The organism is Proteiniphilum sp., from assembly GCF_034331125.1.
Lineage (GTDB): Bacteria > Bacteroidota > Bacteroidia > Bacteroidales > Dysgonomonadaceae > Proteiniphilum > Proteiniphilum saccharofermentans.
Genome location: NZ_JAXQGC010000037.1, coordinates 9,564 through 94,050, shown reverse-complemented (window position 1 = coordinate 94,050; position 84,487 = coordinate 9,564). Strand labels below are relative to the sequence as shown.

Sequence of the window (84,487 nt, the reverse complement as noted above, 5' to 3'; positions counted from 1 at the left end):
AGCAAGCCGGGTGGTGTGAGAGGGCGGGGGAGTAATCCCCCTACCTACTCGATTAAAAAGTGGGGATCTACGGGGAAGATTCCCGATAAAATATGTATTTTTGTACCGATAATTGTAAAGTCTTTCGTTATGGGGATACATCATAGAATGTCGGTTGTCTTGCTGTTCATGCTAACGCTGTCGTTTTTCATTTCCTGCAACCAGCAGAGTGGACGTAGTATGTTCAGGGCGGAGAATAGCGTTGAGTTCGATACGATCAGTCTGGTTGCCCGGCACCATCTCGACGGGGATACGGCAAATCCTTATTGTAATATAGAAGTGGATTTTATTTATCCTGTCAGCAGTGGTAAAATGAATCTGGATATGTTACAACAGTTCTTTATCAGGAATACTTTTGGTGCACCGTATGATACTTTGTCCCCTCCGGACGCTGTGCAGGCGTATATAAGAAATTATATAGAGAACTATACCGCCGATGCAGGGACATACCGGGAGAGCGCAGATGAAATCCGTGAACTTAACAGCCTTATCTCCGGCATCGATGTTTCCGACAGCGAACATTACACCGAAGATTTCTTCTATTCCTATTATGAGAGCATTTCTGATTCTATTGTCTACAATTATCATGAAGTTCTTTCATTTCAGGTGAAACAATCCAATAACAAGGGTGGGGCGGCTTCTTACGACTCCTACCGTAATTATGTTTTAAATCTGAATACAGGCAGGCAGGTTACCGAGAATGATATTTTCAACGCCGGCTATGATACGGCCCTTCAGCGGCTGATTATCACGTCTTTATTGGAACAGGCTAATGCCGGGAGCGTGGAGGAACTGGAGGATCTTGGTTTTTTCGGTGTAAGGGAGATTGTGCCTAACCAGAATTTCCTGCTGGACGACAAAGGAATCATTTATACATATAACAAGGGTGAATATTCGGCATATCAATTGGATGCTCCCCAGGTATTTATCCCGTATGAAATGATATTCCCCCTGTTGAGGGAAAACAGCGTTGCAGCTAAATTAGCCGATTTAAAGTGAAAAGTCTCGAAACCTATTTTCCGTCGCTTACTGAGAAGCAGAAACAGCAGTTTGAAGCACTGCCTGATCTTTATTCCGACTGGAATGCCAAAATCAATGTAATTTCCCGCAAGGATATCCATAATCTCTATCCGCATCACGTACTGCACTCGTTGGCTATTGCCCGGTATATCCGTTTTACCCCGGGATCTACCATTATGGATGTAGGCACGGGTGGAGGCTTTCCCGGTATTCCGTTGGCTATTTTCTTTCCCGAAGTGCAGTTTGTACTGCTTGACAGTATCGGAAAGAAAGTGAAGGTTGCGAAAGAGATATCCGAAACAATAGGATTGAAGAACGTGGAAACAGTGCATGCCCGGGTCGAAGAGGAAAAAAGGAAATACCATTTTATTGTGAGCAGGGCGGTGATGCCGCTGCCCGAACTGGTCAGGATTTCCCGTAAAAATATCTCACGGGAACAGATCAACGCTTTACCCAATGGAATTATTTGCCTGAAGGGGGGGGATCTTTCGGCTGAGTTGCATCCTTTCCGACAGGTCGCGGAGTTGGTTTCTCTGTCGGATTACTTTTCCGAACCGTTTTTCCAGACAAAAAAATTGGTGTATGTCCCGTTAAGTTGAATTGAACTTTGGCACTGTAGGAATTAACAATCGGGGAGTGAAGGCGACTCAAAACGACTAATGTAATTGAATGATTCCTCGCGATTTTCTGTAAATCCAAAAGAAAGCGTTATTTTTGTGATAAATGAAAATACCACGGGAAAAGGTACTGATTCTTTCCCGATAAGAATGTAGCAAAATGAATATAAAAACATTTGAATTCAATCCGTTGGGAGTAAACACATACGTGTTGTCTGACGAGACCAGGGAGTGTGTCGTAATTGACCCCGCCCCTTTTTATCCCGATGAAAAAGAGTTGTTACTCAGTTATTTGATCGACAATAACTTTAAGGTAAAACATCTGTTGAATACTCACCTGCATTTTGATCATATATTTGGGATCAATCTGCTCGCCTCTCAATTCGGGCTTAAGGTGCAATGCCATCCCGACGATCTCTTCCTGTTGGAAGATATAGCCGCCCAGATGCAGGTGTTCGGATTGCCGGGCGGTAACGCCGATTTTAGGCCGGAGATCGGTAAATATCTGAACGAAGGCGATATAATCACTTTCGGGAATCAATCGCTGAAAGTGTTTCATACTCCGGGCCATTCGCCCGGCAGTGTAGTATTCTATCACGAAGCGGAGGGTTGTGTATTCGGCGGAGACCTGCTCTTTTATGCCGGCGTGGGAAGGACAGACCTACCTCGGGGAAACTACGAGGATCTGGTAAACAGTATTGAAACCAAGATGTTTACCCTGCCCAACAGTACGTTGGTCTATTCCGGACACGGTCCTGTCACTACCATCGGATTTGAAAAAAAGAATAACCCTTTCGTCGGGCAATAAGATTATAGTCGGTTTATGCAATGTATCCCCCGGCCGTTTTTTTACGTGGAATTTTTCCACGTGTCCTGAAGAGAAAAAAGATCAATAATAAGAAATTTACCCTTAGTGCGCGTTATGATAAAAATGGAACAATTTAAAAACCGACATATCGGTATTACCGAGGCCGATAAACAGAAAATGCTCGAAGCAATCGACCTCTCGTCAATGGATGAACTGATCGATCAGACAATCCCTTCAGATATCCGTTTGACAGAGCCTCTTTCTTTACCCAGGGCATTGTCGGAACACGAGTATGCTGAAGAGATTGCTCATATTGCATCACTGAATAACATCTACACTTCTTATATCGGTATGGGTTGGTATGATACCGTTACTCCTGCAGTGATTTACCGGAACGTCTTTGAAAATCCGGTATGGTACACCTCTTATACACCCTATCAGGCTGAGATATCACAGGGACGGCTGGAGGCATTACTTAACTTTCAAACGGTAGTAAGCGAACTTACCGCATTGCCGCTGGCTAATAGTTCGTTGTTGGATGAAGCTACTGCGGCTGCCGAAGCAGCCACGATGATGTATGGGTTGCGCAGCCGTGAGCAGGTGAAAAACGGGGTGGAAACGCTGTTTGTGGATGAGAACATCTTTCCTCAAACATTAGCGGTGCTTAAGACAAGGATGTATTATGCAGGAATAGAAGTAGTTGTTGGTGATTATAAAACTGTCACTTTCGATAAACCCTTTTTTGGCGCTATCATTCAATATCCCAATAGCGACGGAAATGCAGAGGATTATACTGACTTCACTGAAAGGGCACACAAGATTGAGTGCAAAGTGGCTGTAGCCACCGATCTGATGGCGCTCACATTACTTATTCCTCCGGGTGAATGGGGTGCCGACATTGCTTTCGGAAGCAGCCAGCGTTTCGGTATCCCTATGTTCTACGGAGGACCGTCCGCCGCATTCTTTGCCACCCGCGATGAGTACAAACGCTTCATACCGGGGCGTATCATCGGCATCTCCAAAGATGCCTATGGCAGGGAGGCGCTTCGCATGGCGTTACAGACGCGTGAACAGCATATCAAGCGTGAAAAAGCCACTTCCAATATCTGTACGGCGCAGGCTCTGCTGGCTACTATGTCTTCCTTCTACGCCGTCTACCATGGACCGGAAGGACTCAAAAATATTGCCCGCCGCATTCACTCCATCGCCTCCCATGTAAGTGAGGAATTGAAGGAGATGGGTTATAAGCAATTAAACAGCAGCTATTTTGATACGCTCAAGATCCGTCTGCCCGAGGGTATATCGGTACAGGATATCCGTGATAATACCGAAATTCGCAGTATCAACCTGCGTTACTTCGAAAGCGGCGAGGTAGGGATCAGTATCGATGAAACTACCAATCCTTACCGGGTACATGAACTGCTGGCCGCATTCGCTATGACAGCAGGCAGTTCGAAGGTTTACCTGCTCGAAGAGTTACCCGCAAAGAGCACCTTGAAAGAGTCACAACTCAGGAAATCCGATTTCCTTACTCATCCCACTTTCAACAGCTATCATACTGAAACGGAACTGATGCGTTATATCAAGCGGCTCGAACGGAAAGATATCTCACTGGCACATTCCATGATCTCGCTCGGTTCCTGCACCATGAAGCTGAATGCGGCTTCTGAATTGCTACCGTTGGGACTTGCGGGATTTCAGCGTATTCATCCGTTCGCACCCTTAGAACAGGTGGCAGGATATACGCAGATGATCACTGAACTGGAAGAGATGCTGGCTGAGATCACAGGATTCGCCGCCACCAGCCTCCAACCCAATTCGGGGGCGGCAGGTGAATATGCCGGACTGATCACCATTGCCAGCTACCTCGAAAGCAATGGCGAGGGGCATCGCAAGGTGGTGTTGATCCCCGCATCGGCGCATGGAACCAATCCCGCCAGTGCAGTACAGGCCGGATTTAAGCCGGTGACGGTTGCCAGTGATGCTAACGGGAATGTGGATATGGATGATCTGCGGGCCAAAGTAGATCAGTACAAAGACGACCTGGCAGCCTATATGATCACCTATCCGTCGACGCATGGCATCTTCGAGACGGAAATCAGGGAGATGTGCCGTCTGATACACGAAGCGGGCGGACAGGTCTATATGGACGGCGCCAATATGAATGCACAGGTGGGATTGACCAATCCCGGTACTATCGGTGCTGATGTGTGCCATCTCAATCTACATAAAACGTTCGCCATTCCCCATGGTGGAGGGGGGCCCGGTGTAGGGCCTATCTGCGTGGCCGAGCACCTTGTACCTTTCCTGCCCGGACATCCGGTGACTATGTCGACCGACAAGAACACTGTTTCGGGAGCAGCTTACGGTAGTGCGGGTGTGACAGAAATCACCTATGCCTATATCCGTATGATGGGAGCTGAAGGACTGAAAGAAGCTACTGAAGCCGCTATCCTTAGCGCGAATTATGTGGCGGAGAAACTGAAGGACTCTTATGGTATTGTATATCGTGGTGCCAGAGGCAGAGTAGGGCATGAACTTATCCTTGAGTGCCGCAGCCTGAAAGAGGTGTCCGGCATTACCGAGACCGATATAGCCAAGCGTCTGATCGATTACGGTTATCATGCTCCTACGCTCTCTTTCCCCGTGCATGGGACACTGATGATAGAACCGACTGAAAGTGAGAGCCTGGCCGAGTTGGATCGTTTCGTGTCTGTGATGAACCAGATCCACGAAGAGATCATAGAGGTGTCGCGTGGTGAGTATACAGCGGAAGACAATGTGTTGGTGAATGCACCACATCCGCAGTATGAGGTTACGGCGGACGACTGGGATCATGCATATCCGCGTAGTAAAGCAGCCTATCCGCTACCGTTCGTAGCCGAGAACAAGTTCTGGGTGAATGTTGCGCGTGTGGACAATGCCTATGGCGACAGGAACCTGGTCTCCTGCCTCTGTCAGCAATAATTTTTCACTCTTTGTAGGATATGATTATAAACCAAAGGGTATATGCCGGAGAGTTTCTTTCTGGATAACAATTTCGATATAAAAACCGGATTTGGGGTGAATTTACAATAAGGGAACAGGCTGTGGCTAAGATAAGAAAAAATTATGTAAAGATTATGTTGATTATTTTTTAGGGAATCAGGGGTTGCCCGTCAGGACAGCCCCTGATTTTACCATTAAGGCAAATTGTCAATACCCGAAAATATCCTCCTGCGAGAGCCGTATGATAGGCCCATAGGTCTCGAGTTGTTGCAGGTCGAGGTCTTCTTCGTTGCCCAGAATACAGTAAGAATAGGTTCTGTCCTTCACCCATTTTTCCTGGAATGCTTTCACATCGGAAAGTGTCATGTCCTGTGCCTGTTTAAACAGTTCTTTGCGCCTGTCGGTATTTAATCCGAGATCCTGCGCGTTGATATATGCCCAGAGTATATTTTCCTTAATAATACGATCGGTACGCAGGCGGGTGATGAGTCCGTCCTTTGCCAGATTAAAGGCATTTTCCGATTCGGGCATATCGTTTAGTATCTGGTGAAATGCTTTCAGAGCATCGTCCATCTTATCGTTCTGCGTAGCAATAAAAGCCCGTAAGATATAGGGGCGGTTCAGTTTCGAGGGAGGCATCAGGTAAGCATAAGCCGAATAGGCAAGGCCACGCGACTCCCGCATTTCCTGAAATACAATGGAGTTCATGTTGCCGCTGAAGTATTCATTGTACATCTCCCGGGTAGGTTCGATCGTCGGATCATATACAACCCCGTCATTGGCCACCATTGCCATATATATCTGTTTGGCGTCGTATTTGGCAAGGTATACCTTGTTCTCCTTTACCGGTTCCTGTTTGAAGCGGTTATCTTCCGGTACGGGGGTCAGGGTAGCGGGAACACGGTGCAATCTATTGAGTGTGGTAAGGAATTGGTCATCGCTGTCCGGCCCGTAATAGAGGATACGATGCTCAAAATGATTGAGTTGCCTGATCCTTGCCACCAGCTCTTCGGGATCCATGGTATTGAGCTCTGTCTCAGAAAGGATATTTTTGTCGGGTGAATTCGCTCCCCAGATGGCATATTGCAATAATTTGTTGAAGTTCTGCCCCTGATTCAGTTTTGCGTCGTTACGCTTTTTCAGGATATCTTCAGTCAGGTTGGCATAGGCTTCGGGATTCACCTGTGCATCGGCAAGCAATTCTTCAAAGAGTTCCAGTGCCTTGTCCATGTTCTCTGCTAATCCGCTAAGCATAACATATACCCGCTCGCTGCCCGGATATACCCCGAAAGAACATGCCAGGTTGTAAAATGCCGTTTTGATCTCTTCCGGCGACTTGGTCGAGGTGCCGAGATATCTCATGTATTCGAACGCAGTACCGATAGCTTTATCGGTATTGTTACCCATATCGAAGACGTAGATCAGGCTGAAAAGGCCGTTGTTCACATTTTGTTTATACAGTACGGGGATATCCGATTTGGCTTTCAGTTTCTTCAGGTCTTTTTCAAAATCGAGAAATACCGGTTCGATAGGTTCCACCTCTGCCTGTTGTATCCCGAGTAGAAACTCACTGCGGGCATCGCGGTTCATCACGATAGGGGTGATCTGCGGCTTGGCGATCTTCAGCTCGTTGGGGTCCTTGCCTTCACGTTTGTAGATCACAGCGTAATTCTCTTTAAAATAGGCATTGGCAAAATTAACCACATCTTGTTTCGTGATCCGTGCGAGACGGTCTAAACGGTCGACCTGGTCTTTCCAGTCCAGCCCGTTGATGAAAGTATTCACGAACCAGTTGGCACGCCCCGCATTACTCTCTATTCGCCGCATCTGGCTTAACTTCAGGTTGTTGACCGATGCAGAAATAAGTTCTTCAGAAAATTCTCCTTTCTTCAGCTTATCAATCTGTCCGAGAAGCAAGTCGCGGGCTTCCTCCAGCGTCTGTCCCTGTTTGGGATTGGCACCCATGACAAATGCGCAGTAATCGCTCATGCTGTAAAGCCCGGCATAGGCTGAGAGCACTTTTTGTTGCTGGATCAGGTTCAGGTCGACAAGGCCTGCCTGTCCGTTGTTCATGATCAGGCTGATGATGTCGAGCAGGTCTTTCTCCTGGCTTGCCGATCCCGGGAAGCGCCAACCCAGCGAAACGTTGGCGGCTTCCAGGCCGAGTACTTCAACGTAGAGCGGTTCTGTAACTTCTTGTTCATTAGTCACAGGCAGAGGTGGAAGGCTCCTGTTGGGTTTCATGCTTCCGAAATGGGTGTCGATGATCCTGATCATCTCATCAGGATCGAAATCACCGGCAAGGCAGACAGCCATATTATTGGGCACATAGTAGGTTTTGTAATACTCCTTGATATTGGTAATGGAAGGATTTTTCAAGTGTTCCTGCGATCCCAGCACCGTTTGTGTGCCGTAAGGGTGGTGGGGGAAGAGCGTTGCCAGCATCTTTTCATACACTTTGCGACCGTCTTGCGTGAGTGACATGTTTTTCTCTTCATACACGGTTTCGAGCTCGGTATGGAATCCCCGGATCACATTATTCTGGAAACGTTCCGCCTGTATCTTCGCCCAGTTCTCCACCTGGTTCGATGGAATGTCGTCTGTGTAGACCGTCATATCGAAACCGGTGTAGGCATTGGTTCCCGTGGCCCCGATAGCCGACATCAGTTTATCATACTCGTTGGGAATAGCCAGTTTTGATGCTTCGTATGAAACACTGTCTATTTGCTGGTAAATGGCTGTACGTGCATCTTCATCCGTGGTGTTACGATATATCTCGAAGAGACGTTCGATTTCGTCGAGCAACGGCTTTTCTTTCTCATAATTCAATGTACCGAACTTGTCAGTTCCTTTAAACATCAGATGTTCAAAATAATGAGCCAGGCCAGTTGTTTCGGCAGGATCATTTTTACCACCTACACGGACAGCAATAAAGGTTTGTATGCGAGGTGTTTCTTTGTTCACACTCATATACACTTTCAGTCCGTTGTCCAGCGTATAAATACGCGTGTTGATCGGGTCATTGGAAACACTTTCGTAAGTGTAAGACGCATCCTGTGCCAGAAGGGCTGTAGCGAAAAGAATAGCTACCATTGATGCGAAGAATCTAGTTGATTTTTTCATGACATAATATTTTTATTATACTAAGTTAGGTCATCAAATGAAAGATCTCAGAGCCGGGATACTTGGATCCAAGCATCGGTTTTGGCCTACCGTTAAAACATTGTTCTTTTCTACATTGATCCCGGTAATTCTCCCTGTTCGAATATCAGGAGGGGAGAATTTACTACATCTTTCCGGAAAAGTCGGATAGTAGCATCGTCCACTTTTGTGAGAAGCACTTTTACGCGATTTTCCATCACATCGGGATAGGCACCGGCAAAACGATTCATCAACGGATGGTCTTCAGGAATAGCACTATTCATCAGGAACGCATCTATGCTGTCCATCACCCGCATCATCTGACGGTAGGAATATTGCACAGTCTCCATCTTAAAGTTATCTGTACCGAGTATCTCTGCCAGACGTTTTTTGTATTCCTCGCTGTTACCGGTTACCGCAACCACAAAGATGCCGTTGCTATTGATAAAAGCCCCGCCGTAATATTCAGGATAAAGAGTGGGGTCGGCTTCTCTTTCCATCCAATCGTCGCCGAAGGAAGCCAACAGGCGGTCGAATAACTCTTCAGGGGATGGATGCGGTGGAGTATTTGAATCTTCGATTGCAGATAGAGAAACGCTTTTCTCTTCATTCTTTTTATTCTGTTGATTACATGATATACCAAAAAAGATTATCAGAAAGGAGATAAAAATGAGGAATGTGTTAGTTTTCGTCATAAAATTATTTATGTTTGTTTATACTAGAATTGAGAACTAAGGACTAAGAAGCTTGAACTTAAAAGTGAACAAGTCCAGGAATTTCACTTTCCCACTTTCCCACCTTCCCATATTAAATATAACAGATATAAAAACAATTTGTTTTTAAGGAATTCATGAAAATTAATTGTTTTTTGTGACGTATGCGATGCGGATTTATGTAATTTTGCGGTTGATGTATCATTAAACAGACGTTAATAATATGTATTACAGGATTTTTCGATATATAGTTCTCATTGCAGTGCTCTTATTTCTGGGGCAGGCATGTGAAGATGAGGATCCCAGTGTCAATTCTTCCCGTCTACGTCTCAAGTTGACAGATGCAGCCTCGGTGGCCATGAAGGAGTTTTACGTAGACATCAGTGAGATATCGGTTTTTCTGGTAGATACCGCTATGCATGAGGGAGAGTGGTATACTCTTGAATTTTCCGGAAAAACATATGACGTTTTGACGTTAAGGAACGGAAAAATGATACAACTGGTAGACCAATATGTTCCTGCAGGTAAGGAATTACAACAGATTAAACTGAAGTTCGGTAACGACAATCGTATGGTAGTTATAACCGATTCCATTAAGACCATACCGCTGAGTATACACCCTGATTTAGAGGATGGGCTGGTGATCGATGCCGTCAGTATGGAAATGCGGCTCAACACTATCTCCAGTATGGTTATCGACCTCAATGCCGCCCTTTCTGTAGTGAAGACGGAAGAGGGTGACAATTATCTCTATCCGGTGGCAAGAGCTTTTCCCGAGGTCTATGGAGGAAAATTAAAAGGTTATGTAGCACCTCTTGATGCCAATCCGTATGTGAAAGTCATACAGGAAAAGGATACTTTTCTCTCCATTCCCGAGAGGGAGAACCTCGGCGACCAAATGCTTATGTTCCAGTTTATAGGGTTAAACGAGGGCGATTGGGAAGTACACTTTGTTCCCGATCCGCAGGCGAACTTCAGGGATACGGTGGTCATCGTTACCATTGAACAGGGAGAGACCTTCAACATCCCTACCAAACCTATCCGGTTAAAGCGTCTGTCAGAGGAGTGATTTAATTTATTTTCACACACACAAAGATGCAATCATAGGCATCTTTATTATCTTTGCTGCAAGATTCCGTTATAATACAAACGAATGGCGGATTCAATTACATGAGTCGTTTTCTGTGCTCGGCAAAACAAGTAAATTTGTGCTGCTCCTGCTTAACGAAAGCGTTGAGAGTTGATCAAAAGTAAACAATTTAATAAACAAGTGAACAGGCATGAAAAAATTCCATTACGCGTTGGTTTTAGTAACCCTGCTGCTTATCGGGGTATCCTGCAAACCCAAGCAAAGTGCTTATAAACAGGTGTATGAAGCAGCCAAAGAGAGAGAAATGCAACAAACTGCATCTCAGCCCACCACAGTGGTGAAAGATGCCAGCCCCCTTCCTCCCGTAGAAGTTTCCGTAAGAAAAGAGAAGGTGGAAGCGGTTTACCCGACCGATGCTGCGGGATTGAGAAAATATAGTGTGGTAATTGCCTCACTGAGTGTGAAATTGAATGCCGAATCATTAAAAGGCCGGATGGAGAACGAAGGGCATTCAGTGATCCTGGCGCAGAATGAGCAAGGAATGTATCGCGTGATCGTTGCCAGCTACGATGATAGAGCACAAGCAGCAGCCAAACGAGATGAAATTTATCGTACATATTCTGCCAAAGGTGATACCGAATACTTGAGAAGAACCTACGGAGTACCTTTCAATGATCTTTGGATTCTGGAAAGAGAGTATTGATCTATATCTTATTTATATTCACTTCTGCTTGTATTGAATTAATATAATATACAAATCGAAAGCTGCCCATTTCTGAGAATGTGGCGGCTTTTTTCTTAAAATTGTGATATGAAAGTGATATTTCTGGGTACGGGTACTTCTACCGGTGTCCCGCAACTCGGATGCGGATGTGAAGTCTGCAAGTCGACAGACCCAAGGGACTGGAGACTCCGGACATCGGTGAGGATTGAGATCGATGGGAAAGTGCTTATGATCGATTGTTCACCCGATTTCAGGCAACAGGTATTGGCTTTTCCGTTCGAAAAAATAGATGGCATCCTCCTTACCCATGAGCATTATGACCATGTGGGAGGAATTGATGACTTGCGGCCCTTTTCTGTTTTCGGCCCGGTAGATCTCTATATGGAGGAGAGGTTGGAGAATGCCCTCAGGGAAAGATTACCCTACTGTTTCTCAGGATATAAATACAGTGGAGTCCCTAATCTTGCTGTCAGGCGGATCAGTGCAGACGAGGATTTTCAGATAGGAACGGTAACAGTAACCCCTATCCGGGTAATGCACTACAGGCTGCCTATCCTGGGATTCCGGATACGGAATTTTGCATATCTGACTGATGTAAAGACGATGGAGGAAACCGAACTGAAAAAATTGGAGGGTATAGATACACTGGTCATCAGCGCACTCAGGAAGACAGAACATATTTCACACCAAACATTGGACCAGGCATTGAAAATAATAGACATGGTGAAGCCTACAACATCTTATCTGACCCATATGAGCCATGAAATAGGCATGCATGCGGATTTGGAAAGGGAACTTCCGGACCACGTCTTACTGGCATATGACGGCCTGCAAATATCAGTGTGACCAAAACGGTGGTTTTGTTTTTTTAACCAAACCGGATGCAGCGTTTTGTAACCCTATACATCTTTATTGTGTGATAATTGTTATATTTGTGTGCCAGTGTGCTTAGGAAGTGTGTTTAGGACAGGGAGGGGTAGACAAACTTTAGTCGTTCTTTATTTAAACTTTTCCGAAGTTTCTGAGTCATAAATGATGACAGATAAAATTATTTACAAACAAATATAAAGAAAGAGGGAGAGACTATGAAGACTATAAAAAACTTACTTACGGTTTTGCTGGTCGCTGTACCGTTGTTCGGTTTCGCCCAGGAATGGGATGATATCTATGCCGATCCTACCCAAAAAGAACCGGTAAAGGTTCAGAAGAAAGCCGAAGAGCCACAAAAGAAAAAAGTGGTGATCGTGCAGGGTGATGCTTCGAACATGGAGGTGACGGCCAACGGCAGGGATGTCGATGAGTATAATCGTCGAGGTAGCAGCAACGAATCAGTAGCCGATACTGTCAATGAACAGGATCAGAATAATTATGAAGAGTATGCATATACCGACCGGATCGTCCGGTTCCATGATCCGGAATCGAGCATTAAAATTACCGGTGCGGATGAGGTGATTGTCTATGTGGGCGATGATCTCTATGAGAATTATAACAACCGCGGATGGAACACCAATATATACTACGGTATGGGATGGGGCTCCTACTATTATCCCTGGTATGACTCCTGGTATGATCCGTGGTACTATGGCGGCTGGTACGGCTGGGGTAGTCCCTGGTATTATAGCAGGTGGCACTCCCCCTGGTATTACGGCTGGCATAGCCCGTGGTACTACAGCAGATGGTACTCCCCATGGTATTATGGCGGTTGGTATGATCCATGGTATTATGGCGGATACTGGGGTGGTGGCGGTTACTATCACGGTTTTTATGACGGATATTACAGCAGTCTGACCCATAACCGTACCGGAAGAAGTACTTACAGACGGAGTGCTGCGACCAATAGAGATGCCTCCATGGCAAATGTCTCGGGCAGGTCGTCAAGAAGTGGTACCCGTAGCGCTGTATCAGGAAGAAATACTACAACTGCATCTTCTAGAAGTGCAGTTTCCGGAAGAAGTAGTGCCGGCGTGAGCAGAAGTAGCTCTACTACTCCAAGAACAAGAATCGTCGATAGCTCAGGCAGAGTATATGATTCCAGAAATGGACAGGTAATCGACCGTTCGGCTACTACTGGCTCGAGGTCAAGTTCGATTGACCGGACTACACAATCTACCCGCTCGTCAGGTACATATAACAGCGGTAGAAGTTCATCGAGAACTTACGAAAGAAATGCAATAACTCCTTCAAGAAGCAGTTCTACTTATCAAAGAAGTACGACAACACCGTCGCGCTCTTATCAAAGCACTCCCAGTCGGAGCAACGACAACTATTCAACCCCGTCGAGAAGCAGTTCGACGACCAGGAGTTCTTCTACCTATTCCACACCCAGCAGAAGTAGTTCTTCTTCCGGTTCCTTGGGAGGAGGCGGTAGCAGTAGCGGGCGTAGTTCCAGTGGAAGTAGCGGACGTAGTGGAGGTCGCAGATAATAAGATGAAATAATTAAATGCTAAATCATTATGAAGAAGATCACTTATATTCTTTTTTCATTATTCGTATTAACGGCACCTCTGTTTGCCCAGAGTGAGATCGATGCCTTACGATTTTCACGGGAAGATCTCCATGGGACCGCCCGCGCTATGTCGATGGGAGGAGCCTTCGGCGCCTTGGGGGGCGACATGACCGGTGTCTCCGTTAACCCTGCCGGTATAGCAGTGTATCGTAGCTCTGAAGTGACGGGTACGATGAATCTGATGAAAGAAGGTTCGGTTGTGGGAGACCAGAAAGCCAATAGAACCGATTTCAATATAGATAATATTGGATTTGTGGGCTACTTCCCGTTGAGAAACGACGTGATGCCGCTGATCAACTTCGGATTCTCTTACAATAAGTTGAAATCGTTCGATAAGAGGGTTTCAGCGATGGGAGACTCCCGTGGTACCCTGCTCGATTATATTTACAATGACTACCAGGGTAAATTGAATGATGGGATTATCGGGAGTCCGGATGACCTGGAATGGATTGAAGATGAGTATGATCCGTTCTTATCACAGCCATGGTTGCCGGTGCTTGGGCGTAATGCGTTCCTTCTTCATCCCGATCAGAGCGGGAGAAATCTTATTCCGTTGGATACGAGGGGAGAGATAGCGTTTGCTGGAATCGATACGCGTGAAAGAGGTTATATAGATAATTATGATTTCACCGTGGGGACTACTATCAATAATGTGCTGAACCTCGGTGTGTCGCTTTCTATCAAGGATATATTCTATAGTCTCGATTCACGTTTTGATGAAGATTTTAACGATGGTGGATACACGTTGAACAATTGGATGACTGTCAAAGGTGCAGGAGTGGGTGCCAAGTTGGGAGCAATCTACCGGCCGGTGAACGCTTTGCGGTTCGGTCTGGCCTGGCATACACCTACCTGGTATGCGTTGTCGGAGACTTATCAGGCTGAAATGCTGGAAAATATCGAATCATATCTTCCCTCTTATGATGTGGGTTATGAAGAAGGGGGTATCCATTCAGCCAAGTTCTATAACGATTACGATCTGAAGACACCCGGAAAGATAGTAGCCAGCGTGGCAACCGTGTTGGGTAATAATTTTATTGCCAGCCTGGATTATGAATTGGTGGATTACAGTAAGATGAAATTGAGGCTTCCTTCCAACTCTTCGGACGATCCTGCCTGGTATGATGGCGATAACGAAATCATTTCGCAGGATCACAAGTTGACATCGACCGTGAAAGCGGGGATGGAATACCGTATTACTCCTCAATTCTCCGGCCGGTTGGGATATGCATGGATGCAAAACCCCTATGATGCCGATCTGGTAGAATTCGGTGATGCGGTCATTGCCGGTTCAAATACTATACACCGTATAGAGGGTGACACTCATTACTTTACCGGAGGATTAGGATACCGTTTCAACAGGAATTTCTATCTTGATATGGCGATTGTCTATAAAACTCAAAAAGATGATCTGTATCCTTTCCCCAACTATTATATCAATGATGCGCTTGAAGTAGATGCAGCTCCCTTCTCCCTGAAAAACAATTCTATCAGAGGATTGCTTACTTTAGGGTACAGGTTTTAAACGTTTTCGTTAAGCTAAATGAGCACAGAGGACAAGCTTGCTTGTACTATGTCATAGCGAGAATTGGAAATCGAAGAGTGAAGGCGATTCAAAACGACTAACTTATGAAATAAATAATGAATTTCTGTCAAAAGAGGCCGGGACAATATTCAGTCTCGGCTTTTTTGTGCCGCAGATTAAAAGCATGGATGGATCGTGCATTTTGAAAACAGGTAGAAAATGTGAAAAGAATCTGTAAAAGCACTACCTTTGCAATAGAAAACGTGAGACTCATTTTCAAGTAAACCATTAAAACTGTAAAGATGTCAGAAGATAAAAAAGGGTATCTTACCACCGCCAACCAGAAGAAAGTAACTACATACCGTTTGCGCGAGATGAAGCAACAGGGCGAAAAAATATCAATGCTCACAGCCTATGACTATTCCATGGCATCTGTAATCGATCAGGCCGGTATTGATGTGATCCTGGTAGGGGATTCGGCTTCTAATGTGATGGCGGGAAACACTACCACCTTACCGATGACGGTAGAGCAGATGATCTATCATGGAAAGTCAGTGATGAACGCAGTAAAGCGGGCAATGGTGATTGTGGATATGCCTTTCGGCAGTTATCAGGGAGATCCTTACGAGGCGGTTGGCAATGCGGTGAAGATCATGAAGGAGACGCAGGCCGATTGCCTGAAGCTGGAGGGAGGGAAAGAGATACTCGAATCGATCAAGGCCATCCTGAATGCAGGTATTCCGGTGATGGGGCACCTGGGCCTGATGCCGCAATCGATTAACAAATACGGAACCTATGCCGTACGCGCCAAAGAAGAAGAGGAAGCCGCCAAGCTGATGGAGGATGCCCGTTTGTTGCAGGAAATAGGATGCTGCTCCATCGTGTTGGAAAAAATTCCGGCAGGACTGGCAGGCGAAGTGACGGCCGAACTGACTATTCCGACGATAGGGATTGGGGCCGGTGCTCAGGTGGACGGGCAGGTGCTGGTGATGCATGATATGCTGGGGTTGAACAAAGGCTTTTCACCCCGTTTCCTGCGCCGCTACGCTAATCTCTTTGATGAGATCACTACTGCTGTCCAGCAATACATAAGCGACGTCAAATCGACCGATTTCCCTTCGGTAGAAGAAAGCTATTAATTGGGGGAAAGTAGGAAGGTGGGAAAGTGATTAGGTTGATGTGGCGATCCCGACAAGTCAGGATAACTTGTCCCGATTCTTCGGGAACTTGTCCCTATTTCTGGGAAAGTTGATTTTCTTCACTTCTCAACTTTTTCATTATTCACTATTCACTTTTAATTCCTGGTAAGTGGGGATTTCTGTAAGGTAACGATAGGACTGCTGTTCATAGTCCATGTGGCAACAATGGTGTACTAACCCATTGGACACAACGATATAGGGAACTTTTAATACGCTGTTGTACCGGGTGATCTGGTCGAATACCTCTTGTGTTATGATTACGTCCGGTCTTTTGTACTCCACGATCATTACCGGTTCAAGCCTGCGGTTGTAGACCACCGTATCACATCTTTTTGAAAGCGAGTTCAGTTTAATTCCCGCCTCGTTGGCTATCAGCGAGCCGGGAAATTGTTTCTCAGAAATCAGATACTGGACAAAATGCTGGCGTACCCACTCTTCAGGAGTCAGCGTCACATATTTTTTCCGTAGAGGATCGAAGATCTCCAACCCCTCGCCCTTTTTACGGATTTTTGTATCGAAAGATGGCAAATTTAAATCGCACATTTGTATCTTTGTTTGCAGAATAACGGTATAGCCGGCACAAAATTACCTTTTTTATGTGAGATCGTATGAAAACAAAACAGGAAATTGTGGAGAATTGGCTCCCCAGATATACGAAAAGGTCACTTGATGAATTCACCAAATTTGTTTTATTGACTAACTTTCAAAAGTATGTCGAGATTTTCGCCGATCATTTCAATGCTCCTATAGTCGGTTTAGACGCCAATATGCCCAACGCTTCTGCCAACGGTATCACCATCATCAATTTCGGAATGGGTAGTGCCAATGCCGCTACCATCATGGATTTGCTGAGCGCTGTATCACCCTCGGCAGTGCTTTTCCTGGGAAAATGCGGTGCATTGAAATCGAGGAGTGAGTTGGGAGATTACATTCTACCCATTGCCGCTATCCGTGGCGAAGGTACGTCGAATGATTATTTCCCGCCCGAAGTACCCTCCCTGCCGGCATTCAGCCTCCTAAGGGCGGTTTCGTCCAATGTGCGCGACTTTAGCCGGGATTACTGGACAGGTACTGTATATACTACCAATCGCCGTGTGTGGGAATACGACGATGATTTTAAGAATTATCTGAGGCAGATCCGTGCCATGGCAGTAGATATGGAAACGGCCACGCTCTTCACCTGCGGCTTTGCCAATCGCATTCCTACGGGGGCATTGCTGCTTGTGTCCGACCAACCGTTGATCTCTACCGGTGTGAAGACTGAAAAAAGTGATCAGCATATTACAGAAAATTTTGTGGAAGAGCATGTGAAAATAGGTATCAAGTCGCTGTCATCCATTATGAACAGAGGTTCTACCATCAAACATTTGCGCTTCGACTGGTGATAAATAAATTACAAATTACAAATTACTGATTGATACATTAGTTATATTATCACATTAAGAAAATGGCTGCATCCACACAATCATCTTTTAACTCTGTCCGCAACGATATTCTGCAACGTCGGTTCAAACCCATATATCTCTTTATGGGCGATGAGTCCTATTTTATAGATGTATTGACCGATTTGCTCTCCGACACAGTGTTGACTGAAACGGAGAAAGATTTCAATATGCTCACTTTCTACGGAGTAGATGCTGATGTCAACCTTATTATCTCATCTGCTCGCCGTTTCCCTATGATGGCGGAATACCAGCTTATTATTGTGAAAGAGGCTCAGAATCTCGACAAGTTCGAGTTGCTCGACTTATATGCCAAGAATCCGATGCCTTCCACTATTCTGGTAATCAATTACAAACATGGCACGGTAGATAAACGGAAGGCTGTAGTCAAAAGCATACTTAAAACAGGAGAGGTATTTGAATCGAAGAAATTGTACGAAAACCAGATACCGGCATTTATTCAATCCTGGCTGAAAGAGAGAGGAATAGGTATAGATGAGAAATCGGCACAGATGCTGACCGATTACGTAGGAAACGATATCAGCAAACTGATCCCTCAACTTCAAAAATTGGAGGTCTCACTTCCCGAAGGAGAACAGCGTATTACATCCGCATTGATAGAGAGAAATGTGGGTATCAGTAAGGATTACAATAATTTTGAGCTACAGAAAGCTGTCATTTCCAAAAATGTAGTGGCTGCTAACCGGATCGTAGATTACTTTGATAAGAATCCGAAAGAAAATCCGATGATGGCCACGATCGCCGTGCTGTTCAACTATTTCAGTAACCTTCTGGAATGCTTCTGGTTACCACGAAAGGATGAACAAAGCATTATGAATGCATTGAATATGAAATCAGCTTATTTCGTACGTGATTATATGACAGGCCTGCGTAATTATAACGCCCAGAAAGTGATGGAAATCATCTCAGACCTGCGTACATTCGATGCCCGGTCAAAGGGGGTAGACAATGTGTCGGCTTCCCAGGGAGATCTGTTGAAGGAGCTCGTTTATAGGATTATGCATTAATTCCCGGTGATCCAGTTTATTATCTTGTCGCTCATAGGGCTTTCCTTCGGCATCACAGCATCAACCAAATGTCCCTCTTCATCGACCATGAACTTCTGAAAGTTCCAGGTTACCTTTTGATCCATGACCCCGTTCTCTGATTTTTTTGTAAGCCATTGATACAATGGAGCCTGATTCTTACCCTTCACACTGATCTTTTCCATCATGGGAAAGGTCACTCCATAATTGGCTGTACAGAATTCCTTGATTTCAAGATTGCTACCCGGCTCCTGTCCAAGAAAATTGTTAGCCGGAAAACCAATAACGACGAAATTCAGATGCCGGTATTTCTCATAAAGTTCCTGCAGTTGCTCGTATTGAGGAGTCAGCCCGCACTTCGAAGCTACATTCACCACCAGCACTTTTTTTCCCTTCAGGGAAGCCAAGCTGAAATCATTCCCGTCTATATCCTTCACGGTGAAATCGTGCAAAGTCTTTCTTGATTCCATATTCTGATTATTTGCTGCGCTTACTGCTTTTTGCCCGCTTGTTTGGTCTTGTCTTCCTTGACCGTTACATTGTATAGCGATAAAAATGAATATTAAGACAGCCCAAAGTTTTATAGTTGATAATTGCATATTCATTCTGTTTAAAAAAATCACATTCGACATTTTACCTTCGATATCGATTGAACAAGTTTTCTTCTCTCTTCTCCATCAAAATAATGTCCCATTATTAAACAGTGATGGTAAGCAAACGGTTCATTCCTTTAAATATTTTTTTCCAGTGTAAAATAAAGACATGAAAAAATCGATTTAAATATCTATAATTCAGATATATATCTATGATTAAACTCTCTGTGGGTAGAGTTGTACCCCTCTTTTAGTAATTCTGTACGAATCTATGCAATTCTCACTGAAAATAGCCTTTGCTATTTGGTTGATAATAATTTTTAACGAATAAATGTATATTGTAAATAGGTTTGTGTATTTTACAAAAGTAAACAAAAGATGTTGACACATTTGTTTATTAAATATGTTGTTTACAATAGAATGGTCTTTACAATTCTATATTTTAAGGTTTAACAGTTTAGCATCAGACTATATTCCTATGCTATATATCTATATAAAAGATGATTATATTTAATTTATAAATCTAAAGAATAGATGCGGTTTTAATGAACGGGATTTGATCCCCGATAATGTTAAAAAACAGAGGTTTTTATGTAATTATATAGTTATATATGATTTTATTATGTATAAATAATGAATAAATAGTTTAGTATACTTTATGATTGTTTACAGAATTACATCCGAATGTGGGCACAATTGTAATCCGATTGATAAACATTTGTAATTTACATTTATATCTAAAAATAATTTTCATTTGTGAATAACTTATTATACATTTGTGTCGTTACTTTTGTAATAAAATTGATTACTATTGTTCTGATAATGCCTAAAAAATGATTGTATGAAGGATCGCATCAAACTAATCATGGAAAAAGAGAATCTGACGCCGGCAAAATTTGCGGATAAGCTACAGATCAACCGGGCTATTATTTCTCATATATTGAATGGAAGAAATAACCCCAGCCTGGATGTGGTTACAAAGATCCTGAGTGAAATGGACTACATCAATAGCGAATGGCTGATCAATGGTACCGGTAATATGTATAAAGAAGGATATGGGGGTAATTCAGTTTTTCCAGAGCCCGATTTATTCAATCAGGATGCAACGAATAGGGCCAGGGCGGTGGAAGCCATTGAAAAATCGAAAGAAAAGGGCTTTAAACAACTCGATTATAATGCTCAATTGACAGAAAACAAGATGATTATCCCCTCAAAAAATAATGACCGGAAAATCACGCAAATAATTATTTATTATGATGACAATACTTTTGAGATATTCGGCCCTCACCTGAAATAGCTGTATAGTCCTTGGCGTCTTCACCTTGTCCTTTCGAAATAGCTTCATAAAAAAGTTAAACATTTAAAAAGGATACATTTCTTTGCTGTGAATATTCATATTTTTGATTTTTCGGTATTTGTATACTCGGCACATTGCTGTCGATGAAGAAGGACGAATGGTGATCCTGTCTTTGCTGCAGGATATATGAAACCAAGTCTTTCGTTTATGTAACCACCGGACAAACTTAAAACGTGTTGCCCGATGAAGGAAAAAGTTCGACATACAGACCTGTCCGCACCGGCACCGGCATTACGGCTGATTGATGCTATTGTCCTTATTGTAGGGATTGTGATTGGTGCAGGAATTTTCCGAACCCCATCAGTCGTTGCGACCAACTCCCCCGACCAATTTTGGTTTGTTGCCACATGGGTACTCGGAGGGATTATTTCTCTGACCGGCGCCCTTTGTTATTCAGAACTAAGCTCTGCTTTCCCCAATGCAGGCGGTGATTACCACTTTCTGAAAACTGCCTTTGGAAAAAGATTCTCATTCTTATTTGCCTGGTCACGTGTTACGGTCACACAGACGGGATCTATTGCTATACTGGCTTATATTGCAGGAGATTATCTGGCGGAACTTCTTCCTTTGGGAGCCTATTCTTCTGCTTTTTATGCCGGAGCCATTGTGATCTCGCTCACATTGGTAAATATATTGGGTATCCGTTTTGGTACGGGTCTTCAAAAGCTGTTCATGGCACTGCAGATTATCGGGATTTTAATCATAGTCCTGGCCGGATTTTTAGTGGAACCCACCACAACGGTGCAGATGTCGTCGCGGGCTGTGGATGCCCCCTCCAATGCATCGATAGGTCTGGCGCTTATCTTTGTACTATTGACGTTTGGCGGTTGGAATGAAGCGGCATACATTTCTGCGGAATTGAAGACCGGAAGTCGGAAAATGGCATTGGTGCTGGTTACCAGTATTCTGATTATCACACTGGTTTATCTGCTGATGAATCTGGCTTTCCTGAATGTGCTGGGATTAAGCGGGATGGCGGCATCGGAAGCCGTAGGCGTGGATATGATGCGGGCTACACTGGGTGAAAAGGGGGTAATCCTGATCGGCCTGTTGGTTTCAATTTTTGCTCTTACCTCACTGAATACGACTATTTTTACAGGAGCCAGGGCTAATTATGCGTTGGGAAAGGATTTTTCTCCATTGGCATTTCTGGGAAAATGGGATAAAGAAAAATCATCACCTGTCAATTCATTGATATTGCAGGGAGTGATTGCGGTGGTATTGATCGTTTTTGGCGCATTTACCCGTAACGGTTTTGAAGCCATGGTCGATTTTACAGCACCGGTCTTCTGGTTTTTCTTTCTATGTACCGGACTGAGCCTGTTCGTATTGAGGAAGAAACAACCGGATGTCCCGCGCCCTTTCAAAGTGCCACTATATCCGGTTATACCCTTTCTCTTTGTCGCTTTCTGTGCTTACATGCTCTACTCCAGTCTTTCCGTCACCGGAACGGGAGCACTGGTGGGAGTAGCCTTGCTATTGACGGGATGGGGAGCCTCTTTCTTCCGGAAACCTATGGATGATATTCGGTAGTTGTTCAGTAATATATATTCCAAATTTAAAAAAGTCAAAACCTATGAAATCAATGAATTATCTTGTTACATTGCTATTTTTGTGCGGAGCATTGCAGTTGAATGCACAGCAAATTGAATTGGATGTGCCCTATGTGCCTACACCACAGAATGTAGTAGAGGGTATGCTAGACCTTGCCAACGTAGGTAAGGGGGATGTTGTATATGATCTGGGATGTGGGGATGGACGCATTGTGATCACTGCAGCAAAAAAATATGGTGCCACAGGTATAGGAGTAGACCTTAATCCCGAAAGGATCAAAGAGGCCAACGAGAATGCTCGGGAGGCGGGAGTGGAAGGCAAGGTTACCTTCCACGAAGGCAATCTTTTTGATTTCGATTTCAGTAAAGCCTCGGTATTGACACTCTATCTTTTGCCGGATGTCAATTTAAAGTTGATGCCGAAGATTTTGTCAGAAATGAAACCCGGCAGCCGTGTAGTTTCCCATGCTTTTGATATGGGTGACTGGAAACCGGATGGACAAATTTCGGTAGACGGTAAGTCCGTTTTTCTCTGGATAATTCCGGAAAAGGAATAACCGGTCTGTATGGATAACCGTGATGCCCCCCAAAAGCCGTATAAAGACTATTGGGAGGGCATTTCATTTTATTCACCTTTATTTTTCTATCGCCAAATTTTAAATGTGCGTTGCCGGAATAGAAATTTAGATGTATTTTTGTACTTTAAACAATTTACATGCAAGTACTCGATTTTACTGTTCGCTCCAACGAAACCCTGAATGATCAGAACCATCTGATAAAGGTTGCACCTGCCGGCAACGAAGTATTGCCTGAGATGCAACCCGGACAGTTTGTGCAGATATTGGTCGATAATTCACCCCATGTCTTTCTAAGAAGGCCCATATCCATCAATTTTGTCGATAAGGAAAAGAACGAGATATGGCTTCTGATCCAGAAAGTAGGTGAAGGTACGGAGAAGATCTGCGCTATTCCTGGGGGAGGGATCATGAACCTGATCTACCCGCTGGGAAACTCTTTTACCATTCCTGAAAGGAAGGGTAAATATCTGCTCGTAGGCGGGGGAGTAGGAACCGCTCCGATGCTTTTCCTCGGTAAGGAGATGAAAGAGAGGGGGATAGACCCTGAATTTCTGCTGGGTGGGCGTTCGTCGAAAGATATCCTGCAACGGTCGGATTTTGAACGGTACGGAACGCTCCATTGCACCACCGAAGACGGTTCGCTGGGTGAGAAAGGGTACGTGACCCATCATTCCGTGCTGAAAGAAAAGAAATATGACTATATTTATACCTGCGGCCCGAAACCGATGATGGTGGCAGTAGCGAAATATGCCCATGATCATGGCATTGAATGCGAGGCTTCACTCGAAAACCTGATGGCATGCGGTTTTGGCGCCTGCCTCTGCTGTGTGGAGAAAACAGTCAGGGGAAATATCTGCGCCTGTACTGAAGGGCCCGTTTTTAATATCAATCAACTCACATGGCTGGATTAGAAGTATATATAGGAGATTTAAAACTGAAGAACCCGGTGATGACCGCTTCCGGCACATTCGGATACGGGACCGAATATGCCGATTTTATCGATTTGGGACGTCTGGGAGGCATCTTCGTGAAAGGAACCACACTTGCCCCCCGGCAAGGCAATGATTACCCCAGGATGGCCGAAACACCCTCAGGGATGCTTAATGCGGTCGGCCTTCAGAATAAAGGAGTGGATTATTTTGTAGAACACCTCTATCCCGTCATAAAGGATTACGACACCCATATGATCGTGAATGTATCGGGATCTACCGTGGAGGATTATGTCGCCTGTGCGGAAAAACTGGCGGATCTTGACAAGATGCCGGCTATTGAGCTGAATATCTCCTGCCCCAATGTCAAAGAAGGCGGTATGGCGTTCGGTACTTCCTGCCAATCGGCAGCCCAGGTTACCAGAGAGGTGCGTAAAGTATTTCCAAAGACGCTGATAGTGAAATTATCTCCCAACGTGACCGATGTTACTGAAATTGCCCGCGGCGTGGAGGATGAAGGTGCGGATGCCGTATCGCTTGTCAATACCTTCCTGGGGATGGCTATTGATGTGGAGAGCAGAAGACCGAAACTCTCCACTATTACGGGAGGACTTTCAGGTCCCTGTATCAAGCCGATCGCTATACGTATGGTATGGGAAGTATTCCATGCAGTGAAAATCCCGATCATCGGGATGGGAGGGATCTGTAACTGGCAGGATGCCATAGAGTTCATTCTGGCCGGTGCCACGGCGGTACAGATAGGTACCTATAATTTTATCGATCCCGCCGCTTCGGTAAAGATTATAGATGGTATCCACGATTATCTTGAACGGCATCAGATTGCTTCCGTGAATGATTTGGTGGGGAAAATGATTGTCCAATAGATGTTTTGTGTGATAATTGCTTGTATTTTAGCCTGAAATCTATCATAATGATGTTTTTAAGCGGTTTTCATTTGACAAAATGAATAAATGTCATACCTTTGTGGGTTCAAAATCGAAATTCACATTAAGAAATATGTCAAAACTACAAATTCCTGCCGGTTATGCGCCGCTTCTGAACCTGAAGCAGACGGAACTGGGAATTAAGAGTATTAAAGATTTTTTTCAGGCCAACCTCTCATCTGAACTGCGCCTTCGTCGTGTCACCGCACCTCTTTTCGTGGAGAGCGGGACCGGTATCAATGACGACCTGAACGGTGTAGAGCGGCCGGTACGGTTTCCGATCAAGGATATGGATGACCGGAGTGCGGAGATAGTCCATTCGCTGGCAAAATGGAAGCGGTTGACACTCGCCGATTACGAGATAGAGGAGGGTTTCGGTATATATACCGATATGAACGCCATCCGTGCTGATGAAGAGTTGGACAATCTTCATTCATTATATGTGGACCAATGGGATTGGGAACTGGTTATCGGAGAGAAAGACAGGACAATAGAGTTCCTGAAGCAGGTAGTCAGACGGATTTATGCCGCCATGCTCCGTACCGAATATCTCGTCTATGAGTTATTCCCCGCTATAAAACCGCAACTTCCCCCCGAAATATCTTTCATCCATTCCGAAGAGTTGTTGCAGAAATACCCGGATCTTGATTCCAAGCAGAGGGAAGACGCCGTTACCCGTGAATATGGAGCTGTGTTTGTATTAGGTATCGGTGCACCATTGTCCAATGGTGAACCGCATGACGGGCGTGCTCCTGACTATGACGATTGGAGCACATCCAACAGTGAGGGTTATCTGGGGTTAAATGGTGATTTGCTGGTCTGGAACCCGGTATTGGAGAAATCAGTAGAGTTATCCTCTATGGGGATTCGTGTAGATCCTGCCGCGTTGAAACGTCAACTGGAATTGCGCGGTAAAGAGGACCGGTTATCGCTCTATTTCCATCAACGGTTGATGAAGGGGGAGTTGCCTCTGTCCATTGGTGGAGGGATCGGGCAATCGAGACTCTGTATGTATTATCTTCGTAAGGCGCATATCGGGGAGATACAGGCGAGTCTATGGCCGCGTGAGATGAAAGAGGAAGCCAGAAAACAGGGGGTTTTTCTTATCTGACGGCTTTCAGCCGCTACCCTTATTTTATTCATAATTCATAATTCTTTTACTACCTTAGAGGCTTCATTAGACATATAACCTATGGATGTAAAAATAGAGGAAAGCTGGAAGGAGCACCTTCAACAGGAGTTTGAGAAACCTTATTTCAGGACATTGACCGACTTTGTGCGGAAAGAGTATGCTGCTAGAACTGTATATCCGCCGGCAAAGCTGATTTTCAATGCATTTGACAGTTGTCCCTTCAACAAGGTGAAAGTGGTGATAGTAGGGCAGGATCCTTATCATGAACCGGGCCAGGCGCATGGACTGTGCTTTTCTGTGAATGACGGAGTACAGATTCCCCCTTCGTTGGTGAATATCTATAAGGAGATAGAGGATGATCTGGGAATACCTGCACTCCGGTCGGGAGACCTGACGAGATGGGCGAAGCAGGGCGTACTCCTGCTGAATGCTACCCTGACAGTACAGGCACATCATGCCGGATCACACCAAGGAAAAGGTTGGGAAGAATTTACCGATGCTGCTATCAAGCGACTGGCCGAAGAGAGAGATCACCTGGTTTTTATCCTGTGGGGCGCTTATGCCCAGCGAAAAGGCGCCAGTATTGATGCGAACAGGCATCTTATCTTAAAATCACCACACCCGTCACCGTTATCCGCACATAGGGGATTCTTTGGTAATAAACACTTTAGCAAGGCTAACGACTACCTGTCGGCTCACAATATGGAGCCGGTCAGATGGTAGTTCGGTCATTATCGTTATCCTACGCTTCCTTCAAGGCTGATCTGGAGTAATTTTTGTGCTTCTACCGCAAATTCCATGGGGAGTTTGTTTACCACTTCCTTCACATATCCGTTTACGATCAGTCCGATGGCTTCCTCTTCACCCAATCCACGCTGATTGCAGTAGAAGATCTGGTCTTCGCTGATCTTGGAGGTGGTCGCCTCATGCTCAAGCACGGCCGTAGGATTCTGGATATCGGTATAGGGAAAAGTGTGTGCCCCACAGTGGTCGGTCAGCAGCAGGCTATCACATTGAGAGTGGTTACGCGCATTCTCCGCCTTTTGGGTCACCTTCACCAGTCCACGGTAGCTGTTCTGGCTGCTGCCTGCGGATATCCCTTTGGAGACGATACGGCTACGGGTATTTTTACCTATATGGATCATCTTTGTGCCGGTATCTGCCTGCTGATAGTTGTTGGTAACTGCCACCGAATAGAATTCACCTACAGAATAGTCACCTGCCAGAATGCAGGAAGGATATTTCCAGGTGATGGCCGATCCGGTCTCTACCTGTGTCCAGGAGATCTTGGAATGCACTCCTTTACATATCCCCCGTTTGGTCACGAAATTATAGACACCACCTTTCCCGTTCTTATCTCCGGGATACCAGTTCTGTACGGTAGAGTATTTCACCTCTGCATGATCGAGAGCTACGATCTCCACGATAGCTGCGTGCAGTTGGTTCTCGTCACGCATGGGAGCAGTACACCCTTCGAGATAGCTTACGTAGGAGTTGTTGTCGCCCACAATAAGTGTCCGTTCGAACTGGCCGGTATTGGCCGTGTTGATACGGAAGTAGGTAGAAAGCTCCATCGGACAGCGTACTCCTTCCGGGATATAGACGAATGAACCGTCGCTGAACACCGCCGAGTTCAACGCTGCATAATAGTTGTCTTTATAGGGAACGACCGTTCCCAGGTATTTCCTTACCAGGTCGGGATGATGTCTTACCGCTTCACTGAAGGAGCAGAAGATAATTCCTTTTTCGGCAAGCACCTCTTTGAAGGTGGTTTTGATAGAGACACTGTCCATCACCGCATCTACAGCAACCCCTGTGAGCTGTTTCTGTTCTTCAAGGGGGATTCCCAGACGCTCGAAAGTTTTTAATAATTCCGGATCGACCTCGTCCAGACTTTTTGGGTTTTTCTTCTTCGTAGGATCGGCATAATAGATGATATCCTGATAATCGATTTCAGGAATCTTCAGGTGTGGCCAGTCCGGCATTTCCATCGTTAACCAGTGACGATATGCTTTCAACCGGAATTCAAGCAACCACTCGGGTTCCCCCTTTTTCGCCGAAATCAACCGGATGACATCCTCGTTCAACCCCTTTTCTATGACTTCGGTCTCCACGTCAGTGGTAAAACCGAATTTATAATCCTGGGTAGTTAACTCATTTAATATCTGATCTTGATCTAATTCTTGCATAATTCTTCTATTTCACAGCCGTAGCCGTCGATTGACATGATTCTGGCAGGAGGCAAAGCCTCCGGCACTTTGTAACAACTAATCCGTCGTTTTTGTTGTACAAAGATAGTGCTTTTTCACCAATTCCACAGGACAAGGAGCGGAAACGGTAAATTATCAATGTTAAAACCGGTGAGGGAGAAGTATCGGGTGGTGCAATTGAACAATCATTGCTTTTGGAGTGTTAATTCAACATAAATAGTGAGGCAATATGCCTATAAATTAATTATATGAATATATGAAGAGAATAACATTTTTATTAATCATTTTTGTTGCCGGTTTTGGTGTAATGGCACAGTCCAATTACAAGGTGGATCCGGCACACGCTTCGGTGAACTTTAAGGTAAAACATAGTGGTATCACGTTTGTACAGGGACGATTCGATAAGTTTGACGGTGCCATTATTGGGAGTCCCGGTCAGTTGGAATCGGCAAGGGTATTTTTCAATGTAAGTGTGGAAAGTATCAATACCGGTATACCGATGCGTGACGACCATTTGCGGAGTGCCGATTTTTTTGAGGTGACACGGTTCCCGACCATGTCGTTTGAAAGTACGGGTATCGAGAAAGTGGAAGATGGCAAGTACAAGTTGCATGGTAAATTGCAGATCAAGGACGTAACGAAAGATACTACCTTTGATGTGGTGTACGGCGGTACGGTGAAAGGACAGGACGGATCGGAGGTGATTGGTTTTACTGCCAAAAACAAGATTAACCGTTTGGATTACAATGTAGCCTTTGATCCTGATGGGGCAGGTATCGGTAAAGATGTGTATATTACCCTTTTCCTTGAGTTCAAGAACAACTAATCTCGTATCAATGAGATAATAAAATTAGCCGGTATGCAGCCGGCTGATTTTATTTTGTAATCAGGTCTCTATTTTTTCAGGAAATATCTTGAAATAATACTTTCCGGCAATAGGATATCGGAGAGTTCGGAATAGGGTACCGACACATCAATGACGCCCATGGCATAAGGGGCGATCTCATATTGATTGTAGGAATAATGAATATTTTTCCCGTCGAGCCAGAAGTTATTGTTGGGAACGATATCCTCAATGGTAAAGAACCCTTTCATAAGAAGGGAATCGGCAACAGGAACATCATATTTTTTCATTAACTGTACCACAATTTTCTCCGTAAGCGGCTTGAAATATCCCGGTACGAACAAGTCCTCTTCAGTAAGGGTGACCAGGTCATTCAGGTCTACATTAGTATAGGTGATCCGGTAGGAACCATGCGCCCCGCCTTCATAGTCACTGTATTCAACGGCATAGCTCAACAGCGAATCATTTTGGAACAGTATCTTATTGCTGTTATTCATAAAATACCAGTACCATGAAGGCATCTTTCCTTCAATACGTGCTTTGTCTTCATAATAATAGTTCGACAGTGATTGATACCGGTCGGTATACTCCTTAAGATATTGATCCACTGCTTCCTGTGGAGTAAGCGCATCATAATTGCTGTCGCCGAAGAATGTTCCCTGGAAAATTTGTTGCAAGCGCGCCAGGCTTTCACTGTCCCGAAATTTCACGGGGTAAGTAAAAGAAATGCCTACATCAGCATAGGGAAGGGTAGTATCGTTCTCCTGCAAAAGCGGGATATGCCGTGCCACTACAATACTGTCAAAATCTATCCTGGATGATTTTGCACCTCCTCTTCTTCCGTTGCACGAAATCAGAATGATTCCTGTTAAGAGGATAAAGATTGAAAATTTAGTTTTGATTTGCATACTGTTATCGATTATCAGGTTGATCTTTGTTACATTGGCACATGGCACATTGGTTCTATTGAATAATCTGCTTGATGGCACCCAATTCCGGATAAAAATAAACTTTGATAGGTTGCTTGGTATTGTCGAACATTCTCCTTACAAGGACATCTTGCGTGCCGTATTGTACTACGTCCACCTCTTTGTTTGCCAGTATCCTGTTTCTGAATTCAATGTTCAACATGGCTTTTCCCGGGACATTATACACAATCCCGTCGCTAAGTTTATTTTCCAATCGTTTCAAATCCCGCTCTGATAGTTGCATCTCTACTTTGGGGGTTTTATTCACCAGCGAGAGGTAGATAGGTTCCCCGGCAAGGTTATCGGCATCCACAGGACCCAACTTTTCTGAGAAACGGGCAACCACCCTGCGGTCGATATCCCTCTCATCGGGAACAACAGTGTAGCTATGGGTAAAGTATTCGGCCTGTTCGCTTCCGGTAAAGAGTTCCGTCAGTGCTTTCTCCTGCCGGTTGATCTCATCCATTACCACCTTATAGGCATTTCCGTCCGGGGGCATATTCTCTGCTTCGCCGGTCAATATGTCTGTCCTGCTGCTTCGCAGGCCAAATATCTGTCTGGCGACCAGTTCTGCCTGTTTTGCCGTAGAACCGGCCATAAGTGTCTCCTGGGACAAGTAGTTCCTCGGATTGACAGATGGCGGCAAGCCCTGGGGGATTTTTAGTTCTTCAACTGTTTCAGATTCCGGATTTGCATTGATGGTGACAATTACTCCATCTTCCCGGAGATGGACGAATGGCTCCAATGATTTGGGCCGGAATGCCACCATGAAAGAGTTATTCTTGTCGGGTATACCCCTGTTTACAATGGAGATATCTTCCAGTGTATATACAATTTTATCTTCGGTGATAGGTTTTTCTATTCCCAGGTAGCGTTGTGCATAAGGATAGAATTCTCCTTTCCGGTAAGTTGTCTTCTTCACTAACAAGGTTATCTCGAACGATGTCTTGGGTAATGAATAAACCACACCATAGTCGTTGGCCTTGATAGCGTTTACCCGTGTCGTCTTCTGTGCGGATACGCCGAAGGCGACGGCAAGGAAAAGCGTTGGGATCAGATATTTTACTCTTATCATAATTTAATTGTTGTTCAGTATTTGTTCGATTGTTATTCGATTGTTCAACAACATGAACAAAGCGAATAAATAATCCCGCAAGGCGGGAAATAACGGCTAAGCCGAAGAACGCGAAGCGAATAACGCGTGTAGTACGGATCAGTGAGCTGATTGGAATTGCTCCAGGAAGCGGACGTCGTTCTCGGAAAACAGCCTCAGGTCCTTCACCTGGTACTTGAGATTGGTAATACGTTCAATCCCCATTCCCAATGCATAACCGGAATAGACTTTACTATCTATGCCGCAGTTCTCCAATACATTGGGGTCTACCATGCCACATCCCAGTATTTCCACCCATCCGGTATGCTTGCAGAACGGACACCCTTTCCCTCCACAGATATTGCAGGAGATATCCATCTCCGCACTAGGCTCGGTAAAGGGGAAATAGGAAGGACGCAGCCGAATTTTTGTCTGTTCGCCAAACATTTCCCTGGCAAAAAAGAGTAACGCCTGTTTCAGGTCGGCAAATGACACATCCTTGTCGATATAGAGAGCTTCCACCTGGTGGAAAAAGCAGTGGGCACGGTAAGAGATCGCTTCGTTCCTGTACACACGTCCCGGGCAAATGATCCGGATTGGAGGGTCTGTCTTTTCCATCACTCGGGTCTGTACAGAAGAGGTATGCGTGCGCAATACAATCTGGGGATCGCTTTGAACGAAGAACGTATCCTGCATGTCGCGCGCAGGATGGTCATCCGCAAAATTCAAAGATGAAAACACATGCCAGTCGTCCTCTACCTCCGGTCCTTCGGCAATGGAGAAGCCGAGTCGTTTGAAAATATCACAAATCTCTTCTTTGACAATTGAAAGCGGATGGCGTGTTCCCAAAGGGATGGGATAAGCTGTACGCGACAGATCTATATCGCCGTGGGCAGCACCATTGTTTTCAAACTGCTTCTTCAATAATTCAATTTTTTCGATTGCTTTCTGTTTCAGTCCATTCAACCGCATACCCACTTCACGCTTCTGTTCAGCAGGAACAGAACGAAAGCCATCCATCAGGGAAGATATACTGCCTTTTTTACTCAGGTATTTTATTCGTGCCATTTCTATCTCTTCCGGGGTGGAGACCGTCAATTGCTCTATTTCAGACAGGAGAGCCTCTATCTTTTCTATCATCGTCATTGAATCTTATAAACCTATATACAGTACAAAAATAGACATTTTATTACTATTTATCCCGGTTTTTAGTGAAAGATTTGTTTGGCACCACAGCAGGGTAAAGGTTAAATTAGTACTTTTGTCGAATAAAGCATTTTCGAAAATGATCGATAGGGTACGCCGATTTATTGAAAAAGAGAAACTATTCGCACCAGAGGCTACAGTCATAGTAGGGTTGAGCGGAGGGATGGATTCTATGGTGCTGCTCGATCTGCTCACATTGTTGGGATACCAATGTGTGGCTGCCCATTGCAATTTTCATTTGCGTGGTGAGGAATCAAACCGTGATGCCGCCTTTGTAAAGAAATGGTGCAAAGGCATCGATATTCCCTTTACATCTATCGACTTCGATACTACCCAATATGCTGCCGACAAAAAGATCTCTATTGAGATGGCGGCCCGCGAGTTACGTTATGGCTGGTTTGAGATTGTCCGACGCCAGTATGTTGCAGAAGCGGTTGCCGTAGCCCACCACAAGGATGATTCGGTGGAAACGGTGTTGCTGAACCTGATCCGGGGAACCGGTATCAAGGGTTTGTCAGGAATCATGCCGAAGAACAGGCATGTAGTACGCCCCCTCCTGTGTGTGACGCGTGCCGAGATTGAGGAGTATATTGCTGAACGGGATATGCCTTATGTGTTCGACAGCACAAACGATAATGATATTTTTCTACGGAATTCGCTCCGGTTGAATATCATTCCTCAGTTGGAGAAATTGAACCCGTCGGTGAGAGAAGCCATTTGGCGCACTTCACGGAACCTCTTCGAGGCGGAAAAGGTTTATAGTGAATCTCTTCGTGATATAATAAAGGATTTGTTTCGAGATGATAAAATCGACATTGCGAAGCTCCGTCAAACGGCATCACCCAGGTCAGTCCTGTTTGAGATTCTCTCCCCACTCGGTTTTGGAGCATCGGTGATCGAGGATGTTTATCTTGGTATGGAAAGCACTTCGGGAAAGGTCTTCCATTCGAAGTCATATCGTCTGATCAAAGACCGTGGCGTTTTTATCCTTGATCCCGTAACAGGAAATGAACGGGATGGAGAACTTATCCAAATCCATTTGGAGACGGAAGAGATAACCGGACCTCTTCACTTGCTGATCCGGAAAGAGAAGATACCCCTCTCCATAGAGAAAAACAGCCGGGTCCTGTATGCCGATCTCAGTAAATTGAAATTTCCCCTTACCGTGAGGAGATGGAATGAAGGAGATTGGTTTATCCCTTTCGGTATGAAAGGCAGGAAAAAAGTGAGTGATTATTTCACCGACCGGAAATATAGTTTGAAGGAGAAAGAAAATGCATGGATACTCCTTTCCGGTGATGATATAGTATGGATTGTGGGTGAGCGGCCCGACGACCGTTACAAAATAACGGAAGAAAGTAGCGACGTTTTTGTCGTGGAAATGGTAAATAATGCAATATAGCAAAGAAAAAGTGAAAATTTTCAGGAATCGATGCAACCTTTTTCTTTTTTTTGCATCTATATATAGAGTGGGAAAGTGTTTGGGTAAAATTCCGTAATCCGCTATACCCAATTTTTCACTATTAATTTTTCACTTTTAGTTTTTAGTTCAAATTTCTCAATTATATCAATTATGAAGAATAATACATTTAAAGACTTACTGGTAGTGGGTGTATTTGTTGGTTTTGCTTATTATGTATCCCGTTATTACCAACAAAAAAAACAGAAAGAGAGGGAATTACGCGAAAGCCTCCATTTCCAGTTATTTTAAACCTTTTCTTTATGGCGTCATTTTTTTGACGTTCTCTATTGACACCCCGAATTAAATTTTGTTCCGGCAACTTCACCATGCCGGAATTTTTGTAACTTTGCGGGTCAATTAACAGTTTTATGCTTACACTCAGAAGAATCAACGAAAACCCGGAAGAGGTTATACGGCAGCTATCGAAGAAACATTTCGATGGCCGGGAAGTTATCAGCCAGATCATCGATCTGGATAATACAAGACGCAAGACGCAAACCCATCTCGATGCTATCCTTGGCGAGATCAACACCATTTCCAAGTCCATCGGTCAATTGATGAAAGAGGGAAACAAGGAAGAAGCGGCTATTGCATGTGAGAAGGTGCGAGTGCTGAAAGAGACCTCCGGAGAGTTGGGTGAAACACTGAAAGATGCAGAACAGAAGATAGAGTCCCTGCTGGTCACTATTCCCAACCTGCCGCACGATTCTGTACCGGAAGGACGGACTGCCGAAGATAATCCGGTGGAACGGAGCGGAGGAGAAATTCCGTCGCTCGGTGATAATGCCCTTCCGCATTGGGAGCTGGCTAAGAAGTATGACCTGATCGATTTCGAGTTGGGGGTAAAGATTACCGGTGCCGGCTTTCCTGTGTATAAAGGGAGAGGAGCACGGCTTCAACGCGCCCTGATCAACTTTTTCCTGGACAATGCACGTGATGCGGGATTCACTGAAGTGCAACCTCCTTATCTGGTCAACAGCGATTCCGGTTTCGGAACAGGACAGTTGCCCGACAAAGAAGGACAAATGTACCATGTGGGATTGGATGACCTTTATCTTATTCCTACGGCTGAGGTACCGGTAACCAATATTTATCGGGATGTGATCCTCGAAGAAAAGGAACTCCCTGTCAAAAATACCGCCTATTCAGCTTGTTTCCGCCGTGAAGCCGGTTCCTATGGGAAAGATGTACGAGGGTTGAACCGCTTGCACCAGTTCGACAAGGTGGAAATCGTCTGTATCGACAAGCCGGAAAATTCTTATGAACGCCTCGATGAAATGGTCAGTTATGTGCAGACGCTGGTCGAAAAGCTGGAACTCCCATGGCGTATCCTGCGCCTTTGTGGAGGAGATATCAGTTTTACTTCGGCGTTGACATTCGACTTCGAAGTCTATTCTACCGCTCAAAAACGTTGGCTGGAAGTGAGCTCGGTATCCAATTTCGAGAGTTACCAGGCTAACCGCTTGAAATGCCGTTACCGGAATGCCGACCGCAAGACAGAACTTTGTCATACCCTTAACGGTAGCGCTCTGGCTCTGCCGCGTATCATGGCTGCGTTACTGGAAAATAATCAGACAGCGGAGGGTATACGGATTCCGGCTCCATTGGTACCATACTGTGGTTTTGACCTGATAGATTAGAAAATCGGGAAACGTGGCAAATGATAGACAATAAGGGTAGGGGATAATGCCCGGTTGGAGAAAAAAGAGTGTTATTTATTTTTTTATTTTAAATGATTGTCATATCTTTGCACACCGAAAATTGAGAATATTCAAACAGCAGGATCAAAGGGGTTTGTCCAAGGTCGTCATTAAAAAGCGTTACAAGCTGATGACCGGCAGCTTCTGCGACCGGAAAAAATAAAAATCAGTATGAAGAAAGAGATCCATCCCAACAATTACCGTCCGGTAGTTTTTAAAGATATGTCGAATGAAGAGATTTTCATTTCGCGATCTACTATTAATGCAAAAGAAACTATCGAAATCGACGGTGTTACCTATCCGTTGGTAAAACTTGAGATTACCAGTTCTTCACATCCATTCTATACCGGAAAACAAAAACTGGTAGATACGGCAGGACGGGTTGACAAGTTTATGAGCCGTTACGGAAACCGTAACAAGAATAAATAAATCCGGTATCCACAGGATTAATGATGTAACAAATAGCGGCGGTCTGACAGGGATCGCCGCTATTTGTTATTTGAGTTATGTATTGATTTTACACAAAAATGTGTACTTTTGTCTTATCTGACAGGACGTATATGTGAAACGTATATGTAAAAACCATAACAGAGGTATTGCTTGCACCCGTTTACGCCTGCAGTTTTATGTCGGGGAAAAAATACCCGGGCTTACAGATAAACAAGTAAAAAGCCAATGAAACGAATAATCGAATCATCTTTAGTAAGTACGGAGTTTCAGACTTTTATTCGGCAAAAGAAGACTTTGATGCTTCTTTTTATCATACTGTTATCACTCCCTGCGCCGGGTCAGGTGCAACTGAATGATAATGCGAAAATAAGCCTGTTGACCGCATCGCCGTGGTATGGAGCTGTATATGCTTTTTTCGGCCATACTGCCATCCGTGTGCAGGATGATTCTACCGGCGTGGATCTGGTTTTCAATTACGGCTATTTTGATTCCTCACAACCCCATTTTATCTATAATTTTATACGTGGAAAAACGGATTATATCCTGGGTGGCCTTCCCTTTGAGGCATTTCTCAACGAATACGGATACCGGGGACAGCAGGTGGTGGAGCAGGAATTGAACCTCTCGCCGGCTGAAAAACAACAGTTGTACCATGCGCTTATGGTTAACGTATTGCCTGAAAACAGGGAGTATAGATACAACTATTTCTATGATAATTGTTCCACCCGACCCCGTGATATGGTCGAAGAATATACGGAAGGAATCATCCAATACCCTCCGACCGGCTCAGACCAATCCTATCGAGACCTGGTGCATGAATGTGTGGATGGTTATCCGTGGGTAAAGTTCGGTATCGACCTGCTGATAGGAAGCCCGGCCGACAGTACTATCAATGTGAGGGATAAAATGTTTATTCCGGACTATCTGATGGATTCTTTCGAGGGGGCAACCATTCAAAGAGGCGATACATTGAACGTGCCATTGGTGAAAAACACCGAAATGCTCTTACCTGTTGACAAAGAGATAAATAAAAGAAGCGAAGGGGTTGTATTTACGCCGATTTTAACGGCATTCGCATTGTTGTTGCTTACCATAATCGTCTCCCTGATCCAGCTTATCAAACTCAATAAGACCCAACTTGCCAGAATTTATGACACAGTATTGTTTGTGATTGCCGGATTGGCCGGGATAATACTCCTGGTGTTGATGTATTTCTCGGAGCACCCTGCCACCAATCCCAACTGGAATTTTGTCTGGCTGAATCCGTTCGCTCTGATTGCTGCTTCTTTCTTCTGGATGAAATCAGCAAATAAGGCAGTTTATTTCTATCATTTTATTAACTTTGCACTCTTAACGCTTTTCCTCTTATTATGGTGGTTGATACCACAGCAATTACCGTTGGCAACAATCCCATTTTCAATGAGTTTGTGGTTCAGGTCGGGGATAAACATTTATATATTGAGGAAAAGGCGGTTAAAAAACAAACAGTTCACCACAAGTAAACACCTGAAAGCAGGTTGGGGTGGATTGTAGATTGGTAAATGACAGAATACGGGCATGGTTAGAATACTATCTTCACTGGTTGCTTTTTTTTCAATCACAACGCTTTTTGCGCAAACACCTTCGGGTGAAATACCGAAACTGGTGGTGGGAATCACCATCGACCAGTTCAGGGGTGATTATCTGGAGATGTTCAGACACAAATTCGGGAGCAAGGGATTCAACAGGTTGTTGAATAACGGCCTTGTGTACAGTAATGTATATTATGATTTCCCCAATCTGAATAAGGCATCTTCCATTACGACCATCTTTACCGGCGCCAACCCTTCCTATCATGGAATTATGGCTGAGAACAGGTATTTGGTAGATTCGAACCGTGAAATATCCTCTTTCTTCGACGATAATTATCTGGGAAATTTCACTACTGAAAAACTTTCCCCTCTTCCTGTCAAGGTTTCTACCATTGCCGACGAACTGAAAATTGCTTCAGGAGGACAGTCGGATATCTTCGCTTTTGCTCCCGATGCCTCCCAGGCACTGGCATCCGGAGGACATGCCGCGAGTGGTGCCTTCTGGATTGAAGAAGAGAACGGGAAATGGGCCACTACCACCTTTTACAAGAACAGGCAACCGGTCATTGATCAACATAACCGTAGCGGACAATCGCTCACCTATACTATTAACAGTCTTACATGGCGCCCGGCCATTGACGTGAACCAGTATGACGCTTTTCCGTATACCCGGAACAGGTATAATTTCCAGCACTACCTTGGCCCCGATAAAAAAGACCATTTCCGTCTGTTCAAACAATCGCCTTATGTGAATAAGGAAGTGAACGATATGGCGGTCAGGTTGCTTGAATCGGGATCGTTGGGGAAACGGATGAATCCCGACTTCCTGGCGCTCACTTTCTATGCGGGGAATTATGAAAAAGCACTGGATAAAAATTATTCCGTAGAAATACAGGATACCTATTACCGGCTCGATCAGGAGTTGGGACGGCTGCTCGATGCTATCGACGCATCCGTAGGACTTAAGAATACGCTGATCTTTGTCGTTTCGACAGGATACTTCGATGAGCAGGAGACTCTTCCCGACGGGATGGTTACTTCGGGTGGTGATTTCTATCCCGAACGGAGCCAGGCGCTGCTCAATATGTATCTGATGGCACTTTACGGGAGGGAGCAGTGGATCAAGAAATATTATGACAGGCAATTCTTCTTCGACAGGAAATTGCTGGAAGACAAAAAGATCGATTTAAGGGAGTTTCAACAGAGGGCTGCCGAGTTTCTGGTGCAATCGGCCGGCATTCAGGATGTGATCACTTCCTACCAGATGCTGCATGGCGCCTATAACCAGGATGTACAGTATTACAGAAACGGATTTTATAAAGGACAATCAGGTGATTTGTTTCTTCGGTTGCAACCCGGTTGGCGGATAGTAGACCCTCAGTCCGATCAGAATGTAAGAGTGCGTAACAATGCTGTTGTGGCACCCGTGATTTTCTTCGGGAGTGACATAAAACCCCAGAGAATTGAGCGTACGATTGAAGCGACCGAAATCGCGCCAAGTGTAGCATACCGGTTGCGTATCCGGGCTCCCAACGCCGCCGAAGGAGAAATCCTTCAAGAATTATTTCGATAAGCAATGAGTAGAGATCAAGTTTACTTGAACTATGCCATTGCGAGAACAATATTTATTTAATAATATATACAAAGAGGTGGAAATGTGGTAAAGTAGTCAGGAGGTTACATACCCGCAACGCGCTTCAACCTCGTAATAATTGTAATAAAATACACCTACTATGGGATGGAATGATTTTATATCAAAAATAATCGGCAACAAGGCACAACGCGACCTGAACGAAATTAATCCGGTCGTGAAAAAGGTGAAAGAGGCCTATGCCGAAATAGAGAAACTCTCTAATGATGAATTGCGTAACAGGACGAAAGAGCTTGAAAAACGCATTCAGGAATATGTTGCGGCAGAGAAGGCACAAATAGCGGAACTCAAGGCCGGTATTGATGCCATCGATCTGGATAAGCGTGAAACGGTCTGGAACCAGGTGGACAAGCTGGAGAAAGATGTGATTGAGAAGTATGGGAAGGCGCTTGATGAGGTGCTGCCCGAAGCGTTCTCCATCATGAAAGATACAGCCCGCCGTTTCACACAGAATCAGGAGATTGTGGTTACAGCTACTGATTTCGACCGGAATCTGGCTGCGAACCATGACTTTGTCCGTATTGAAGGCGATAAGGCCATCTATCAAAACCGCTGGATCGCCGGGGGGAACGAGATCACCTGGGACATGATCCATTATGATGTGCAGCTCTTCGGTGGTGTGGTACTACACCGTGGAAAAATTGCCGAGATGGCTACGGGGGAAGGTAAAACGCTGGTGGCAACACTTCCGGTTTTCCTGAACGCACTTACCCACGAGGGGGTGCACGTGGTGACTGTGAATGATTATCTGGCAAAACGTGACTCTGAATGGATGGGTCCCATGTATATGTTCCACGGTTTATCGGTAGATTGTATCGACAAACATGAACCCAACTCCGATGCCCGTCGCAAGGCTTATGAATCGGATATTACTTTCGGTACCAATAATGAATTTGGTTTTGATTACCTGCGTGATAATATGGCGATTTCGCCGAAGGACCTCGTACAACGTAAGCATAATTACGCCATTGTGGATGAGGTAGACTCGGTATTGATCGATGATGCCCGTACCCCGTTGATTATCTCCGGTCCGGTACCTAAAGGCGACGACCAATTGTACGACCAGTTCCGTCCGAGGGTGGAAATGATTGTAAAAGCGCAACGTGAGCTGACTACCCACCTGCTGGCTGAGGCAAAAGTAAAAATGGCTTCGTCCGATCCTAAGGAACAGGAAGAAGGCGCACTGTTGCTTTTCCGTTCCTATAAGGGGATGCCGAAATATAAACCTCTCATCAAGTTCCTCAGTGAACAGGGGGTGAGGGCGGCCATGCTGAAAACCGAAGCATTCTATATGCAGGAGCAGATGCGCAATATGCATGTTGTAACCGATCCGCTTTACTTCGTAATTGATGAAAAGCAGCACAGTATTGAACTGACGGATAAGGGTATCGACCTCCTGACCGGTAAGTCGGACGACCCGCATTTCTTTATCCTGCCTGATATTGCTTCCGAACTGGCGGAACTGGAGCAGTCTCCGCTTTCCGATGAAGAGAAGGCAGTTAAAAAAGACGAGTTACTACAGAACTACGCCGTGAAGTCGGAACGTGTACATACCGTCAACCAGTTGCTGAAAGCTTATACCCTGTTCGAAAAAGATGATGAATATGTGGTGATCGACAACAAGGTGAAGATTGTAGATGAGCAGACCGGCCGTGTGATGGAGGGACGCCGCTACTCCGACGGTCTGCACCAGGCGATCGAAGCGAAAGAGCGGGTAAAAGTGGAAGCAGCTACCCAGACGTTTGCCACCATCACGTTGCAGAACTTTTTCAGGATGTACAGCAAGTTGGCCGGTATGACCGGTACGGCTGAAACTGAAGCGGGTGAATTCTGGGATATCTATAAACTTGACGTAGTGGTGATCCCTACCAATAAACCTATTATCCGGGATGACCAGAACGACCGTATTTACAAGACCAAAAGGGAAAAATATACGGCGGTGATCGAAGAGACGGAAAGTCTTATCGCCAAAGGACGTCCTGTCCTTGTCGGTACCACTTCCGTAGAAATCTCGGAGTTACTGAGCCGTATGCTTACTCTCCGTAAGATCAGGCACAACGTATTGAATGCCAAGCTGCATCAGCGTGAAGCCGAGATCGTAGCCAATGCCGGACAAAAGGGAATGGTGACCATAGCCACCAACATGGCAGGTCGTGGTACCGACATCAAGCTCACCCCGGAGGTGCGGGAAGCGGGCGGTCTCGCTATCATCGGTACGGAGCGGCATGAGTCACGCCGTGTGGACCGGCAGTTGAGAGGACGTGCCGGACGCCAGGGAGATCCCGGATCAAGTGTGTTCTTCGTCTCACTGGAAGACGACCTGATGCGTCTCTTTGCTACGGAGAGGATTGCCGGCCTGATGGACCGGATGGGATTCAAAGAAGGCGACGTCCTTGAACACAATATGTTGAGCAAGTCGGTGGAACGTGCCCAAAAGAAGGTGGAAGAGAACAACTTCGGTATCCGTAAGCGTTTGCTGGAATATGACGATGTTATGAACTCCCAGCGTGAAGTGATCTATCGCCGTCGCCGTCACGCCCTGATGGGTGAACGTATCGATAACGATGTAGCCAACATGATTTCGGAGACCGCAAGGAATATTGTGGAGATGAACGAAGATAACTACGAAGGGATGAAACTCGATCTGCTTCGTGTGATGGCGCTGGATATCCCCTTCAAAGAGGAGGATATGAAGAGGATGAAACTGGACGACCAACTGCAGGCAGTGACTGCCCAGGCCTTTGAGACCTTTAAGCGTAAAACGGAGCGGCTCGCCGAAGTCGCCCAACCGGTCATCAAGCAGGTCTATGAAAATCAGGGAGCGATGTATGAGAATATCCTGATCCCGATTACCGACGGGAAAAGGGTATATAACATCTCATGCAACCTGAAGGAGGCATACGAGACCGGATCGAAAGCATTGGTAAAAGCTTTTGAGAAATCGATCCTGCTGCATACCATAGATGAGGATTGGAAAGAGCATCTCCGGGAAATGGATGAATTGCGCCACTCGGTGCAGAATGCGAGCTACGAACAGAAAGATCCTCTGTTGATCTATAAGCTGGAGTCGTTCAACCTCTTCAAGACAATGGTAAATGACATCAACTCCAAAGCGGTATCCATTCTGATGCGGGGTCAGATACCGGTGCAGGATCCGGGAAGCGTAAGGCGTGCCGCCCCTGAGCAAAAGACCGATTATAGCAAGTATCGTACTCAGAAAGAGGAGTCGGATAGTATGCCGGCAGGAGCTGGCAGGAATGGCGACCCCCAACAGAGACAGCCTCAGAAACTGGAGCCGATCCGCGTGGAGAAAAAGGTAGGGAGAAATGACCTCTGTCCTTGTGGAAGTGGGAAGAAATACAAAAACTGCCACGGCGCGTAAGCGTTTAATAAAAACTAAAAACAGGGAGTAATAAACTTCCTGTTTTTTTTGTTAAATCGGGAAAAAAGTTGTACCTTAGTCTGTCCAAATTTTGGAAAATTTAAAGTAATTACTAATCTGTAAATAAACTACATAGAAATATTAGTTAAAGAGAAAAATCACTTTGTAATATGATTGATCAGCAAGACAGAATCATCAAGATCAATATCGAAGATGAAATGAAGTCGTCGTACATCGATTATTCGATGTCGGTTATTGTTTCTCGGGCGCTGCCTGACGTACGTGACGGCTTTAAGCCAGTGCATCGCCGTATCCTTTATGGTATGTCGGATTTGAATAACACGGCCGATAAACCCCACAAAAAATCCGCGAGAATTGTCGGCGAGGTACTGGGTAAATACCATCCTCATGGCGACTCCTCAGTATACAATGCCATGGTACGCCTTGCACAGCATTGGAGCATGCGTTATACGCTGGTGGACGGACAGGGTAACATGGGTAGTGTCGATGGTGACAGTCCCGCAGCCATGAGGTATACCGAAGCCCGGTTGAACAGGCTGGCGGAGGAAATGCTCAGGGATATCGATAAAGAGACGGTCGATTTTCAGTTGAACTTCGATGACACCCTACTGGAACCGTCGGTGCTTCCCACCCGGATCCCCAATCTGCTTATCAACGGTTCATCGGGGATTGCCGTGGGAATGGCTACCAATATAGCCCCTCATAATCTTACCGAATGTATCAATGGCATTATCGCCTATATCGATGACAGGGATATCGATACCCAAGGGTTGATGCACTATATCAAAGCGCCCGATTTTCCTACCGGAGGCTATATTTATGGTTATAAAGGCGTGGAAGAGGCGTTCGAGACGGGGAGGGGACGTATTGTAATGCGCGGGAAAGCGGAGATTGAGACGGGTAAGACCCACGATAAGATCATCATCTCCGAAATTCCTTACCTGGTCAATAAAGCCGATCTCATCAAGCATATTGCCGATCTGGTATCAGATAAGAGGATCGACGGCATTTCCAATGTCAACGACGAGTCGGACAGGGATGGTATGCGTATTGTGGTGGATATCAAACGTGATGGCAATGCCAATGTCGTATTGAATAAACTGTATAAGCTGACGGCATTGCAATCATCATTCAGCGTCAACAGTATCGCGCTGGTGAAGGGGCGTCCGGAATTATTGTCGCTCAAACGGATGATTGAACTCTTCGTCGAACACCGCATCGATGTAGTGATCCGGCGGACAAAATTTGAATTGCGCAAAGCCGAAGAGCGTGCTCATATCCTGCAGGGGCTGATCATCGCTTCAGACAACATCGACGAAGTAATTGCCATTATCCGTAGTTCTTCGACTCCGCAGGAAGCTATCCAGCGACTGATGGATCGGTTCAACCTCAGCGAGATACAGTCGCGAGCCATTGTAGAAATGCGATTGAGGCAACTGACCGGCCTGGAGCAGGATAAATTACGCGCAGAGTTCGAAGAGATACAGAAACTGATCGCTTATCTTAATGAAATACTGGTCAATGAAGAACTTCGAATGAAAGTGATCAAAGATGAGTTGATTGAGATCCGTGAGAAATATGGTGATGGACGCCGCTCGGAAATCATCTTCGCTTCGGAAGAGATGAATCCTGAAGACTTCTATGCCAATGAAGATATGGTTATCACCATCTCTCATATGGGTTATATCAAACGTACTCCTCTGGCTGACTTCCATACACAGAACCGAGGTGGAGTAGGGGTCAGGGGGACCGATACCCGCGAAGAGGATTTCGTGGAATATATCTATCCCGCCACTACCCATAATTATATGCTTTTCTTCACCCAGAAAGGAAAATGTTACTGGCTGCGTGTTTTTGAGATACCGGAAGGAACCAAAAATTCGAAAGGAAGGGCTATACAGAATCTGTTGAATATTGATTCGGATGATGCTGTCAATGCATTTGTCCGGGTAGAGACATTACAGGATAAGGAGTATATCAATTCCCACAACCTGCTTTTCTGTACCCAGCAGGGGATAGTAAAGAAAACGCCGCTTGAAGCTTATTCAAGGCCAAGGCAGAATGGGGTGAACGCAATTACCATCCGTGAAGATGACAGGGTAATATCGGTACGTCTGACCGACGGTAACCAGCATGTGATCCTGGCAAACCGCAACGGACGCGCCATACGATTTGCCGAAAAGGATGTCCGGCCCATGGGCCGGACCGCTACCGGAGTAAGAGGTATGACATTGGATGACGACGGCCAGGATTGCATAATAGGCATGATCTGTATGAAGCCGGACTCGGAAGATACTATCCTGGTGGTATCGGAACAGGGATTCGGTAAAAGGACAAAACTGAATGACGAGGACGGCGAACCGGTATACCGGATTACCCGCAGGGGCGGAAAAGGTGTGAAAACACTCAATGTGACTGAGAAAACCGGTAAGTTGGTCGCTATCAAAAGTGTAACGGATGACAATGATTTAATGATAATTAACAAGTCTGGCGTTACAATACGTGTGAAAATTTCCGACCTTCGTATTATGGGGCGTGCCACACAAGGTGTCCGTCTCATCAATTTGGAAAAAAGGAACGATCAGATCGCTTCTGTTTGTAAAGTAAATTCCGATGAAGAAGAGATTGAAGAAATAGGAGATATGGAAAATATATCTGGAGAAACGGAAGAAACAAACACTGATATCGAATAATTGCTGTAATTAGGATTTGCGCATCAACTAATAAAATTCATTATTTCATTAAACTTTTTGATATATTTTAGTCAATACATATCAAGAAACAATTTTAAATGGAGATAATACGAAACCGAAAGGTTCCATATCACATAAATAGTTTAATCACAAAAAAATATGACAAAATGAAAAGAATCCTATTCTTAACTATGATTGCCATTCTCTCCACGGGAAGTATTCTCGCGCAGAAATCGGCTGTTAGAGATGCCAAAAGGGCATTAGGGCGAGACGATCTGAAAGAAGCACGCACACTAATTCAACAGGCATCTACCAATCCGGAGACTGCTGCCGATCCCGAAACATGGAAAGTGATGGGCGATATAGGCAATAAAACCTTCGACAATGAGAGAACAAAAACAATGTTGAATCAGGATGCCAATGAGAAGGTGATGTACGACGGGCTCATGGAGTCTTACAAACCTTATCTGAAAGCTGATTCGCTCGGTGAACTTCCTGATGAGAAAGGAAGGGTGAGGAACAGGGTGCGTAAAGATATCAGTAATATCCTGCGTGCTAACCATCCATTTTATATTAACGGAGGGGTTTATTACAACGAACAGAGCAATTATGCAAAGGCTGCTGATTTTTTTGAGGTCTATTGGGATATACCCACATTGCCGATGTTTGCCGATCAGAAGGATGCATTTGTACTGGACAGCACTTATCAGATTATCAAGTATTATGCCATCATCTCTGCTATCTCTGCTGATCAGAATGAAAGGGCAATTGCCATGCTGGAACGTGCCGCAAAAGAGCCCTTCATAGAAAACAGCGCTTATAAGGAGAGCGATATATATGAGTTGCTGGCAAGTCAATATGAAAGAGTAGGTGATTCGGCTAAATTTATAGAAACCCTCAATCTTGGTGCACAAAAATTCCCTGATAGCAAATATTTCGTTCCCAATCTGATCAATGTATTTATCCGTAGCGGACAATCTGATAAGGCTATGGAGTATCTTGATCAGGCTATTGCCAACGATCCGGCCAATTCGTGCGACCTCAACAGTGTGAAGGGAGCCCTCTTCGCTGAAAAGGGAGACTATGCAGCTGCCGAAGCCGAATATAAGAAAGCACTTGCACAGGATCCCAATTGCGAAAGAGCGTTGGAAAACCTTGCTAGAAATTATATTATCCAGGCACAGGAATTAAAAGAAGTAACCGCTACTATGTCCAGCAGACAACAGCAGGTAGAAAACGATAAAAAAACAGTTGAATTGTATCAGCAAGCACTTCCTTTACTGGAAAAAATGGAGCAAGTCATAAAAGCAAGAAATGCTTCTCAACAAGAAATAAATGGAGTGCTTATGTTGCTCAGAAATGCATATTACAATTTAAGTGTATTGGGTGTTGATAAATCAGCTGAGTTGAAAGTGGTTGAAGACCAACTGAACCTTGAATAAATTCAAGTAAGAGCCCAATAAGTAAAATAAAGAGAAGGAGGAAGACCAATGGTTTTCTTCCTTTTTCGTTTTTTATAATTTTTGCCATTCATACATTTTGCAAGTAATGTCGCACATCATTGTAGTGATCAAAACTTATTAATTTGAAAAGGGAGATGATTTAAGCTTTGAATAAGCAGGAGAGTGATACGGATTTATTATTAAACATAATAGTAATTATAGGAAAAATATTTAATTATTTATTGGCATATTAGCATATTGACGCATTGGCACATTTTTATTACTTTTGTACTCATATATCCGGGCAAGATTTAAAAAATAAATTTCCGAGAAAATTACCCAATATATAAAATTCATGACAGACAATCAACGATATATTCAGCGAGGAGTTTCGGCATCAAAAGAAGATGTGCATAACGCTATCAAGACGATCGATAAAGGGATTTTTCCAAAGGCATTTTGTAAAATCGTCCCGGATTATTTGGGGAATGATCCGGAGTACTGCAACATCATGCATGCCGACGGTGCCGGGACCAAATCGTCGTTAGCCTATATCTACTGGCGTGAAACCGGAGATATTTCCGTATGGAAAGGTATCGCACAGGATGCATTGATAATGAATGTAGATGACCTTCTTTGCGTGGGTGCTACCGATAATATCCTGCTCTCTTCCACCATCGGCAGAAATAAAAATCTGATTCCGGGAGAAGTAGTCTCTGCTATCATTAACGGTACCAATGAGTTATGCGAAGAACTCTCAGGACTCGGGGTAAATATCTATCCTACAGGTGGTGAGACAGCCGATGTAGGTGATCTTGTACGCACCATTATTGTAGACAGTACGGTCACCTGCCGTATGAGACGCTCCGATGTCATTGACAATGCCCGTATTCAGGCCGGCGATGTGATCGTCGGACTTTCCTCATCGGGACAGGCAACCTACGAGAAAGAATACAACGGAGGCATGGGTAGTAATGGGCTTACTTCAGCACGTCACGACGTGTTTGCCAACTATCTGGCACAAAAATATCCTGAAAGTTACGATGCTTCCATCCCTTCCGACCTGGTCTATTCAGGCCGGATGAAATTGACAGATATGATTGATAATCTGGATATTGATGCCGGAAAACTGGTACTCTCCCCTACCCGTACTTATTCTCCTATTATCTCTCTGATAATTAAAGAGTTAAATCAAAATATTCATGGGGTGGTACATTGCTCCGGAGGAGCGCAGACCAAGATACTCCATTTCTTGGGTGAAGGTCTTAAAGTTCTGAAAAACAATCTATTCCCTATCCCTCTCCTTTTTGACCTGATCCAAAAGCAATCCGGCACTGCATGGGATGAGATGTATAAGGTATTCAATATGGGCCACCGGATGGAGATCTATCTCTCTCCTGAACATGCCCAACAGGTGATCGATATCTCCCGTTCGTTCAATGTCGACGCCCGGATTGTGGGGTATGTCGAAAAATCAGATGTCCGCGAACTGGTGATTGAAAGTGAATTCGGGCAATTCCGTTATGTCTAAACAGTCTATATGTCACAAAATTCGTTACTCGATAAATTAGAGCATTTGGTTACCCGCTTCAAAGAGGTGGGGACATTGATTACCGATCCGGAAGTGATTTCGGACATGGAACGCTACGTAAAGCTGAATAAGGAATACAGCGACCTTCAAAAGATTGTTGAGGTACGTAATGAATACAAGGCTGCATTAGAGGGCGTGTCCGAGGCGAAGAACATTCTCGCCAACGAATCGGATGCCGATCTGAGGCAACTTGCCAATGAAGAGTTAGCTTCCAACAGTGAAAAGATCCCTCTGCTGGAAGAGAAAATTAAACTGTTGCTTATACCTGCCGATCCCGAAGATGCCAAAAATGTGGTGATGGAGATACGTGGTGGTACCGGAGGCGACGAAGCGGCTATTTTCGCAGGGGATTTATACAAGATGTACACCAAATATTGTGAAAGCAAGGGATGGGCTGCTGAACTGGTCAGCTTTACCGAGGGTACATCCGGCGGTTATAAAGAAATCATTTTCACGGTGAGCGGCACCGATGTCTATGGTACGTTGAAATATGAATCGGGCGTACACCGGGTACAACGGGTACCACAGACGGAGACTCAGGGGCGTGTGCATACTTCGGCCGCTACCGTGGCTGTATTACCTGAAGCAGAGGAATTTGATGTGGATCTCAATCCGGCCGATATCGACTTCCATACCGCCCGTTCGAGTGGTGCGGGAGGACAAAATGTGAACAAGGTGGAGACCAAGGTGCAGCTCACCCACAGGCCGACGGGTATTGTGGTCATTTGCCAGCAGGCACGGTCACAGCTCAAAAACAGGGAGATCGCCATGCAGATGTTGCGTACGAAGCTCTATGATATAGAACTCTCCAAACGGCAGGGAGATATTGCTTCGCGACGGAAGACGATGGTATCCACCGGCGACCGTTCTGCCAAGATCCGGACCTACAATTATCCCCAGGGACGTATCACTGATCACCGTATCAACTACACTATTTACAACCTGTCGGCATTTATGGAGGGTGATATCCAAGGGGTGATCGACCAATTGATGGTGACTGAAAATGCGGAAAGGATGAAAGAGGCGGAGATTTCATGAAACAGAAAATGCTCATTTAAAATTATATGACCAAACAACAACTATTTGAACAGATACTTAAAAAGCAATCCTTCCTGTGTGTGGGATTGGATACGGATATAAAAATGATTCCGGAGCATCTGCTGGATACGGAAGATCCGATCTATGAGTTCAATAAAGCCATTATCGACGCTACAACGCCTTATTGTGTTGCCTATAAACCCAATCTTGCTTTTTATGAGAGTGAGGGTGTAAATGGGTGGATGGCGTTTGAAAAGACCGTTGCTTATATCCGCCAGCGCTATCCAGATCAATTCATCATTGCCGATGCCAAACGTGGAGATATCGGTAATACCAGCGAAATGTATGCCCGTACCTTTTTTGATGAAGTAAAAGTAAATGCCGTGACGGTAGCTCCCTATATGGGTAAGGACAGCGTGAAGCCCTTCCTTATTTATCCCGAACGGTGGGTTATCCTGCTTGCACTCACCAGTAACAAGGGAGCTCTTGATTTCCAGTTGACGGAAGACCGCAACGGTGAGCGTCTCTTCGAGAAAGTATTGCGCGTATCGCAGCAATGGGCCACCGCTGAACAGATGATGTACGTGGTTGGTGCTACCCAGGGTAAACTATTTGAAGATGTGCGTAAGATTGTACCGGAACATTTTTTGCTGGTACCCGGTGTAGGAGCGCAGGGAGGGTCGCTGGAAGAGGTGTGCCGCTATGGGATGAACAAAAGCTGCGGACTGCTGGTTAACTCTTCACGTGGAATTATTTATGCGGACAGCACTGAAGATTTTGCCTATACTGCCGGACAGGAAGCAAGAAAATTACAGCAGGAGATGAAGGAGATGCTGGAGAAATTCGGCGTAAGCCAAATCTTGAATTAAAAAAGATGGAAAAGAAAAGGAAAATAATCAATGATCCGGTCTTTGGATTCATCAATATCCCGAATGATTTTATTTACAAGATCATTCAGCACCCTTTTCTGCAAAGGCTTAACCGTATCCGTCAACTCGGCCTGGCACCGTTTGTCTATCCCGGTGCGCAACACACCCGTTTTCATCATTCCATAGGTGCCATGTTTCTGATGGATGAAGCACTCAAGACATTGAAAGAAAAAGGGCACGATATATCAAAAGAAGAAACCGATGCAGCATTGGTTGCCATTCTGTTGCATGATATCGGACATGGCCCTTTCTCGCATGTATTGGAGCATGCCTTGGTTACCAATGTGCATCATGAAACCATTTCCCTGTTGCTTATGGAACAGATGAACAGGGAATGGCAAGGCCGCCTGCAAATGGCAATCGACATTTTTACAGACACTTATTCCAAACGGTTTCTCCATCGGCTGGTGAGCGGGCAACTGGATGTGGATCGGCTCGACTACCTGCGTCGCGACAGTTTCTTCACCGGTGTGGTGGAGGGTAACATTGGTTCGGCCCGTATCATCAAGATGCTCGATGTGAAAGAAGATAAGCTGGTTGTGGAGTCCAAGGGAATCTATTCCATCGAGAATTTTCTGATGTCGAGGCGGCTGATGTACTGGCAGGTCTACCTGCATAAAACTGCGGTTGCAGCGGAGAAGATGATGATCAATACGCTTCGGCGTGCCAAGGAGTTGTCCATGATGGGTGAAAAACTGTTCGCCTCCCCTGCCCTCTCCTATTTTTTATCACAGGAGAGTACCAGAGCCGATTTTGAAAATAACGGGGAAGCGTTGCGTCATTTCGTCAATCTTGACGACAATGATATCTGGTCAGCACTGAAAGTATGGACTTCCCATTCCGACACGGTACTGTCGGTGTTGAGCGATGGCATGGTCAACCGGAAATTGTTCAAGATAGATATCAGGGAAGAAAGGGTTGATGAAGAAAAAGTCGCCACACGCATAGCAGCATATATCAAGAGATTCAACATCACTGCCCGGGAAGCCGCTTATTTCCTTTCATCCGATATACTGACAACAGACATGTACAATGAGGAAGACGACAGTATCGATATAGTCTATAAAAGCGGTGAGGTGAAAGATATTTCCAAAGCTTCGGATATGCTCAATGTAGAACTGCTGTCGAAGAAAGTCCAAAAATACTATTTCGCTTATCTAAGGGACTAACTCCCCTATCCTCTTCATCCTTCACTTTTAGTCCTTCACTCTTAATTTTTAGTTTTTAGTTCTCTTTTGCGTTGGGCACAAAGAATATCACCACAATACATCCGATAAGGCCAAGGCTAAGGATCACCCATCTGAGTGTACCGGGTCCCATGATTATAAATGAAGAGAACAGCACCATGATCGACATGAAAGCAAGTACTCCCACCTTTCCTCTGCGGGTAATTCCCTTCCGCCGTTGGTAGTTTTTGATCCGTGGCCCGAGTATTTTATTGTTCAACAACCAATTGTACAGTCTTGGTGAACTTTTGGCATACAGGAAAGCCGACAACAGTGCCAGGGGAGTTACCGGAAGGCCCGGCACGATAATGCCAAGAATGGCAAGTACAAGGGAGGCAGTACCTCCGATCACATAAAGTACACGCACAGTTCTGTTTTTTTTGATCTCTAGTTTGACTTCCTTTTCGGATACACTAATGGAGATATCTTGTACAGATGGACGATTATGTAGGTTTGAATTTTGATCCATAAATTGAATTCTTTTTTAGCTTGACTGATAAATTTATTCTACCGTAACCGGATACGACAGCTCTTTAACCAGGGAAGAAGAAGGAATAGCTTTTACCTATCCCTACCCCAAAAATATAGAGGATTGTAACAACGGACTGTAATTCCTTGAACAATCTGTTTTTGATACTGCTAATTAGCTGTTTATCCATATAAATCTGCTGTGATGGTTTATTCCCGTTTTGCTGTCCTTTGTCCCGGGGTTGGGGAGCAAAAGTACAAATCATTGTTCTATTTACAAAGCTTATAACTACAAAAAATATAAGAAATTGAGATGTCGTAGTTATGTTGAATAGGTGTAGTTGAATAATCAGAAGTATAATTTTTGTACTTTTCTGAATTTCCATTATCTTTGCGGATATTGTTAAGGTTATAAAAAATCTGTTTTAAATATAAATGATGGCTTCTACAGAGGGAAAGAAAAAAGAGATCCGCTTGCTTTTTGTTTGTCTTGGGAATATCTGCCGTTCACCGGCTGCCGAAGGCATTATGGCAACTGTTGTGGAGAAGAACGGCCTTCAGGATCTGGTTGAGGTGGATTCGGCCGGTACTTCCGGATGGCATCAAGGGGAACTACCCGATGAACGTATGCGGCTGCATGGTGAAAGAAGAGGGTATAATTTTGATAGCCGTGCCCGGAAATTCAAAAAGTCCGATTTCAATGATTTCGACTATATCCTGGTAATGGACCGGCAAAATTATGCCAATGTGAAAGCGTTGGCAACCAGTCAGGAACAAATTGATAAAATCCATATGATGACCGAATTTTCCCGTCAGTATACCCATCATGATCATATTCCCGATCCTTATTACGGCGGTGCATCAGGATTTGAACTGGTACTCGACCTGCTCGAAGATGCCTGTGAGGGATTGCTGCAGACCATTAAAAGAAAATACGGCTTTTAGACTCATTATGCAGGTGGATCCTGCACTATAATAGTAATAAAAAACGGCCGATTTCTCAGCCGTTTTCCCCTACCCTTGTTTATCGACTTAATAAGTCATCATTGGTTCAATTTTTCCGGCATCTTCAATCATTTTCGTGAGCTGGCCTAAAGAAGGCAGGCGACGTACCAGTTTTTTGGCTTCGTTTACTTCCTGCATTTTGGCATATAAGTTCTCAGCGTTGCGGTTCCGGAACTCTTTTACCGTATCCACACCGGCTGCTTCCAGCAGTTCTGAAAATTCTGACCCGATACCCGGTACGCGGAAAAGATCGGCGTGGTTAGTCCATTTCAGGATTAACTTTTCATCAATACCTGTCTCTTTTGCCATTGCGGCACGACCGGATTTACCGGCACATTTCTCGAGTAATCCTTCTGTAGAGGTAACACCGGCAGCTCTCAGCTTTTCTCCGTAAACAGGGCCAATACCTTCAATTTCTTCAATTTTGTATGCCATACGAGTAATTAATTTTTTTAGGGTTTAAATTAGGCGATTTCTGCCCAAATATAGGCACATCTATGAAACTATGCACTCACCATACACAAGTTTCAGGGAATGTGTGGAAAAAATCCCTAACTTTTTAGACTACATACAACGAACTGATGGATTCGTTGTTGCAAACCCTCATAATGGAATTGGCAAACATCTCGGCTACAGAAAGAATTTTTACTTTTTCCGATTTTTGGGAATAAGGAATGCTGTCGGTAAATATGATTTCCGTCAGTTTCGACTGGTCGACCCGCAACGAAGCGGGATCAGACATCACGGCATGACTGGCAATGGCCCTTACTGAGTTGGCCCCGTTCTCCATGATCAGGTCGGCTGCTTTGGTAATGGTACCGGCAGTATCTACAATATCATCGACAAGCAGCACATCCATCCCTTTTACATCTCCGATAATCTGCATGTCCGATATTTCATTTGCTTTCTTCCTCAGCTTATAGCAGATCACCATCGGGCATTCCAGGAACTTGGAATATGCGCTGGCACGTTTGGTACCACCCACATCAGGAGTAGCGATAACCATATTGCTCAGGTTAAGCTGTTTGATATATTCTATAAAAACACCCGACGCATAAAGGTGATCGACCGGTGTATTGAAAAAGCCCTGGATCTGGTCGGCATGGAGGTCCATCGTGATCAGGCGGTTGATCCCGGCTGCTGCCAGCATATCGGCGATCAGTTTCGCACCGATACTCACGCGCGGTTTATCTTTCCGGTCTTGCCTTGCCCAACCGAAATAAGGAATTACAGCGACGATGGATTTGGCCGAAGCACGTTTAGCCGCATCAATCATTAACAACAGTTCCATCAGGTTTTCGGAACTGGGGAAAGTCGATTGGATAAGGAATACCTGCTTCCCGCGAATTGATTCTTCATAGGAAACAGCGAACTCCCCGTCGGCAAAATGTTCAATGATCATGTTACCCAATGGGCAACCCAGACTGTTACATACCTTTTCTGCAAAGTAGCGTGACTTAGTGCCCGAAAAGATTTTAAATGGTTTCTCCTGCATTATTGATAGTTTTCTGAAAAATAAATATTTGGATCTTGATATAATTTGATAGAATCAAACTGAAAGCCGCAACAAAAGTACAAAAAAGTGGACTCAATTCAACATATATCATGAAAAAGAAATCTTGTAAATCTCTCCCGAATATGGATCAAGTGAAATATGGGGCGGGGAGTCGGGTGAGAATGCCAACTCTTTGCCTTCTGCGTGGAGCAGGGGCTTTAGCGTTCCCTTTCCAGTAGTGGCAATTTCAAAAAATGTGAAGGCATGATGCGGGATATCCACAGTACACTCATGTATCCTGTTATCGAAATTGACCGCTACCAATAGGAGTTCTTTTTTATTACTCCGCAGGAATGCAAAGAGATTGGCGGAATCGAACTCCCTGTTCTCATAATTGGCCGGCATCAGGTCATAAAAAAGACCGTTCGCAAGTGCCGCCTCTTCATTGCATAGGATGATCAGGCGCCGGTAGAATTGCTGTAACTCCTTCTCTTCCCCGGTGAGCTGTGCATCGTCCCACCGGCCGTTGTTATTCCATCGCCGCAGGGTATCTACAGACCAATAATCGAAGATAGTGGTACGTCCGTCCTTCCCGCTAAATCCCTCTTCGTCCATTCCTCTCTCTCCCAATTCCTGACCGGCATAGACCATCACCGGATTTGAATTGACGCAACAGGAGACGATCATGGCAGCCTTACCTTTACTTCCCTCTTTCAGGAAATAATCAGATGCCAACCGTTGTTCATCATGATTCTCCATAAAATTGAGCATACGGTGCTGTATATCTCCCACACTGTTTAGTGCAAAAGTGATGTCGGACGAGGGCCTGTAACCGCAGGAGACATCACGTAACACATCATATAACCCCACTTTATCGTAAAGATAGTCGAAGACGTTATGGGCCAGAAAATCGCGGTATGCCGAAGGGTTATATATCTCTGCCAGGAATATGACCTCCGGGAATTTATCCTTTACCCGGGGGATTGCCCACCTCCAGAATGCTAACGGTACCATCTCGGCCATATCGCACCGGAAGCCGTCGATATTTTTCTCCGCCCAATAGAGGAGTATATCCCCCATCTTTATCCATGTATCGGGAATTGGATCGAAATGTGCCTGTTTCCCGTGTAGGTAGTCTACTCCATAATTGAGTTTCACCGTCTCATACCAGTCGAAATGAGTGGGCCTATGCGAAAAACAGTCGTTACCGGTGGCCTTTGCCGGGATCTCGTTGTATGCCGGACCGGACGATTTTTGAAGTGAGAGTTGTATTTCTAACGCTTGCCCGGGGATATAGTAGAAATTGTTTTGCGGTGAAAATGCCATCGAGGTATCATCGTCCTCCCCGAAGTCTTTTACCCCTTCCGGCTTGTTGATGGAGCGGTAGTTCCTGGCTACATGGTTGGGTACATTGTCGATGATCACTTTCAGTCCGGCAGCATGTGTCCGTCGGACCAAGGCTTCGAATTCCGCCATTCTTTCCGGGACACTTGCAGCCAGGTCGGGATCCACATCATAATAGTCCCTCACCGCATATGGCGATCCCGCCTTGCCTTTGATGATTTCCGGATATTCATGCGGGAGCCCGTATGCCGTGTAATCGGTGGTGGAGGCATGAGCCAATACGCCGATATACCAGATGTGGGTATAACCGTTTGCTTTTATTTTTTGTAAAACGGTATCGGAAATATCATCGAATTTTCCTGTCCCGTTCTCTTCAATGGTGCCATTGAATTTGTTGGTGGAAGAACTGTTGCCGAATAGTCTGGGCAACAACTGGTAAACAAACAGTTTCTGGTTCATTGGATATTGGGGTTTTCGCTAATATCTGTTTCCGGATGTAATATTCCATTGCGTCTCCTGATCCGTTGGAGCTGCTCGCGTACTTTTTTGGTCAGGGCATAGTGCCTGTGGCATTTTCTTACGATCTCCCACGATTTCTCTTCACTCATTTTCACCACAGCATAATGATATCCTGCTTCCATGATCTTTAGCTGGTTCTGCAGGTCGAACATGGAATATTTTTCTATCCCTTTGGTCTCGATGAGTATATCACAATAAGCTTTATCGATGAGGGTGTTGGAGTTTGACATCAGGTTGAATGTGCGTTCCAGCATTCTTCGGATATTGTTTTTTTCCGGAGCCGGCAGGATCAGGGAGACATTCACCCCGATTACGTATTTACATTTCTTACGGATGACCGAGACGGGGAAATTTTTCAGCAATCCCCCATCCACATAGGGTACATCATGGATCATTTGGGGCTGGAATACAATGGGGACGGAACAGGAGGCGACTACCGCATCCACCAGGTCATCGCCATTGGAGAAGACGACGGTGGCAGCCCTCTTCCAGTCGGTAGTCACCACATGGAAAGGTATCTGGAGTTCCTCAAACCTTTTGGCCCTGAGGTTTTTCTTTAAAAATTTATGTAATCCGGTGCTTTTGAAAAAACCGGCTGTGGGTAAGGTGAACTCTACGAACTCACGGAACTCTTTTTTGTGGAAGAGCTCCACAATCTCATCGGGATGGTAGCCGTCGGCATAAAAAACGCCGGCAAGCGATCCGGCACTGGTTCCCGCAATCACATCGGGTTTCAGTCCGCATTTTTCCAATACTTTCAACGCGCCAAGATGGGCGAACCCTTTGGCACCTCCCCCACTTAGGGCGTAACCTAAGAAATGATCATAACTTTTACTGAAGATAGCCATGATATCTGTCTCCTTTCAGATGTTTTGTTACACAAATATGGGACTTTTTTTCGAGTTTTCAATTGCACAAATCAACTATTCCATATCGATCTGTCATTACTACTCTCCCCATTCCATCATCCGCCTGGTCACTCAACCACCCAAGCACTTTCTCACCTAGGCACTTTTTCCCGTAACTCCCGTATGGATTTTCCCAGTAGCGGATGAACGAGATCCGGGGCTATTTCGTATAAAGGGTCAAGCACGAAAGAACGGGTATGAAAACACGGGTGAGGAATGGTCAAATCAGGTGTGTCGATCACGCGGTCGCCGGCTAAGATAAGGTCGATATCTATAGTCCTGTCGGTATACTGCCCGTTTTTACTTTTCCGGGATCTACCTATCTCTTTTTCAATATCCTGAGTGATTTCGAAGAGCCTGTAAATATTTATATCGGTTGCCACTTCGCATGCACAATTGACAAATATATTCTCTGATTGAAAGCCGACGGGGGCTGTCAAATAAAAAGCGGATAGGGAAATTATGCTCCCTATCCGCTCTTCTATTCTATCCAAAGCCTCTTCTATATTTTTCTGCTTGTCACCAAGGTTGGATCCCAATGCCAGATAAACGGTATATTCATTCGTTCCGTTCATGTTATTCAACGCTGGATCAGTCTACAATCAGCATTGCATCCCCGTATGCCCCGAAAGTATATTTCTCTTTGATTGCCTCTTCATAGGCATTCATCACCTTTTCATATCCTCCGAAAGCGCAAGCCATCATCAGTAATGTGGAATAAGGCAGGTGGAAATTGGTGACCAGGCTGTTGGTAAGAGTGAAGTCATAAGGAGGAAAAATGAACTTATTGGTCCATCCATTCCGTGGTTTCAGGTGGCCGTCAGTGCTGACAGTCGTCTCTATCGCACGAAGTACGGATGTGCCGACAGCACAGATATTTTTCTCTGCGTCTTTCGCCCTGTTCACCTTTTCACACAATTCCTCGGTAATAATCATCTGTTCCGACTCCATCTTATGTTTGGTCAGGTCTTCCACATCAATCATGCGATAAGCACCCAATCCATTATGGAGCGTGAGAAAACCAAAATCAATATCCCTTATCTCCATCCTCTTCATCAGCTCGCGGCTGAAGTGCAGGCCGGCAGCAGGAGCAACCACCGCTCCTTCATGCTGGGCGAAAATATTCTGGTATCTTTCCACATCTTCGGGTTCAGCACTCCGCTCCAGATATTCAGGAATAGGTGTTTCGCCGATCGAGAACAACTGGTTTTTGAATTCGTCGTATGGGCCGTCATAGAGAAAGCGCAATGTACGGCCACGCGAGGTGGTGTTGTCGATCACCTCTGCAACCAGCTCTTCATTTTCGCCGAAATACAATTTGTTCCCGATACGTATCTTCCGTGCCGGGTTGACAAGCACATCCCACAAATGCTGTTCGGGATTCAATTCCCTCAATAAAAAGACCTCTATCTTGGCGCCGGTCTTCTCTTTGTTTCCGAATAACCGTGCAGGAAAGACCTTGGTGTTGTTGAAAATAAAGAAATCCCCTTTATTAAAATAATCCAGCACCTCTTTGAAGGTTTTGTGCTCAAGTTGGTCCGATTTCTTGTGGACCACCAGTAACCGGGACTCATCACGATGTGCCGCAGGGTATTTCGCAATAAGCTCTTCCGGCAAATTGAATTTAAATTGAGAAAGCTTCATAAGTTAAAAAATCCTGTATCAATTATATTTTATCTGTTTTCTTGTGTTACTTGAGGAATATTTTCATTAAAAAAATGATCAATATCATCCATATTAAGACAGTTATCCACTGTTATATCCCCTACCCTTGTACGCCGTAAGCCAGTAAGATGAGCACCACTATCCAGCGCTATCCCGATATCCCTGGCCAACGCTCTTATGTAGGTGCCCTTACTGCATACCACACGGATGGTGATATCCGGCATGTTATAAGAAATCAATTCGATATCATCTATAACCAATAATTTGGGTTTTAGTTCAATATCTTTATTTTTTCTGGCTAACTCATATGCCCTTTTTCCATCGACCTTGACTGCGGAAAAAACAGGTGGAACCTGTTCTATGGTACCGGTGAAACGGTGAAGTACATCCTCCACCATTTTTCTGGTGATATGGGTTGTCGGATATTCGGCATCGACTTCCGTTTCAAGATCGAACGAGGGGGTAGTGGCTCCGAGGCGGACATGTGCGATATATTCTTTTGTTTCAGCCTGTAAAGCCTCTATAAGTTTTGTTTTCCTGCCGGTGCAGAGGATCATTACCCCTGTGGCGAGCGGATCAAGCGTACCTGCATGTCCTACCTTCAGTTTCTTTATTCCCAGCCTGCGGCATATCTTGGCACGGACAACCCGGACCACCCGGAAGGAAGTCCAGTGTAACGGTTTATCGATATATAAAATTTCACCTTCGATAAAATCCATATTTTTTATACCATGGTCAGGCTTACCCCTGAGAAAACTAATATAAGCAATATGGTGCCTACGATGATGCGGTACACACCAAATGCCTTAAACCCGTAACGGGTGAGAAAATCGATAAAAAAGCGGATAGCCAGGATTGCCACTATGAATGCTACTACATTACCGATAACAAGCATTAAGATATTATCTTTCAGCATCGCGGTGCTGACGGGATCTTTCAGCAGTTGGTACAACTTATACCCTGCCGCTGCCGCCATAGTGGGAACCGCCAGAAAGAATGAGAACTCTGCAGCATTCCTGCGGCTGAGTTTAGTGGTCATCCCCCCGACGATGGTAGCCATGGAACGCGATACACCGGGAATCATGGCGATACACTGGAAAAAACCTATCGTAAGTGCCCTTTTCCATCCTATTGACTGCCCCTGCGACGGGTTGTTGAACCATTTATCCACAAATAGCATGAAAATACCGCCCAACACGAGCATCACAGCTACCACAGTGACATTTTCAAGTAACGCATCGATCTGGTCACCAAGAAGCAAACCGATGATCCCGGCGGGAACCACGGCGATAAACAGTTTCCAGTAAAAATCGAATTTGTAAATGAATCGGGTGAGGTAAGTCCATCCCTTTTTCGCGGCAGACATGCCGTGCACAGCTTCTTTATCAAAAACCACGATCGGGTTCAGCCGAAAAAAACGTTTCCAGTAGAGAACTACGACCGAAAGGATCGCGCCAAACTGAATGATCACCGTAAATGCTTTCACAAAATCAGTACTCTCCATTCCCAGTAATGCCTGGGTGATGATCATATGCCCGGTGGATGATACAGGAAGAAACTCTGTGAGCCCCTCTACGATGGCAATAATAATTGCTTCTAATATGCTCATTTATAATATATTTTGCAGTATCCGGCAATGATTTTATTTTCCGGATGTGCTGCTTTTTTCTTTCGAAGGATACAGAATGCCCACCACCATCAATACAAAACCGGAAAGGCAAACGACAGGTGCCAGTTTTATACGCCTGGCGCTGAAAATATCGGGTTCAAATCCGCCTTCGAGTGTGGTGGCCGGTCCGGTCATCAGCAGGAAACCTGCAATGATAAGAAGGATGGCGATGCCACAGATGATCAGGTTTGTTTTACTTAATGCAATACTTTTTTGAGACATATTGTGTGATAGTTTTTATACGTAATATAACTGGTCTGATTTCATTTTCACATATCTGTTGACGGCAAAAGTCGTAGCTATTGTGGAGATAATTACTCCCAACAAGATCACGATAGAGAATATGATAATCAATTCCATAGAACTGATAATAGGTTGTATTTCGGCATACTCCCTGCTGAAATAGGTGATGATGCCAAAAATGATAAGGTCTGCGATGATGCCCGCAATGATACCTGTGAAAATGTTATTTATCACGAACGGCCTTCTGATGAAGCGGCCTGTCGCCCCCACCAATTTCATTGTGTTAATGAGAAACCGTTTTGAGTACACACTCAGACGAATGGTATTGCGGATGAGCGTGAAAGAGATCAATAACAGCACGGCGGCAAGGATCAATAAGACAGTCATCACTTTCGAGAGATTGTCGTTGATCAGGTCGATCGCCTCCTGCTGGTAGAGCAGGTCCGTCACATTGCTGTTCTGCCGGATCACTTTATTGATGACCATGATACTGTCACTGTTGGCATATTCCGAATGGAGAAAAATCTCAATACAATCCTGTGCAGGATTATATCCCAGCAGTTCTTCAGGATCTTCTCCCAGATCCTTGATAAGTTGCTCTTTGGCCTCTTCCTTGCTGATAAACCGTGATGATTTAACAAACGGCTGTGCATCCAGATTATTCCTGATCTTCGATATCTCGGCGTCTGACACCTCCGAAGAGAGCATCACGTTAAAACTCATGTTTTCTTTCACAAATCGTGACAATCCATTCCCCATGAAAAGGATCAGTATGGTGATTCCCAGCAGCACCAAAACCAGTGATATACTGATTGTGGATGTGATCTTAGCATTTAAGAATCGAACTGTAGATACCTTTTTTTTGCCTGTCATACGAGTTACAGATAGTGAGTGTGAAAACACAGAAAAAGCACTTTTTCCAAATAAACTGCAAAGTAATAAAAATTATCGCAGAAAAAGTAATGAATGTGAAAGATTAAGGTCTTTTCACTATGTGGGTTTTCTGGCGGCACTCGGCACAGTGCAGGTAAACTTGCCCTGCATCCGCACCCAAATAAAATTTATTGCCGTGTCTTTTCTAATTGTTTGCTTCTGATGATGGAAGCTGCAACCGATACCACAATCAATGTCATTATGATCAGCAATGAAGCAGTGGTAGGAATATGAAAGTCCACTCCCTGTGTGTGGGCGTAATGATTGAGCATCATCTTGGCCCCTATGAAAAGAAGGATGGCACTCAGCGCATACTTCAAATAGTAGAAATAATCCATCACACCTCTTAGTGCAAAATAGAGCGAGCGAAGTCCGAGGATCGCAAAAATGTTGGATGTATAGACGATGAACATATCGGTGGAAACAGCCAGTACGGCAGGAATAGAGTCAATTGCAAATACCAGGTCGGTTACCTCTATCACCACCAACGCCAGGAAAAAAGGTGTGGCTACCACCCTGTTATCTACCTTCCTGAAGAATTTCGGTACCGAAAGGTCGTTCGTCATGGGAATGATTTTACGGGTAAGCTTTACGTACCAGCTATTGTTCAAGTCTTTTTCTTCTTCTTTCTCTTCCTCCCTTTTTTTACGGATAAAGTCCGCTACCATTTTTATTCCGGTAATCACCAGGAAGCCTCCGAACACATACATGATCCATGCAAAACGTTCCAACAGCGCAATTCCCGCAAAAATAAAGATAGCCCTGAAGATCAAAGCACCCAGAATGCCCCAGAAGAGTACATCATGCTGATATTTGGGGGCAATCTTGAATGAAGTGAAAATGAGTATAAAGACAAAAAGATTGTCCACACTCAATGATTTTTCAATCAGATAGGCCGTGAAAAATTCGAGGGCCGGTTCTTTACCGAAGACAAAATAAATCCCCGCATTAAAAATAAGTGCGAGGGAAATCCAAAAAAAACTCAGCCATAATGCTTTCTTCACGTTGACCACTTCACCTTTTTTGTGAAAGGCAAACATGTCGAGCAATAATAATGCGATAATGAGGATGATGAATCCTATCCAAAACGCGGAATTTACTTCCATTTGTGAGAATGTATAAAATTGATACAACCTAAGAAATTTACCTCATTACAACATTTTACGGGTCAAAAAGTTTATATTCCACTCTTCATTCTTCACTTGGCCCTAACCCCATTTCCGCAGCCTTTTTTAGCATAAACTGAAAAGCGGCCTCCCTCTCGTTAGGTATTTCCCCCTCCAATATCGCTTCCTTGATGGCTGATTTAAGGAGCCCTATCTCCCGGCATTGCGGGAGACCGAAGATCTCCATGATTTCATTTCCATCCACCGGAGGCTGGAAATTGCGTACCCGGTCTTTCTCCTCTATCTCTTCCAGTTTTCTCCGCACGACCTTGAAGTTGTTGAGAAACCGGCGTACCTTTTCCGGATTCTTCGATGTGATATCGGCCTCGCAAAGCGTCATCAGGTCGTCGATATCATCCCCGGCGTCAAACAACAGGCGCCGTACCGCCGAGTCTGTCACCTCCTCTTCCACCAGTTGCATGGGACGCATATGGAGTGAAACCATTTTCTGCACATACTTCATCTTTTCATTCTGGGGCAACTTCATTCTCCGGAAGATCTTAGGCACCATCTTTTCACCTATATAATTATGGTTATGGAATGTCCACCCGAGCCGTGGATCCCACCTTTTTGTGGCAGGCTTGGCGATGTCGTGGAGAAGCGCTGACCAGCGCAGCCAAAGGTTATCTGTCTGCCGTGCAATATTGTCCAATACAGTAAGGGTATGGTAAAAATTGTCCTTGTGCCCTACCCCGTCTTTGGTTTCGGCTCCCTTCAGCGCTGTCAGCTCAGGGAAAATGATATCGAGGAGGCCGGCCTTTTCCAATAGGATGAATCCCACGGAGGGTTTGGGCGAGAGAATGATTTTGTTGAGTTCATCGATCACCCGTTCCATCGAGAGGATAGATATACGCTCTTTATTGCGGCCGATAGCATCAAATGTGTCGGGATGGATATCGAACCCTAGTTGGCTGGCAAACCGGATGGCACGCATCATCCGCAGGGGATCGTCGCTGAAAGTGATGTCCGGATCGAGAGGCGTGCGTATAACCAAATCTTCCAGGTCCTGCATCCCGTTAAAAGGATCCAGCAGTTCTCCGTATCGGTTCCCGTTCAGGCAGAAAGCCATGGCATTGATGGTGAAATCACGCCTCCGCTGGTCATCTTCCAATGTGCCGTCCTCCACGATAGGTTTACGCGAATCCAGACGGTAAGATTCTTTCCTGGCACCTACGAACTCAATTTCGTACTCTTTGTACTTTATCTGTGCTGTACCAAAGTTTTTGAAAACGGAAATCCGGCTTTTCTTGCCCAGTTTTTCAGATACTGCTTTTGCCAACTCGATCCCCTGGCCGACAGCCACCACGTCGATATCTTTCGACGGGCGGTATAGAAAGAAATCACGTACATAACCACCGATCAGGTAACATGCCACTCCCATTTCATCGGCTGTTTCTGAAATCAATTTGAAAATCTTTTTGTTTAGGTGCGCCTGTATTTCTTCCTGCAATATCTCCATAAATATTTTTTTTATATGTCTGGTTTTTCGTAACTTGCCGCCTGTCCCTGCCGTTAAAGCAAAGGGTTCCCTTTACGGACTGTGGGATAGCTGTCCTGCCGAAGTAATTACATTACAGCGTATTATCTGTTACGAATTGCAAAATTACAATAATTGTGCTTTATAACAGCTTTTGATGAGGAATATATTTGTAATTTTGCAGAGATAAACAAGGCCGGAGGACGATCCTCCGTGTTCATAAAATGCTATTATTGAGATGCGTTTTTCTTTTCAGACCACTGTACTGTCCCTTTCTGTACTTCTCCTTTTTTCCTGTTCGGAAAAAAACAGAGGAGCTAAAGAATATCTTTCCCAGGCGGGAAAAGCATATCAGGAAGGTAATTATCCGCTGGCCAAGTTGAAGATTGACAGCATTAAAATTCTTTTTCCTAAATCTTTTGATGAAATCAACGCCGGGTTCGCGCTTATGCAGGAGATACGCATGGCGGAAAACAGGCGGAATATTGTCTATTGCGACTCGATGCTTGGTGAAAAATACACCGAGCTCAATGACAAGCTCAGCCTTTTCGATTATGTACGCGATGAGCGGTACCAGGAGTTTGGAGAGTATTACCCCAAAGCATACCCCTATCACTCTTCCCTGAGTCGAAATGGACTCCGCTCGGGTGTGCGGGAAAAAGGAATACTCTTTATCGAAAGTATCCTTTCTGGAAGCCATATCAAGCATAACAAAATCAAAGTAACTACCGACGACGGTAATTTTGCAGAGACCCTCCCCGTCACTTCCGACGGATTGAATTACCGTTTCAATACCCTGGACAAAGCTTATGAGATTGTCCGCTATAGTGGGGACAGTGAAAACGGAGTCGCCGGATTCATCTATACCTTCCGCGATCGACCACTCACCGTTCAATTTATTGGTAACCGTACCATCACAGTCAAAATGACCGACGCCGCTAAAAAAGGTGTACGCGACTCGTTCGAACTCTCCTCCTTGCTGCTGGATATAGAACAGTTGAAACTGGAAAAAGAGAAAAGCGAAGCATTGATCAGATATCTGGAAAGCAGACAACAATAACTCAGAAAACGATCCGCAACTTTTACAAAACAGAAGACTTGGAAAAATAAAATCGCTCTGTAATTTTTAGAATGGAAAACTTTACTCCAATTTTAAATTGGAAAATTTTCCATTTTGATAAACTTTATCGATATTCCATAGAAAAATATATTCCGTTTTAAATGTCTATCCCGTTTTTTTATTCGATATTTGTTGGAAATTTTGGTGTTCCGATCATGAGTCCTCGTGACCGGGATGAAAAGGGAATCAGGTGCAAATCCTGAACAGAACCCGCTGCTGTAAACTCATTCAAGCGTTTCTGCAATTCTTTTTGCCACTTTTATTATATGTAAAGGGAAGGCTGCCGGAAACAGAGTAAGTCAGAAGACCTGCCAAAAGAAGAAATACATTTTCTTTCGGGTTTATAAAGAAAATATGCAATAAAGCTAAACTATTTTTTTATTCAAGTGTGGAATAAGAAAACTTATCCACTATCCATGTGGCTTAAAAAATAGTTCAGAAATAAAAAAATCAATCCGATATTTATTTATCCCATGCATGACAGGGTGTGTTATGCATATATCGACTATTTAATAACCTGTAAAATTGCATCAAAATGAGAAAGATCGTCAAATTTGAAAAAGAAGATTGCAATCCGTGCCTGATGGTGTCGAGATTCCTTGAAGATAAAAACATTGCTTTTGAAACTGTCAACCCGTTTAACAGTCCGGAATTGGCAATGAAACATAAAATACGTTCTGTTCCCACTACTATCCTGGTCGACGGGAGCGAGGAATTAGTACGCATTGTGGGTTATGATCCGGAGAAGTTGAATACAATGGTAGCACAACTATGACAATCTATTATGATAGCAGAACGGGCAATGTGGAACGTTTCGTGCGTAAGGTATCAGCAAGAACCGGATGGCAATGCCTGAAAATATCTGAAGATTTGATCATTTCAAGCCCCGGCCACCTTATTACCTATACTACTAAGATAGGCCAGGTGCCCTACTCTACTGAGCAATTCATGCAGGTAAACTCGCCGTTTATCTTAACCATCTCGTCAAGCGGGAATATGAACTGGGGTGCGAACTTTGCCGTGACAGCCGACAAGATTGCGACGAGATACGGGATACCGCTCTTGCTGAAATTCGAACTGTCGGGGTTGGAACGGGATGTAAATGCCTTTATAGAGAGAGTCAACTCCTTTTATCATTTTTAATTCTTCACTCTTAATTTTTAATTTATCAAAGGTCTTGGTTCTTGAATCTTGATTCTTGGCTCTAAATTTTAATCAAATGAAAGTAAAAAACTGGATATTACTTAACAACCAGGTAATGGTGAAAAAGGATGATGAGTTTCAGTTCGGGAAGGACAAAGAGGCGGTACGCTCCTATTTTCTCGAATATGTCAATAAAAACACCGTATTTTTCTATACGCTGAAAGAAAAAATAGATTATCTGATCGAAAACAACTATTACGAGAATTTGCTGGAATGGTATTCCTTCGAAGAGATCAAAGAGGTGTACAACCTGATGTACGAGAAGAAATTCCGTTTCCCGTCTTATATCAGCGCGTTCAAGTTCTTCCAGAATTATGCCCTGCGGGACGATAGCGGGGAGAAATTCCTGGAACGGTATGAGGACCGGTTGGCGTGTGCTGCGCTTTATCTCGGCCGTGGCGATATAAACAAGGCAATGGAATATGCCGAATTGTTTATCAACCAGGAATACCAACCCGCCACACCGACCTTCCTGAATGCCGGCAAGAAACGCTCCGGAGAGTTGGTGTCATGCTTCCTCGACGAGATCGGCGACAGCCTAAACGGGATCGGTTACGGGATCAATTCTTCCATGAAACTTTCGTCTATCGGCGGGGGCGTTTCGCTCAACCTCTCCAAGCTACGCGGACGTTCGGAAGCGATAAAAGGAGTGGAAGGCCGTGCCAGCGGCGTATTGCCGGTGATGAAGCTTTTAGAGGATGTATTCTCCTATGCCAATCAACTGGGACAACGGCCGGGCGCCGGGGCGGTTTACCTGAACGTGTTCCACTCCGATATCGAGGAATTCCTCGATTGTAAAAAGATCAATGTGGACGAAAAAGTCCGTATCAAATCCCTTTCCATCGGAGTGGTGATCCCCGACAAGTTCATGGAGCTTGCCGAAAAGGATGAACCGTTCTATGTGTTCTATCCGCACACCGTGTTTCAGGCGTACGGGCAGTACCTCGACGATATGGATATCAATGCAATGTATACCGAACTGGTCGATAACCCCAAAGTAAGGAAGAAAAGGCTCAATGCCCGCATGTTGTTGGTAAAGATCGCCCAGACACAGAAAGAAAGCGGTTATCCCTATTTCTTCTTTAAGGATAATGCCAACCGGGAACACGCGTTGAAAGATATCGGTGAAGTAAAATTCTCCAACCTCTGCACAGAAATCATGCAATTGTCGGAAGTATCGGAGATCAACGATTATTACGAGGAGGATGTGATCCGCCGTGGTATCTCCTGTAATCTGGGCTCGCTGAATATCGTGACCGTGATGGATAACAAACGGATCAAGGAAGCGGTGAAGACCGCGATCAGCTCCCTGACGGTCGTTTCGGATATTTCGAATATCGATATTGTCCCCTCCATCAAAAAAGCCAATGAGGAACTGCACAGCGTGGGGTTGGGAGCGATGAACCTTCACGGATTGTTTGCCAAAAATTTTATTGCGTACGAAAGTACCGAGGCGCTCGACTTCTGCAATGTGTTTTTCATGATGATGAATTTCTACTCTCTGGAGCGTTCCATGGAAATCGCCTGCGAAAGAGGGATTGTATTTAAGGATTTCGACAAATCGGAATATGCCAAAGGAACCTATTTCGACAAATATACCGAACGGGATTATCTGCCAAAAACCGACAAGGTAAAAGAGTTATTCGAAGGGATCGATATTCCGGGGATCGAAGAGTGGAAGAATCTGAAAGAACAGGTAATGCAACACGGGCTGTATCATGCCTACCGGCTGGCGATAGCACCCAACCAGTCGACTTCGTATATCATGAGCTCCACCGCTTCGGTAATGCCCGTGGTGGATACGATAGAGGTGCGCGAATATGGCGACAGTACTTCGTTCTATCCGATGCCCTATCTCACCAACGACAATTATTTCTTTTACAAATCGGCATACGATATGGATCAGATGAAAGTGATAAGATTGATCTCTGTGATCCAGCGCCATGTGGATCAGGGTATATCGACCATACTGCATACCAAAAGCAGCCATACGACCCGCGATCTGGCGCGGTACTATATCTACGCCCATAAGTCCGGACTGAAATCATTGTATTATACCCGGACAAGGAAAACGACAGTCGAAGACTGTATCTCCTGCTCGGTGTAATTGATTTTTGCAAAGAGGTATGACTACAACTAAATCATCGACTGACGATATTTTGTGACCCATTACAGCTCGTGCTACGCTAAAAGAGTAGAACTCGCTTCGCTCAAACAGCTACTCTTTTAACGCTACTCACGAGCAATGGGTCCCCACAAAATATCTAAAAGGTCTCCGCTTTAGTCTCAGTCATATTCCAAAGACACACGCGAAAATAAAAACAACAATATTATAAAAAACAAACATGAACCAACGGCCAGCATTAGCAAAACCCTTTTGCTTCCTATTACAGGACTGAATAGTCTTGTGTCTTGGCTCTTGATTCTTGGCTCTAATATTAATCATAATGAAACAATTTAAAGCCGTCAACTGGAATACTCCCGAGAACGACTATGTGGAGATGTTCTGGGAACAAAACCTGAAACAGTTCTGGATCGATACCGAATATATCCCCTCTAAAGATATCGACTCGTGGAAATCGCTTTCACCCGAACTGCGTGAAGCATATAAGAAAGCGTTGGGCGGATTGACCCTGCTCGATACCCTGCAGAGCCATACCGGTATGCCTAAGGTGATCGACAATATCGAGGGGTTGCAAAACAAATCGGTACTTTCCTATATGTGTATGATGGAAGCCATACATGCCAAATCCTATTCCACTATTTTTACGACAGTGGCTTCCACCACCGAAATCGATGCTATCTTTGAATGGGCATCCACCAATGAACAACTCCAGTTCAAAGCCAAAACGATTGATAGCTATTACCGGAAACTCGACAAAGAGCATGTCTCCAAAGAAGAGGTATATATGGCCTTGGTAGCTTCTGTTTTTCTTGAAACATTCCTGTTCTATAGTGGTTTCTTCCTGCCTCTGTGGTTGGCAGGACAAGGACAAATGGTAGCCAGTTGCGATATCATAAAGAAGATCATCGCCGACGAATCCATTCACGGCGTATTTGTCGGTCTGCTGGCACAGGAGATATTCAACACTTTCAACGAAAAGAAACAGGAAAAACTCAAAACCGATTTATTCGCCCTGATGGACCTGCTTTACGAGAATGAAATGAAATATACCGATCATGTGTATAGTGATATCGGTCTGGGAGCCGAAGTAAAGGAATATATACGGTATAACGGTAACAAGGCTTTGATGAACCTCGGCTTCGAACCGCGTTACGAGATCAATGAGGTAAATCCGATTGTGCTGAATGGATTGAATGTGGAAACGACACAACACGATTTCTTTTCCAAAAAATCGACCAATTACGAAAAAACCCTCGAAGTAGTGTATCTTCACGACGGTGATTTCGACATGAAAAAAGAATTGGAGATGGAGATTTGAAGATTTTTCATTCTGTTTTGTTTTCAATTGGAATTGTGCTCATTGAGAACAAATATTACAAAAGATTTGTTTGAATTATACTCCTTTTGAAATGAGTGTAAGAATCAAGAGTCGGGAATTTGATTGATGTGATGATTTACTGATTAACGATCCCGACAAGTCGGGATAACTTGTCCCGATCCTTCGGGAACTTGTCCCGATCCTTCGGGAACTTGTCCCGATTTATCGGGAAGTAGTGATGATTGGAAATTCAATTAGCACATTAGTTTAGTCTTGTGTCTTGATTCTTGGCTCTTGTGTCTAAATTTTTTAATCATATGAAAGATTGAAATAGGTATATAAAGTGTAATTCCATTTTTTAACGATGATACAAAAAATTCTAATTGCAAATCGGGGCGAAATTGCTGTGCGTGTGATGCGCACATGTAAAGAGATGGGTATCCGTACGGTGGCCGTCTATTCCGAGGCCGACCGTACCTCAAGGCACGTCTCTTATGCCGATGAAGCGGTATGTATCGGTCTGGCCTCTTCGCAGGAGAGCTATCTGAATGCCGATAAAATCATCAAAGCCGCAAAACAGTTTAAAGCGGACGCTATTCATCCGGGATACGGATTTCTGAGTGAAAATGCCGGTTTTGCACGTCGCTGCAAGGAAGAGGGTATTATTTTCATTGGCCCGTCGGCAGAAAGTATCGAAGCCATGGGCGATAAGATATCGGCTCGCCGGCAGATGATAAAAGCCAAGGTGCCTGTGGTACCCGGCACATCGGAAGACCTGAAGCCGAGGGATCTGTTCCGTGTCTGCCGCAGGATAGGACTTCCCGTCATTATTAAAGCAACGGCCGGAGGCGGCGGTAAAGGTATGCGTCTGGTCTATGAAGAAAAACAATTGTACGAGGCCTACGAAGCCGCAAAGTCGGAAGCAAGGGCCTCATTCGGGAACGATTCGGTATATATCGAAAAATATATCGAATCGCCTCACCATATCGAAATACAGTTTCTGGGTGATGCCCACGGGAATGTGATACACCTGTTCGATCGCGAATGCTCGGTGCAGCGGCGTCACCAGAAGATCGTGGAGGAAAGCCCTTCCCCTTTTATCGATGACAAGACCCGTCTTGCGATGGGTGCCATCGCCGTCAAGGCAGCCAAATCTATCGGCTATGTCGGGGCCGGTACAATAGAATTTCTGGTGGATGGCGATATGAACTTCTATTTCCTGGAGATGAATACCCGCCTCCAGGTGGAACATCCTATTACTGAAGAGGTACTGGGTGTCGACCTGGTAAAAGAACAGATACATATTGCCAACGGAAAAAAACTACGTTTACGCCAGAAGCATTTACATCAGCGTGGTCATGCCATTGAATGCCGTATATGCGCTGAAGATCCTGAAAATAACTTCGCACCGTCGCCCGGTATTATCCGACATATTCAAACACCCGAAGGCATAGGTGTGCGGGTGGACAGTTTTATTTACGATGGATACGAAATCCCGGTCTATTACGACTCGATGCTGGGTAAACTGATTGTGTGGGCAACCAGCCGCATCTATGCGCTGGAACGGATGCGCCGTGTGTTATACGAATATAAGATCACGGGGGTAAAGACCAATATCGATTACCTTCGCCGCATTATGGACACGCGTGATTTCGTAAAAGGAAATTATACCACCCATTTTATCGAAGACAACAGCAAGAAGCTGCAGGAAAGTGCCGGAAATAACAACGAAATAGAAGACATGGCCATCATCGCTGCCTATATAGACCATATAGTGAACAGCAATGACGCACCTTCATCATCGCCTGCCGATAATCTTCCCATAAGCCGCTGGCGCGCATTCGGTAAACAAAAAGGAGTTTTGAGGATATAATTCCCCGCCAATGTAAAAAACAACCATGTGGGTTAAAACTGATTTGAAAACAGAATGCTTTAATGATGGAATTTGAAATTTGGAATCTGAAATATTGAATATTGAATGAAAGCTAAAATAGGCAACAGGACATGTGAGGTGGAACTGATATCCAAAGATGGAAACAGAGTCGAAATCTCAGTGGACGGAAAAATATATGATATCGATGTGGTAATGTCGGAGAACGGATTCTGTTCCATTCTTCACGAAGGACGTTCCTACAACGCCGAATCGGTACGCCATTCGGAAGGGAAATATACCATCACCACCAATTTTCGTTACTTTGACATCGAACTGTCGAATCCGCAGAAAAAATATATCAGAGGACGTCAATCCACTCCGGAAGAAGCACAGGAAACCATTACCTCCCCTATGCCGGGTAAAATCATAAAAATAATGGTTTCCGAAGGTATGGAAGTAAAACAGGGCGATCCCCTCATTGTGGTGGAAGCCATGAAGATGCAGAGCACTTATACGGCGGCCCAGAATGCTATTGTGGATAAGATCCACGTAGAGGAAGGCGATTCCGTAGCCCGCGATCAGTTACTCATATCTTTTAAGACCAATTAAAAGCAATTAAAAATCACAGCAATGACACTACAGGAAATATATCAGGCTTTTGAAGAAAAAAACAGAGCTGCTGAAGCCGGCGGTGGAGAGAAAGCAATCGGGAAACAAAAGCAAGCCGGAAAACAGACCGCACGCGAGCGCATCGATATGTTATTGGACGATAACACGTTTGTCGAAATCGATAAATTCATACTTCACGAATGTAACCACTATGGCATGCAGAACAGCCGTATTCCCGGCGACGGCGTAGTGGCCGGTTACGGAAAGATAGACGGCCGGCTGGTGTATGTCTATGCTTACGATTTCACGGTGTACGGCGGTTCCCTGAGCCGCACCAACGCCAATAAGATTGTAAAGGTACAGAAACTCGCTATGAAAAACGGGGCGCCGATTATTGCCCTGAACGATTCGGGCGGTGCGCGCATCCAGGAAGGAGTGATGGCCCTCAGCGGCTATTCCGATATTTTTTACCAGAATATCAAAGCTTCAGGGGTTGTACCCCAGATTTCCGCTATCCTGGGCCCTTGCGCTGGCGGCGCCTGCTATTCCCCGGCGCTTACCGACTTCATCTTTATGGTGAAAGAGAAAAGCTATATGTTTGTGACCGGCCCTGATGTGGTGAAAACAGTCACGCATGAAGAACTGACCAAGGAAGAGCTGGGCGGGGCAACTACCCACGCATCCAAGAGCGGAGTGGCTCATTTTGTGGGCGAGGACGAGGAAGAAACGCTTATGATGATCCGTGAATTGCTGAGTTTTCTTCCTTCCAACAATATGGAAGATCCTCCGATAGTGCCTACAAACGACAGTATCTATCGAGAATCACCCAAATTGCAGACGCTGATTCCCGACGATCCCAATATTCCTTATGATATGAAGAAACTCATTGAAGAGGTGGTGGACGAACATTACTTCTTCGAGATCATGTCGCAATTCGCACAAAATATCGTGATAGGATTCGCCCGCATGGGGGGCCGCACAGTAGGGATTGTGGCTAATCAACCGGCTTATCTGGCCGGCGTACTGGATATCGACGCATCGGACAAAGCAGCACGATTCATCCGTTTCTGCGACTGTTTCGACATCCCTATCATTACTTTCGAGGATGTGCCGGGTTTTCTTCCCGGGCGTGACCAGGAGCATAACGGTATTATCCGTCACGGAGCCAAGATCGTGTTTGCCTATGTGGAAGCGACCGTCCCGAAGATCACCCTTATAACGCGTAAAGCATATGGGGGCGCGTATGTTGTCATGGCGTCCAAAGAGTCGGGTGCGGACGTGAATTTAGCCTATCCGAATGCCGAGATTGCGGTAATGGGAGCAGCAGGCGCGGTGAATATCCTGTATCGTTCATCCGACGAGACGGAACGGCAAAAAGCGCTGAGCGAATACGGTGAACTGTTTGCCAATCCTTACCGGGCTGCGGAAAAAGGATATATCGATGAGATCATCCTGCCGAAAGATACCCGGTTCAAATTGATCCAGGCGCTGGAAATGACGGCCAATAAGACGGAGACCAACCCGCCCAAAAAGCACGGGAACATTCCGCTGTAAGGTGGAAAACATGACTAATTCAAGCTATAGATTAAGACCACCTACACCAGTATTTTAACAACATTCTTGTGTCATTTTTACAAATTTATTGAATAAATCCCAAAAGAATAACCTATCTTTGCCCTGAATTTTGGTGTTATTCATTTCAAACGGCTCCGAAATGAATGATGAAAAGGGAATCAGGTGCAAATCCTGAACAGACCCGCTGCTGTAAGCTCTGCATAAAACCTTTGCGCAATACTCACATCCACTGGCCTGACCTCTTCCCTGTGAGAGGGTTGATGAAAGGCCGGGAAGGAAGCGCAAAAGGAGGAGTAAGTCAGAAGACCTGCCAGATGTGTACACTTTTTGATCTCTTTCGGGTAAAAAGAGAGTCGAAAACAGAGGTTTATACACCTTTTTTAACTGCTCTATCTGTATAAGCTTACCGCCGCAATGGCAAACGTTTTCCCGTATCGAAAAGTGTAATGGTATTGACATCTCTGTTCACACACTAAAAAATAAATTCGTATGGGAAACCAAACAATTCAGATCCTGAAACGGGACGGTAAACGTGTCCCCTTCTCCATTAAAAAGATAGAAAATGCCGTTGCAAAAGCATTTCTTTCGGTAGGCACATTCGCTACCGAAGATGATTTCATCGCTATCCTCTCGCGCCTTCACATCTCCGACGGGATGACCGTGGAAGAGATACAGAACCAGGTGGAAACAGCGCTGATGGCGGAAAAATATTTTGCTGTCGCGAAATCCTATATGCTTTACCGCCAAAAGCATACCGAAACGCGTGAGATCCGGGACAACCTGAACTTCCTGATGAATTATTGCGATGCGCAAAATGCTGCCACGGGAAGTAAATTCGACTCCAATGCCAATGTGGAGAAGAAAAACATCGCCACGCTTATCGGCGAACTACCCAAAAAGAGCTTTATCGACCTGAACCGGAAGATGATCACCGACCGGCTGAAGGAGATGTACGGGAAGGAACTGGCGGACAAATACATCGGCATGCTGAACGAGCATTTTATCTATAAAAACGATGAAACCAGCCTGGCCAACTACTGCGCCAGCATCACCATGTACCCCTGGCTACTGAACGGTACCCTTGCCATCGGCGGGAACTCTACACCGCCGACCAACCTGAAATCGTTTTGCGGCGGATTCATCAATATGGTATTCATGGTGTCGAGCATGCTGAGCGGTGCCTGCGCTACACCTGAGTTTCTGATGTACCTGGACTATTTCATCCGCAAAGAGTATGGCGACGACTATTTTACACGCCACAGGGATGTGGTCGACCTCTCTAAGCGCCAACGCTCCCTCGACAAGGTGATCACCGACTGCTTCGAGCAAATCGTCTACTCCATCAACCAGCCCACCGGAGCGCGTAATTTCCAGGCTGTCTTCTGGAATATCTCCTACTACGACAAATACTACTTCGAAAACCTGTTCGGCGAATTTCAGTTTCCCGACGGGTCACGTCCGGTATGGGAATCGCTCAGCTGGCTGCAGAAACGTTTTATGCGGTGGTTCAACAAAGAGCGCACCAAGACCGTACTCACCTTCCCAGTGGAAACCATGGCGTTGCTCTCGAAAGAGGATGATGTGATGGATACCGAATATGCCGATTTCACGGCTGAAATGTATGCCGAAGGGCACTCGTTCTTCACCTACATGAGCGACAATGCCGACTCGCTGTCGAGTTGCTGCCGCCTGCGCAATGAAATTCAGGACAACGGGTTCAGCTACACATTGGGAGCCGGAGGAGTCTCCACCGGTTCGAAAAGCGTGCTTACCATCAACCTGAACCGCTGCATCCAGTTCGCGAAACGTACCGGACAATCCTACACGGCATTTCTGGAAGAGGTGGTCGATTTAACACACAAGGTACAGACCGCTTATAATGAAAACCTGAAAATGTTCCAGCAGAAAGGGATGCTGCCCCTGTTCGATGCGGGATTTATCAATATCAGCCGACAGTACCTGACCATCGGCGTGAACGGGTTGGTAGAAGCTGCCGAGTCACTGGGCATCGAAATCAACCATAATCCCCGCTACATGGCATTTGTACAGGAAATATTGGGGATCATCGAAAGGTACAATAAAAAATACCGGTCGAAAGAGCTGATGTTCAACTGCGAAATGATCCCTGCCGAAAATGTGGGTGTAAAGCATGCCAAATGGGACAGGGAGGATGGATACTCAGTACCCCGTGATTGTTACAACAGCTATTTCTACCGCGTGGAAGACTCATCCCTGAATGTCATCGATAAGTTCCGCCTGCATGGACGCGATTATATCGAGCACCTGACAGGCGGATCTGCGCTCCATATGAACCTAGAAGAACATCTCTCAAAAGCGCAATACCGCCAGCTGCTGCGGGTAGCAGCCGCAGAAGGGTGCAATTACTTCACCTTTAATATTCCGAATACGGTATGCAATGATTGCGGAAAGATCGATAAACGCTATCTGAAGCAGTGCCCCGTATGCGCTTCCAGGAACCTGGATTATCTTACACGTATCATCGGTTATATGAAACGGGTAAGCAATTTCTCTGTTCCGCGGCAGGCGGAAGCATCCAAAAGGTTTTACGGGAAGCTGGAATCGGAGAAAGAGACGGTGGGATATTAAATAAACGTGATGTATTAAAATAAATGCGATATATTAAAAGAAACGGATCAGGATAAGATTCGCTGGAAATAAGCTGTTTGTATGTTGAAATATGTCGATTATGATATTGTCTTTCAGGAAATCCCCGATGAAGTAACGTTGGCGGTCAACCTGTCGAATTGCCCCTATCGTTGTAAGGGATGTCACAGTCCGCACCTGCAGCAGGATATCGGGAAAGAGCTGGATGAATCTGCGCTGACCGGCTTATTGCAATCGTACGAAAAGGCGATTACCTGTATATGCTTTATGGGAGGTGATGCCGATACCGGAGAATTGTACCGGTTGGCGGATTTCGTCCGGAAAAGCCGGGGAGGAAAGGTCAAAACGGCATGGTATTCGGGAAACGACAGGCTGCCGGCGAATTCGAAGGATCATTTTGATTTCGTGAAGACCGGCCCTTATATCGAAATGCTCGGAGGATTGAATAAGAGGACTACCAACCAGCGCCTCTACCGGATCGAGGATGATAATATGACGGATATTACTCATCGGATGCATTCAGCCGCTCATGGTACAGCACAATAGTACCTGCATGGAATAAACATGCAGGTACTTAATCCAGCTTCAGCACTGCCAGGAACGCTTTCTGCGGAACCTCCACATTACCGACCTGTTTCATCCGTTTTTTCCCTTCTTTCTGCTTTTCGAGCAGCTTGCGTTTACGTGAGATATCACCACCGTAACATTTTGCGGTCACATCCTTCCGGACGGCCTTCACCGTCTCACGGGCAACGATTTTAGCGCCGATGGCCGCCTGAATAGCGATATCGAACTGCTGGCGCGGGATCAACTCTTTCAGTTTCTCGCACATGCGCCGACCGAAACTCTGTGCATTGTCTATATGGGTAAGCGTCGAGAGTGCATCCACCTGTTCGCCGTTTAGCAGGATATCCAGCTTTACCAGCTTCGACGGGCGGTAATCATGAATATGGTAATCGAAAGAGGCATATCCTTTCGATATACTTTTCAGCTTGTCGTAGAAGTCGATCACAATCTCACCCAGCGGCAGATCGTAAATGATCTCTACCCTGTCGCCCGAAACATACTCCTGTTTGATCAGGATGCCCCTCTTACCGAGGCAAAGGGTCATGATAGGGCCGATATAGGCGGTGTTGGTGATGACCGAAGCACGGATAAAAGGCTCCTCGATGCTTTCGATAAGCGTGACATCAGGCAGGCCGCCGGGGTTATGTACCTCCTTCATATTTCCCTTCTTGTCGTATACCTTGTAGGAAACGTTGGGTACCGTGGTAATTACATCCATATTGAATTCCCGTTCCAACCGCTCCTGGACGATTTCCATATGGAGCAATCCGAGAAAGCCGCACCGGAAGCCGAAGCCTAACGCCACGGACGATTCGGGCTGGAAAGTGAGCGACGCATCGTTGAGTTGCAGCTTTTCGAGGGATGAACGAAGGTTCTCAAAATCCTCGCTGTCAATGGGGTATACGCCGGCAAAAACCATCGGCTTCACCTCTTCAAACCCTTCGATGGCCTTGGAGGCAGGCCGTTTCACATGGGTGATGGTATCTCCTACCTTCACCTCTTTCGAGGTTTTGATGCCGGAGATAATATAACCCACATCGCCACAGCCTACCTCTTCTTTCGGCACCATATTCAAGCGCAGGATACCCACCTCGTCGGCATCGTACTCTTTGCCGGTATTGATGAATTTCACCATATCGCCTTTCCGCAGGCTGCCATTCACAATCTTATAGTAAGCAATGATACCACGGAAGGGGTTAAACACCGAGTCGAAGATCAGTGCCTGCAATGGTGCATCCGGATCCCCCTGGGGGGCGGGCACCCGCTCAATGATGGCATGGAGTATCTCTTCGATGCCGATGCCTGTCTTTCCGCTTGCACGGATGATATCTGTACGGGGAACACCCAGCAGTTGCACGATCTGGTCTTCCACTTCATCAGGCATGGCGCTGTCGAGGTCGATCTTGTTAAGGATAGGGATGATCTCCAGATCATGCTCGATAGCCATATAGACGTTTGAGATGGTCTGTGCCTGGATACCCTGGGCAGCATCGACCACCAGCAGTGCGCCTTCGCAGGCGGCAATGGAACGCGACACCTCGTATGAGAAATCCACGTGCCCCGGCGTGTCGATCAGGTTGAAGGTATATTTCTCACCCTCATATTTATAATCCATCTGTATCGCGTGGCTTTTGATCGTGATGCCCCGTTCCCTCTCCAGGTCCATATTGTCGAGCACCTGCGCCTGCAGGTCCTTTCCTTCTACGGTCTTGGTGAACTCCAGCAGACGGTCGGCCAGCGTACTCTTGCCGTGGTCTATGTGTGCAATGATACAAAAATTGCGAATATTCTTCATAATTAAAAGTCTGCATTATTCGGCGTCCTCGGGAAGGGGATCACGTCACGGATATTGCCCATACCGGTAATGAACAGCATCAACCGTTCAAAGCCGAGGCCGAAACCTGAATGGGGTGCGGTGCCGAACTTACGGGTTTCGAGGTACCACCAGATCGGTTCGGTATGCATTCCGGTCTCCTCTACCCTGTTCATCAGCTTATCATAATCCGCTTCACGCTCCGATCCGCCGATGATCTCGCCGATCTTGGGGAAAAGTACGTCCATCGCGCGGACGGTCTTGCCATCGTCATTCTGCTTCATATAGAACGATTTGATCTCCCTCGGATAGTCGGTCAGGATAACCGGACGTTTGAAATGTTTTTCTACCAGGTAGCGTTCGTGCTCCGACTGCAGGTCGGTACCCCAGTGTACGGGGAACTCGAATTTTTGTCCCGACTCTTCCAGGATCTTTACTCCCTCAGTATAGGTCAGACGGACAAAATCATTCTCTACCACAAAATTCAGGCGGTCTGTCAGTTCTTCGTCGTACATCTTAGCCAGGAATTCGATATCCTCCCTGCAATGCTCTAAAGCGTAACGAATGAGATATTTCAGGAAATCTTCCGCCAGATCCATATTGTCGTGGATATCATAAAATGCCATTTCCGGTTCGATCATCCAGAACTCCGCCAGGTGACGGGGCGTATTGGAATTTTCTGCACGGAATGTAGGTCCGAAAGTATAGATGGCACCCAATGCCATAGCACCCAACTCTCCTTCAAGTTGTCCGGAGACGGTGAGGTTGGTCTGGCGTCCGAAGAAATCCTGTGAGAAATCCACCTTGCCTTCTTTGTTACGCGGCGGATTTTCTATATCGAGCGTGGATACTTCGAACATGGAGCCGGCACCTTCTGCGTCGGACGCGGTGATGATAGGCGTATGAAAATAATAAAATCCTCTGTCGTTGAAATATTTGTGAATAGCATACGACATATGATGCCGCATCCTGAAGATAGCACCGAAAGTATTGGTACGCGGCCGCAGATGGGCTATTTCGCGAAGGAACTCCAGTGAGTGCCCTTTTTTCTGTAACGGATAGGTGGCAGGATCAGCAGATCCGTAGACTTCGATCTCCGTTGCCCGTATCTCTACCGACTGGCCTTTGCCCTGCGACTCCACCAGTTCGCCGTTCACGCTGATGCAGGCTCCCGTGGTGACAGGACGAAGTAACTCTTCGCCAAAATTAGCTATATCAATAACAATCTGTATGTTATTGATAGTCGATCCGTCGTTCAAAGCGACAAATCCGACATTTTTGTTTCCTCTGCGGGTACGCACCCATCCTTTTACATTGACTTCCTCACCGAAATTTGTAAGTCGTAATGCTTCTGAAATTTTTGTTCGTTTTAGTTGTTTCATACACTATATACTTCAATATCGCAAGCAACTCACATTAATCACCCACTCTTGCATGAATGATTATGCTACTCTTCGATTAAATTACCCTATAAATATCCAGTCTGTTCCTGCACGAAACCGCACAGGAACAGGATTATCATTCAATTACATTAGTCGTTTTGAGACGAGATGACTCTCTATGGGAGTGTTGTTCATTAATCGAACGCACCCATCCGAAGCATGTTGACCTCTTGTTCTGTGAGGTAACGCCATTTTCCGCGTGAAAGTTTTTTCTTGGTCAGTCCCGCGAAATAGACCCTGTCGAGTTTCATCACCCTGTAGCCCAATTTCTCGAAGATACGGCGGATGATCCGGTTCCTGCCGGAGTGGATCTCAATACCCACCTGGGTAAGGTCTTCTTCCGTCACATAGCTGATCGCATCAGCATGGATCTCACCGTCTTCCAGTTCAATACCGTCGGCGATCATCTGCATATGCTCCATTGCTACCGGCTTGTCAAGCCATACCTGATAGATTTTCCGTTTTTCGTACTTCGGATGTGTTAATTTCGATGCCAGGTCGCCATCGTTGGTCAGCAGCAATACTCCTGTGGTAGCCCTGTCCAGTCGTCCCACCGGATATATCCTCTCGGAAGCGGCGCTTTTTACCAGTTCCATCACCGTCTTGCGGTTCTCTGGATCATCGGTCGTAGTCACAAATCCTTTCGGCTTGTTCAGCAGTACATACACCTTGCTTTCAAGTTGTACCGGCTGGTTGTGGAACATCACCTGATCGGCACGGGTGATCTTGGTACCCAGTTCCGTTACCACCTCTCCGTTTACTTTTACCACACCGGCCTGGATGAACTCATCAGCCTCACGACGGGAGCATACTCCGGCATTGGCCAGGTATTTGTTCAGACGGATAGGAGCATTGGGATCCGCATTTTCTTTGTACTTGATCTGCTTGAACGGCTTTTTCTTTTTCAGCTTTTTCACCGGCTTGGCAGGCTTATTGGGTCTGCCCGGCCCGGTTGATGGTTGGTTGCCCCAGCCCCGGTTGTTATAACCGCCGCCACCGGTAACCCGCTGTGGCGACTGCGGACGTTCACCTACCCGGGGACGCCGTTTTCTCATGCCGCCTTCGCTGTTCCCACCATAGCTTTCCTGGCGGGAATCCCTGTAGTTCGGGTTGTAAGACGGTCTTTCCTGATGGTACGATCTATCCTGATTGTAGGAAGACCTCTCCGAATTGTACGACTGTCTGTCCTGATTATAGGACGGTCTATCCGAATAATAACCATCATGCTGTGTTCTCCGCTCATTGCCGTAATTTCTGTTCGAGGAAGCGTGTCTCTCATTGTTCGCGCTGTGATAACTCCGCCTTGGGCGCGATTCGTCATTGTTTGTTGTCATTGTTGCATTTACTTTTTGATTACTTAATGAAACCTCACGGTTTTTTCTTTTTTAAATCGCATTTTTTCAAATTTCTACCGCCCGGCTAACATGACCGGAACCGGATTTCTTTCAATTATTATTTACTGTTCAATTAAAATTAGTCATTCCTATCTTTATTGTACTGTTTCAAGTACTTTGGACTATTTCTTGTGTTTGGCAGATCAAATAAACTGTCTCTGCCCTTATTCAACGAAATAGTTCTCGTTATGGCAGGAGGTAAGTTTGTTTGTTCTTTGCTTGGTTTACTTCACGAAAATGTCTTCTTAAAATCCTGTATAATTTTGGGGTGTGATTTCTTTCAATTCTTTTTTCACCTGTTCATTTACATCCAAATTGTCAATAAATTCCGAAATACTCTCCCGGGTGATACGCGCATTGGTTCGTGTCAAAGCTTTCAGTGCTTCATAGGGTTTCGGATATCCTTCGCGTCTTAAAATGGTCTGGATTCCTTCGGCAACCACTGCCCAGTTATTTTCCAGATCCCTCTCTATTGCCTCTCTGTTTAATAACAATTTATGCAACCCTTTTGTTGTGCTTTTTAGCGCAATTAATCCATGTGCCATGGGTACGCCTATATTCCTGATTACCGTGGAATCGGTAAGGTCGCGCTGCAACCGTGAGACGGGCAGTTTTGCCGCGAGGTGTTCCAATAATGCGTTGGCAATACCCAGGTTACCCTCGGCATTCTCGAAGTCGATCGGGTTCACTTTGTGGGGCATGGCCGACGAACCGACTTCACCTTCTTTGATCTTCTGCTTGAAATACTCCATCGATATATATTGCCATATATCCCTTGTGAAGTCGATCAGTATGGTATGGATGCGTTTCATCGCGTCGAATGATGCGGCAAAAGCGTCATAATTGGATATCTGCGTGGTATACTCTTCGCGGTGCAGACCCAGTTTCTCCTGCAGGAAACGGTTACCGAACAGTTTCCAGTCGATATGGGGATAAGCCACCCGGTGTGCGTTGAAGTTACCGGTCGCCCCACCGAATTTTGCTTTTGCCGGGATCTTCTTCAGCACTTCAATTTGTCCGGTCAACCTATAACTAAAAACCTTCATCTCTTTTCCCAGGCGTGTGGGTGATGCCGGTTGTCCGTGTGTACGCGCCAGCATGGGGATGTCCTTCCACTCATCTGCCAGTGTATCGATCCGGGAAACCAGTTTTTCCAATTCGGGAATATAGGCCTTATGCAATGCGTCCCGCCACATCATCGGTGTAGCGGTATTATTGATATCCTGCGATGTCAATCCGAAATGAATGAATTCCTTATGATCTGACAGCTGAAGCGCATCGAATTTTTCTTTCAGGAAATATTCCACCGCCTTCACGTCATGATTGGTGATTTTTTCGATCTCTTTGATCTGCCGGGCGTCCTCTTCACTGAAATTTCGGTACAAATCCCTTAATTGTCTGAAGATGGCTTCATCCTTCAACGGAAGGATTCCCTCTTCACAGAGAGAGATAAAGTAATCGATCTCCACCTGAACGCGGTACCGGATGAGTGCGTACTCGGAAAAGAACGCATCCAGATCTGCGGTCTTATCCCTGTATCGTCCGTCGACGGGTGAAATAGCTGTCAGTTGATCTAAATTCATTGTAACTTGTATTCGTATTTCCTAACGAAAACGTTTATTGCGGATTAATATAATCGCTACCCCTATTTTGATGGTACAAAAATAGGGATAATAATAGACCCGTGAAAATTTTCATAAAAAATATTTGTAAAAAGTTTTGCAGAAAAATAAAATCGACGTATCTTTGCATCGCTTTTCAGGAAAGCAACTACTAAAGATCTTTCAAATTATACAAATTTAGGCCAACTCGCTTAAATACTCCAAGAGATTGAATCGGATTGAAGAGGGTTACTAAAAAGGTCTTTAAACTTCCGGGCGTTTAGCTCAGCTGGTTCAGAGCACTCCGCTACATCGGAGGGGTCGGTACCAACGAAAAAGGTCTTTAAATTTTATTCTAAAAAATCCGGGCGTTTAGCTCAGCTGGTTCAGAGCACTCCGCTACATCGGAGGGGTCGGTACCAACGAAAAGGTCTTTAAATTTTTATTCTAAATATTCCGGGCGTTTAGCTCAGCTGGTTCAGAGCATCTGCCTTACAAGCAGAGGGTCGGCGGTTCGAATCCGTCAACGCCCACAGAGGTTGTCGATAAATCGGCAACCTTTTTTGTTATGTACAAGTTTTATATCTTATACTCCGAAAAATTAGACAGGTATTATATCGGTTCAACCGGGGATGAAATCGGCGAACGATTAAGAAGACACAACTCAAACCACAGGGGATTTACCGGTCGGGCAAATGACTGGATCATAATGTATACAGAAAGCTTTGATACAAAAGCGTTAGCCGGGCATCGTGAAAGAGAAGTAAAAAAATGGAAGAGCCGTAAATTATTAGAGAAGCTCATAAAAGGGGAAATTTAGCTCAGCTGGTTCAGAGCACTCCGTTACATCGGAGGGGTCGGCGGTTCGAATCCGTCAACGCCCACAGAGGTTGTCGATAAATCGGCAAC

At 45.2% G+C, this 84,487-nt stretch carries 70 protein-coding genes, 1 tRNA gene and 2 riboswitches; of the genes, 46 read left to right on the top strand and 25 right to left on the bottom strand.

Going from position 1 to position 84,487, the window contains the following annotated elements; all coding sequences use genetic code 11:
• From U2P89_RS08700 to gcvP, 4 genes are all read left to right on the top strand, one after another.
• A partial coding sequence (locus U2P89_RS08700) for an RsiV family protein (RefSeq protein WP_322191200.1) occupies window positions 1-1,038 on the top strand: 1,038 nt, incomplete at its 5' end.
• A complete protein-coding gene (gene rsmG / locus U2P89_RS08695; RefSeq protein ID WP_416188631.1) occupies window positions 1,020-1,658 on the top strand; it encodes a 16S rRNA (guanine(527)-N(7))-methyltransferase RsmG in 639 nt (212 codons plus the stop codon). The genes U2P89_RS08700 and rsmG, both read left to right, overlap by 19 nt.
• Before the next feature lie 178 nt (window positions 1,659-1,836).
• The gene (locus tag U2P89_RS08690) at window positions 1,837-2,484 is read left to right on the top strand and encodes an MBL fold metallo-hydrolase (protein WP_091909402.1); all 648 of its coding nucleotides are present in this window, start codon (window positions 1,837-1,839) and stop codon (window positions 2,482-2,484) included.
• A 117-nt stretch (window positions 2,485-2,601) separates the two neighbouring features.
• Window positions 2,602-5,451, top strand: a complete 2,850-nt coding sequence (gene gcvP, locus U2P89_RS08685) for an aminomethyl-transferring glycine dehydrogenase (RefSeq protein WP_091909419.1) — start codon at window positions 2,602-2,604, stop codon at window positions 5,449-5,451.
• A 228-nt stretch (window positions 5,452-5,679) separates the two neighbouring features.
• Here the strand turns inward: gcvP and U2P89_RS08680 are convergent, their stop codons facing one another.
• Together U2P89_RS08680 and U2P89_RS08675 are read right to left on the bottom strand one after the other, a co-directional pair.
• Window positions 5,680-8,595: a M16 family metallopeptidase gene (locus U2P89_RS08680; RefSeq protein WP_416188629.1), complete on the bottom strand. Its 2,916-nt coding sequence runs from the start codon at window positions 8,593-8,595 to the stop codon at window positions 5,680-5,682.
• Between the two features lie 110 nt (window positions 8,596-8,705).
• Window positions 8,706-9,308 carry a hypothetical protein gene (locus U2P89_RS08675; protein ID WP_092025228.1) on the bottom strand — a complete coding sequence of 201 codons (603 nt, stop codon included), beginning with the start codon at window positions 9,306-9,308 and terminating at the stop codon, window positions 8,706-8,708.
• A gap of 241 nt (window positions 9,309-9,549) precedes the next feature.
• Between U2P89_RS08675 and U2P89_RS08670 the strand changes: the two genes are divergently transcribed.
• The 6 genes from U2P89_RS08670 (at window position 9,550) to panB (ending at window position 16,310) form a co-directional block, all read left to right on the top strand.
• Window positions 9,550-10,395: a DUF4382 domain-containing protein gene (locus U2P89_RS08670; RefSeq protein ID WP_091909393.1), complete on the top strand. Its 846-nt coding sequence runs from the start codon at window positions 9,550-9,552 to the stop codon at window positions 10,393-10,395.
• 211 nt (window positions 10,396-10,606) lie between these two features.
• The gene (locus tag U2P89_RS08665; RefSeq protein ID WP_076930662.1) at window positions 10,607-11,119 is read left to right on the top strand and encodes an SPOR domain-containing protein; all 513 of its coding nucleotides are present in this window, start codon (window positions 10,607-10,609) and stop codon (window positions 11,117-11,119) included.
• Between the two features lie 108 nt (window positions 11,120-11,227).
• On the top strand, window positions 11,228-11,986 hold the full coding sequence (locus U2P89_RS08660) for an MBL fold metallo-hydrolase (protein WP_091909389.1): 759 nt from the start codon (window positions 11,228-11,230) through the stop codon (window positions 11,984-11,986).
• A gap of 239 nt (window positions 11,987-12,225) precedes the next feature.
• Window positions 12,226-13,563, top strand: coding sequence for a hypothetical protein (locus U2P89_RS08655; RefSeq protein ID WP_091909386.1), 1,338 nt, complete (start codon window positions 12,226-12,228; stop codon window positions 13,561-13,563).
• Window positions 13,564-13,593: 30 nt separating this feature from the next.
• Window positions 13,594-15,171: an OmpP1/FadL family transporter gene (locus tag U2P89_RS08650; protein ID WP_019540857.1), complete on the top strand. Its 1,578-nt coding sequence runs from the start codon at window positions 13,594-13,596 to the stop codon at window positions 15,169-15,171.
• Between the two features lie 302 nt (window positions 15,172-15,473).
• Window positions 15,474-16,310, top strand: a complete 837-nt coding sequence (panB, locus tag U2P89_RS08645) for a 3-methyl-2-oxobutanoate hydroxymethyltransferase (RefSeq protein WP_091909383.1) — start codon at window positions 15,474-15,476, stop codon at window positions 16,308-16,310.
• Between the two features lie 138 nt (window positions 16,311-16,448).
• Here the strand turns inward: panB and U2P89_RS08640 are convergent, their stop codons facing one another.
• Window positions 16,449-16,913 carry a type I restriction enzyme HsdR N-terminal domain-containing protein gene (locus U2P89_RS08640; protein ID WP_019540855.1) on the bottom strand — a complete coding sequence of 155 codons (465 nt, stop codon included), beginning with the start codon at window positions 16,911-16,913 and terminating at the stop codon, window positions 16,449-16,451.
• 65 nt (window positions 16,914-16,978) lie between these two features.
• Between U2P89_RS08640 and U2P89_RS08635 the strand changes: the two genes are divergently transcribed.
• Window positions 16,979-17,755, top strand: a complete 777-nt coding sequence (locus tag U2P89_RS08635; RefSeq protein ID WP_076930656.1) for an AMP nucleosidase — start codon at window positions 16,979-16,981, stop codon at window positions 17,753-17,755.
• Window positions 17,756-17,817: 62 nt separating this feature from the next.
• The gene (holA, locus tag U2P89_RS08630; RefSeq protein WP_091909377.1) at window positions 17,818-18,840 is read left to right on the top strand and encodes a DNA polymerase III subunit delta; all 1,023 of its coding nucleotides are present in this window, start codon (window positions 17,818-17,820) and stop codon (window positions 18,838-18,840) included.
• On the opposite strand, the gene U2P89_RS08625 is transcribed toward holA, so the two are convergent.
• Complete coding sequence (locus U2P89_RS08625) at window positions 18,837-19,328, bottom strand: glutathione peroxidase (protein ID WP_175456850.1); 492 nt, start codon at window positions 19,326-19,328, stop codon at window positions 18,837-18,839. The genes holA and U2P89_RS08625 overlap by 4 nt on opposite strands.
• A gap of 964 nt (window positions 19,329-20,292) precedes the next feature.
• Here U2P89_RS08625 and U2P89_RS08620 point away from each other — a divergent pair.
• The 7 genes from U2P89_RS08620 (at window position 20,293) to ung (ending at window position 26,667) form a co-directional block, all read left to right on the top strand.
• The gene (locus tag U2P89_RS08620; RefSeq protein ID WP_091909374.1) at window positions 20,293-20,748 is read left to right on the top strand and encodes a helix-turn-helix domain-containing protein; all 456 of its coding nucleotides are present in this window, start codon (window positions 20,293-20,295) and stop codon (window positions 20,746-20,748) included.
• Between the two features lie 243 nt (window positions 20,749-20,991).
• A complete protein-coding gene (locus U2P89_RS08615; RefSeq protein ID WP_091909371.1) occupies window positions 20,992-22,341 on the top strand; it encodes an APC family permease in 1,350 nt (449 codons plus the stop codon).
• 43 nt (window positions 22,342-22,384) lie between these two features.
• Window positions 22,385-22,918, top strand: coding sequence for an SAM-dependent methyltransferase (locus U2P89_RS08610; RefSeq protein ID WP_091909368.1), 534 nt, complete (start codon window positions 22,385-22,387; stop codon window positions 22,916-22,918).
• A 152-nt stretch (window positions 22,919-23,070) separates the two neighbouring features.
• On the top strand, window positions 23,071-23,850 hold the full coding sequence (locus tag U2P89_RS08605) for a dihydroorotate dehydrogenase electron transfer subunit (RefSeq protein WP_416188630.1): 780 nt from the start codon (window positions 23,071-23,073) through the stop codon (window positions 23,848-23,850).
• Window positions 23,838-24,752 carry a dihydroorotate dehydrogenase gene (locus U2P89_RS08600; RefSeq protein ID WP_091909362.1) on the top strand — a complete coding sequence of 305 codons (915 nt, stop codon included), beginning with the start codon at window positions 23,838-23,840 and terminating at the stop codon, window positions 24,750-24,752. The genes U2P89_RS08605 and U2P89_RS08600 overlap by 13 nt, the downstream gene beginning before the upstream one ends.
• A gap of 133 nt (window positions 24,753-24,885) precedes the next feature.
• A complete protein-coding gene (gene asnA / locus U2P89_RS08595; RefSeq protein WP_091909359.1) occupies window positions 24,886-25,923 on the top strand; it encodes an aspartate--ammonia ligase in 1,038 nt (345 codons plus the stop codon).
• Window positions 25,924-26,004: 81 nt separating this feature from the next.
• On the top strand, window positions 26,005-26,667 hold the full coding sequence (gene ung / locus U2P89_RS08590) for a uracil-DNA glycosylase (protein ID WP_322191198.1): 663 nt from the start codon (window positions 26,005-26,007) through the stop codon (window positions 26,665-26,667).
• 14 nt (window positions 26,668-26,681) lie between these two features.
• Here ung and sufB read toward each other — a convergent pair whose 3' ends face one another.
• The gene (sufB, locus tag U2P89_RS08585) at window positions 26,682-28,133 is read right to left on the bottom strand and encodes a Fe-S cluster assembly protein SufB (RefSeq protein ID WP_076930647.1); all 1,452 of its coding nucleotides are present in this window, start codon (window positions 28,131-28,133) and stop codon (window positions 26,682-26,684) included.
• 277 nt (window positions 28,134-28,410) lie between these two features.
• Between sufB and U2P89_RS08580 the strand changes: the two genes are divergently transcribed.
• Entirely contained in the window at window positions 28,411-28,980 is a 570-nt protein-coding gene (locus U2P89_RS08580; protein WP_091909353.1) for a YceI family protein, read from the top strand.
• A 68-nt stretch (window positions 28,981-29,048) separates the two neighbouring features.
• Here the strand turns inward: U2P89_RS08580 and U2P89_RS08575 are convergent, their stop codons facing one another.
• The 3 genes from U2P89_RS08575 to pheS form a co-directional block, all read right to left on the bottom strand.
• Window positions 29,049-29,906 (bottom strand): DUF3298 and DUF4163 domain-containing protein, encoded by an 858-nt coding sequence (locus tag U2P89_RS08575; protein ID WP_139233437.1) that lies wholly within the window; start codon window positions 29,904-29,906, stop codon window positions 29,049-29,051.
• 55 nt (window positions 29,907-29,961) lie between these two features.
• A complete protein-coding gene (locus U2P89_RS08570; RefSeq protein ID WP_322191197.1) occupies window positions 29,962-31,041 on the bottom strand; it encodes a DUF4831 family protein in 1,080 nt (359 codons plus the stop codon).
• A gap of 138 nt (window positions 31,042-31,179) precedes the next feature.
• Window positions 31,180-32,199: a phenylalanine--tRNA ligase subunit alpha gene (pheS, locus tag U2P89_RS08565; RefSeq protein ID WP_322191196.1), complete on the bottom strand. Its 1,020-nt coding sequence runs from the start codon at window positions 32,197-32,199 to the stop codon at window positions 31,180-31,182.
• Window positions 32,200-32,344: 145 nt separating this feature from the next.
• Between pheS and tilS the strand changes: the two genes are divergently transcribed.
• The 13 genes from tilS (at window position 32,345) to U2P89_RS08500 (ending at window position 51,364) form a co-directional block, all read left to right on the top strand.
• Window positions 32,345-33,667 carry a tRNA lysidine(34) synthetase TilS gene (gene tilS, locus U2P89_RS08560; protein ID WP_313380383.1) on the top strand — a complete coding sequence of 441 codons (1,323 nt, stop codon included), beginning with the start codon at window positions 32,345-32,347 and terminating at the stop codon, window positions 33,665-33,667.
• Between the two features lie 171 nt (window positions 33,668-33,838).
• A complete protein-coding gene (locus U2P89_RS08555; protein ID WP_154670995.1) occupies window positions 33,839-33,976 on the top strand; it encodes a hypothetical protein in 138 nt (45 codons plus the stop codon).
• 119 nt (window positions 33,977-34,095) lie between these two features.
• On the top strand, window positions 34,096-35,367 hold the full coding sequence (serS, locus tag U2P89_RS08550) for a serine--tRNA ligase (protein ID WP_091908195.1): 1,272 nt from the start codon (window positions 34,096-34,098) through the stop codon (window positions 35,365-35,367).
• A gap of 231 nt (window positions 35,368-35,598) precedes the next feature.
• Window positions 35,599-35,856, top strand: coding sequence for a type B 50S ribosomal protein L31 (locus U2P89_RS08545; RefSeq protein ID WP_019540833.1), 258 nt, complete (start codon window positions 35,599-35,601; stop codon window positions 35,854-35,856).
• 246 nt (window positions 35,857-36,102) lie between these two features.
• Complete coding sequence (locus U2P89_RS08540) at window positions 36,103-37,410, top strand: DUF4105 domain-containing protein (RefSeq protein ID WP_322191195.1); 1,308 nt, start codon at window positions 36,103-36,105, stop codon at window positions 37,408-37,410.
• Window positions 37,411-37,434: 24 nt separating this feature from the next.
• A complete protein-coding gene (locus U2P89_RS08535) occupies window positions 37,435-39,021 on the top strand; it encodes an alkaline phosphatase family protein (RefSeq protein WP_076930640.1) in 1,587 nt (528 codons plus the stop codon).
• Between the two features lie 160 nt (window positions 39,022-39,181).
• Window positions 39,182-42,481 carry a preprotein translocase subunit SecA gene (secA, locus tag U2P89_RS08530; protein WP_322191194.1) on the top strand — a complete coding sequence of 1,100 codons (3,300 nt, stop codon included), beginning with the start codon at window positions 39,182-39,184 and terminating at the stop codon, window positions 42,479-42,481.
• A 170-nt stretch (window positions 42,482-42,651) separates the two neighbouring features.
• Window positions 42,652-45,195, top strand: a complete 2,544-nt coding sequence (gene gyrA, locus U2P89_RS08525) for a DNA gyrase subunit A (RefSeq protein WP_076930638.1) — start codon at window positions 42,652-42,654, stop codon at window positions 45,193-45,195.
• Between the two features lie 167 nt (window positions 45,196-45,362).
• On the top strand, window positions 45,363-46,637 hold the full coding sequence (locus U2P89_RS08520; RefSeq protein ID WP_322191193.1) for a tetratricopeptide repeat protein: 1,275 nt from the start codon (window positions 45,363-45,365) through the stop codon (window positions 46,635-46,637).
• 355 nt (window positions 46,638-46,992) lie between these two features.
• A complete protein-coding gene (locus U2P89_RS08515; RefSeq protein ID WP_322191192.1) occupies window positions 46,993-48,168 on the top strand; it encodes an AIR synthase related protein in 1,176 nt (391 codons plus the stop codon).
• A gap of 9 nt (window positions 48,169-48,177) precedes the next feature.
• Window positions 48,178-49,266 (top strand): peptide chain release factor 1, encoded by a 1,089-nt coding sequence (gene prfA / locus U2P89_RS08510; protein ID WP_091908205.1) that lies wholly within the window; start codon window positions 48,178-48,180, stop codon window positions 49,264-49,266.
• Between the two features lie 26 nt (window positions 49,267-49,292).
• Complete coding sequence (gene pyrF / locus U2P89_RS08505; protein ID WP_076930634.1) at window positions 49,293-50,135, top strand: orotidine-5'-phosphate decarboxylase; 843 nt, start codon at window positions 49,293-49,295, stop codon at window positions 50,133-50,135.
• A 5-nt stretch (window positions 50,136-50,140) separates the two neighbouring features.
• On the top strand, window positions 50,141-51,364 hold the full coding sequence (locus U2P89_RS08500; protein ID WP_091908206.1) for an HD domain-containing protein: 1,224 nt from the start codon (window positions 50,141-50,143) through the stop codon (window positions 51,362-51,364).
• A 55-nt stretch (window positions 51,365-51,419) separates the two neighbouring features.
• Here the strand turns inward: U2P89_RS08500 and U2P89_RS08495 are convergent, their stop codons facing one another.
• A complete protein-coding gene (locus U2P89_RS08495; RefSeq protein WP_091908208.1) occupies window positions 51,420-51,890 on the bottom strand; it encodes a YbaN family protein in 471 nt (156 codons plus the stop codon).
• Between the two features lie 434 nt (window positions 51,891-52,324).
• On the opposite strand from U2P89_RS08495, the gene U2P89_RS08490 reads away from it, so the two are divergent.
• Window positions 52,325-52,834 (top strand): low molecular weight protein-tyrosine-phosphatase, encoded by a 510-nt coding sequence (locus tag U2P89_RS08490; protein ID WP_313380373.1) that lies wholly within the window; start codon window positions 52,325-52,327, stop codon window positions 52,832-52,834.
• Window positions 52,835-52,921: 87 nt separating this feature from the next.
• Here the strand turns inward: U2P89_RS08490 and U2P89_RS08485 are convergent, their stop codons facing one another.
• From U2P89_RS08485 to U2P89_RS08430, 12 genes are all read right to left on the bottom strand, one after another.
• Window positions 52,922-53,329 (bottom strand): DUF4332 domain-containing protein, encoded by a 408-nt coding sequence (locus tag U2P89_RS08485; protein ID WP_313380371.1) that lies wholly within the window; start codon window positions 53,327-53,329, stop codon window positions 52,922-52,924.
• A 124-nt stretch (window positions 53,330-53,453) separates the two neighbouring features.
• The gene (locus tag U2P89_RS08480; protein WP_076930629.1) at window positions 53,454-54,389 is read right to left on the bottom strand and encodes a ribose-phosphate pyrophosphokinase; all 936 of its coding nucleotides are present in this window, start codon (window positions 54,387-54,389) and stop codon (window positions 53,454-53,456) included.
• 108 nt (window positions 54,390-54,497) lie between these two features.
• Window positions 54,498-56,192: an alpha-amylase family protein gene (locus U2P89_RS08475; protein ID WP_313380368.1), complete on the bottom strand. Its 1,695-nt coding sequence runs from the start codon at window positions 56,190-56,192 to the stop codon at window positions 54,498-54,500.
• On the bottom strand, window positions 56,189-57,100 hold the full coding sequence (locus U2P89_RS08470) for a patatin-like phospholipase family protein (RefSeq protein ID WP_313380366.1): 912 nt from the start codon (window positions 57,098-57,100) through the stop codon (window positions 56,189-56,191). The genes U2P89_RS08475 and U2P89_RS08470 overlap by 4 nt, the downstream gene beginning before the upstream one ends.
• Window positions 57,101-57,252: 152 nt before the next feature.
• A complete protein-coding gene (gene folK / locus U2P89_RS08465) occupies window positions 57,253-57,735 on the bottom strand; it encodes a 2-amino-4-hydroxy-6-hydroxymethyldihydropteridine diphosphokinase (protein ID WP_313380364.1) in 483 nt (160 codons plus the stop codon).
• Window positions 57,736-57,751: 16 nt separating this feature from the next.
• A complete protein-coding gene (gene queA / locus U2P89_RS08460; RefSeq protein ID WP_313380362.1) occupies window positions 57,752-58,804 on the bottom strand; it encodes a tRNA preQ1(34) S-adenosylmethionine ribosyltransferase-isomerase QueA in 1,053 nt (350 codons plus the stop codon).
• A gap of 29 nt (window positions 58,805-58,833) precedes the next feature.
• Entirely contained in the window at window positions 58,834-59,544 is a 711-nt protein-coding gene (gene truB / locus U2P89_RS08455; protein WP_322191191.1) for a tRNA pseudouridine(55) synthase TruB, read from the bottom strand.
• A gap of 5 nt (window positions 59,545-59,549) precedes the next feature.
• Complete coding sequence (locus tag U2P89_RS08450) at window positions 59,550-60,434, bottom strand: undecaprenyl-diphosphate phosphatase (protein WP_076930623.1); 885 nt, start codon at window positions 60,432-60,434, stop codon at window positions 59,550-59,552.
• 33 nt (window positions 60,435-60,467) lie between these two features.
• Entirely contained in the window at window positions 60,468-60,716 is a 249-nt protein-coding gene (locus U2P89_RS08445; protein ID WP_076930622.1) for a DUF3098 domain-containing protein, read from the bottom strand.
• 15 nt (window positions 60,717-60,731) lie between these two features.
• Complete coding sequence (locus U2P89_RS08440; RefSeq protein ID WP_091908246.1) at window positions 60,732-61,610, bottom strand: cell division protein FtsX; 879 nt, start codon at window positions 61,608-61,610, stop codon at window positions 60,732-60,734.
• Window positions 61,611-61,798: 188 nt separating this feature from the next.
• On the bottom strand, window positions 61,799-62,776 hold the full coding sequence (locus tag U2P89_RS08435; protein WP_313380358.1) for a TerC family protein: 978 nt from the start codon (window positions 62,774-62,776) through the stop codon (window positions 61,799-61,801).
• A gap of 85 nt (window positions 62,777-62,861) precedes the next feature.
• Window positions 62,862-64,295 (bottom strand): CCA tRNA nucleotidyltransferase, encoded by a 1,434-nt coding sequence (locus U2P89_RS08430; protein WP_322191190.1) that lies wholly within the window; start codon window positions 64,293-64,295, stop codon window positions 62,862-62,864.
• A 256-nt stretch (window positions 64,296-64,551) separates the two neighbouring features.
• Here U2P89_RS08430 and U2P89_RS08425 point away from each other — a divergent pair, with 256 nt between their 5' ends.
• The 10 genes from U2P89_RS08425 to nrdG all read left to right on the top strand — a co-directional run bounded on the left by U2P89_RS08425 (window position 64,552) and on the right by nrdG (window position 77,307).
• Window positions 64,552-65,373, top strand: coding sequence for a hypothetical protein (locus U2P89_RS08425; protein ID WP_091908224.1), 822 nt, complete (start codon window positions 64,552-64,554; stop codon window positions 65,371-65,373).
• Between the two features lie 185 nt (window positions 65,374-65,558).
• A riboswitch (cobalamin riboswitch) is annotated at window positions 65,559-65,764 on the top strand.
• Window positions 65,765-65,968: 204 nt separating this feature from the next.
• The gene (locus U2P89_RS08420) at window positions 65,969-66,208 is read left to right on the top strand and encodes a thioredoxin family protein (protein WP_091908226.1); all 240 of its coding nucleotides are present in this window, start codon (window positions 65,969-65,971) and stop codon (window positions 66,206-66,208) included.
• Window positions 66,205-66,576 carry a class Ib ribonucleoside-diphosphate reductase assembly flavoprotein NrdI gene (nrdI, locus tag U2P89_RS08415; RefSeq protein WP_091908228.1) on the top strand — a complete coding sequence of 124 codons (372 nt, stop codon included), beginning with the start codon at window positions 66,205-66,207 and terminating at the stop codon, window positions 66,574-66,576. The genes U2P89_RS08420 and nrdI overlap by 4 nt, the downstream gene beginning before the upstream one ends.
• A gap of 76 nt (window positions 66,577-66,652) precedes the next feature.
• A complete protein-coding gene (gene nrdE, locus U2P89_RS08410) occupies window positions 66,653-68,743 on the top strand; it encodes a class 1b ribonucleoside-diphosphate reductase subunit alpha (RefSeq protein ID WP_322191189.1) in 2,091 nt (696 codons plus the stop codon).
• 340 nt (window positions 68,744-69,083) lie between these two features.
• Window positions 69,084-70,079, top strand: a complete 996-nt coding sequence (gene nrdF, locus U2P89_RS08405; RefSeq protein ID WP_091908232.1) for a class 1b ribonucleoside-diphosphate reductase subunit beta — start codon at window positions 69,084-69,086, stop codon at window positions 70,077-70,079.
• Between the two features lie 364 nt (window positions 70,080-70,443).
• Window positions 70,444-71,952 carry an acetyl-CoA carboxylase biotin carboxylase subunit gene (gene accC, locus U2P89_RS08400; RefSeq protein ID WP_322191188.1) on the top strand — a complete coding sequence of 503 codons (1,509 nt, stop codon included), beginning with the start codon at window positions 70,444-70,446 and terminating at the stop codon, window positions 71,950-71,952.
• Window positions 71,953-72,057: 105 nt separating this feature from the next.
• On the top strand, window positions 72,058-72,561 hold the full coding sequence (locus tag U2P89_RS08395) for a biotin/lipoyl-containing protein (protein ID WP_322191187.1): 504 nt from the start codon (window positions 72,058-72,060) through the stop codon (window positions 72,559-72,561).
• 21 nt (window positions 72,562-72,582) lie between these two features.
• Window positions 72,583-74,115, top strand: a complete 1,533-nt coding sequence (locus tag U2P89_RS08390; protein WP_019540607.1) for an acyl-CoA carboxylase subunit beta — start codon at window positions 72,583-72,585, stop codon at window positions 74,113-74,115.
• 114 nt (window positions 74,116-74,229) lie between these two features.
• Window positions 74,230-74,466, top strand: a riboswitch (cobalamin riboswitch).
• A gap of 159 nt (window positions 74,467-74,625) precedes the next feature.
• Window positions 74,626-76,743, top strand: a complete 2,118-nt coding sequence (gene nrdD, locus U2P89_RS08385; protein WP_313380348.1) for an anaerobic ribonucleoside-triphosphate reductase — start codon at window positions 74,626-74,628, stop codon at window positions 76,741-76,743.
• Window positions 76,744-76,824: 81 nt separating this feature from the next.
• Complete coding sequence (gene nrdG / locus U2P89_RS08380; protein ID WP_092025198.1) at window positions 76,825-77,307, top strand: anaerobic ribonucleoside-triphosphate reductase activating protein; 483 nt, start codon at window positions 76,825-76,827, stop codon at window positions 77,305-77,307.
• Between the two features lie 28 nt (window positions 77,308-77,335).
• Here the strand turns inward: nrdG and lepA are convergent, their stop codons facing one another.
• The 4 genes from lepA to purB all read right to left on the bottom strand — a co-directional run bounded on the left by lepA (window position 77,336) and on the right by purB (window position 83,560).
• The gene (lepA, locus tag U2P89_RS08375; protein ID WP_092025194.1) at window positions 77,336-79,123 is read right to left on the bottom strand and encodes a translation elongation factor 4; all 1,788 of its coding nucleotides are present in this window, start codon (window positions 79,121-79,123) and stop codon (window positions 77,336-77,338) included.
• A 2-nt stretch (window positions 79,124-79,125) separates the two neighbouring features.
• On the bottom strand, window positions 79,126-80,523 hold the full coding sequence (gene asnS / locus U2P89_RS08370; RefSeq protein WP_322191186.1) for an asparagine--tRNA ligase: 1,398 nt from the start codon (window positions 80,521-80,523) through the stop codon (window positions 79,126-79,128).
• 194 nt (window positions 80,524-80,717) lie between these two features.
• Window positions 80,718-81,917: a pseudouridine synthase gene (locus U2P89_RS08365; RefSeq protein WP_019540596.1), complete on the bottom strand. Its 1,200-nt coding sequence runs from the start codon at window positions 81,915-81,917 to the stop codon at window positions 80,718-80,720.
• Window positions 81,918-82,222: 305 nt separating this feature from the next.
• A complete protein-coding gene (purB, locus tag U2P89_RS08360) occupies window positions 82,223-83,560 on the bottom strand; it encodes an adenylosuccinate lyase (protein ID WP_322191185.1) in 1,338 nt (445 codons plus the stop codon).
• A gap of 476 nt (window positions 83,561-84,036) precedes the next feature.
• Between purB and U2P89_RS08355 the strand changes: the two genes are divergently transcribed.
• Window positions 84,037-84,111, top strand: a tRNA-Val gene (locus U2P89_RS08355).
• A gap of 35 nt (window positions 84,112-84,146) precedes the next feature.
• Complete coding sequence (locus U2P89_RS15245) at window positions 84,147-84,398, top strand: GIY-YIG nuclease family protein (RefSeq protein ID WP_416188627.1); 252 nt, start codon at window positions 84,147-84,149, stop codon at window positions 84,396-84,398.
• Window positions 84,399-84,487: the final 89 nt, after the last annotated feature.

Excerpts from the sequence above, each read along its gene's own strand:
- U2P89_RS08690 (WP_091909402.1), top strand. The coding sequence starts at position 1,837 with ATGAATATAAAAACATTTGAATTCAATCCGTTGGGAGTAAACACATAC.
- U2P89_RS08680 (WP_416188629.1), bottom strand. The coding sequence starts at position 8,595 with ATGAAAAAATCAACTAGATTCTTCGCATCAATGGTAGCTATTCTTTTC.
- U2P89_RS08675 (WP_092025228.1), bottom strand. The coding sequence starts at position 9,308 with ATGACGAAAACTAACACATTCCTCATTTTTATCTCCTTTCTGATAATC.
- U2P89_RS08670 (WP_091909393.1), top strand. The coding sequence starts at position 9,550 with ATGTATTACAGGATTTTTCGATATATAGTTCTCATTGCAGTGCTCTTA.
- U2P89_RS08665 (WP_076930662.1), top strand. The coding sequence starts at position 10,607 with ATGAAAAAATTCCATTACGCGTTGGTTTTAGTAACCCTGCTGCTTATC.
- U2P89_RS08660 (WP_091909389.1), top strand. The coding sequence starts at position 11,228 with ATGAAAGTGATATTTCTGGGTACGGGTACTTCTACCGGTGTCCCGCAA.
- U2P89_RS08655 (WP_091909386.1), top strand. The coding sequence starts at position 12,226 with ATGAAGACTATAAAAAACTTACTTACGGTTTTGCTGGTCGCTGTACCG.
- U2P89_RS08650 (WP_019540857.1), top strand. The coding sequence starts at position 13,594 with ATGAAGAAGATCACTTATATTCTTTTTTCATTATTCGTATTAACGGCA.
- panB (WP_091909383.1), top strand. The coding sequence starts at position 15,474 with ATGTCAGAAGATAAAAAAGGGTATCTTACCACCGCCAACCAGAAGAAA.
- U2P89_RS08640 (WP_019540855.1), bottom strand. The coding sequence starts at position 16,913 with ATGTGCGATTTAAATTTGCCATCTTTCGATACAAAAATCCGTAAAAAG.
- U2P89_RS08635 (WP_076930656.1), top strand. The coding sequence starts at position 16,979 with ATGAAAACAAAACAGGAAATTGTGGAGAATTGGCTCCCCAGATATACG.
- holA (WP_091909377.1), top strand. The coding sequence starts at position 17,818 with ATGGCTGCATCCACACAATCATCTTTTAACTCTGTCCGCAACGATATT.
- U2P89_RS08625 (WP_175456850.1), bottom strand. The coding sequence starts at position 19,328 with ATGGAATCAAGAAAGACTTTGCACGATTTCACCGTGAAGGATATAGAC.
- U2P89_RS08620 (WP_091909374.1), top strand. The coding sequence starts at position 20,293 with ATGAAGGATCGCATCAAACTAATCATGGAAAAAGAGAATCTGACGCCG.
- U2P89_RS08615 (WP_091909371.1), top strand. The coding sequence starts at position 20,992 with ATGAAGGAAAAAGTTCGACATACAGACCTGTCCGCACCGGCACCGGCA.
- U2P89_RS08610 (WP_091909368.1), top strand. The coding sequence starts at position 22,385 with ATGAAATCAATGAATTATCTTGTTACATTGCTATTTTTGTGCGGAGCA.
- U2P89_RS08600 (WP_091909362.1), top strand. The coding sequence starts at position 23,838 with ATGGCTGGATTAGAAGTATATATAGGAGATTTAAAACTGAAGAACCCG.
- asnA (WP_091909359.1), top strand. The coding sequence starts at position 24,886 with ATGTCAAAACTACAAATTCCTGCCGGTTATGCGCCGCTTCTGAACCTG.
- ung (WP_322191198.1), top strand. The coding sequence starts at position 26,005 with ATGGATGTAAAAATAGAGGAAAGCTGGAAGGAGCACCTTCAACAGGAG.
- sufB (WP_076930647.1), bottom strand. The coding sequence starts at position 28,133 with ATGCAAGAATTAGATCAAGATCAGATATTAAATGAGTTAACTACCCAG.
- U2P89_RS08580 (WP_091909353.1), top strand. The coding sequence starts at position 28,411 with ATGAAGAGAATAACATTTTTATTAATCATTTTTGTTGCCGGTTTTGGT.
- U2P89_RS08575 (WP_139233437.1), bottom strand. The coding sequence starts at position 29,906 with ATGCAAATCAAAACTAAATTTTCAATCTTTATCCTCTTAACAGGAATC.
- U2P89_RS08570 (WP_322191197.1), bottom strand. The coding sequence starts at position 31,041 with ATGATAAGAGTAAAATATCTGATCCCAACGCTTTTCCTTGCCGTCGCC.
- pheS (WP_322191196.1), bottom strand. The coding sequence starts at position 32,199 with ATGATAGAAAAGATAGAGGCTCTCCTGTCTGAAATAGAGCAATTGACG.
- tilS (WP_313380383.1), top strand. The coding sequence starts at position 32,345 with ATGATCGATAGGGTACGCCGATTTATTGAAAAAGAGAAACTATTCGCA.
- U2P89_RS08555 (WP_154670995.1), top strand. The coding sequence starts at position 33,839 with ATGAAGAATAATACATTTAAAGACTTACTGGTAGTGGGTGTATTTGTT.
- serS (WP_091908195.1), top strand. The coding sequence starts at position 34,096 with ATGCTTACACTCAGAAGAATCAACGAAAACCCGGAAGAGGTTATACGG.
- U2P89_RS08545 (WP_019540833.1), top strand. The coding sequence starts at position 35,599 with ATGAAGAAAGAGATCCATCCCAACAATTACCGTCCGGTAGTTTTTAAA.
- U2P89_RS08540 (WP_322191195.1), top strand. The coding sequence starts at position 36,103 with ATGAAACGAATAATCGAATCATCTTTAGTAAGTACGGAGTTTCAGACT.
- U2P89_RS08535 (WP_076930640.1), top strand. The coding sequence starts at position 37,435 with ATGGTTAGAATACTATCTTCACTGGTTGCTTTTTTTTCAATCACAACG.
- secA (WP_322191194.1), top strand. The coding sequence starts at position 39,182 with ATGGGATGGAATGATTTTATATCAAAAATAATCGGCAACAAGGCACAA.
- gyrA (WP_076930638.1), top strand. The coding sequence starts at position 42,652 with ATGATTGATCAGCAAGACAGAATCATCAAGATCAATATCGAAGATGAA.
- U2P89_RS08520 (WP_322191193.1), top strand. The coding sequence starts at position 45,363 with ATGAAAAGAATCCTATTCTTAACTATGATTGCCATTCTCTCCACGGGA.
- U2P89_RS08515 (WP_322191192.1), top strand. The coding sequence starts at position 46,993 with ATGACAGACAATCAACGATATATTCAGCGAGGAGTTTCGGCATCAAAA.
- prfA (WP_091908205.1), top strand. The coding sequence starts at position 48,178 with ATGTCACAAAATTCGTTACTCGATAAATTAGAGCATTTGGTTACCCGC.
- pyrF (WP_076930634.1), top strand. The coding sequence starts at position 49,293 with ATGACCAAACAACAACTATTTGAACAGATACTTAAAAAGCAATCCTTC.
- U2P89_RS08500 (WP_091908206.1), top strand. The coding sequence starts at position 50,141 with ATGGAAAAGAAAAGGAAAATAATCAATGATCCGGTCTTTGGATTCATC.
- U2P89_RS08495 (WP_091908208.1), bottom strand. The coding sequence starts at position 51,890 with ATGGATCAAAATTCAAACCTACATAATCGTCCATCTGTACAAGATATC.
- U2P89_RS08490 (WP_313380373.1), top strand. The coding sequence starts at position 52,325 with ATGATGGCTTCTACAGAGGGAAAGAAAAAAGAGATCCGCTTGCTTTTT.
- U2P89_RS08485 (WP_313380371.1), bottom strand. The coding sequence starts at position 53,329 with ATGGCATACAAAATTGAAGAAATTGAAGGTATTGGCCCTGTTTACGGA.
- U2P89_RS08480 (WP_076930629.1), bottom strand. The coding sequence starts at position 54,389 with ATGCAGGAGAAACCATTTAAAATCTTTTCGGGCACTAAGTCACGCTAC.
- U2P89_RS08475 (WP_313380368.1), bottom strand. The coding sequence starts at position 56,192 with ATGAACCAGAAACTGTTTGTTTACCAGTTGTTGCCCAGACTATTCGGC.
- U2P89_RS08470 (WP_313380366.1), bottom strand. The coding sequence starts at position 57,100 with ATGGCTATCTTCAGTAAAAGTTATGATCATTTCTTAGGTTACGCCCTA.
- folK (WP_313380364.1), bottom strand. The coding sequence starts at position 57,735 with ATGAACGGAACGAATGAATATACCGTTTATCTGGCATTGGGATCCAAC.
- queA (WP_313380362.1), bottom strand. The coding sequence starts at position 58,804 with ATGAAGCTTTCTCAATTTAAATTCAATTTGCCGGAAGAGCTTATTGCG.
- truB (WP_322191191.1), bottom strand. The coding sequence starts at position 59,544 with ATGGATTTTATCGAAGGTGAAATTTTATATATCGATAAACCGTTACAC.
- U2P89_RS08450 (WP_076930623.1), bottom strand. The coding sequence starts at position 60,434 with ATGAGCATATTAGAAGCAATTATTATTGCCATCGTAGAGGGGCTCACA.
- U2P89_RS08445 (WP_076930622.1), bottom strand. The coding sequence starts at position 60,716 with ATGTCTCAAAAAAGTATTGCATTAAGTAAAACAAACCTGATCATCTGT.
- U2P89_RS08440 (WP_091908246.1), bottom strand. The coding sequence starts at position 61,610 with ATGACAGGCAAAAAAAAGGTATCTACAGTTCGATTCTTAAATGCTAAG.
- U2P89_RS08435 (WP_313380358.1), bottom strand. The coding sequence starts at position 62,776 with ATGGAAGTAAATTCCGCGTTTTGGATAGGATTCATCATCCTCATTATC.
- U2P89_RS08430 (WP_322191190.1), bottom strand. The coding sequence starts at position 64,295 with ATGGAGATATTGCAGGAAGAAATACAGGCGCACCTAAACAAAAAGATT.
- U2P89_RS08425 (WP_091908224.1), top strand. The coding sequence starts at position 64,552 with ATGCGTTTTTCTTTTCAGACCACTGTACTGTCCCTTTCTGTACTTCTC.
- U2P89_RS08420 (WP_091908226.1), top strand. The coding sequence starts at position 65,969 with ATGAGAAAGATCGTCAAATTTGAAAAAGAAGATTGCAATCCGTGCCTG.
- nrdI (WP_091908228.1), top strand. The coding sequence starts at position 66,205 with ATGACAATCTATTATGATAGCAGAACGGGCAATGTGGAACGTTTCGTG.
- nrdE (WP_322191189.1), top strand. The coding sequence starts at position 66,653 with ATGAAAGTAAAAAACTGGATATTACTTAACAACCAGGTAATGGTGAAA.
- nrdF (WP_091908232.1), top strand. The coding sequence starts at position 69,084 with ATGAAACAATTTAAAGCCGTCAACTGGAATACTCCCGAGAACGACTAT.
- accC (WP_322191188.1), top strand. The coding sequence starts at position 70,444 with ATGATACAAAAAATTCTAATTGCAAATCGGGGCGAAATTGCTGTGCGT.
- U2P89_RS08395 (WP_322191187.1), top strand. The coding sequence starts at position 72,058 with ATGAAAGCTAAAATAGGCAACAGGACATGTGAGGTGGAACTGATATCC.
- U2P89_RS08390 (WP_019540607.1), top strand. The coding sequence starts at position 72,583 with ATGACACTACAGGAAATATATCAGGCTTTTGAAGAAAAAAACAGAGCT.
- nrdD (WP_313380348.1), top strand. The coding sequence starts at position 74,626 with ATGGGAAACCAAACAATTCAGATCCTGAAACGGGACGGTAAACGTGTC.
- nrdG (WP_092025198.1), top strand. The coding sequence starts at position 76,825 with ATGTTGAAATATGTCGATTATGATATTGTCTTTCAGGAAATCCCCGAT.
- lepA (WP_092025194.1), bottom strand. The coding sequence starts at position 79,123 with ATGAAGAATATTCGCAATTTTTGTATCATTGCACACATAGACCACGGC.
- asnS (WP_322191186.1), bottom strand. The coding sequence starts at position 80,523 with ATGAAACAACTAAAACGAACAAAAATTTCAGAAGCATTACGACTTACA.
- U2P89_RS08365 (WP_019540596.1), bottom strand. The coding sequence starts at position 81,917 with ATGACAACAAACAATGACGAATCGCGCCCAAGGCGGAGTTATCACAGC.
- purB (WP_322191185.1), bottom strand. The coding sequence starts at position 83,560 with ATGAATTTAGATCAACTGACAGCTATTTCACCCGTCGACGGACGATAC.
- U2P89_RS15245 (WP_416188627.1), top strand. The coding sequence starts at position 84,147 with ATGTACAAGTTTTATATCTTATACTCCGAAAAATTAGACAGGTATTAT.